The organism is Streptomyces noursei ATCC 11455 (assembly GCF_001704275.1).
GTDB classification, from domain to species: Bacteria; Actinomycetota; Actinomycetes; order Streptomycetales; family Streptomycetaceae; genus Streptomyces; species Streptomyces noursei.
This window is the reverse complement of the sequence record NZ_CP011533.1, coordinates 3,709,472-3,822,788: the sequence shown is the minus strand read 5'-3', so window position 1 is coordinate 3,822,788 and position 113,317 is coordinate 3,709,472. Positions and strand designations below refer to the sequence as shown.

The window sequence follows — 113,317 nt, the reverse complement described above, 5'->3', positions numbered from 1 at the left end:
AACGGCAAGGTCGAGACCGTACGGATCGTCGGCAAGCGGACCCGGGTGGTGGACCCGGCGTACGTCTACCTGCCGCCGCAGTACTTCCAGAAGCAGTACGCCCGGCAGAGATTCCCCGTCGTCGTCGCGCTCAGCGGCTATCCGGGCGGGATATTCCTGCTGGGCCAGCACCTCCGGCTGCCGGAGACCGCCGCGAAGCTGGTCCGCAACGGCACCCTCCAGCCGACGGTCATCGTGATGCTGCGGCCCACCATCGCGCCGCCGCGGGACACCCAGTGCGTCGACGTTCCCGGCGGCCCGCAGGCCGAGACCTTCTTCGCGCAGGACGTCCCGGACGCCCTGAAGTCGCACTACCGGGTGGGTCACGACCCGGGCGCCTGGGGCGTGCTCGGCTACTCCTCCGGCGGCAGTTGCGCCCTCCAGCTCGCCATGCGCCACCCGCGCACCTACACCGCCGCGGCGGCCCTCTCGCCCGACTACAAGGTCTCCAACGACCCCACCACAGGCAACCTCTTCGGCGACGACAAGGCACGCGGCCAGCGCCGCTCGGAGCACGACCTGATGTGGCGGCTGAAGAACCTGCCCGCCCCCGACGTCAACGTCCTGATCGGCACCAGCCGCAGCGGCGAGAAGAACTACCCGGCGGCCCGCGCGTTCCTGGCCGCGGTCCGCCCGCCCATGAAGGCGGACTCCATCGTCCTCGACCACGGCAGCCACAACTTCGCCACCTGGCGCCGCGAACTTCCCGCCGCGCTCCAGTGGATGAGCCGGACGCTGATGTTCCCCGAGGAGGTCGTGGGGAAGTCGTAGGTCGTGTCCGCGACACCGGCGGGAGGCCGGGCGGGAAAGAAAGCAAAAAGGGGCGGGCTCCCAAGTACGCGGTGTACCGGGAGCCCGCCCCTATGCCGGTCGGTGGACGCTTCAGTCCTTGATCTCGCAGATCGCCGCGCCGGAGGTGAGGGCCGCGCCCACCTCGGCACTCAGGCCCTTGACGGTGCCCGAGCGGTGCGCGTTGATCGGCTGCTCCATCTTCATCGCCTCCAGGACGACGATCAGCTCGCCCTCGGTGACCTGCTGGCCCTCCTCGACGGCGACCTTGACGATGGTGCCCTGCATCGGGGAGGCCAGGGTGTCACCGGAGACCGCGCTGCCGGTCTTCTTGGTGGCCTTGCGCTTGGGCTTGGCACCCCCGGCGACCGCGGCGCGGGCCAGCGGCATGCCGAGCGACGCCGGCAGCGAGACCTCCAGGCGCTTGCCGCCGACCTCGACCACGACCGTCTCGCGGCTGTCCGCCTCGGCCTCCTCGCCGCCGGGCGAGGCGAACGGCGGGATCTCGTTGGCGAACTCGGTCTCGATCCAGCGGGTGTGGACCGTGAACGGCTCGGTGGAGCCGGTGAGTTCGGGCGCGAACGCCGGGTCCTTGACGACCGTGCGGTGGAACGGGATGGCGGTGGCCATGCCCTCCACCTGGAACTCGTTCAGCGCCCGGGCGGCCCGCTGGAGGGCCTGCTCGCGGGTGGCGCCGGTGATGATCAGCTTGGCCAGCAGGGAGTCCCAGGCGGGGCCGATGACCGAGCCGGCCTCCACGCCCGCGTCCAGGCGGACGCCCGGACCCGACGGCGCGTCGAACCGCGTGACCGTGCCGGGCGCGGGGAGGAAGTTGCGGCCCGGGTCCTCGCCGTTGATCCGGAACTCGAAGGAGTGGCCGCGCACGGCCGGGTCGTCGTAGCCCAGCTCCTCGCCGTCGGCGATCCGGAACATCTCGCGGACCAGGTCCAGGCCGGTGACCTCCTCGGTGACCGGGTGCTCCACCTGGAGGCGGGTGTTGACCTCCAGGAAGGAGATGGTGCCGTCCTGGCCGACGAGGAACTCGCAGGTGCCGGCGCCCTCGTAGCCGGCCTCCTTGAGGATGGCCTTGGACGCGCGGTACAGCTCGGCGTTCTGCTCGTCGCTCAGGAACGGCGCGGGGGCCTCCTCGACGAGCTTCTGGTGGCGGCGCTGCAGCGAGCAGTCGCGGGTGGAGACGACCACGACGTTGCCGTGCTTGTCGGCCAGGCACTGGGTCTCGACGTGCCGGGGGCGGTCGAGGTAGCGCTCGACGAAGCACTCGCCGCGGCCGAAGGCGGCGACCGCCTCGCGCACCGCGGAGTCGTAGAGCTCGGGGACCTCGTCCAGGGTCCGGGCGACCTTCAGGCCGCGGCCGCCGCCGCCGAACGCCGCCTTGATCGCGATCGGCAGCCCGTGCTCCTTGGCGAAGGCGACGACCTCGTCGGAGCCGGAGACCGGGTCCGGGGTGCCGGCGACCAGCGGGGCACCGGCGCGCTGCGCGATGTGCCGGGCCGCGACCTTGTCGCCGAGGTCGCGGATGGCGTGCGGCGGCGGGCCGATCCAGGTCAGGCCGGCGTCGAGCACGGCCTGCGCGAACTCGGCGTTCTCGGAGAGGAAGCCGTAGCCGGGGTGGATGGCGTCCGCACCGGAATCGGCGGCCGCCTGGAGGACCTTGGCGATGTCCAGGTAGCTGGTGGCAGGGGTGTCACCGCCCAAGGCGTAGGCCTCGTCCGCGGCGCGGACGTGCAGGGCGTCCCGGTCCGGGTCGGCGTAGACGGCTACGCTCCCGATCCCGGCGTCCCGACATGCACGGGCAACGCGGACAGCGATTTCGCCACGGTTGGCGATGAGCACCTTGCGCACGATGGGTCCTTCCTTGGCGCTACGCCGCAACACACTGAACGCAGCGAGTTTAGGGACTGGCGACACCGCGTGCCGACCCGTTCCCTGGGGTGAGCTTGCCCACACGGAGCGTGCACGCGGCGATGGTGAGGGGCCAAAGCCCGTTGGAATCCCAGGGTAGGCCCGGATTCCCGGGCTTCGGCGCGCGGCGCGGTGTGGCCTAGGTCTCGGGCTGTGGACGCCCGGCGAACCGTCAATTCTTTGTGGAGTCCCTACGAATGGGCGAGTGAAAGTTTTTGGGTGGGCGCGGCGGGCGGGGGCATGCCGACGGGGGGTCGGACGCGGTGGTGCAGACCCCTTGCCGTGACCGTTACCCGTTAGTAGCGTGCGGGATGCCTTCTGTACTCCTGGTAACAGTTCGTAACGGCGGCGGACGGCGGCGGACGGCGGCGGACGGCGGCGCGGAGAGCGCACGACGGCGGAAGTGGGGTGGGCGCGATGATCGCGGCACGCAGACCGGTGGCCCTGGCGGCGGCGGTGGTCCTGGTCCTGGAGACGGTCGGGATCCTGCTGCTGAACTGGATCCTGAGCATCGTGGTCGACCGGCAGCAGATGTCCCTGGCCGGGCTGCGGCCGGACGCGATGTCCGTCGGTGCCTGGGGCGGCGCCGCGGTCGCCGCACTCTTCCTCCTCTTCTGCGCCGCGGTGCTGCTGCGCGCCGCGCTGCGGGACCGGGCGCCCGGCCGCCTGACGCGCATCGCGCTGATCTGCTGCGCGGTGGCGCACGGCGTCGTCGGCGCGCTCGTCGTCGGCCTGGTCGGCTGGCCGGCGTTCGCCGCCCTGATGGTGGTGCTCGCGCTGCTCGTGCTGACCCTGGTCGCCTACGGCGAACCGCGCCCGGACCGGGCGCCGGCCGAGGACCCCGCCACGGGCGGCGCCCCCGCCTGACCCCGTCGACCCCGTTCGCGTCCCTAACTCGGGGTGTGGCGGGGGGTGTTGGGTCTCGCGTCGGGGCGTCCGACGCCTCGTGGTGCGCCGCCGACGGTGCCCCGGCGCGCTGCCCGACCGGACGTGGCGGCCGCGGGGCCGCCACCCGGGCCCTCAGCTCCCCGCGGGCCGCCCCGCCGGCGCGTGCTCCCGCAGGATCTCGACGAACGCCCGCATCCACTCCGGCTGGTCCGGCCAGGCACGGGCCGAGACGACCTTGCCGTCCACCACCGCCGACCCGTCGACGAAGTCCCCGCCGCCCAGCTCCACCTCCGCCGCGCAGGCGGGGTAGGCGGAGGTCCGGCGGCCCTTCAGCACCCCGATCGGCGCCAGCGCGATGGCCGCGTGGCAGATGTGCGCGACCGGCTTGTCCGCGTCGAAGAAGTGCGTGACCACCCGACCGAAGTCCGGGTCGTGCCGCAGGTATTCGGGCGCCCGGCCACCGGGCAGGACCAGCGCCGCGTACTCCGCCGGATCGACCTCGGACAGTGCGAGGTCGGCCGGCCAGGAGTGGCCCGCCGACTCGGTGTAGGTGTCGAAGCCCTCGACGAAGTCATGCGTGACGAACCGCAGCTTCTTCCGCGACGGTGCCGCGACCAGGACCTCGTACCCCTCCTCCAGCAGCCGCTGGTACGGGTAGAAGAACTCCAGGTCCTCGCTCGCGTCTCCGGCGACGATCAGGATCTTGGCCATTCGGAACACTCCTCGCGCTGGCGGTCGTCTCGGAACCATCGGTTCCCCGACGATGCGCAGCGCTCACCACCCGGCCGAAAATCACCGGCGGGAGGGCACGCCCGCGGCGGGCGATCGGCGTCCCGGGCGGCTCAGGCCCACAGATCGGTGATCGCGATGCCCAGGTCGGCCAGCAGGCGGCGGAACAGCGGCAGGGACAGGCCGATGACGTTGCCCGGGTCGCCGTCGATCCCGTCGATGAACGGCGCCGAGCGGCCGTCGAGGGTGAACGCGCCCGCCACGTACAGCGGTTCACCGCTCGCCACGTACGCGGCGATCTCGGCGTCGCCGGGCTCGCCGAACCGGACCGTGGTGGACGCGGTGGCCGAAACCTGACGGCCCGACGCGGTGTCGATCACGCAGTGACCGGTGCGCAGGATCCCGGACCGGCCGCGCATCGACTTCCAGCGGGCCGTGGCGTCCTCGGCGTCCGCCGGCTTGCCGAGCGCCCGCCCGTCCAGCTCCAGCACCGAGTCGCAGCCGACGACCAGCGCACCGGCGGCCTCCGGCCGGGCCGCGACCGCGGCGGCCTTCGCCTCGGCCAGCACGCGGGCCAGCTCCTCCGGGGTGGCGGCGGTGAGCGCGTCCTCGTCGACCCCGCTTATCACGACCTCGGGTGCCAGCCCGGCCTGCCGGAGCAGACCGAGACGGGCCGGGGACTGGGAGGCGAGGACGAGGCGGCGGGGGCCGGGAGCTTCGGTCATGCCCGCCATCGTACGGAGCCGGCGGCGGTCAGTGGGCCGGGGTCCGACGGTCGGCGGCCCGCAGCGCCAGCCACCCCAGCAGCCCCGTCAGGATCGCCGCCGCACCGAGGGCGGCCATGACGAGGGCGTGCGCCGTCGAGGACACCTGCGCGGCTCCTTCGCGAGGGCTTGTCAATGCCGGGCATCAGGGCGGTAGTGGGAGGCGGCCTAAAGCCTCCATAAGGGGGTGTCGGGCATGCAAGGAAAACGGGCCGGACGCCCGGAGGGAAAGGGGGCAATTCCCCTTCTCCGGTCGTCCGGCCCGCTCGCCATGTCAGGCGTTTCGCGCTCCGGCGCCGTTCCGGTCGTTCAGCGCGACCTCACTTGTTCAGGACGGCCTGCATCACCGACTTCGCGATCGGTCCGCCCAGCTTTCCACCGGCGATCTCCGAGCGCGGGATGTCCATGTCCTTCGGGTCGACGAAGACCGCCACCGCCACCGGCGAACTCCCGTCGGGAAGCTTCGCGTAGGAGACGAACCAGGCGTAGGGCCGCTCGTCGTTCACGTCCGCGCCGTGCTGCGCGGTACCGGTCTTGCCGCCGACCGTCACCCCGTCGATCTTCGCCTTCGAGGCGGTGCCGTCCGAAACGGTGTACTCCATCATTTCCTGCACCTTTTTCGCGGTGCTCTCGGAGACCGCCTGCGGGTCCCCGGAATTCAGCGGCGCCGGATCGAACTTCTCGATCGTGGACAGGTCCGGGCCGCGCAGCTCCTCGACCAGGTACGGCTTCATCACCTTGCCGTTGTTGGCGATTCCGGCGGCGACCATCGCCATCTGCAACGGGGTGCTGGTCAGGCTGCCCTGCCCCATACCGGTCAGCGCGGTCTGCGGCTGGTCGAGCTTCTTCGGATATCCGCTCACCGCGGAACGCACCGGAACGAAGTGCTCCGAGTTGAATCCGAATTTCTCCGCGGTCTCCCGCATCTTGTCCGTGCCCAGCTTGTGCGCGGCGTCCAGGAAGACGTTGTTGCAGGACCACTGCATGCCGGTCTTCAGCGACGCCTTGTCGCAGGGCGCCCCCACGACGTCGTTGCCGACCTGGGTGTGGGTCTGCGGCAGCGTGTACGGGGCCGGGGCGCCGGAGGAGGCGTTGATGTCGGTGACGGTGCCGTGCTCCAGGGCCGCGGCCGCGGTGAGCACCTTGAAGGTCGAGCCGGGCGGGTAGATCTCGCGCAGCGCCCGGTTGTTCATCGGCTTGGACTTGTCCCGGTCGAGGGCGAGGTACTTCTCGCCCTCCGCGCCGGACAGCCCCGCGAACGTCGACGGGTCGTAGGACGGCGTGCTCGCCATCGCCAGGATCTTGCCGCTCCGCGGGTCCAGGGCGACCACCGCGCCGGTCGCGTGCAGATCGGTCAGCCCCTTGTACGCGGCCTTCTGCGCCTTCTCGCTGATGGTGGTCAGGACGTCGCCGCCGCGCGGCTTCTCGCCGGTCAGCATGCCCCGCGCGCGGTTGAAGAACAGCCGGTCGTCCTTGCCGCTGAGCACCTTGCGGTAGACGCCCTCCAGCATCGTCTCGCCCGCCGCCTGCCGGGCGTACCCGGTGACCGGGGCGTACATCGCGCCGTCGGTGTAGGTCCGCTTGTACTTGAAGTCGCCGCTGGTCTCCGTGGACCCGGTGATCGGCTTGCCGTCGACGATGATGTTGCCGAGCGGATACGAGTACGCCTCGATCTTGACCCGCCGGTTGTTGGCGTCGTTCGCGAGCTGATCGGCCTGCAGGAACTGCACCCAGGTCACCCGGACCAGCAGGGCGAGCACCAGCACCCCGCAGAAGACGGCTATGTGTCTGAGCGGCCTGTTCATGATCTTCCCTCCCGGCCGGCACGGCGGCCGGCCGGTCACTCCACGGCCGCATGCCCGAATTGCACTGTCGAGAGAGAAAGATGCAAATTCGGCCGCTGCGGTTGCGGAGAGAGGTGAGGTCCGTGGGGCGGATGGGGTGCCGGACCCGCGGGAACCACCGGTCCCGTGAGGGCGTCACCTGATCAGGAGCACCAGCGTCCCCACCATGATCGCCGTGGCGAGCACGAAGCCCATCCGACGGAGCTTCGCCTGCACCTCGCGCAGCTCCTCGGGCGGTTCATCGGGCGGATCGGACCACAGCATGGCCTCGATCCTCCCGCCCTCGACGGCGACGGCGCCTGAGTACGCATACTCAGGCGCCGCACCGCCAAGGACTAGTCAGTGCACAATGCACCGATCTGTTCCGCGGGTCATCGCGGCCAGAAGCTGGTCCGCCAGGCCCGCGGTCCCGGATGGGGCATCCGGGACCGGGCCGGAACCGTCGCCGCCGGATCCGACCACTCGCTGCCGCGCCCACCGCTGTCCGGCGCGGCGCCGGCGGCCACCGCCGCCGCCCGGGCCTTGACCACCGCCAGCGCGGCGGCCAGCTCCTCGGGCGTGGGATTGCCCCGTACGACCTTGATCATCGTCATCGACCTCCTACGGCGGGGACTACAGCGGGATGTTGCCGTGCTTCTTCGGCGGCAGCGCCTCCCGCTTGTTGCGCAGCGTGCGCAGCCCGCGGACGATGTGCCGCCGGGTGTCGGACGGCATGATCACCGCGTCGACATAGCCCCGCTCGGCCGCGACGTAGGGGTTCAGCAGGGTGTCCTCGTACTCCTGGATCAGCTCCTGGCGGCGGGTCTCCTGCGCGGCCGGGTCCTCGATCGCCGCCAGCGTCCGGCGGTGCAGGATGTTGACCGCGCCCTGGGCGCCCATCACGGCGATCTGCGCGGTCGGCCAGGCGAGGTTCAGGTCCGCGCCCAGGTGCTTGGAGCCCATGACGTCGTACGCGCCGCCGAACGCCTTCCGGGTGATCACGGTGATCAGCGGAACCGTCGCCTCCGCGTAGGCGTAGATCAGCTTGGCGCCGCGCCGGATGATCCCGTCGTACTCCTGGTCCGTGCCCGGCAGGAAGCCCGGGACGTCGACGAACGTCAGCACCGGGATGTTGAACGCGTCGCAGGTGCGCACGAACCGCGCGGCCTTCTCGCTCGCGTTGATGTCCAGACAGCCCGCGAACTGCATCGGCTGGTTGGCCACCACGCCGACCGAGTGCCCCTCGACCCGCCCGAACCCGGTGAGGATGTTCGGCGCGAACAGCGCCTGGGTCTCCAGGAATTCGCCGTCGTCCAGCACGTGCTCGATCGCGGTGTGCATGTCGTACGGCTGGTTGGCCGAGTCCGGGATCAGCGTGTCCAGCTCACGGTCCGCGTCGGTGACCGCCAGGTCCGCGTCCTCCGGGAAGGCCGGCGGATCGGAGAGGTTGTTCGACGGCAGGTACGACAGCAGCCCCTTGACGTACTCGATGGCGTCCTTCTCGTCGCCCGCCATGTGGTGCGCCACGCCCGAGGTGGTGTTGTGCGTACGGGCCCCGCCCAGCTCCTCGAAACCGACGTCCTCGCCCGTCACCGTCTTGATGACGTCCGGCCCGGTGATGAACATGTGCGAGGTCTGGTCGACCATCACCGTGAAATCCGTGATGGCCGGCGAATACACCGCGCCACCCGCGCACGGACCCACGATCAGGGAAATCTGCGGCACCACGCCCGACGCGTGCACATTCCGCCGGAAAATCTCTGCGAACAGCCCGAGGGCGGCCACGCCCTCCTGAATGCGGGCACCGCCGCCGTCATTGATCCCGATGACCGGACAGCCGTTCTTCAGCGCGAAGTCCATCACCTTGACGATCTTCTCGCCGTAGACCTCGCCGAGCGACCCGCCGAAGATCGTGAAGTCCTGTGAATACACACAGACCGGCCGCCCGTCGACCGTTCCGTAACCCGTGACCACGCCATCGCCGTACGGCCGGTTCTTCTCGATCCCGAAATTCGTCGACCGGTGCCGGGCGAACTCGTCGAGCTCGACGAACGAGCCCTCGTCCAGCAGGAGATCGATGCGCTCACGCGCCGTCAACTTCCCCTTGGCGTGCTGCTTTTCCACCGCACGGGCGGAGCCGGCATGCGTGGCTTCCTCGACCCGTCGCTGCAGATCCGCCAATTTGCCCGCGGTGGTGTGGATGTTTGCTTCCGGTTCGGACATCGGGATGCGGCTCCTGCTCGTCCTGGACTGGCACTCGTACTGGGGGAGGTACGGGTGTGGCTACCGACTCGTAGCGTATCGGCGGGACTGCTCTGCGGCACTGCGTCGTTGACCACACCTAGGCTGGGGCCATGACGCCTCAACCACCGGAAAACCGGGACAAAGACGCCGGTCGCTGGAGTGATCTGAGCCGCCCGCCGCTGAACGCGAACGCGCTGCGCCGGGCCCTCGTCCGCCCCGGCTCGCTCTGGTCCTCACTGGACGTCGTCCCCGCCACCGGGTCCACCAACACCGACCTCGTCGAGCGGGCGGCGGCCGGCGGCCTGCGCGAGGGCGCCGTCCTCATCGCCGAGGAACAGTCCGCCGCCCGCGGCCGGCTCGACCGCCGCTGGTCGGCGCCGCCCCGCTCCGGGCTCTTCTTCTCCGTCTACCTCACGCCGACCGTGCCGCCGGCCCGCTGGGGCTGGCTCCCCCTCCTCACCGGGGTGGCCGCGGCCACCGCGATCGCCCGCTCCGCCGGCGTCGACACCGCGCTCAAGTGGCCCAACGACCTGCTGATCACGGTGGACGGCGCGGAACGCAAGCTCGGCGGCATCCTCGCCGAACGCGCCGCCGACGGCGTCGTCATCGGCATGGGCCTCAACGTCTCGCTCACCGCCGACGAACTCCCCGTCCCCACCGCCGGCTCGCTGGCCCTCGCGGGCGCCGCCAACACCGACCGGGACCCGCTGCTGCGGGCCGTCCTCCGCTCGCTGGAGCAGTGGTACGGCGAATGGCAGGAAGCGGACGGCGATCCGGGCGCGTGCCGCCTCCAGACGGCGTACGCGGCGGGCTGCGCGACGCTGGGGCGCAAGGTGCGGGCGCACCTGCCGGGCGACCGCTCGATCGACGGCGAGGCGGTCGCGCTCGACGCCGACGGCCGCCTCGTCCTCGCCACGTCGGACGGCGTCCAACAACCGGTGGACGCCGGCGACATCGTGCACCTCCGACCGGCGTAGGTCGGTCCGTCCTCGTCGGGGTTGCGGTGGGTTCCTTCGTTCCACCGGACCCTGGCGGTCGCGGGTCGCCCGCCGCGGCGGGGGGAGGTGGTTCGGCGGAATCGGCCACCACCACGACCCCAACGTGGGAAGAAGCCGAGCGCAGCGGCTACGTGAGGCAGAGCACACCTGCCGTATCGTTGAGGCGGTCCGTCGGCAGGGAGCGGATCATGGGCGAGCAGCGAGATCGGAAGGGCCGTGCGCAGGGAACGGACAGGGAGCGGTCGGTGACGGCCGACGAGTCGGGGGCCACCCCGCGCGGCGCGGACGCCGAGGGCGAGGCGGTGGGTGAGGCCCCTGCGGGCGATCCCGCAGGCGGTCCCGAAGCGGGCGACGGCGTCGTCGAAGACAACGGCGAGACCGGCGAGAACAACATCGCCGTGAAGCTCGAACAGCTCATCCTCGGGGCCGAGCGCCGCTACACGCCGTTCCAGGCGGCCCGCAGCGCCGGCGTCTCCATGGACCTCGCGGCCCGCTTCTGGCGGGCCATGGGCTTCGCGGACATCGGCCAGGTCAAGGCCCTCACCGAGGCCGACGTGCTGGCGCTGCGCCGGCTAGCCGGTCTCGTCGAGGCGGGGCTGCTGAGCGAGGCGATGGCGGTGCAGGTCGCCCGTTCCACCGGTCAGACCACCGCGCGGCTCGCCGACTGGCAGATCGACTCGTTCCTGGAGGGGCTGACCGAGCCCCAGGACTCCGGCCTGACCCGTACGGAGATCACCTATCCGCTGGTCGAGCTGCTGCTCCCGGAGTTGGAGGAGTTCCTGGTCTACGTGTGGCGGCGGCAGCTGGCCGCGGCCACCGGGCGGGTGGTCCAGGCGCAGGACGACGCGGAGATGGTGGACCGGCGACTGGCCGTCGGGTTCGCCGACCTGGTCGGGTTCACCCGACTGACGCGGCGGCTGGAGGAAGAGGAACTGGGCGAGCTGGTCGAGGCGTTCGAGACCACCGCCGCCGATCTGGTCGCCGCGCACGGCGGCCGGCTCATCAAGACCCTGGGCGACGAGGTGCTCTTCGCGGCGGACGACGCGGGCATCGCCGCCGAGATCGGGCTGCGGCTGATCGAGACCATGGGCCACGACGAGACGATGCCCGAGCTGCGGGTGGGCATCGCGTTCGGCACGGTCACGACCCGTATGGGCGATGTCTTCGGGACGACCGTCAACCTGGCCAGCCGGCTGACCTCGATAGCACCGAAGGACACCGTGCTGGTGGACCAGGCGTTCGCGGAGGAACTGGGGCGTACGGGCGACGCACCGGTCTCCGAGGCGGATGCCGCGGCGGCGGAGAAGGCCGCCCAGGAGGGCACCGGCAGCCCGCCGCCCCCGTACCGCTTCGCGCTGCAGCCGATGTGGCAGCGGCCGGTGCGCGGTCTGGGCGTCGTCGAGCCGTGGATGTTGACCCGGCGCGGGTGAGGTGCACGGCCGCGGTGGGCCCTGCCGTAAACCGGCGCGAGCTGACATGATCCTCAGCGGTCGGGTCAACGATCGTTAACCGGGAATCGGGAGGGCGGCATGAGCGGTATGCGGCGGTTCGGTGCGGACGAGTGGGTCGGCGTGGCGCGGCACGGCTTCGTGGCGGAGCTGGTCATGGACCGGCCGAAGGCGATGAACGCGGTGTCGACGGCGATGGCCGACGCGCTGGCACAGGCGTGCGCCGAGCTGGCCGCCGACCGTTCCGTGCGGGCGGTGGTGCTCACCTCCACCCATGAGCGGGCGTTCTGCGTGGGGGCCGACCTCAAGGAGCGGAACTCCTTCACCGACGCCGATCTGATGCGGCAGCGGCCGCGCACCCGGGCCGCGTACACCGGGGTGCTGGAGCTGCCGATGCCGACGATCGCGGCGGTGCACGGCTTCGCGCTCGGTGGCGGTTACGAGTTGGCGCTGGCCTGCGATCTGATCGTCGCGGACGGCACCGCGGTGGTGGGGCTGCCGGAGGTGTCGGTGGGCGTCATCCCCGGCGGGGGCGGGACGCAGCTGCTGCCGCGCCGGGTGGGCGCGGCGCGCGCCGCCGAGCTGGTGTTCACCGCGCGCCGGGTGCCGGCGGCCGAGGCCGGCGAGCTGGGGCTGGTGGACCGGGTGGTGGCGGACGGGCAGGACCGGACGGAGGCGCTGGAGCTGGCCGCCGCGATGGCCCGTAACTCGCCGGTGGGGCTGCGCGCGGCCAAGCGCGCCATGCGGCTCGGCCAGGGCCTGGATCTGCGGGCCGGGCTGGACCTGGAGGACGGCGCCTGGCGCAGCGTGGCGTTCTCCGGGGACCGGGCCGAGGGGGTCGCGGCCTTCAACGAGAAGCGGGACCCGAACTGGCCGGGGGAGTGACGCTCCGCCCCGCCCCGTCCGGTCGCTGACCAGCGGAAGGGGCGAATCGGGTCAATCATTCCTACGCTGTAGTACGGAGCGTGCTCACGGTGACGGAATGTGAGGATCCGGTGACGGGCGAGGCTGACGCGAGGCTGCGGGCCGTGGTGGAGCTGGCGCAGGCGATGGCCGCCGCGCCGGCGCTGCGCGACTCGGCCCGGGCCGCCGCGCAGGGCGCACGGCGGGCGCTGGCGGGCTCCTTCGCGGCCCTCTCCAAGTGGGAGCGTGAGCGCGGGCGGCTGCGGGTGCTGGCGAACGTCGGCGAACTCGCCCCGGGGGAGCGGGAGTTCCCCGACGACGAGGCGTATCCGGTGCACGAGTTCCCGGAGGTCGTCGAGTTCCTGCACGAGCAGTGGGCCGGTGGCGGGGAGCCCGGCGCGTGGGTGGAGTTCGCTGAGGGCGGGCCGCGGGAGGGCGGGCCGGTGGGGGGCTCGTACAACCATCAGCGGGTGGCCGCGCTGCGCCGGCGCGGCCGGGGCTGCTGCGTGGTGGCCCCGATCGTGCTGCACGGCCGGGCATGGGGCGAGCTGTATGTGGCGCGGCGGGCCGGGGAGCCGGTGTTCGGGCGGGCGGACGTCGATTTCGCGACCGTGCTGGCCGCCGTCACGGCCGCCGGGATCGCCCAGACCGAGCGGCTCGCGGAGGCCCGCCGACTGGCGTTCACCGACGCGCTGACCGGCCTGGCCAACCGTCGGGCCGTCGACATGCGACTGGACGAGGCGTTGGAGCGGCACCGCGTGGACGGTGTGGCGGTCAGCCTGGTGGTGTGCGATCTGAACGGGCTGAAGCAGGTGAACGACTCGCGCGGGCACGCGGTCGGCGACCGGCTGCTGGAGCGCTTCGGGTCGGTGCTGTCGCTGTGCGGCGCGATGCTGCCGGGGACGCTCGTGGCGCGGCTGGGCGGCGACGAGTTCTGCCTGCTGGCGGTCGGTCCGGGGAGCGAGGAGGTGGCCAAGGTGGCCGGTGAGCTGTGCCGGCGGGCCGGTGAGCTGGACCTCGGCGAGGGGGTCGCGGTCGGGGTCGCCTCGACCGGCGACCCGATCGGGCCGGTGCACAGCGCCCGCCGCCTCTTCCGGCTCGCGGACGCCGCCCAGTACCGGGCCAAGGCGGCGAAGTCCGCTGGGCCGGTGGTGGCCGGGCGGCTCGGCGGCGCGGACGACCCGGTGGTGCGGCTGGCGGACTCGCCGGAGCCGCCGCCGGGGCCGGAGCGACGGAGGTTCCGGAGGTGACGCGGGGTGCCGGGTGACGAGGCGCGGTCGGCGCGGGCGATGATCGGTAAGGGGTGATCCCGAAATCCGGTGGTGACATCTGGCGATTCAGTCTCTAGGGTGCCTGAATATGGATATGCACACTGTGGTGCTGGGGACGTCCGGCACCACCGCACAGGACGTCATCGCGGTGGCCCGCGGCGCGGCGCGGATCGAGCTGTCCGAGGAGGCCCGCGCCGCCGTCGCCGCCTCGCGCGCCTTCATCGACGAACTCGCCGCCAAGCCCGACCCGGTCTACGGCGTCTCCACCGGCTTCGGCGCCCTCGCCGTCCGGCACATCAGCCCCGAACTGCGGGCCCAGCTCCAGCGCAACATCGTGCGCTCGCACGCGGCCGGCATGGGCCCGCGGGTCGAGCGCGAGGTGGTCCGCGCCCTGATGTTCCTGCGGCTGAAGACCCTCGCCTCGGGGCACACCGGCGTCCGCCCGGTGGTCGTCGAGACCATGGCCGCCCTCCTGAACGCCGGGATCACCCCGGTCGTCCACGAGTACGGCTCGCTCGGCTGCTCCGGCGACCTCGCGCCGCTCTCGCACTGCGCGCTGACGCTGATGGGCGAGGGCGAGGCGGAGGGCCCCGACGGCGTCGTCCGGCCCTCCGGCGAGCTGCTGGCCGCGCACGGCATAGCGCCCGTCGAGCTCCGCGAGAAGGAGGGGCTGGCGCTCCTCAACGGCACCGACGGCATGCTCGGCATGCTGGTGATGGCCTGCGCCGACCTGGCCCGGCTGTTCACCTCCGCGGACATCACCGCCGCGCTCTCCATGGAGGCCCTGCTGGGCACCGACAAGGTCCTCGCGCCCGAGCTGCACGCCATCCGGCCGCACCCGGGCCAGGCCGCCTCGGCCGCCAACATGCTGACGTTCCTGGCCGGTTCCGGCCTCACCGGCCACCACCAGGACGATGCCCCGCGCGTCCAGGACGCCTACTCCATCCGCTGCGCCCCGCAGGTCGCCGGCGCCGGCCGGGACACCCTCGCGCACGCCCGTCTGGTCGCCGACCGGGAGCTGGCCGCCGCCGTCGACAACCCCGTCGTGCTGCCCGACGGCCGGGTGGAGTCCAACGGCAACTTCCACGGCGCACCGGTCGCCTACGCGCTGGACTTCCTGGCCATCGCCGCGGCCGACCTCGGCTCGATCGCCGAGCGCCGCACCGACCGCCTGCTGGACAAGAACCGCTCGCACGGGCTGCCCGCCTTCCTGGCCGGCGACCCGGGCGTCGACTCGGGCCTGATGATCGCCCAGTACACGCAGGCCGCGCTGGTCAGCGAACTGAAGCGGCTGGCCGCACCGGCGTCGGTGGACTCCATCCCGTCCTCCGCCATGCAGGAGGACCACGTCTCGATGGGCTGGTCGGCGGCGCGCAAGCTGCGCACCGCGGTGGACAACCTCACCCGGGTCGTCGCCGTCGAGCTCTACGCCGCGACCCGCGCCGTCGAGCTGCGCGAGGGACTGACGCCCGCGCCGGCGACCCGCGCGGTGCTGGACGCGCTGCGCGCAGCGGGCGTCCAGGGGCCGGGCGAGGACCGCTTCCTGGCGCCGGACCTGGAGGCGGCGTACGCCTTCGTGCGGGACGGGAAGCTGGTGGCGGCGGCGGAGTCGGTCACCGGCCGACTGGCCTGACGGCACCTCAACTCGGCGGCACGGGGCCGCGCGTCGGCCGCGGCCGGCATCCGGGGCGGGGCGGTCCGCGGACCGCCCCCTCCGATCCGCGCGGGCCGGCGGGTGCGCGCCCGGCTCAGGCGGTCTCGTCGCGGGTGCGGTGCACGGAGTAGCCGACCAGCGCCGCGCCGAGCACCAGGCAGGCCGCGCCGCCGACCGCGTAGGGCGTGGTGTCGGGGCTGCCGGTGTCGGCGAGGTAGTGGGCCGGTCCGCCGTTCTCGGCCGGCGCGCCGCCGGGCCGGGTGGTGGTCGAACCGATGCCGGACTCCCGCGTATCGGAATTCTTCTTTTCGGCGGATCCGTCGCCGGTATGCCTCTCGGCGCCGGACGGGTCCGACACATTCGCCTGCCCCGGAGCGGCCGGCGCGGATTGCGTCCGCAGGCCGGAATGTGTCGCTCCGTCATCTTCCACGAGCGCGTTGGCGGACGGCACGAACCACAGGGCGAACAGCACCGATCCCGCGGCAGCGGCGGTCAGTAGTGGTCGTCGTGCGGTCACGAAAGCTATCCCCCTTGTGGGTTCGGCGAATTGGCCGTTGACCGCAGATGTTAGTGACCGCCGCGGGTCGCGCGGTAGTCGGGACCCGGACGTGCATACCCTCCGTTCATGAGCAATGGCGAGACATCACGCTTTGTACGGCTTCACGTCGAACTGGTCATGGAGGTCACCGACGCCGCGCAGCTGACCGGCGCCGCCTTCGACCGCATCACCGCCGACCCCGCGCTCCCCGAAGAGGAACGCAGGCAGTCGCAGGAGACGGTCAGAGACGATCCGGCGGAGGCGCTGGCCCACCTCATCGATCCCTTCGACCTGGTCACCGAGGTGCCGGGCACCGAACTCGCCCAGGCGTCCTGGAGCAGTGAGGAGATGACCGACTACGACCCGGACGCCGAGTGGGACGCGGCGGAGTGGGACCTTGCGGACGACGCGGACGGGGAGGGCTGACCCCGGCTCCACCGCCCCCACCGAGGCCCCCGCACGGCACGCCGTGCGGGGGCCGATGACGTGTGGGGCGCCCGCTCGTTGTCCCGGCCGGGACGCCGAATGGGGCAGGGGGTGTGGGGCGGTGAATCGGAGGAATCGGAGGCGGGTCGTGCGCCGGGGCGCAAGCCCGCTCTCGGCCATGCCGCAGCCAAGCGTTATGCAGCACCTCGCAGCTATATGCGTGATCTGCTCCATTCGCCGCGTGATGGTTGTTTTGCCCGCCATTACGTGTCCTTCCCCACAATTCCGCCAGGAATGGAGTGGACGAAAGGGATATGGCGTTCCATGGGGAGTCGGCCGGAATGCCTGCGTCCAGATATGTCTGCGTTCGGTTGGCGGCCCGCTCGGGGATTTTTCGCAAATCGGTAGCAATGGAGAAGCGTGTGATGACGGACCGCAAGCGCCGCAAGGGCCTCATAGCCAGTGCCGCGCTGATCGGGGGCGTTCTCACGGTCGCCGCGTGTGGCGGCAGCGCCACCGCGCACGGTGGCGGTGCGGACACCGGACGCTCGGACGGCACCCGGCACGAGAGCACCCAGCAGGTCGACGAGGCGGCCGCCCAGGACGCCTCGCAGGCGAAGATCACCATTACGCCGAGGGACGGTTCGACGGACGCCGGCCTCAGCGCCGTGGCGGTGACCGCCAGCGGCGGCAAGCTCACCGACGTCACCATGACCACGGTCGTCGCGCACCAGAACGAGAAGACCCAGCGGAAGACCGTCGAGGGCACCCTCTCCGCCGACGGCTCCTCCTGGAAGCCCAAGCAGGCGCTGTCCCGCGCGACGACCTACCAGGTCACCGCCCACGCGGTGGACGCCCAGGGCCGCACGGCGGTGGAGAACTCCACCTTCACCACGGTCTCCCCGACCAACAGCTTCCTCGGGAACTTCACCCCCGAAGACGGCTCGACGGTCGGCGTCGGCATGCCGGTGTCGATCAACTTCGACAAGCCGGTCAAGAACCGCCAGGCCGTCCAGTCGGCGATCACGGTCGCGTCCAGCAGCAACCAGCAGGTCGTCGGCCACTGGTTCGGCAACAAGCGGCTGGACTTCCGGCCCAAGGACTACTGGAAGCCGAACTCCCAGGTCACGATGAAGCTCGCGCTCGACGGCGTCGAGGCGTCGCCGGGCGTGAAGGGCATCCAGAACAAGACCGTCCGCTTCACCGTCGGCCACTCCCAGGTCAGCACCGTCGACGCCAAGACGCACCTGATGACGGTGGTCCGCGACGGCAAGGTCGTCAAGACCATCCCGATCTCCTCGGGCAGCGACGACCACCCGACCTACAACGGCCAGATGGTCATCTCCGAGAAGTTCAAGCAGACCCGGATGGACGGCTCCACCGTCGGCTTCACCAACAACGACGGCAAGGGCGAGTACGACATCCCCGACGTCCCGCACGCCATGCGGCTGTCGAGCTCCGGCACCTTCATCCACGGCAACTACTGGGGCAAGGGCATCTTCGGCAAGGCCAACACCAGCCACGGCTGCATCGGCCTGGAGGACGTCAAGGGCGGCAACGACCCGTCCACCAACGCCGCGTGGTTCTTCGCCCACTCGCAGCTCGGCGACGTCGTCAAGGTGATCAACTCCCCGGACAAGACCATCAAGCCGGACAACGGGCTCAACGGATGGAACATGTCCTGGTCCCAGTGGCTCGCGGGCAGCGCCGTCTGACCCGACACGGCGGGCGGTGACACCCGCCCCGCGCACCCGCCCGACGCGCGCACCACCGAGACGACCGGCGCCCGGCACCCCGCAGACCACGCGGGGCGCCGGGCGCCGGTCGCTGCATACGGGGCCCGCGGCACGGGCCCGGAGTCCGGGGCGGGCGGCGCCGGTGGCCGTCCGTACAGTGGCCGGGTGAGCGAGCACGCGAGGAACGACGGTGGGAAGCGCGATCGGCGGGGCCGCGGACGCGACGGCGGAACGGGCGCGGGAGCCCGGCCCGGCGGCGACCCCGCCCGCCAGGCCGCCGACCTGCTCGGCACCATCCTCGGCAGCGTCCGCTACGCCGCGGACGGCCCGGCCGCCGAGGACGCCGTCGAGGCGGGTGCCTCGATGCTGGCTGCCGCGGCGCCCGGCTGGGAGGCGATGAGCGCGGCCGTGGTCACCGCCGCCGTGGACGCCGTCCGGCGGTGCTGGGCGGGCGGCTGGCAACCCGCCGACCTGGAGCGGATCGTCCGGCGGGACGCTCCGGACGCCGCGGCGGCGGCCCTGGTCGTCGACGCCGTCGCCGCCGAGGAGGCCCGCCGCCCGAGCTCGTCCGGCCCGGCCCGGGACCCCCGCTGGCGCGCCCAGCTCGACCGCCTCGACGCCCACGTCTGGTGGGGCGCCGACCCCGCCTATCTGGACGCCCTGACGGCCCGCCGTCGCGCCACCCGCTTCGAGACCGCCTGCGACGTCCTGACCGCGCTGCGCCTGCTCGCCCGGCTGCCCCGGATCACTCCGCTGCCGGCCCCGTCCGGTCCGTCCGGCGGGAGCGGGGCCGGCGGCGCGCCCGCCTCCCGGGTGCTCGGCCGGATCCGCGGCCTGCTCGCCAAGGCCGAGGCGACCACCTTCGCCGAGGAGGCCGAGGCACTGTCCGCCAAGGCCCAGGAACTGATGGCCCGTCACAGCATCGACGAGGCCCTCCTCGCCCACACCCACGGCCCCGGGGGGAACCAGCCCGCCGACGGCCCCTCGGCGATCCGCATCGGCATCGAGGGCCCCTACGAACAGGGCAAGGCGCTGCTCCTCGACGCCGTCGCGGCCGCCAACCGCTGCCAGGCCGTCTGGGCCGCCGAACTCGGCTTCTCCACCGCCGTCGGCTTCCCGCCCGATCTGGAGGCGACCGAACTCCTCTACACCTCGCTGCTCCTCCAGGCCACCGCCGCGATGCACCGCGCGGCCGACGAGCACCACGCCCGCGGCCGCTCCCGCCGCACCCGCGACTTCCGCCAGACCTTCCTCGTGGCGTACGCGGACCGCATCCGCACCCGCCTCTCCGCGGCCACCGCCGCCGCCACGGCCGCGGCCTCCGCCGAACCCGCCGCCTCGGACCGGCTCCTCCCGGTCCTCGCCGCCCGCGAACTCGCCGTCGAGGAGACCACCGGCACGCTCTTCCCCGACACCGCCCCGGTCCGCCTGCGCGGCATCCGCGACGCCGCCGGCTGGGACCAGGGCACCGCCGCCGCCGACCGCGCCCACCTCGCCCGCCCCCGACACTCGGACGGCAACTGACCTGCCGGTCCCGCGATTTGGCCCCGCCGAAGCCCGGCCCTGATCCCCTCAAAGACGACCACCCGCGCTGGAACTCTGGAACTGAAGTTCCATCTGGGGCGTGTGGGTAGGCATGTGGATCTCTCCAAGACGCGTTGCGGGGGTTGTGGCCGGTGTGGCGGTGGCCTGTGGCGGGCTCTCGGCCTGCGGGGCGGCCGCGGGCGACACGGGCGGTCGGAACGGAGGCGCCACGGCTTCCGCCTCCCCCACGAAGAAGGGGCCGGGAGGTCTCGGCGGCAGGCTGTTCGACGGGATCTGGACCTTCTTCGAATTCAACCTCACGGTGGACGGGAAAGAGGTGCATTTGCCCGACGCCACCCGCCCCTGGGTGGAGTTCCGTGACGACGGGACAATTGCGGGGGACTACGGCTGCACGCCGTTCCGTATGAAAGCCGACCTGACGGCGACCACGCTGACCTTGGGAGAAGACCTTCCGCCGCTGCCCCCTCCTTCGGCGACGCCCGCTCCGACCGACGAGACGACCGTGTGCCCGAAACCGCCGAGTCGGGAGAAGGACGATGCGGGCCGGGAGCTGACGGACTCCGAGGCGCAGGTCAGGAAGTTCTTCCACCGGGGCCCGCTGAGGCTCACCGAGAAGAAACTGCAGCAGGAAGTCGGAGGGCCGCCGCCCCGCACGTTGCCGCAACTGCGCAACGAACACGGTGACGTGGCCACCCTCACCGTCGTCAGGTCCCCGAGCATCTTCGACACCGCGTTCCGACTGCGCCAGTGGATGGTCGGCGACAGCTCCGACACGGTGAAGTCCACCAAGGACACTTCCTTCACGTTCCATCGCGACGGCACCGTCACCGGAAAGCTCGGCTGCAACGACTTCACGGCAGAAGCCGTCTTCAACGGCTCCGACGTCTTCTTCCGAGCCGCCCGACTCACCACCCACCGCACCTGCGCGGCGCAGAACATGCAGGACGAGCGGTCCATCCTGCGGATTTTGCAGCGTTCACTGGTCTACCGCTACTCCGGCGACAGCGGCGGGATCTACATGATGGAGCAGGTTGACGACTACCGGGCGACCGGTCTCGGCTTCACGCGCGCCACAGACCAATAGCCACCGCTGCTCCCCTTGCTCAGCCCTCGGCATTCAACGCCGAGCATTCAACGCTCAGCACTCGGCGGTCAGTTCGGCCTCGATGAGGTCGGCCGCCCGCCGGGTGCCGCCCTCGGTGGCCATCTCCCGCTGGATGGCCGCGAGGCGGCGTCCCACCTCCGGGTCGGCGACGAGCGCGAGCACCGCCGCACGGAGCGTGCCGGCGTCCGCCTGGTCCATCGGCACGTGGCGGGCCATACCGAGCCCCTGGAGCACGTCCGCATTGCCGAACTGGTCGACGGCCTGCGGGACGGCCACCATGGGCGTGGCGGTGGCCAGGCCCTCCTGGCTGGCTCCTGCGCCGGCGTGCGTGATGAAGGCATCGGCCTGCTTCAGGATCGCCAACTGCGGCACCCATTGGTGCACTTCGACGTTCCCGGGGGTCTCCCCGAGCTCGTCGGCGGTGACGTGCCTGCCCACCTGGAGTACGACGTGCCAGCCCGGCAGGCCGCCGAACGCCTTGACGCGCTCGCGGTAGAAACCGGGCTGTTTGGTGATGGACGAGCCGAGCGAGACGAGCAGCACCCGCTCGGCGCCCGCGGGCCGTTCCCATCCACCCTGCGCCGTGCGGTCGCCGCTCTGGCAGGCGCCGACGAAGGAGTGGACGCGTTCGTCGACCCGGTCGGCGTGCGGCTGCAGCGCCTTGGGGATGAGCACGATCGACCGTCCGGGGCGGCCGACGAACCGGTCGGGGTGCTGCGTGATCCCGTTCTCCGCAAGCCAGTCGGTGAACTTCTCGTAGTACGCCCTGCCGCGCTCGGTCGCCTTGGCTTCGGCCCACATCGGCTCGGCGACCTCCTCCTCGTACCCCTCCCACGCGACGAGGTTCGGCGAGAGGGAGATCGCGGGCACGCCCCAGCGGTGCGCGAGGACGCGCGCCGGATACGAGGTGATGTCATGCAGCACCAGGTCCGGTTCGTCCCCCTGGTATGCCTCGATGAGCTGCGGCAACGCCTGCATCGCGTCGTCCAGGAACGGCTCGACGTTGTCGAGCAGGGTGGTCCCCCATGCCGACGGGTCGCTGTCGGGTGACGGCAGCGTCGTGCGGTACGGGACCGGCTCGGCTCCGGTCTCGGCGATCACCTCCGCTAAGCGGGGAGGAATCGCGTACGTCACGCGGTGCCCCCGCGCGACGAGCTCCCGGATCACTTCGAGGCTCGGGTTCACATGCCCGTAGGCGGCAATGGAGAACATGGCGATATGGGCACGCCCACCGTGCGTTCGGTTCGCCATGTCCATCACACTAAACAAGACGAACCGTCTCGTCCGACTACTTTCCGGATCCGGCGGCGGCAGCAGACGCTCAGCGGTCCAGGAAACGCGGCTCCGGCCAGGCGGTGATCGGGTCACTGGAGGACGAGCAGACCTCCAGGAGCGAGACCGATCGCCGCGCAGCCGCAGCCGCAGCCGGCCCTGCCCCCCATCCGGGCAGGACGCCGGCCCAACTCTCGGAGTCCACCCGCGTGCCCACAGCGCGCCACCCAGGTACCGCGCGCCCCGATGCCGGCCGCCCGTCCCCCCCCTTGCGCCACTTCGCCGCCGCCACGCGCGCCAGCATGGCCACCTCACGCGCCGTCGCCGTCGACACCTCCAGGCGCACCACACCGGAACCGTCTGCGGCAGAGACCGCCCGGAGCTTCGCTCCCGCCATCTCCGCACCAGCCGCCGTCAACGCGTCGCCCAGCTCTGCCCCCGCCCGCGCCGCCTCACGCCAGCCGGTCACATAGTCCACCCCACGGACCCAAAGAGCCTCTTCTACGTCGAACTTCCCGTTATCGCCGCACATCTGAACAATCCCTTCCCGCGGTCGGCTCAACTGCTGTTTTCGCACCCGCAGTGCCGTCATACTCGCCATCGCACATCGCCTGCCCCCGGCTACCGCCGTCTTCAGATCGGTTGAGCTTCCATGCTGGCGACAGCAGAAGCCCCCAACTTTCACACTTGGGTGAAAGCCGGGGGCTGAGCGGTGAAAGATCTACAGACCCACCCAGGCTGCGAGGTGATCGAGGGTGTCCGGGGTCCGGCGACGCTGTTGGACAAGGCCCCTGATGGCCTCGCGCGCCCCAGGGTGATACCGGGTCTGCTGCGGCGCCAACTGCCGTGCAGTAAGGAGCGACTTCAACGCCGTCTCCGAACGCCCGGCCTCCATCTGCGCCCGTGCGATGTCCACGTAGAAGTGAGAAGCACGGGACACGGCCCAGTCAGCAGGAATGCGCATGTCGGCAGCGTGCCGCAGAGCTTCCCCGTAATCCCGAAGCTCGACGTTCGCGGACACGGCATGGGCCGTGACATTCGTCGGCCCGAACGAGAGCCAGTGGACGTCCACCGCCTCACCGACCTGCTCCGCGTACGACCGTGCCCTGTCGAGGTGGGCGTGCACCAGGTCCGCATCCTCCGCACGCGCAGCGATGACGCTTGCGCCCAAGTGCAGTTGACCGGCAACGGCAGAGCGCTCACGCGAGTCAGGTGTCTGTTCCGTCAGGCCGTGACCGGAGCCGATCAGCCGTTGCCCGATGGTGTACTCGCCTTCGCGGAAGTAGACCAAGGCCCTCATGTACTGGCGCACGGCGCCCAAGAGCGGATCAGACGCGCGGTGTGCCGCCCAGGCCATACGGTCGAGTGCCACCGTCGAGAGGTCGAAGTAGCCCAGCTTCACAGAGACGTCATGGGCGGTGCGGTAGGTGCTGGCCAAGGCCGCCCACAGCTCCGACGACGGAGCACGGTGCGCCGCCGTGGTGATCTCCGCGATCACACCCGGAAGGCCGCGCGCCGCGTCATGCAGCTTCGTCGCACGCACTTGATGGCACAGAGTCTCGGCATCAGCGACCAGTTGAGCAGTCGCCCGAGGGCTGATGGACGGATCGGCCCCAAGGTCGTAGAGGTCGAGCGCTTCCCGGATCGGCCTGATCAACTCGGCCAGCCGATCTTGTTGCAGCTCGGAGACGTAAGGCTGACCGGTCAGCGCTGTGACGTCGACGCACAGCACCTTCGCGATCGCAGCCACCAGGTCAGGGCTCGCCGGCTTGTGCCCCTGTCTCCACCTGAATCAGCAGGCTGTACGAGAACGGGATCTTCGCTGTGAGCCCGCGTTGCGTGAAGCCGGCGCGCTTGCGCTGAGACGCGATGCGGGTTCCCGTGTGTTCGTCGCCGGAGAAGGGCATGCAGGGCTCCAATCCGTGGCGTGCTGTCTAGAACGCTACCCCTCCCACAACGAGCGAGACGAACAATCAGGCGGCTGCCCCGACGCAAACCGCGCTTGCACTGCCGGGCCCACAGGCTGTGGACTGCCACCGTGGCCACGCAACGAGTTCTCTACCTGCTGGGCAGCGCTGCCCCGCCCGTGCTCCATGTCGCCGACGTCGTGGAGCGGGCGAAGCGACAAGGCTGGGACGTATGCCTCGGGCTGACGCCCACAGCTGCACGGTGGCTCGCCGATGAGCTGCCCGCCCTGGAGAAGCTCACGGGCCACCCCGTCCGCAGTCAGTACAAGCTCCCCACCGAGCCGGACGTGTGGCCTCCGGCAGACGTTGCCGTGGTGGCGCCGGCCACGTTCAACACGATCAATCAGTGGGCCCTCGGGATCACTGAAAAATTCATTGTGGGGTTCGTCGCCGAGGCCATCGGCAAGAAGATCCCCTTGGTGACAATGCCGTGCGTCAATGCCGCCTTCGTCGAGCACACCCAGTTCGGGCGCAGCGTCGACACTCTCCGCGCCATGGGCGTGCAAGTGCTCTACGGCTCTGGAGGGTTCGTACCGAACAAGCCTGGCGAGGGGCGGCCCGGCGCCTATCCGTGGCACCTCGCACTCGGCGCCGCCGAGCAGGCGCTCAAGAGCTGAGCGGGTCGCCACGGCCGCTCGGTGATCAGGGGCGCACCCTCCGAGCATTTGGCGAACCGACCTCAGCATGCCAGGAGCCAGCCCGATGCGCGGCCAGCGTGAGGCCCCCTGGGGTGCGTGTTGGCGTACCCATGGTGGCTATCAGCAACTTTGGTATCTCACTGAGGTAAAAGGGTTGTTCGGCGACGATCTATCACGCTACAGCAAAAGGTGCCCATCTAAACTCCCGCAGCTGTCACGCTGCCCGCACAGCATCAACGCGTGATCGGCAGGGATCTCATGGCCACACCCGCCTGGGGACAGCCGCCGCAGTCGGCATCGCAAGCGTCCGGCATGTCTCCTCGGAAGAAGGGCTGCCTCGGCTGTGGCGGAGCAGCCGTCGGCGCCTTCGTCCTCCTCGTGATCATCGGACTCATCGTCGGCCCGCAGAAGCAGACCCCCAGCGCAGCGAAGGCTGCGCCGACCATCTCCAGCGCCGCAAGCAGTGCACCGCCGGCCAGCCCGACCACGACGAAGCGATCCACGGCTGCACCGTCACACAAGCCCAGTCCTACGCCGCATCAAAACAGTGGCGACGTCAATCGACTGGAGCACGGTGCGCAGCAGGGGCTCGGGAACTGCATCATCATGTACAAGGACGCTCAGATGGGGCGGGGAACGTCCACGTTCAGCGCGCTCGTACTGGACGACTCGGGCAAGGCCTACGCGCCAGCAGACAGCGACCCCTACAGCGTGGTCTACGAGATGACGGTAACCGGCACGGACGGTACGCATTACGCCGTCAACGAGTTCCTCGGCAGCGGCTCCAGGACCGCTGCGGACAACGGCGGCTCCGACTGGTTCACGGTTAACCAGGGGCAGGTTCAGGTCAGCGCGAACGCCACGGAGGGGATGGTGGACTCGACGGTGCCCGTCTCGCTCGCCCGGGTGAAGAGCGCGCGGGGGGACATTGTGGTGACGAAGCAAAACGACGACAACTACCTCAAGCAGGACGATTGCGCGGTACGCCCTGCACAGGGGTAGGCGACGGCTCAAGACCGATGGGAGCGACCCGGTCGCGCAGACTCGTGCACTGTTATCTCCTCAACCTGGAGAGACGTGCACTGTTATCTCCTCAACCTGGAGAGACCTGGAGCCGGTATGCCTCCGCAGATCACCCACAGTCGCCATCGGACGGCCGACGCCCACCTACTCGCCGCGCTGGACCACACCATCGGCCTGCCCCTCGCCCAGCTGGACGTCGGCGAGAAGACCAGCCGAGAAAAGACTACGAACACCGCTTGACATGGATCAAGCCGTTGCGCAGGCGCTCTCAGCTATCGGTCGGCGCGATTCCCGTCGGGCACGACCCGCCCCAGCTCTCCCCCGACGGGCCGCTTAGCTTGACCCCCGTCCCACCGATGCCGCAGTAGCCGGCCGGATTTTTGTCGAGGTACTGCTGGTGGTAAGCCTCGGCCGGGTGGAAGGGGCGGGTGGTGTCGGCGGGGAGGATCTCGGTGGTGATGTCGCCGTAGCCGGAGGAGTGGAGGACGGTGCGGTAGGCGTCGCGGGAGGCTTCGGCGGCCTGCTGCTGGGCGGGGGAGTGGGTGTAGATCGCCGAGCGGTACTGGGTGCCGACGTCGTTGCCCTGGCGGAAGCCCTGGGTGGGGTCGTGGGACTCCCAGAACAGCTTCAAGAGGGACGTGTACGGGACGACCGCGGGGTCGAAGACGACGCGGACGGCCTCGGTGTGGCCGGTGTGGCCGCTGCAGACCTCTTCGTAGGTGGGGTTCGGGGTGTGGCCGCCCTGGTAGCCGACGAGGGTGGTCCAGACGCCGTCGGTCTGCCAGAACTTCCGCTCGGCGCCCCAGAAGCAGCCCAGCCCGAAGTCGGCGACTTCCAGGCCCTCCGGGTACGGGCCGAGCAGCGGGTTGCCGAGGACGGTGTGCCGGTCGGGGACGGCGAAGGCCCGCTCGGGGCGCCCCTTCAGCGCTTCCTCGGCGGTGGGGAGGTGGGTCTTGAAGCGGGAGAACAGCATCAGGATCGTGCTCCAGGGAGAGGGCGGGCGGGACGGGGCGGCGGGAGGTGCGGGGCGGGGCGGCGTCGGTATTCGTTTCTGTTCCGGGCCCGGGGTCCGGTCCTGGGGTCAGGTTCGGGTTCGCTTCCGGTCCCGGTCCCGGTTTCTGTGGAACGTTCGGGGAGTGGTGGGCATTCCGGGCTCGTTCGCGCTGGCCCTTCGCGCTGGCCCTGCGCGTTAGTCCTGTGCGCGGAAGTTCGCCGAGGTGCCGCCGAGCTGTTCCCAGCCCGCGATGGCCAAGGCGCGGTACGCGGCGTACTCGGCGGCCGGGCTGCGCCCGTAGGACCAGGGGACGGCACCCACGTGGCCGTCGACGAGGCGGAGCTGCTCCATCGCCTCGGCGTAGCGTTCCGCGCGGACCAGGAACCAGACCAGCAGGTGGCGGACGTGCGGTGCCATGGGGTGGTCGGCGGGGGCCTCCCGGAGGGCGAAGTGGGCGCCCTCTATGGCGCGTTCGACGACCGCGCTCTGGAAGAGGCTGCGGACCATGTTGGCCTCGGGGAGGTGCTCGTAGACCGCGAACAGCGGGAGGGCCGGCAGCAGGCTCTTCGCCGGGGCCCCGGCGGCGGCGCGCGCGGCGAACTCCTCGGCCTGCTCACGGGAGCCGTGCCACTTCTCCGACCAGTACGAGAGCGCCGCCAGATGCGCGCCCATGTGGTGCGGCGCCCGCTGGCGGACCTTGTTCCACAGCTCTTCGTAGTCGGCGGGCCGCTCGCCCAGGCCGCGGGCGACGGCCAGCTCCGTGATGTACGGGATCGGGCTGCCGGGGGCCAGCAGCGCCGCCTCCCGGCAGACCGTGCGGGCCTCCTCCAGGATCATCCGGAAGTCCTGCGAGCCGGGGTCGCGCAGGGCCTGGACGACCAGGAACTGGGCGTGCGTCTGGGCGCCACCGGGGTCCTTGGGGTCCTCCGCGCGCCAGGTGCGCAGCCAGATGCCGCCGGTCCGCACGCCGCCGGGGGCCGCGGTCGCCGGCGGCGTGTCCGCAAGCTCGAACGCGGCCGCGCCGGCCAGCGTCTGCACCCGCTGCCAGCGCAGCTCCCAGTCGTCACCGGTGGACCGCAGCAGTTCGGCGGCCGGGCGCCAGTCGCGCGTCCGACGCATCTCGGCGAGCGCCTCGGCCAGCTGCTCGTCGGGGCCGGGCAGCCGCACGTCGAGCTGCTCCAGGGGCACGAAGCCGTAGCCGGCCATCGGGTCGGCGGCCACCGCGAGGCCCCGTTCGGCGTGCTGTACGGCCTTCCGGCGCCGCATCCAGGGCAGGAAGACCAGACCGCCGAGCGCGATCGCGGCGAAGAGAAGCAGCAGAACGTCCATGTCGTGTGTCCTGGTCGGAGGGGCAGGGCGGCGGGCGGGAGGGGTCCGGTGGGCGGTGGCGCGGCGGTGGCCCGTGGTGCGGGCCGAGGCCCCGGTGCCGGTCGCGGCGCGGTCTCCCGTTCTCTCTTATGTATCCACTATCGAGCGAACGGATAAGTTCCGGAAAGTTCGGCCGCGCGGCCGACTACCCTCGGCAGGCATGAGCGAACAGCGCGACAAGCGCCACCAGCACTTCGAAACCCTTGCCATCCACGCAGGTCAGGAGCCTGACCAGGCCACCGGCGCGGTGGTACCGCCCATCTACCAGGTGTCCACTTACAAGCAGGACGGCGTGGGCGGGCTCCGCGGCGGCTACGAGTACAGCCGCAGCGCCAACCCGACCCGCACCGCCCTGGAGGAGAACCTCGCCGCCCTCGACGGCGGTCGCCGCGGCCTGGCCTTCGCCTCCGGCCTCGCCGCCGAGGACTGCCTGCTGCGCACCCTGCTCGCGCCGGGTGACCACGTCGTGATCCCCAACGACGCCTACGGCGGCACGTTCCGCCTGTTCGCGAAGGTCGTCGAGCGGTGGGGCGTGGAGTGGTCGGTGGCCGACACCTCCGACCCGCAGGCCGTGCGGGACGCGCTGCGGCCCCGTACGAAGGTGATCTGGGTGGAGACGCCCAGCAACCCGCTGCTCGGCATCAGCGACATCGCGGCGCTCGCCGGCGTGGCCCGGGACGCCGGGGCCCGCCTGGTGGTCGACAACACCTTCGCCAGCCCCTACCTCCAGCAGCCGCTCTCCCTCGGGGCCGACGTGGTGGTCTACTCCACCACCAAGTACATGGGCGGTCACTCGGACGTGGTCGGCGGCGCGCTGGTCGTGAACGACGACACCCTGGGCGAGGAGCTGGCGTACCACCAGAACGCGATGGGCGCGATCGCCGGCCCCTTCGACGCCTGGCTGGTGATGCGCGGCATCAAGACGCTGGCCGTCCGGATGGACCGGCACAGCGCCAACGCGGCACGCGTCGCCGAGCTGCTGACCTCCCACAAGAAGGTCACCCGGGTCTACTACCCGGGGCTGTCCGAGCACCCCGGCCACGAGGTCGCCGCCAAGCAGATGCGGTCCTTCGGCGGCATGGTGTCGTTCCAGGTGGCGGGCGGCGAGGAGGCGGCGGTGGAGGTCTGCAACCGCGCCAAGCTGTTCACCCTCGGGGAGTCGCTGGGCGGCGTGGAGTCGCTGATCGAGCACCCGGGTCGGATGACGCACGCCTCGACGGCCGGTTCGGCGCTGGAGGTCCCCGCGGACCTGGTGCGCCTCTCGGTGGGCATCGAGTCCGCCGACGACCTGCTGGCCGACCTCACGCAGGCGCTGGGCTGATCCGTCCTTCCGCCGACCGGTCCGCCTTCGTGCCGGGGCGGTCCGGTCCGCTCGCCACCGCTTCAACACCCCTCTACGGGCGGGTGGTACGAGCCGGTGGCGGGTGGCGGGCGCCAGGGCTGCACGACTCCCGCCGGGACGTGGGGAGTTGGCGGACCCCGCACGCGGACGCACCGTCAGATGCCCGTCGGTTGGTGTCCGCCGGATGACCGCCGGGTCCCCGTCGGATCCGGCCGGACCCGTCAGGACGGTGCGGGCCCGCCGGGTGCCAGTGCGGGCCCGCCCGGTGCCAGTGCGGGCCCGCCCGGTGCCAGTGCGGTGATCTCGGCGAGCGAGGTGTTGAAGCGCGTCAGGAGCGCGGTGAACGCGTCGCGCTCCTCGTCGGTCCACTTCTCCGTCACCATCGCCATCAGCGCCCGCCGCGAGGCCCGTACCTCGTCCAGCCGGGCGTGGCCGCGCTCGGACAGTTCGAGGACCACGGCGCGGCCGTCCTCGGGGTGGGTGGCGCGGTCGACCAGGCCGGCGTCGACCAGGGGCGCGACCTGCCGGGTGACGGTGGAGGAGTCGATCCCCATCCCGCAGGCCAGGGCCTTGACGCCCATCGGGCCTTCCTGGTCCAGGCGGTTGAGGAGCAGATAGGCGGCGCGGTCCATGGAGTTGCGCGCCTGCCCGACGCCGCCGAGCCGGCTCTGTTCGGCGCGGCGTGCGAAGACGGCCACCTGGTGCTGCAGCGCGTCGAGAAGAGCAGTGTCGGAGTGGGTCGACATGTCCGAAGGGGTGGGCATGGTCGGGGCTCGCTTCATGGAAGTGGGCATGGATGGGAAGACAGGGTACGCGGCCCCGGCGCGGGCCGTACCGGCGCAGGCGCGTACGGCCCGCGCCGGGGCCGGCGAAGTGGCCCTCCGGGCCCGCGGGTGTCCGCCATCCGGCCGGAAACGTCCCGCGGGTGGCCGAACTGCGAGACTGGCCGCATGGCCGACCACACGCCGCGTACGCCGCACCAGCCCGCCGGCTCCGGGGCCGCCGCACCGGCGGCGCTCGCCGGGATCACGGTCGACGACGTGCGCGCGGCACAGAAGCTGCTCTCCGGGGTGTCCCGGGCCACCGCCATGGAGGGCAGTCGCTATCTGTCGGAGCTGGTGGGCGCCCCCGTCCATCTGAAGTGCGAGAACCTCCAGCGCACCGGCTCGTTCAAGATCCGCGGCGCGTATGTGCGGATCGCCGGCCTCTCGGCGGAGGAACGATCCGCCGGAGTGGTGGCGGCGAGCGCCGGCAACCACGCGCAGGGCGTGGCCCTCGCGGCGTCCCTGCTCGGGGTGGCCTCGACGGTCTTCATGCCGGTCGGCGCCCCGCTGCCGAAGGTCGCCGCGACCCGCGAGTACGGCGCCGAGGTCCGGCTGCACGGGCAGGTCGTGGACGAGACGCTGGCCGCCGCCGAGGAGTACGCGCGGCGGACCGGTGCGGTCTTCATCCACCCCTTCGACCACCGCGACATCATCGCGGGCCAGGGCACGGTCGGGCTGGAGATCCTCGAACAGTGCCCCGAGGTGCGCACCGTCGTCGTGGGGATGGGCGGTGGCGGGCTGGCGGCCGGCATCTCCCTCGCGGTCAAGGCGCTGCGGCCGGATGTGCGGGTGGTCGGGGTGCAGGCGGCGGCCGCTGCCTGCTATCCGCCGTCGCTGGCGGTGGGGCGCCCGGTGGCGATCGAGCCGCTGGCCACGATGGCGGACGGGATCAAGGTGGGGCGGCCCGGCGACGTGCCGTTCGGCGTCGTGCGCGAGCTGGTGGACGAGGTCGTCACGGTCACCGAGAACGCGTTGTCCAGCGCCCTGTTGCTCTGCCTGGAGCGGGCGAAGTTGGTGGTGGAGCCGGCGGGCGCGAGCCCGGTCGCGGCGCTGCTGTCCTCGCCCGGTTCCTTCGAGGGGCCGGTCGTCGCGGTGCTCTCCGGCGGCAACGTGGATCCGCTCCTGATGCAGCGGATCCTCCGCCACGGCATGGTCGCGGCCGGCCGCTACCTCTCCTTCCGGGTCCGCCTCACCGACCGCCCGGGGGCGCTGGCCAACCTCCTCGGCGTCCTCACGGTGGCGGACGCCAACGTCCTCGACGTCGGACACGTCCGCATCGACCCCCGGCTCGGGCTCACCGAGGTCGAGGTCGAGCTCCACCTGGAGACCAAGGGGCCCGAGCACTGCGCCGAGGTGACCACGGCGCTGCGCGAGGCGGGGTACGACGTGCTCGCGGTCTGAGCCACGGGCGCCCGGCCGTTCCCGCCGGGTCCGGGCGGCGCAGGCGCATCATCGCCATTCGTAACGCGATGTATCGCGTTCGGGAGTAGAGTGTCGGCGCGGACGCGGGGGTGCCGCGCCACGGCCATGGCGCCCCGCCGCGGACGAGCGCCCCGAGGCGCGCGCCCGGATCATGCGCCCCCCGGATGCACCCGGCTCCACCGATCGTCCGGGATCTCTCGAAAGCCGGGCTGCGAACGCCGCAAAAACGTACTATTCGGCTTATCCGTCGTATCCGACCTGGAACCCACCGACTCCATGCCATGGGGGTAGCCACATGCCAGGCGCCATTTATGCCGAAGGTCTGGTGAAGACCTTCGGCGAGGTGAGGGCACTGGACGGCGTCGATCTCGACGTTCCCGAAGGAACCGTCCTCGGAATGCTCGGCCCGAACGGTGCCGGCAAAACCACCGCCGTGCGGGTCCTGACGACCCTGCTCCGACCCGACCGGGGCACGGCGCGGGTCGCCGGCATCGATGTCCTCGCGCACCCCGACGCGGTGCGCCGCTCCATCGGCCTGTCCGGTCAATTCGCCGCCGTCGACGAGTACTTGACCGGCCGGGAGAACCTCGTGATGGTCGGCCGGCTCTACCAGATGGGCGGGCGCGAGGCCAAGCGCCGGGCCGAGGAACTGCTGGAGCGGTTCAACCTCGGCGACGCCGCCGACCGCACCGCCAAGACCTACTCAGGCGGGATGCGCCGCCGGCTCGACCTCGCCGCCGCCCTGGTCGTCAGCCCGCCCGTGATGTTCATGGACGAGCCGACCACCGGCCTGGACCCGCGCAACCGCCAGGCGCTCTGGGACGTCATCCAGGAACTGGTCGCCGGCGGTACCACCCTGCTGCTCACCACCCAGTACCTGGAGGAGGCCGACCGGCTCGCGCACGACATCTGCGTCGTGGACCACGGCAAGGTCATCGCCCGCGGCACCTCCGACCAGCTCAAGGCCCGCACCGGTGGCGAGCGGATCGAGGTCGTGGTGCACGCGGCCGACCAGCTCACCGTGGCGGAAGGGGTGTTGCGCGCGGTCGCCAAGGGCGAGGGCGCGGTCGATCCGCACACCCGGAAGCTCACGTTCCCGGTGGCCGGCGGCGCCAGGCTGCTCGCCGAGGTCATCCGCGAACTGGACACCCGCGGGGTGGAGATCGACGACATCGGGCTGCGCCGCCCGACCCTCGACGACGTCTTCATCGCGCTGACCGGGCACGTCGCCGAGGCGGCGGAGAACGGCGACGGCAAGGGGAACGGGCAGGGGAACGGCAAGAGAGGCGCGAGCGGCGACCGGGCCGGCGCGGCCACGACGAAGGAGGGTGTGCGATGAGTGCGGTCGGTCACGCGGCCGACGAGGCCCCCACCCGGACCCCGCGGTCGCGCGGCGGCCTCACGCGGTCCGTGCGCGACTCCCTGGTGGTCGCCCAGCGCAATCTGATCCGGATGCTGCGCATCCCCGAGGTCGTGATCTTCGGACTGATCCAACCGATCATGTTCGTGGTGCTGTTCACCTACGTCTTCGGCGGATCCATCGCCCTCCCCGGCGCCCAGGCCGGCGACACCCAGGCGTACCGGGAGTTCCTGATGGCCGGGATCTTCGCGCAGACCGTCACGTTCGCCACCGCCGGTGCCGGCGCGGGCATCGCGGACGACATGCACAAGGGGCTGATCGACCGGTTCCGCTCGCTGCCGATGTCCCGCGGCGCGGTCCTCACCGGCCGGACCCTCGCCGACCTGGTGCAGACCGCGCTGACCCTGGTGGTGCTGGCGGTGGTCGCGCTGCTGATCGGCTGGCGCAGCCACGAGAACCCGGCGAGCGTGCTGGCCGGCTTCGCGCTGCTGCTCCTGCTCGGCTACGCCTTCTCCTGGATCGGCGCGCTCATCGGCCTCACGGTCCGCACGCCCGAGGCCGCCACCTCCGGCGGGCTGATCTGGCTCTTCCCGCTGACGTTCATCTCCAACGCCTTCGTACCGGTCAACGGCATGCCGGCGGTCCTCCAGCACATCGCGGAGTGGAACCCGTTCAGCGCCACGGTCGCCGGCGCCCGGCAGCTGTTCGGCAACACCATCGACAGCGTGCCCCGGTCGGTGACCGGTGCCTGGCCGATGGAGCACCCGGTGCTGGCCTCGGTGCTCTGGTCGGTCCTGATCATCGCGGTCTTCCGCACGCTGGCGGTCCGCAAGTACCGCTCGGCGACCGCCTGAAGTCCCCGGCGGCCCGCCCGCACACGCGGAAGCGGCCCGGAGCCTGTGCTCCGGGCCGCTTCCGCTGCGCTTGATCTCCGTGCGCCCCGAGGCTCAGCCGGTGTAGGGCTTGGCGTCGAGGATCTTCACGGACGCCTTCTTGCCGTTGGGCAGCTCGTACTCGGCGTCGGCACCGATCTTCTTGCCGTTCACGCCGGTTCCCAGGGGCGACTGCGGGGAGTAGGTCTCGATGTCCTCGCTCGCGTACTCCCGCGAGGCCAGCAGGAACTCCAGGGTGTCGTCCGGGTCCCCGTCGAACGCGATGGTGACGACCATGCCGGGAGCGACCACGCCGTTCGCCGCGGGGGCCTCGCCGACCTTCGCGCTCTCCAGCAGCTGCTTGAGCTGACGGACGCGGAGCTCCTGCTTGCCCTGCTCTTCCTTGGCCGCGTGGTACCCGGCGTTCTCCTTCAGGTCACCTTCCTCGCGGGCCGCCTGGATCTTCTCGGTGATCTCGGCGCGTGCGGGACCAGACAGGTACTCCAGCTCTTTCTTGAGCTGGTCATACGCCTCCTGGGTCAGCCAGGTGACGTTCTCACTGGTCTGGGTCACAGGTGCTCCTCGTCGGTACTGGGGATAAATCAAACGCCCTACCAGGAAGGTTTGCGCCTTCACAGGTGGGCGAAACCACGAGCCTAACAATTCCGGCACAAAAGGGGGAAGAGGAAATTCACAGTGGTTGCACGAGAGTGCATCGCCGCTGATCAGAGGCGATCGGACGGGACACGGGGGTCGGCCGTTCGAGTCACCGGGATCTTGCGGACGGTGAGCGCCGGGGGCGCGCCGCCGTGATCAGCCGGTGCCGGCCGCGGAGCCCGTGCAGCCGACCAGGATGGCGTTGGTCGCCCGCTTCGTCGTCCGCACCGTGACCTCGGTGTCGACCTGTCCGGTGCGCTGGTCGATGGTCACGTCCTTGCGGCCGACCTCGGAACCGTCGGTGGCCTGGGAACGCAGCGTGCACACCCCGGTGTCGTCCGCGCCCTTGACCACTTCGAGGTGGACCTTGACCTCGTGGTCGGAGACCGCCTGCCAGGTGATGATCCGGCCGCTGAGGTCCTGCCCGGAGATGTACGAGACGCCCAGCCAGCCGACCACGCCGAGCAGCACCACGCCGAGCACCGCCCCGATGATCTTGAGCTTGCGGTCCGCGCGCTGGTCGGCGGAACGGCCGTAGCGTCCGTCCGGGAGCCCTTCGCGCACCGCGGTCATGATCCATCCTCCTGGTAGGGGACCGGGAACCATCAGACCCCTGAGGGGTCCCCGCCCCAGGGAATACAGCGCCCCCTCGCTTCGGTCACTATAGGAGGCATCTTCTCCGGCCTTTCACTGAGGATCGAGTCTTGACTGAGCAGCTGCGATTGATGGCGGTCCACGCACACCCCGACGACGAGTCGAGCAAGGGTGCGGCCACCATGGCCAAGTACGTGTCCGAGGGGGTGGACGTGCTGGTCGTCACCTGCACAGGCGGCGAGCGAGGCTCCATCCTCAACCCCAAACTCCAGGGGGACCCGTACATCGAGGAGCACATCCACGAGGTACGCCGGAAGGAAATGGACGAGGCCCGGGAGATCCTGGGCGTCAAGCAGGAGTGGCTGGGCTTCGTCGACTCCGGGCTCCCCGAGGGCGACCCGCTGCCGCCGCTGCCCGAGGGCTGCTTCGCCCTCCAGGACGTCGAGGCCGCGGCCGAGCCCCTGGTGAAGCTGATCCGGAAGTTCAAGCCGCAGGTCATCACGACCTACGACGAGAACGGCGGCTACCCGCACCCGGACCACATCATGACCCACAAGATCACGATGGTGGCCTTCGAGGCGGCCGGCGACCCGGCGAAGTACCCGGAGGCCGGCGAGCCCTGGCAGCCGCAGAAGCTCTACTACAACCAGGGCTTCAACAAGCCGCGGACCATCGCGCTGCACGAGGCGCTGCTGGAGCGCGGCATGGAGTCGCCCTACGGCGAGTGGCTGGAGCGGTGGAAGCAGTTCGAGCGGCGTGAGCGCACGCTGACCACCTACATCCCCTGCGCCGACTTCTTCGAGATCCGCGACAAGGCACTGATCGCCCACGCCACCCAGATCGACCCCGACGGCGGGTGGTTCCGGGTGCCGATGGACATCCAGCGCGAGGTCTGGCCGACGGAGGAATACGAGCTCGCGAAGTCGCTCGTGGACACTTCGCTCCCCGAGGACGACCTCTTCGCGGGCATCCGCAACAATTGAGCCCATGATGAGCGCGACCAGCACCCTCGCCCTGACGCACTTCGTCACCCTTGCCGACAGCTTCGACAAGGACAAGGTGACCCCCGGCGTCCTCGGCTTCATCGTCTTCGCGGTCATCGGCGGTGCCGTATGGCTGCTGATGAAGTCCATGAACAAGCACATGCGCAAGGTGGACTTCGAGGAGACCCCCGAGGACGGCCAGGCGGCCACCACCGCCCCGGCCGCCGCGGCACCGAAGCCGAAGACCAGCTGACGGCCCGGCGCCGGGCCGCGGACGCGGCGCACGGCGCACGGGCACGAGGACCGGGTGGCGGTCAGTGAACCGGCCGTCTGGCAGCGGCCGGCCGACCGGCCCGGCGGCTCGCTGACCCAAGCGGTCGGCGAGCCGTGCCGCGGGCCGGACGCCGCGGTCGCGGGCCGGCGTGGGCCGGCACCGTCACTCCGTCGTCGCGGACACCGCCATGACCTCCCTGGCGTGGCGGTCCGGCACCATGCCCAGCCGCCAGCCCTGCCACCCCGACTCCGGCTCCACCCCACGCTCCAGCAGCAGCGCGAAGGTCCCCGCCGAGTCCGCCAGCTTGGCGTCCCGGCCGTCGTGCCGCTCCCGCACGAGCTGCGCCAGCTCCTCCTGCGCCACCGCCGAGCCGACCACCGAACCACCCGGTGAGGCGAACGGCAGCAGCGTGCACCGCAGGAACCGCGCCCAGTCCTCACCGCGCCGGTCGCCGTAGCCCGCGAAGAGCTGCGCGGCCTCGTCGGCCAGCGCCAGCGCCTGGGCCGTCCGGCCGTTGCCCGCGTCGATGATCACCAACTCCAGCACGGACCACGCCTCGCCGTGCGCCACCCCGATCCGCTGGAAGTCCTTCCGGGCGTCCTGGAGCAGCTGGCGGGCGAAGCCGCTGTTGCGCAGCGAACCCGTCTGCTCGGCCCGCAGATCCCGGGTCACCCGGCCCGCGTGGTGCCGGGCGCAGGCCAGGCCGTAGCCGTCCTGCATCCGACTGAACATGTTCCGCGCGCGCTCCAGCTGCCGCAGTGCCTCGTCGCGCTCACCACGCTCCTCCAGCGCCTGGCCCAGGTAGTACATCGTCCACGCCTCACCGCGGGCGTCCTCGTGCTGGCGGTGCAGCGGCTGCGCCTGGCGCAGCTGGTCCACGGCCGGGCCGGTGTCGCCGGCCACCAGACGGGCCCGCGCCAGCTGGGTCATCGCCCAGGCCGTGCCGCGGTCGTCGTGCGTCCGGCCGTACAGCTCCAGTGCGGCGCCCAGCGCGGCCTCGGCGCTCGGCACATCGCCCCGGCGCAGATGCACCTGGCCGAGCTGGAAGTGCGCCCACGCCTGGCCGTGCAGGCTCTCGCTCTCCTCATGGAGGGCCAGCGACTCCCGCAGCATCTCCAACGCCTCGGGGAGCCGGGCGCGGTCCCGCTCCACCGCCGCCAGGGCGTGCAGCGTCCAGGCGCGGTCGCCGCGCATCTCGGGGCCGGTCTGGAGGTCCAGCGCCTCCCGCAGCTTGGCCGCGGCCTCGGTGAGACTGCCCTGCTGCTGGAGCGTGATGCCCAGATCGCGCAGCGCGCGGGCGGCGCCCACCGGGTGCTGCGCCTCGAAGTAGAGATCGACCACCGATGACAGCGTCGTCCGGGCCCGGTCCAGCTCGCCCAGCTGACGGGCCGCGACGCCGGTGCGCCACTGCACCGAGCGCACCAGCAGACCCTGGCCGGCGGCCCGGGTCAGTTCGCTCAGCTCGCCCAGGCGGTAGAGGTCGCCGCGCAGCAGGCAGTAGTCGCACAGCGCGCCCAGCAGGTGCGAGACGGTGTCCTGGTCGACGTCCTGATCGGCGTGGCGCAGGGCGGCGGTGATGAAGCTGGTCTCGTCGTCCAGCCACTGCAGGGCCGCGTCCAGGGACGCGAAGCCGTGCGGGCCGAAGCGGTCGGCGCGGGTGGACGTGTTGCCGTCGACCAGCCGGATCACCGCGTCGGCCAGTTCCGCATAGCCGCGGATCAGCCGCTCCTGGGCCGCGGCGCGCTCGGCCGGCTCCTCCTCGACGGCCAACCGGGCGTGCGCGAAGCGGTGCACCAGGGGGTGCAGGCGGTAGCGCGCGCTGCGGACGTGCTCGATCAGCCCGGCCTCGGCCAGCGCCGTCAGCTGGCGCTTCGCCTCCGCGTCCGGGACGCCCAGCAGCGCCGCCGCGGCGGCCACCCCCAGGCTCGCCCGGCCCACCAGGGCCAACCGGCGCAGCAACTGCCGGGCCTGCGGCGGCTGGTCGGCGTAGCGCAGCGACAACGCCCGCTCCACCGGCGCCGCTTCGTCGACCGCGGCCAGCTCCCGGGCCAGCACCGCGGGGGAGCGGCTGCCCAGCGACGAGCCGGCCACCCGCAGCGCCAGCGGCAGTCCGGCGCACAGCTCGGAGATCCGGTCGATCGACTGTGCGTCGTACGGTGCCGTGCCGTCCGCCGGGGCCTCCCCGGCGGGCGCCGCCGACCGCAGGAGTTCCTCGGTGCCCGCCGCGTCCAGTGCCGCCACCGGGAGGTGGTGCACCCGCGCCTGAAGGTCCGCGGGAAGTTCCAGCGGCGTGCGGGAGGTGACCAGGACCAGGCTGTCGGAGCGGTCCGGCACCAGGGCCCGGACCTGCTCGGCGTCCGAGGCATCGTCCAGCAGCAGCGTCACCGGGAGGCCGGTCAGATGCTGGTGGTAGACCTCGGTGAGTCGTTTGACGTGCTGCTCCTGGGCGGGCCGCTCGCGGAACAGCAGCTGTTCGCGCGGCGCGCCCAGGCGGTTGAGCAGGTGCAGCAGGGCGTCCCGGGTCGGCAGTGGTACCTCGCCCGGGGTGTCGCCGCGCAGATCCACCAGACACGCGCCGCGGAACTGATCGCGCAGCTGGTGCGCCGCCCGCACCGCCAGCGCCGTCCGCCCCGAGCCCGGCTCGCCGTGCAGCACCACCACGATCGGCCGGGTCTCGGTGCTCGCCCGGCCGGCCTGCACCCACTGGGCGAGCTGCGCCAGCTCCGTCCGGCGCCCGGCGAACGGGCCGTCCGGCTGGGGGAGTTGGGCGAAAGACCGCTCCAGGACCGAGCGCCTGCGGGCCGCCGCGCTGCGGTCCGCGCCGCGCAGCTGCGGCCCCCGGGTGCCCTTCCCCGCCGGCCGGGCGGCGGACGAACCGCCGCCCCGGGATGCCGCGGCCAGCATCCGCTGCTGGTCGAGGAACGGCCGGATGCCCCGCACCTCCAGTGCCGTCAACCACTGGAGCCGCAACTGCTCGGGCCCGCCGGGCTGGCCCCGCATCCCGGCGTGGCGGTGCGCCGCCGGGAGATGGCCGGCGGTCAGCTTCACGACCGTGGCCGCCGCGCCCGCCACCAGCGCCGCGGCGCCCGCCCCGAGCGCCGGGCCGCCGCCCGTGCCCGCCGCCAGGTCCGCACCGAACGCGGCCACCGCGGCCACCGCGGACGCCACCACCGGGGTGCCCAACTCCTTGCGCGACAGCCGCTCCCCGAGCGGCCGTCGGCCGGCCGCAGCCTCGTCCAGTGCGCGGACGTACGCCCCGTACTCCTCCTCCGCCGAGGCGGCCAGCTCGTCCAGCGCCGCCCGGGCCCTGCCGAGCAGCGCCGCGCCGTCGATCCGGCCGCCCGAGCGGCGCGCCTCCTCCTCGACGGTCCGCGTCAGCAGCCCGTCCGCTTCCTTCCGGTGGCCGTCCCGCAGCCCAGCCAGTTCGCCCGGCATGCCCGTCCCCTCCAGCAGTCGCCAGTAGTCCTGGCGGTCCAGCAGTCGTCGGCGGATCACCGGAACCCGCCGCCGCGGCCCGCCCCCGGCGTGGTCATCGCCGTACGGACAGTGTTCCGCTCCCAGGCAGTTCCCGGCAGGGCTGTGGATAACTCCCGCCCCGCCCGGCACCCGCGGCCCCAGAGGGGGAGGACGGCCTCATGCCGAACCACCTGGCTCATGAGACTTCCCCGTATCCGCTCCGGCACGCCGGCCCCGGCGGTCGGACGGGGCGGTCGGACGGGGCGGTTCGGCGTGCTGTCCCGAGTCCCGGCTCCCGCGCCGACGGGACGCGACGTCAGGTGCCGGCGAGGTCCATGAGGTAGTGGCCGTAGCCGGAGGCGGAGTTGGCGACGAACTCCTTGCCGAGCGAGGCGAGCTGGTCCTCGTCGATGAAGCCCATGCGGAAGGCGACCTCCTCGATGCACGCCAGCCGGATGCCCTGGCGTTTGGCCAGGACCTGCACGAACAGTGCGGCGTCCATGAGACTTTCGTGCGTACCGGTGTCGAACCAGGCGGAGCCGCGGCCGAGGTCGATCAGTCGGGTTTGCGCGAGCGTGGCGCCGAAGTCACCGTCGGGGCCTGCGATGAGGCCGACTCCGGTGCGCTGGCCGCGCTGCTCGCCGGGCTGTCCGGTCCGCCGCTGACCGCGGTGGTGCACGCGGCGGGGGTGCTGGATCCGGGACTGCTGGACACCCTCACCGCCGAGCAGACGGCCAGGGTGCTGCGGCCCAAGGTGGACGCGACGCGGAACCTGCACGAGCTGACCCGCGACCTCGACCTGTCTGCGTTCGTCCTGTTCTCGTCGTTCGCCAGCACGGTGGGCGCGGCCGGACAGGGCAACTATGCCGCCGCCAACGCCTACTTGGACGCACCGGCCGAGCAGCGCCGGGCGGACGGGCTGGTGGCCACGTCCGTCGCATGGGGCCCATGGGCCGAGGCGGGGATGGCCGAGGACGGCGCGCACGAGGAGCGGCTGCGCCGTGGCGGACGGCCCGCGATGTCCCCGCAACTGGCCCTGGCCGGGCTGCGGGAGGCGCTGGGGCGGACCGAGCCGGCCGTCGTCGTCGCGGACGTCGACTGGGCCGCGTTCGGCCCGGCGTTCACCGCGCTGCGGCCGAGCCCGCTGCTCGACGGGCTGCTCCCGACCCGGCCGGTGGCCCAGTCGGCGTCGGCGGCGGACGGTGTGCCGCTGGCCGAGCGCCTGGCGAAGCTGCCCGAAGCCGAACGGGGCGCAGTGGTCGGTGAGTTGGTGCGGACCGAGGTGGCCGCCGTGCTGGGCTATGCGTCGGCCGACCGGGTCCGGCCGGAGCAGGCGTTCCTGGAGCGGGGCTTCGACTCGCTCACCGCGGTCGAACTCCGCAACCGCATCGCCGCCGCCACCGGTCTGGACCTCCCGGCGACCCTGACCTTCGACCACCCGACCCTCGGTGCGCTGACGGACTTCCTGCACGCCGAGCTGGTCGGTGCCGAAGCGGCGCCGGTGGAAGGCGCCGCATCCGGGTTCCTGGGGTCGCTGTACCGGCAGGCGGTGCAGCAGGGCACGCTCTCCGACTTCGTCACGCTGCTCGCCGACGCGGCGCGGTTCCGGCCGAGGTTCGACGCGTCCTCGGCGCCGCGGCCACCGGCCCTGGTGCGGCTGGCCGAAGGGCCGGCGAAGCCGGAGCTGATCTGCTGCAGCGGTACCGCGGCCATCGCCGGGCCGCACGAGTTCGCGAGGTTCGCCTCGGCGATGCGCGGGGTGCGGGACGTCCCGGCGCTTCCGCTGCCCGGCTACGGCAGGGACGAACCGCTCCCCGTGGACCTGGAGGACGCGCTGCGCGTGCAGGCCGAGGCCGTGCGCGCGCACACGGCGGGACGGCCGTTCGTGCCGTTCGGGCACTCCGGAGGGGCGACCATGGCGAACGCGCTCGCCTGCCACCTGGAGGAGGCCGGCACCGCGCCGGCCGCCGTGGTGCTGGCGGACATCTACTCGTCGGACGACCTGGAGCTGCTCGTGGAGTGGCAGCAGGACCTGGCGAGGTGGACGTTCGAACGGGAGTCGGCGTACGTGGCGATGGATGACTTCCGGCTCACCGCGATGGGTGCGTACGACCAATTCCTGGCAACCAGGCAGCGGTTCACAAAGGCGCCGACGCTGCTGGTCCGCGCCAGCGAGCCGATGGCCGAATGGTCCGGAGAACGTGACTGGCGGTCTTCTTGGGACTTCGCTCACACCACGGTTGATGTGCCTGGAAACCACTTCACCATGATGGCCGAGTACGCTAGCGTGACAGCGGATTCGATTAACCAGTGGCTGACGGGGGTCGTGTGATGACCCGTTCGGTTCCGATCGGCCGTACAAACTCATTCGAAGTATCCGCTGACGGACTCAGTAAACCGTTTGCGAGTATGTTTGGAACTGGTCTGCCCACGCCGTTGGGGCAGTCGGTGTGCGTGGAAACGGGGGAGCGGTGATGGCGGTCTTCGACGAGTTCACGGGCCTGTGGGTGCGGGAGTTCCATCCTGCTTCGCCAGCTGCGGCCACGCTCTCCTGCTTCCCGCACGCGGGCGGTTCGGCGAGCTTCTACTTCCCCTTCTCCCGGCAGCTGTCACCGGCGCTCGCGGTGCGCGCGGTGCAGTATCCGGGGCGACAGGACCGGCTGAGGGAGCCTTGCGCGGAAGACCTGTTGACGCTCGCCCGCCGGGTCTTCGAGGCGCTGCGCCCGATCACGGGCGCCCGACCTGCCCTGTTCGGGCACAGCATGGGGGCGGTACTGGCCTTCGAGGTGGCCAGGATGCTGGAGCAGGAGGCCGGCGTCACTCCCGCCCACCTCTTCGTGTCCGGCCGCCGCGCGCCGTCGATCCACCGGCCGGAGTCGGTCCATCGGCGCGATGACGCCGGACTCATCGCGGAGGTGCGGCGGCTGGCCGGAACCAACAGCCAGGCGCTGGACGACGAGGAAATTCTGCGGATGGCACTGCCCGCCATCCGCGGCGATTACAAGGCGATCGAGACCTATGTCTATCGGCCGGGTCCGCCGCTCTCCTGCCCGATCACCTCGTTCATCGGTGACGAGGATCCCAGGGTGAGCATCGAGGACGCCCGGGCCTGGCGTGAGCACACCACCGGGGAATTCGACATGAAGGTTTTCACCGGTGGCCATTTCTACGTGAACGAGCACCGCGAAGCGATTTGCGACCAGATTTCCGGGAAGCTTCTCGCGGCGGATTCCCGGCGGCCTGGGGCGTAATGAAAAATCTGACGGACAGCTAACTCGGCGGCATGATGCAGCTGGTCCGCGGGACTCAGTGGTACGTCGGCGTGCTGGCCGAACTCCTCGCCGTGCCGGCCGCGGACCGGCCGGGCCTCCCCGAGCACTGCACCGCCCTCGGCAACGCGCTGGACGCCGAGGTGTGCCCGCAGCAGCTCGTCCCGACCCGCGCCCTGATCACCGCGTTGGATCGGCTGCGCGGCCAGTTCGCCGGACGCCCTGACGGGGGTCTGCTCGGCGAGGTGGCGGCGACCGGTGGCGACGGCGATGCTGCTGGCCGCCATCGGTGTCCAGACCACGTCGAGTCTGGTGTGCAACGAGGTGCTGGCGCTGCTGGCCGACCCCGCACGACGGGACGCGGTGCGCGCCGAACCCGGCCTGCTGCCCCGGGTGATCGACGAGACGCTGCGCAGCGATCCGCCGGTGCACCTGTGCGCCCTGGTTGCCCGCGAGGACGTCGAGATCGCCGGTCAACACCTCGCTGCGGGCAGCCAGTTGGTTGTTCTGCTGGCCGCTGCCAACCGGGACCCCGAGGTCTTCGCCGACCCCGAGCGCTTCGATCCGCGCCGCGCCGAAGCCGTGCCCCTGCAAGGGGGCGGGCATCACGAACTGGTCGCCCCACTTGCCACGTTGCAGGCACCCGCTGGTGAGCAAGATGACGCTGGACGAGAAACTGTCCTTCGTGCACTGGACGGTGACGTTCTCCGGCTCGTTCAGCAGGTCGCCGAGGACGGCGCGGTGCTGCTGCGCAACAGTGGGCAGCGCGCCGGCAAGGAGGTCGCGCAGGTGTACCTGGGGGCGAGCCCCGAGGTGAAGGCACCGCAGGCGGACAAGGCGCTCGCCGGATACGCCAAGGTCGAACTGGCGCCGGGCCAGAGCCGGCGGGTGACCGTCCACGTCGCCGGACAGCAGCTGAAGTACTGGAACAGCACCACCCACGGGTGGTCCACCGGCGCCGGCACCAGGTCGGTGTACGTCGGCTCCTCCTCGACGAGCCTTCCGCTGGAGACGAAGGTCGTGGTGCCCTCCTCCTGACCGACCGTCCCACCACCCGCCCCGGGGGAAGTGTCTTCGCACTTCCCCCGGGGCGCTCGGTCATCCGAGGGCGTCGAGCCGGGCCAACTGGTCGTCGGAGAACACGATGTCCGACGCCGCGAAGTTCTCCTTGAGATGCACCGGCGAGCTGGTGCCGGGAATGGGGATCACCGTAGGGGAGCGGTGCAGCAGCCAGGCCAGCGCCACCTGGCCCGTGGACACGCCCAGTTCGGTGGCGACGGCGGTCACCGGGCTGCCCTCTGCGGCCAGTTCACCGCGGGCGATCGGCAGCCACGCGACGAACGCGATCGCGTGCTTCTCGCAGTAGTCGACGACCTCGTCGTTGTGCCGGTCGGTCAGGTTGTACAGGTTCTGCACGCTGGCCACGGTGATCTGCTCACGGGCCTGCTCCAGCTCCTCGACGGTGACCTTGGACAGCCCGATGTGCCGGATCTTCCCCTCGTCCTGCAGCTCCTTGAGCGCGCCGAACTGCTCGGCCGCCGGCACCTTCGGATCGATCCGGTGCAGCTGGAAGAGGTCGATGCGGTCGAGCCCGAGCCGGCGCAGGCTCAACTCGGCCTGCTGACGCAGATACTCGGGCCGGCCCAGCGGTACCCACTGCTCGGGACGGGGGCGGCACTGGCCGGCCTTCGTCGCGATCACCAGGCCGTCGCGGTACGGGCGCAGCGCCTCGGCCAGCACTTCCTCGCTGGCTCCCAGCCCGTAGGAGTCGGCGGTGTCGATGAAGGACACGCCGAGGTCGACGGCCAGCCGAGCTATTTCGAGCGCCGCCGCACGGTCCTCCGGCGGGCCCCAGTAGCCCGGGCCGGTCAGCCGCAGGGCGCCGAATCCCATCCGGTGAACTGGAAGGTCTCCACCCAGCGCGAAGGTGGTCCGGTCACACTGCGCCATTCGGTTCCTCCTGATCCAGGTTTCCGCCTGGAGACTACCGACGGCCGGTGGGGAACGACCCCGCGGGAGGTGGGCTTCGCGCTGCCGTGCCAGGCACGTGGTGCCGAGGGGGCCGGTCCACGGTGGCCGCCGCGGGCGACCGTGAACCGGCGGTCCGGCGGTCCGACGACCGTCAGCGGGGGCCGATCAGCAGGGGCCGATCAGTACGGGCCGATGAAGCCGGCCATCACGTCCTCCACGTCCTCGATCTCCGGCACGGAGCCCTGCGCGGAGCGCAGCGTTTCCAGGCAGGCCCGGGTGATCGTCTCGGCGCCGGGGTTGAACGCGTTCTCCAGCGGCCAGGACACCGGCGCCGGGCAGTCCGGCGGGGTGACCCGGCGGACCGGCGCCCGCAGCGCCTGCGGCACGTTCTCCGCCACCACGGCGGCGACCTCCGCCGAGAATCCGTAGCGGGCCCAGCTGGTGTCCGCGACCACCAAGTGGCCGGTCTTCGCGACCGATTCGCAGATCATCGCGTCGTCGAGCGGCCGGATACTGCGCACATCGACCACCTCGGCGCTGACGCCGTGGCCGGCCAGCACCTCGGCGGCCTGCTCGGCCTCGTGGACCATCAGCGAGGCCGCCACGATGGTGATGTCGTCGCCGGCCCGGGCGATCCGCCCCTTGCCGAACGGGACCGCCACCGGCTCCTCGGGGACCTCGCCCTCTAGGCCGTACAGCCCGCGGTTCTCCAGCAGGATGACGGGGGTGTCCGCCCGCAGCGCGCTGATCAGCAGACCCTTGGCGTCGGCGGGCGAATCCGGGGTCGCCACGTACAGGCCGGGGAAGTGGCCGAACAGCGACTGGAGGCTCTGCGAGTGGGTGGCGCCCTGGCCCCAGCCGCGGCCGATGATCCCGCGCATCACGACCGGCGCGCTGCCCCGGTTCCCGTACATGTAGCGCCACTTCGCGGCGAGGTTGAAGATGCCGTCCATGGCCGGAACATGAAGTCGTCCCGGGTGTGCACCACCAGGGGCCGCAGTCCCATCGACGCGGCGCCGACGGCGATGCCCGCGAAGGTGTTCTCGCCGTTGGGGATGTCCATCACCCGCGCGGACCCGAAGCGCGCGAAGGCGTCGCCCGTGGTGCCGTAGACGCCCTTGTGGTCGTCGACGCTCTGGCCGGCCAGCACGATGGACGGGTCGGCCTCACTGGGCCGTCGCCTCGCTGATCGCCTGGCAGTAGGTGAGTTTCCGCATTGTCCGCTACCCCTTCGGTTCTCGTACGTCCCGCAGAGCAGGTCCTCGACACGGGGGAACGGGCTCGCCTTCGCCAGCGCGATCGCCTCGCGCACCTCGGCGCGGAACTCCCGGTCCCAGGCGGCCACCGCGTCCTCGATACCGGGGTCGGTGGCGCGCAGTGCCTGAGTGGTCCGGCGGATGGGGCAGCGCTCGATCCAGGACTCCACCTCGTCCTGGGGGCGGACGCCGAGCTCGTGGTCCCAGTGCGGGCCGACGTGCTCGCGCCAGCGGTAGGTGTCCAGCTCCAGGAAGTACGGGCCGTTGCCCTCACGGCAGTGCAGCGCCGCCTTGTGCGCGGCCTCGTACACGGCCTGGACGTCGTTGCCGTCGACCTGCTCGGCGCGGATGCCGTAGCCGCGGGCCCGGCCGGTGATGCTGGTGCCCGACGGCTGGCGGGCGGTGACCGGCGAACCCAGCGCGTACTGGTTGTTCTCACAGACGAAGATCACAGGCAACCGGTGCAGGGCGGCGAAGTTCAACGACTCGTGGAAGACGCCCTCTTCGGAGGCGCCGTCGCCGAAGAAGGTGGCCGCCACACGGGGCGCCCCTTCGCGGGCGAAGGCCCAGGCGGCACCGGTGGCCACCGAGATCATCTCGCCGAGGATCGCCGACGAGGCCGCGAAGCCCGCCTCCTGGTCGGTCAGGTGCACCGAGCCGCCGCGGCCCGACGCGCAGCCGGACTCCTTGCCGTAGAACTCGGCGACCATGGCGCGCAGATCGCCGCCCTTGGCCAGGTAGTGGGCGTGACAGCGGTGACCGCTGTAGGCGACGTCCTCGCGGCGCAGCGCGGTACACACGCCGACGGCGGTGGCCTCCTGACCGATGGAGAAGTGCACGGGCGTGCGCATCTCCTGCTCATCGCGGTAGACGTCGGCTATGACTTCCTCGGCGCACCGGATGCGCACCATGTTGCGCAGCAACTGCCGTGGTTCCACGAATAGTTCCTCGCTCTCAGAAAGTTCCAAGGGGGGACAGGGGCCCGATACTGGGGTCGGTCGGGGTCGCGGCCGTGGGCACGGCACGGTGACGCTCCGGGATGCCGTGAGGGCGGTCGCCGATGCGCCGACCCGGACGGTGCGCTTCGCGCAGGGCCCGCCGCCAGTCGTGCACCCGGGCGTTCCGGTGCCGCTGCTGTTGTTCGTCGATCGTGACCGCGACCGGCTTGCTCTCACCGGACTGGAAGGCCGACTTCGCGCAGCCGGCGAGCTACTTCTTCACCTGCGGCATGGTGGCGTCGGTGCTGACGCCGAGATATGCGTGCACGGTCCCCTCGCCCGCGCGGTCGCCGGTGTTGCGTACGGTCACCACGGCCGTCGGACCGTTGTCGGCGCGCTGTACAGCAAGATCACTGTGGACGGATGCGGTGTACAACGGGCCGTATCCGAAAGGGAAGATCGACTCGATGTCCGTCCGACCCGAGGATCGCCAGACACCGGGGGCCGCCAACCCTACGGAGGCTTCGCCAGTCATCGGGGATCGCCGGACACCGGTGACTGGCAGTCCCTGGTGTCTGTGGACCGCCGTCGGCCTCGTCGTTGGTGTCGCGGTCGCGGACGCCACGCGGCTCGACCGGGCCTCATGGACGGGGGTGGGCATTGTGAGAGGCTGGGCCGTATGAACCGGTTGGCTGGTGTGACCTCGCCTTATCTGCTTCAGCATGCCGACAATCCCGTCGACTGGTGGCCGTGGACGCCGGAGGCTTTCGAGGAAGCGCGGCGGCGCGATGTGCCCGTTCTGCTGTCGGTCGGCTACTCCGCGTGCCACTGGTGCCATGTCATGGCCCGGGAGAGTTTCGCGGACCCGGCGCTCGCCGCGCTGCTCAATGAGCACTTCGTGGCGGTCAAGGTCGATCGCGAGGAGCGCCCGGACGTCGACGCCGTCTACATGGAGGCCGTGCAGGCCGCCACTGGTCAGGGCGGCTGGCCGATGACCGTCTTCCTCACCCCCGACGCCGAGCCCTTCTACTTCGGCACGTACTTCCCGCCCGAGCCGCGCCACGGCATGCCGTCCTTCCGGCAGGTCCTCGAAGGGGTCCGCAGTGCCTGGGCCGACCGGCGCGACGAGGTCGGCGAGGTCGCCGGCCGGATCGTGGCCGACCTCGCGGGCCGCTCGCTGGCCGAGTCGCTGGACAAGGGCGAGCAGCGCCCCCCGCGCCCCGAGGAGCTGGCCGCCGCCCTGTTGGGCCTGACCCGTGAATTCGACGCGGTGCACGGCGGGTTCGGCGGCGCACCCAAGTTCCCGCCGTCCATGGCCCTGGAGTTCCTGCTCCGTCACCACGCCCGGACCGGCTCCGCGGGCGCCCTGGAGATGGTCGAGGCGACCTGCGCGGCGATGGCCCGCGGCGGGCTCTACGACCAGCTCGGCGGAGGGTTCGCCCGCTACTCCGTCGATCGGGAATGGGTCGTTCCGCACTTCGAGAAGATGCTCTACGACAACGCCCTGCTGTGCCGCGTCTACGCCCACCTGTGGCGCGCCACCGCCCAGGACGGAGGCGCTGAGGGAATCAGCGACCTGGCCCGGCGGGTCGCCCTGGAGACCGCCGACTTCATGGTCCGCGAACTCCGCACCGACCAGGGCGGCTTCGCCTCCGCGCTGGACGCCGACAGCGACGACGGGACCGGCCGGCACGCCGAGGGCGCCTACTACGTCTGGACGCCGGAGCAGCTGCGCACCGTACTGGGGGAGCAGGACGCCGAGTTCGCCGCCACGTATTTCGGCGTCACCGAGGAGGGCACCTTCGAGGAGGGCGCCTCCGTGCTGCAACTCCCCGACACCGGCGGCCTGGTCGAGGTGGCGCGGGTGGCGTCGGTGAAGCAGCGGCTGCTCGCGGCGCGTGCGGAGCGACCCCGCCCGGAGCGCGACGACAAGGTCGTCGCCTCCTGGAACGGCCTGGCCATCGCCGCGCTCGCCGAGACCGGCGCCTACTTCGACCGGCCCGATCTGATCCAGGCCGCCACCGACGCCGCCGACCTGCTCGTCCGCGTCCACATGGACTGGCAGGCCCGGCTGCACCGCACCTCCCGGGACGGCGCGGTCGGCCCCAACGCCGGTGTCCTGGAGGACTACGCGAACGTCGCCGAGGGCCTGCTCACGCTGGCCTCGGTCACCGGGGAGGGCGTCTGGGTGGAGTTCGCGGGTTTCTTCCTGGACACCGTCCTGGTGCAGTTCACCGCCCCGGACGGCACGCTCTACGACACCGCCGCCGACGCCGAGCGGCTCATCCGGCGTCCCCAGGACCCGACCGACAACGCCACGCCCTCCGGGTGGACCGCCGCGGCCGGCGCGCTGCTCTCGTACGCGGCGCTGACCGGCAGTGCACTGCACCGGGACGCCGCGGAGCGCGCCCTGGGCGTGGTGACCGCCCTGGGCGGCCGGGCGCCGCGCTTCATCGGCTGGGGGCTGGCCGTCGCCGAGGCCGCGCTGGACGGGCCGCGCGAGGTCGCGGTGGTCGGCCCGGCGGACGATCCGGCCACCCGCGCACTGCACCGGGCCGCGCTGCTGGGCACCGCCCCCGGGGCGGTGGTGGCCCTGGGCGCCCCGGGGGAGGACGCCGCAGCGGAGGTGCCGCTGCTCATGGCGCGCCCCCTGGTCGACGACCGGCCGGCCGCCTACGTGTGCCGCCACTTCACCTGCGAGCGGCCCACGACGGACCCGGAGGAGCTGGCGGAGCGACTGCGCTCCTGAGGGCGTGCGGAGGGGCCGTGGCCCGTAGGCCGGCCCCTCCCGCCCGGTTCCGGTCGGCTGCCCCGGATCCGGGCGACTGTCCCGTCTCAGGACAACCTCCCCGGACAGAACACCTAGGGCCAGCGACCGGCTTGAACTTGACGTGGGCGTCAGGTTCTAGCCTCGGGGCATGACGAACCGCACGCACCGCGAAGTCCGCCTGACCGCCCGCCCGACGGGACCGGTCACCGACGACCTCTTCGAGATCGTGGAGGTCCCCGTTCCGGAACCGGCGGACGGCCAGGTACTCGTACGCAACTCCCTGATGTCCGTCACCGCCGTGATGCGCACCCTGATGAACGAGGTCACCGACGTCCCCATGCCGTCCTTCGTGGTCGGCGAGCCGCTCCACGGGGCCGCCGTCGGCGAGGTGGTCGCTGCCCCGGGGACCGACCTCCGGCCCGGCGACCTGGTCCAGCACCGCCTCGGCTGGCGCGAGTACGCCCTCGTGGACGCCGCGCAGGCGCAGCGCCTCGACCCCGGTCTGCTGCCCGACCCGGCCGGCTACCTCTCGCAGGGGCCCACCGCCCTGATGGGCATCGACCGCGGCGCCGGAGTGCGCCCCGGGGACACCGTGTTCGTCACCGGGGCGGCCGGCGGCGTGGGCTCCCTGGCCGGCCAGATCGCCAAGCTCCGCGGCGCCTCCCGGGTCATCGGCAGTACGGGCTCGCGGGAGAAGGCCGACCGGCTCGTCAAGGAATTCGGCTTCGACGCGGTGGTCATTCGCGGCGCCGGGCCCATCGAGGAGCAGCTGCGCGCGGCCGCCCCCGAGGGCATCGACGTCCTCTTCGACAACGTGGGCGGCGAACAGCTCCAGGCCGCGATCGCCGTCGCCCGGCGCGGCGCCCGACTCGCCCTCGTGGGCGCGCTCGCCACCCAGCTCTCCGACGGGGCCGCGACCACCACGCCGATCGACACCCTGTCGCTGCTCTCCCGGGGCATCACGATGCGCGGCGTGGCCCTCTACGACCACCTGGACATCGTCCCGCAGTGGCACGAACTGTTCGCCCAGGGGCTGCGCGAGGGCACCCTCGCCTTCCCGCACGCCCGGCTCCAGGGCATCGAGCAGGCCCCGCGGGCCCTGCAGGAACTTCTTGCCGGGAAGCATCTGGGCTCGGTACTCGTGGAGTTGTGAGGCCGGCATGCGGCACGGCGGTCCGCGCGGAGCGGCGGACGCGGCGGCATCCGGCAATGTCGTTCCCCGTCGTTCCCCGTCGTTCCCCGGAAAGGAGCCGGAAAGGTCTCCGCCCCGGAGGTAGCCTGCACGGGTGACGACCTTGCTCGGGTGCCGTTCTCTCGTCCAGGAGGCCGCGGCGCTGCGGTCCGGCGCGGACGATCCCGCCGACGCGGTGCGCCGCACCTGTGACCGCATCGACGCCGTGGATCCCCGCCTCCAGGCTTTCGTGCCGGAGCCGGGGCGCCGCGCCCGGCTGCTGGCGGCGGCCCGGGAGTTGGCCGCGGCCGGCCCGCCGGGATCCGCCGGACGCCCCGCCCTGTACGGCGTGCCGGTCGGGATCAAGGACATCGTGCACGTCGACGGGCTGCCCACGCGGGCCGGTTCGGCGCTGCCGCCCGAGGAGCTCACCGGCCCGCAGGCGGCCGTCGTGGACCGGCTGCGGGCCGCGGGGGCGCTGATCGCGGGCAAGACCGTGACCGCGGAGTTCGCGGTGACCGCCCCCGGGCCGACCCGCAACCCGCACAACCCGGCGCACACGCCCGGGGGGTCGAGCAGCGGCTCGGCGGCCGCGGTGGCCGCCGGGATGGTCCCGCTGGCCATCGGGACGCAGACCGTCGGCTCGGTGATCCGGCCCGCCGCCTACTGCGGAGTGGTCGGTTTCAAGCCGACCTACGGGCGCATTCCGCTCGACGGGGTCATCCCGAACGCGCTCAGTTTCGACACCCTCGGGTGCTATGCGACGGATGTGGCGGGGATCGCGCTGGCCGCGCCGGTGCTCTGCGACGGGTGGCGGCCGGCGGACGGCGACGGGGCCGCGGATGCGGACCGCCCGGACCGTCCGCCGGTGCTGGGCGTACCGTCCGGCCCCTATCTGGAGCGCGCCGACGACGAGGCACGCAGGGCCTTCGAGGCCCAGCGCACGGCGCTGGCGGCGGCCGGCTACGAGGTGCGCGAGGTGCCCGTGATGGCCGACTTCGCGGCGATCGTCGAGCAGCTCTTCACCATGAACCGCTACGAGGTCGCCCGTGCCCACGCCCAGTGGTTCGCGCGCCACGCCGACCTCTACCGGGAGCAGACCACGGCCGCCATCCGCGAGGGCCGGACGATCGGGGACGCCGCCTACGAGGCCGCCCGGGAGCGTCGTGCCGCCTTCCGCGAACGGCTCGCGGCCGACGGCGCGGACGCCGGCATCGACGTGTGGATCACCCCCGCGGCCACCGGCCCCGCGCCGGCCGACCTGACCACCACCGGTACCTCGATCATGTGCCTGCCGTGGAGCAACGCCGGGCTGCCGTCGCTGAGCCTGCCCGCCGGCCGGGCCGCCAACGGGCTTCCGTTGGGGCTCCAGTTGGTGGGCCGGTCCGGCGCGGACGAGTCGCTGCTGTCCTGGGCGAGGGGCGTCGAGCGCGTACTGAACGGAGCGGCCGGGGCCACCGGCGCATCGACGGGCGCACGCTGACGCCGCGGGCGCCACGGGGGACGAAGGGCGGGGGCGGATGCGTATCGGGGACGCGGCGGTGGCGGCCGGACTGACGCCGCGGGCGTTGCGCTACTACGAGCAGCAGGGGCTGGTGACGGCCCGGAGGACGCCGTCGGGCCATCGGGCCGCCGAGGTGGTGGCCCGGCGCCGGCTGGCCGAACTGGACGGGCATATCGGGCGGTTGTCCCGGTTGCGGGAGCGCTTGGCGGCGCGCCTGGGGGAGTCCGGCGGGCGGCCCGGCTCCGGGGCGGGGGACCGTTCGCTCAGAGGGTGAGCCCGCGGGCCAGGACGTCCATCGAGCGGTGGATCAGCTCCTCCGGGCTCGCCGCCCGACAGTCCTCGGCCCAGCGCAGCAGTGCCTCCTGGAGGGCGGCCAGGGCCGCCGCGCTGATGACGCGGATCCCCAGGTCGTCCGCCGGGCGACCGGTGCGCTCGGCCAGCGCGGCGCTGATGACGTCGATGTGGCGGGCGGTGAGTTCGGCGGTGCGGCCCCGGACCGCGGGCACGTCCCGGATCAGCCGGATCCGCTGGAGGAGTTCGTCGCGGTCGGCCGCGCTGATGTCGTGCATGATCCCGACGGTGACGTGCCGCAGCGTCTCGGCTATCGGTTCGCCGGGCGGGCGGGCCCGGATTCCGCACTCCAGCAGGGCGTCGTACTCACCGGTGAGCACGATGTCCTCCTTGGCCGGGAAGTAGCGGAAGACCGTGCTGGGGGAGACCTCCGCCGCCTGGGCGATCCGGTCGACCGGGGTCGCGTCGTAGCCCCGCTCCGCGAAGAGCCGGAAGGCGGCGCGGCGGATCGCCTGCCGGGTCTGGAGCTTCTTCCGCTCGCGCAGCCCGGGTTTCGGTGTGCCGGGCCGCGCTGCGGCGGGGGTGTGTGCGGGGACCATGCGGCCCATTGTCCCCATCCACCCTGTGGTGGATGGGCGGTGCATTGACAGGGCTCTGACTGTCAGTGGGGTGTGTCACGCTGCGACAGGGGAATGATTACCGACGGTGACATTCGAAAGGAGGTTCGTGGTGCGACCCGTGATGCATGTGTACACCGCGTTCGCCGCCGCGCTGTGCGTCGGTGGCTTCCTGCTGGGTGGCGGCCTGCTGGTGACGGCCCTGGTGCTGGCCGGACTGACGGCCCTGACGTGGCACGTGGCCGCGGCCTCTCGGCCGCGACCGAGAGGCCGCCGGGTGGCGGTCGGGAGGGCGGAGCGGAGACCCGTGGGGCGGGTCGCGCGGCTCCGGCCCGCCTCAGGAATGCGTATACGCGACGAGCGAGATGCCGACGTAGTGCACGACGAAGGCCGCAAGGGTGAAGGAGTGGAAGACCTCATGGAAGCCGAACCACCGCGGTGAGGGGTTGGGGCGCTTGATGCCGTAGATCACGCCGCCCGCGCTGTAGAGCAGCCCGCCGACGATGACGAGGACGAGGACGGCGATGCCGCCGGTGCGCAGGAAGTCGGGCAGGAAGAAGACGGCGGCCCAGCCCATCGCGATGTAGCAGGGGGTGTACAGCCAGCGCGGGGCGCCGACCCAGAAGACCCGGAAGGCGATGCCGGCCAGTGCGGCGGCCCAGACCGCCCAGAGCAGCACCTGCCCGCGGGTGCCCGTCACCAGGAGCAGCGTCAGCGGCGTATAGGTGCCGGCGATGATCAGGAAGATGTTGGCGTGGTCGAGCCGGCGCAGCACTCCGTCGATCCGCGGGCTCCAATTGCCGCGGTGGTACAGGGCGCTGACGCCGAACAGCAGGCAGGCGGTGATGGTGTAGATCGCGCAGGCCAGTCGGCCGCGGGGGCTGTCGGCGAGCGCCGTCAGCACGATGCCGGAGAGCAGGACGGCCGGGAACATCCCGGCATGCAGCCAGCCGCGCAGCTTCGGCTTGAGCGGCGCCGTCGCGGCGGCGACCGCCGTGGCGACGGGGGACCCGGTATCGGTCCCGGACGGCGCGACAGGGGGGCGGCTTTCAGCGGCGTCGGGCGCGGAAGTCATGGCGCAATGCTACCTACGCAACCGTAAGTTACGGATTCGTCCGGAAGTGGTGACGGTCACCACGGTGCCCCCTGGACAGATCCGAATCAGGGTCGGATGATCAAATGAGTGCGGTCGGCACCGGATGAGCGGTCACGAAGCATCCGGGTCGCAGCCCCCAAGGGGCAGATAAGTAAAAGAAGCGGTCTTCTTGCCTTGTGTGCAGGAAGTCGACCAAACCCCTCATCTAGGAGCGATCGTGGCGCGCGACAACGCGGCTCCCACCCCGACCCGGCACCAGGCCCTGCGCGACTGGGTCGGCGAGATAGCGGCGATCACCCAGCCCGACCGGGTCGTCTGGTGCGACGGCTCGGAGGCGGAGTACGAGCGGCTGTGCGAAGAGCTCGTCGAGAAGGGCACCTTCAAGAAGCTCGACCCGATCAAGCGCCCCAACTCGTACTACGCCGCGTCCGACCCGACGGACGTGGCGCGTGTCGAGGACCGCACCTTCATCTGCTCGGAGAAGGAAGAGGACGCCGGCCCCACCAACCACTGGAAGGCGCCCGCCGAGATGCGGGAGATCTTCGTGGGGGAGCAGGGCGTCTTCCGCGGCGCGATGAAGGGCCGGACGATGTACGTCGTCCCGTTCTGCATGGGGCCGGTCGGCTCCCCGCTCTCCGCCATCGGAGTGGAGATCACCGACTCCGCGTACGTCGCCGTGTCGATGCGCACCATGACGCGGATGGGCCAGGCGGTCCTCGACGAGCTCGGTGAGGACGGCTTCTTCGTCAAGGCCGTGCACACCCTCGGCGCCCCGCTCGCCGAGGGCGAGCAGGACGTGCCGTGGCCGTGCAACTCCACCAAGTACATCTCGCACTTCCCCGAGTCCCGCGAGATCTGGTCCTACGGCTCCGGCTACGGCGGCAACGCCCTGCTCGGCAAGAAGTGCTACGCGCTGCGGATCGCCTCCGTCATGGCCCGTGACGAGGGCTGGCTGGCCGAGCACATGCTCGTGCTCAAGCTGACCCCGCCGCAGGGTGAGGCCAAGTACGTCGCCGCGGCGTTCCCGAGCGCCTGCGGTAAGACCAACCTCGCCATGCTGGAGCCGACGATCCCGGGCTGGACGGTCGAGACCATCGGCGACGACATCGCCTGGATGCGGTTCGGCCAGGACGGCCGGCTCTACGCGATCAACCCCGAGGCCGGTTTCTTCGGCGTCGCGCCCGGCACCGGCGAGCACACCAACGCCAACGCCATGAAGACCCTCTGGGGCAACTCGGTCTTCACCAACGTCGCCCTGACCGACGACGGCGACGTGTGGTGGGAGGGCATGACGGAGGAGACCCCGAAGCACCTCACGGACTGGAAGGGCAACGACTGGACGCCCGAGTCGGGTGTCCCGGCCGCGCACCCCAACGCCCGCTTCACCGTGCCCGCCGCCCAGTGCCCGACCATCGCGCCCGAGTGGGAGGACCCCAAGGGCGTGCCGATCTCGGCCATCCTCTTCGGCGGTCGCCGGGCCAGCGCGGTGCCGCTGGTGACCGAGTCGCTGAGCTGGCAGCACGGTGTCTTCCTCGGCGCCAACGTGGCCTCGGAGAAGACCGCCGCGGCCGAGGGCAAGGTCGGCGAGCTGCGCCGCGACCCGTTCGCCATGCTGCCGTTCTGCGGCTACAACATGGGCGACTACATGGCGCACTGGATCAAGGTCGGGGCCGACAAGGACCAGGCCAAGCTGCCGAAGATCTACTACGTCAACTGGTTCCGCAAGGACGACGAGGGCCGCTTCGTGTGGCCGGGCTTCGGCGAGAACAGCCGGGTGCTCAAGTGGATCGTCGAGCGGCTGGCGGGCACGGCCGAGGGCGTCGAGACCCCGATCGGCGTGCTGCCCACCAAGGACGCGCTGGACACCGAGGGCCTCGAACTCTCCGACAAGGACCTGGACTTCCTGCTCACCGTCGACAAGGAGGTCTGGCGCGAGGAGGCGGCGCTGGTCCCCGAGCACCTGAACACCTTCGGCGACCACACGCCGAAGGAGCTGTGGGACGAGTACCGCGCGCTGGTGCAGCGGCTCGGCTAGTGCCTGTCCGCCGGGCGGCGCGATGCGTACCGCCCGGCGCGTACCTCACCCGTCCGGGGTCCCGTGCGCGATGCGCGGGGCCCCGACGCGTGCGCGGACGGTCAGGCGGTGGCGAGGTCCGGGCTGCTCGCGTCGTGGGCGGCCAGCCGCTCCTCGGCCAGGGCGACGGCGCCGGCGTCGTTCCGGGACGTGGCGACGGCCAGGGCGTTCCCGGCGAGGGTGTGGGCGCGCTGTCGGAGGGCCGGTACCCGGCTCCGGTCGCCGCCGTCGGTGGGCTCGGCGCGCAGCGGATAGTGGCCGCTCAGCCGGGCGACCTCGACGGCGATGCGGTCGGCCGCCGAGGCCAGGGCGGCCCGCTCGGCGCCGCACTCGGTCAGGGCGTGCAGCTCGTCGGTGACGGTGAGCAGGGCGGTCAGCTGCCCGGCGAGCCGGATGTCCAGCTCCTCCTCACGGGAGCGGTGCGGGATCCCCGGGGCGACGGCCATGGTGTGGACCGACTTGGTGCGGATCGGTTCGTACATGGGACGGCCTCCTGAAAACGTCTAGGAGGCCATCCTAGCTTAGACGCTGTCTAAAGTTATGGCCTGTACAGAACTTACTGCGCCTCAGTACTGTCCGTAACCGTCGAGGAAGGCGCCAATTCGGGTGACGGCGTCCGCCAGATCGTCCTTGTTCGGCAGCGTCACCAGACGGAAGTGATCCGGCTCGGGCCAGTTGAAGCCGGTGCCGTGGACGATCATGATCTTCTCGGCGCGCAGCAGGTCCAGCACCATCCGCCGGTCGTCCTTGACCTTGTACACCGCGGGATCCAGCCGGGGGAAGGCGTAGAGCGCGCCCTTCGGCTTGACGCAGCTGACGCCCGGTATCTGTGTGAGCAGCTCGTAGGCGGTGTCCCGCTGCTCCAGGAGCCGGCCGCCGGGCAGCACCAGGTCGTTGATCGACTGCCGGCCGCCGAGGGCGGTGGCCACCGCGTGCTGCACCGGCATGTTGGCGCACAGCCGCATGTTCGCCAGGATCGTCAGCCCCTCGATGTAGGAGGAGGCGTGCGCCTTCGGACCGCAGACCGCCAGCCAGCCGCTGCGGTAGCCCGCGACCCGGTACGCCTTGGACAGCCCGTTGAAGGTCAGTGTCAGCAGGTCCGGGGCGAGCGAGGCGAACGGGGTGTGGGTGACGCCGTCGTAGAGGATCTTGTCGTAGATCTCGTCGGCGCAGACGATCAGGTTGTGCCGGCGGGCTATCTCGGCGATCCCGCGCAGCAGTTCGTCGTCGTAGACCGCGCCGGTGGGGTTGTTGGGGTTGATGACGACGATGGCCTTGGTGCGGTCGGTGACCTTGCGCTCGATGTCGGCCAGGTCCGGCATCCAGTCGGCCTGCTCGTCGCAGCGGTAGTGGACGGCGGTGCCGCCGGAGAGCGAGACCGAGGCCGTCCACAGCGGGTAGTCCGGCGCCGGGACCAGTACCTCGTCGCCGTCGTCCAGCAGCGCCTGCATGGACATCTGGATCAGCTCGGAGACGCCGTTGCCGAGGTAGACGTCGTCGACGGAGAGCTCGATGCCCTGGGTCTCGTAGTGCTGCACCACCGCGCGGCGGGCCGAGAGCAGGCCCTTGGCGTCGCCGTAGCCGTGCGCGGTGCCGACCGAGCGGACGATGTCCTCCAGGATCTCCGGCGGGCACTCGAATCCGAAGGCCGCCGGGTTCCCGGTGTTCAGCTTGAGGATGCGGTGACCCGCCGCCTCCAGCCGCATGGCCTCTTCGAGGACCGGGCCGCGGATTTCGTAGCAGACGTTGGCGAGCTTCGTTGACTGGATCACCTGCATGACGGCCACTCTACGGGCGCGTAGCGGTGCGCGCCGGGTGGTTTTCGCCACGATGTGGCGGAGCGTGTGGCATCCGTTACATGGCGTGACGGGTGGGGTGGGTGCTGATTTCGTGGCGGGGTCGGCCGGCGGCCCGCGCCGGCGCGGTCAGCGGCGCCGGCCCGGCATGCGCCGGATCGCGCGGCCCGCCAGGACATCGGTGCGGCGGCCGTCCTCGACGACGAAGCGGCCGTCGATCAGGACGTGCGGGATGCCGACCGGCAGGGCCCGCGGGGCGTCGAAGGTGGAGCCCGCGGCGACCGTCTCCGGATCGAAGAGGACCAGGTCGGCGCGGTACCCCTCGCGGACCAGGCCGCGGTCGGGCAGCCGCAGCCGGGCGGCGGGGCGGGAGGTCAGGTGGGCGACGGTCTCCTCCAGGGAGAGGACGCCGAGGTCGCGGGCGTAGTGGCCGAGGTAGTGCGGAAACGTCCCGTACGCCCGCGGGTGCGGCTTGGTGCCCTGGAGGATGCCGTCGCTGCCGCCCGTGTGGATGGGGTGCCGCATGATGGCGCGGACGTTCTCCTCGTGGCCGACGTGCTGGAGGATCGTCGAGCCGAGGCGGTCGTCGATCAGCAGGCGACGGGCGGTGACCCAGGGGGCCTCGCCGCGCAGCGCCGCGGACCGGGCGACGGTCCGCCCGACGTACGAGCCGAGCCCGGGGTCGCTCACCCCGGAGATCTCGATGGTGTCCCACTCGATCGGTACCCCGTGGCAGCCGTCCGAGCCGACCTCCTCGACGTGGTGGCGGATCCGCTCGGCGGTCCCCGCGTCCCGCAGGCGGGCCAGGGTCGCCTCCGGACCGCCCTCGTTGGCCCAGCTCGGCAGCATCGCGACGAGGGTGGTGGAGCCCGGGGTGTAGGGGTAGGTGTCGAGACTGATGTCGGCGCCGCCGGCGAGCGCCGCGTCGAGCAGGGCGAGCAGCTCGGCGGCCCTTCCCTTGTTCACCCCGAAGTTCATCGTGGCGTGCGCGAGGTGCAGGGCGCAGCCCGCGTCCCGGGTGAGCTCGACCATCTCCTCGTAGGCGGCCAGCGCCCCGGCTCCGTAGCTGCGGTGGTGCGGACAGTAGTAGCCGTCGTACGCGGCCACCACCCGGCACAGTGCGGTGAGTTCGGCGTTCTCGGCGTACATGCCGGGGGTGTAGGTCAGGCCGGAGGACATGCCGACGGCGCCCTGCGCCAGGCCCTCGGCGACGAGCTGCCGCATCGCGTCGAGTTCGGCGGGGGAGGGGGCGCGGTCGTCCCAGCCGACGGCGTACATCCGGACCGTGCCCTGCGGGACGAGGTAGGCGGCGTTGACCGCGATGCCCCGGCCGCCGTGGGCGGTGTCGAGGGCGTCGAGATAGCCGCCGACCGTGCGCCAGGAGAAGTCGATGTCCGCGCCGTCGCCGTTCCAGCCGGTGATGGCCCGGCGGACCTCGGCGAGCGTGCGGTCGTCGACCGGGGCGTAGGACAGGCCGTCCTGGCCGAGGACTTCGAGGGTGACGCCCTGGGCGGCCTTGGCGGTGTGCTCCGGGTCGCGCAGCAGCGCCAGGTCGCTGTGCGCGTGCATGTCGATGAAGCCGGGGGCGAGGGCGAGGCCGGCGGCGTCGACGGTGCGGGCGGCGGACGGGCGGGGGCCGGCGTCCGACGCGCGGTGGAGCGCGGCTATCCGGCCGTCGGCCAGGGCGACGTCGGCACGGTAGGAGGGCCCGCCGGACCCGTCGATGACGCGTACGTCGCGGAACACGGTGTCCATGGGCGGGCTGCCTTTCTCGCTGCCGTTCTCGGGCCTGCTCGGGAGGCGGGCGGGGGCGGCCGGACCGCCCCCGCGGGTATCAGAAGAACGTGCGGATGAAGTCGACGACCGTTCCGTCCTCCTCGACCAGCGGGATCAACTGCCACTTGTCGAAGGAGGTGCACGGGTGCGACAGGCCCAGGGCGACCCAGTCGCCGACCTCCAGGTCCCCGGCGTGCTCGGTGCGTAGCCAGGCGTGCTGGTCGGACAGGCCGGTGACGGTGATGCCGGCCGCCGGACGCAGGGTGCCGTCCCGGCCGGAGCGCACGGTCTGGGCCTGCGGCAGATCGAGGTCGTACGCCGCGTCCCGCTTGCCCGCGTTGAGGAACGCCTGCTCGGGGGTGGGCCGGGAGACGACCTGCGCCCAGAGCCGGAAGGCGGGCTGCAGCGCCCCCTCGTCCGGCACCCGGTTGAAGGGGGTGAGGTGGCGGTAGTGCCCGTCGTCGTGCGAGACGTACGCGCCCGAGCGCAGCAGTTTGAGGATAGGCGCGGAGAGCTCGGGGAGGTCGGCGAAGACCTCGGCGACGGTGTCGAACCACGCGCTGCCGCCGGCGCTGACCACGATCTCGTCGAGGTCGGTGAAGCGGCCGCAGGCGTCGAGGTCGGCGGCGAGCGCGACCAGCCGGCGCAGCCAGGCGGTGACCCGCTCCTGGTCCGCGCCCGGCACCTCGCCCTCGTAGCCGGCGACGCCGACCAGACGGAGGGTGTCCACGCCCGCGATGGCGTCGGCCAGTTCGCGGCACTCGGCCTCGGTGCGGGCCCCCGTGCGGGCCCCCTCGCCGGCGCCCAGTTCGATGACGACGTCCACCGGGCGGGTGGCCTCGGCGGCGCGCAGCGCGGCGTCCATCAGCTCGATGCCGCGCACCGAGTCGACGTAGCAGATGAAGCGGAAGTCCGGGTCGGCGGCCAGCTCGCCGGCGAGCCAGTGCAGCGCGGCGGCGTCGACGACCTCGTTGGCCAGGAAGATCCGCTGGATGCCGAAGTCGCGGTAGACGCGGGCCTGGTGGGGGACGGCGGCGGTGATCCCCCAGGCGCCGTGCGCCAGCTGGCGGGCGAAGAGCTGCGGGGCCATGGAGGTCTTGCCGTGCGGGGCGAAGGCCAGGCCGTGCCGGGCGGTGTAGGTCTCCAGGAGGGCGAGGTTGTGCTCGACCGATGCGGCGGAGAGGGCCAGCACGGGCGTGGTGAAGCCGTCGGTGAAGAGGTTGCGGCGCTCGGCCGCCAGCTCCCCGACGGTGCGTCCGGCGGCATCCGGGGGGAGTGCCTTGAAGCGGTGGTCGACCTTCTCGTCCGCGAGGTCGGTGAGTTCCTGCGCGAGCCGCTCGCCGGCCATGGAGCCTCCTCAAAGACCGTGTTGCACCCTCTGCAACAACCGTTGCGCATAACGCTTACAGCTGTCTAACATCCGAGCCATCGCCCGGTCAATGGTGGGAAAACACGGGGCGAGGCAGGGCGAAACGCGCCGCGGGCGGACGGAAAACCGCACGGAAATCCGGCCGACGGAGGCCGGCCCCCCGGCACCGGAGCCGGTACGGGAGCCGGGCCGAGGACCGGAGGGACATCCGGGCCGGGAGCCGGCCCGCCCCGCCCCGCGGTACGGCGAACCCTCCCCGAGCGCGTCGAGCGGGGAGATCCCGCAGCGTCGGCGGCACAGCGAAGGAGCGCAACCGATCGTGACCAGGTCCTCGAACGTCAACGACACCCCCGTCCCGGCGGCCGGCGCCGCCCCGGACGTCGATGTCGTCTGCCTCGGCGAGTCCATGGTCACCTTCCTGCCCACCGTCCCCGGGCCGCTCGCCGACGTCCCCGCCTTCGAGCGCGCCATCGGCGGCGCGGAGTCCAACGTCGCCTGCGCCCTCGCCCGGGCCGGCCACCCCACCCGCTGGATCTCCCGGGTCGGCGCGGACGGCTTCGGCGACCACCTCGTCCGCGAGATCGCCGGGTACGGCGTGGACACCCGCGCGGTCCGGCGCGACCCGCTCCGTCCCACCGGCATCTACTTCCGCACCGCCGGCGACCGCGCCACCGCCGCCCACGAGGTCGCCTACTACCGCGCCGGCTCGGCCGCCTCCGCGATGGCCCCCGCCACCATGGACCTTGCCGCCATCCGCTCCGGCCGGGTGCTCCACCTCTCCGGGATCACCGCCGCGCTCTCCGCGGACTGCCTCGGCCTGCTGCGCGCCCTGATGGCCCCGGCGCCGCACGCCCACGGCGACCCGCCGGCCGGCGCCACCCGCCCGCTGCTCTCCTTCGACGTCAACTACCGGCCGCACCTGTGGTCCGGCACGCAGGGCCCGCGGGTCCTCCTCGACCTGGCCCGCACCGCCGACGTGGTGTTCGTCGGCGCCGACGAGGCCCAGGCCGCCTGGGGCCTGCCCGACCCCAGGGCGGTCCGCGCGGCACTGCCCGAGCCGGAGACCCTGGTCGTCAAGCTCGGCGCGGCCGGGGCGCTGGTCTTCCGCCGCGCCCCCGGCGCCGCCGACCGCGACGAGGCCCCCGCCGGCACCCTCGTCCCCGCCCCCACCGTCGACGTGGTCGCCGCGGTCGGCGCCGGCGACGCCTTCGCCGCCGGCTTCCTCTCCGCCGCCCTGCGCGGACTGCCGCTGCCCACCCGGGTCCGGCACGGCCACCTGTGGGCCGCCGCCGCCCTCACCGTCCCGGGCGACCTCGCCGCGCCCCCCGTCCGGGCCCTGGCCGACCGATTGGCCGCGCTCGACGACGGTGCCTGGGGGACACTGCACCTCGGCCCCGGCTGGACGGACGCCATGGTGGCCGCGGACCAGGAGGGACACGCAGTGGACGAGCGCAGCGGGACGACCGACGAGAGGCACGCCCCCGGCGCCGGCGGGGTCGAGCGAAGCGAGGCACGGGCATGAGCCAGACCGTCGACCGTGCGCTGAGCATCCTGCCGCTGCTCGCCGAGGGCCCCGCCGACCTGGGGCAGGTCGCCGACCGGCTCGGCGTCCACAAGTCCACCGCGCTGCGCCTGCTGCGCACCCTGCACGAGCACGGCCTCGTCTACCGCCAGCCCGACCAGCGCTACCGCCTCGGCGCGCGGCTCATCGCCCTGGCCCAGGAGGCCGTGGAGAACCTCGACGTCCGCGAGATCGCCCACCCCCACCTCGTCGAACTCAACGAGACGTGCGGCCACACCGTCCACCTCGCGGTCTACGAGGAGAACGAGGTCCTCTACATCGACAAGGTCGACAGCCGCTACCCGGTCCGGATGTACTCCCGGATCGGCAAGCCGGTGGCGATCACCGTCGCCGCGGTCGCCAAGCTGCTCCTGGCCGACCTGCCCGAGCCCGAGCGCCGCGCCCTCGCCTCGAAGCTCGACTACCCCCGCTACACGTCCCGTTCGACGCCCGACGCCGCGGCCTTCCTGGCCGAACTGGCCACGGTGCGCGAACAGGGCTGGGCCACCGACCTCGGTGGCCACGAGGAGTCCATCAACTGCATCGGCGCCCCCATCCGGGGCGCGGACGGACGGGTCGCGGCCGCCATGTCGGTCTCCGCACCCAACGTCGTCGTCAGCGCGCAGGAACTCCTCGGCCTGCTCCCGCTGGTGCGCCGCACCGCCGACGCCATCAGCCGGGAGTACTCCGGCACCACAAGCCCCGGCCACGAGCCGGCCCCGTGAAGCACGTCTGAAGGACACATATGAGCGAGAAGATCGCCCTCACCCCGGCCACCCACACCACCCCGCCCGCGAAGTTCTCGCACGGCGTCAAGAAGGGCAACATCCTCCAGGTCGCCGGCCAGGTCGGCTTCCTGCCCGCCGTCGAGGGCCAGCCCCCGACGCCGGCCGGCCCGACGCTGCGCGAGCAGACCCTCCAGACCTTCGCCAACGTCCGGGCGATCCTCGAAGAGGGCGGCGCCACCTGGGACGACGTGATGATGATGCGCGTCTACCTCACCGACGTGGACCACTTCGCCGAGATGAACGAGATCTACAACGCCTACTTCGAGGAGCAGGGCCTCAAGGCGGCCCCGGCCGCCCGGACCACCGTCTACGTCGGCCTGCCCAGGGGCCTGCTCATCGAGATCGACGCGCTCGCCGTCCTGAGCTGAGGCATCAACACCCCTTGCACCGCCCGCCGTTAGCGCACCGCCCGCCGCACGGCACGGCGCCCCGTCCGACCGGGGCGCCGTGCCGCGGTCCCCCCTGCCTGGACACATCCCGCCTGACAACGGAGTCACCCATGGTCCTCGCCGCGCCCACCGCCCCACCGCCACCCCACACCGGCGGACTGCTCGCCCTGATACCGGGCACGCCCGGCCTGCTGACCGTCGCCGCCCTCGGCATCGCCCTGCTGCTCTTCCTGATCATGAAGGTCAGGCTGCAGCCCTTCGTCGCCCTGCTCGGCGTCTCCATCGCGGTCGGCCTGGCCGCCGGCCTCTCGGTCACCGAACTCTTCGGCACGGTCCAGCTGCATCCATCAGCGCATTCCGCGCGGGCCGACGCGGTCTCCATGATCGAGACCGGCATGGGCGGGATCCTCGGTCATGTCGCCGTCATCATCGGCCTGGGCACCATGCTCGGCGCGATCCTCGAAGTCTCCGGCGGGGCCGCGGTGTTGAGCGCCCGGCTGCTGGCCCTCTTCGGCGAGCGGCGGGCACCGCTGGCGATGGGCCTGACCGGCCTGATCTTCGGCATCCCGGTCTTCTTCGACGTCGGCATCTTCGTCTTGGCGCCGATCGTCTACGCCGCCGCCAAGAAGAGCGGCAAGTCGATCGTGCTCTACGCCATGCCGCTGCTGGCCGGACTGTCCATGACCCATGCCTTCCTGCCGCCGCACCCCGGACCGGTGGCCGCGGCCGGCCTGTTCAAGGTCGACCTGGGCTGGGTGATCCTCATGGGCGTGCTGTGCGGGGTGCCCGCGGTGCTCGCGGCCTGGGGGTACGCCGCGTGGATCGGCAAGCGGCTGTTCGTGCCCGTGCCGCAGGACATGGCCGAGGCCGCCGAGGAGGCCCGGGCCGCGGTCGCCGCCGAGCAGGCCACGGGTGGGGGTTCCCGCTGCTCGGAGCCTGCCGGAGAGCTTGGGGGAGGCACCTCGCCGGAGAAGCCGGTCGCGCTGGGCACCGTCCTCGCCATCATCGGCACCCCGCTGGTGCTGATCCTGCTGGCGACCTTCTCCTCCATCGTGCTGGCCCCGTCCGCCGGCCGCTCGGTCATCGAGTTCTTCGGCCACCCCTTCGTCGCCCTGACCCTCGCCCTGCTGCTGGCGTACTACCTGCTCGGCGTGCGCCGCGGCTGGTCCCGCACGTCCCTGGAGAAGGTCTCCACCTCCTCCCTCAAGCCGGTCGGCAACATCCTGCTGGTCGTCGGCGCGGGCGGGATCTTCGGCGCGGTCCTCAAGGGCAGCGGGGTGGCCACCGCGCTGTCGGACACCTTCCACCACGTCGGCCTGCCGGTGATCGTGCTGGCCTATCTGCTCTCGCTGGTCCTGCGGGTGGCCCAGGGCTCGGCGACGGTGGCGATCGTGACCACCGCCGGGATCGTGCTGCCGCTGGTCGAGGCGCAGGGCTTCTCCCAGGCCCGGTTGGCGCTGGTCATCATGGCGATCTCGGCGGGCTCGATCTTCGCCTCGCACGTCAACGACGGCGGGTTCTGGATGGTCAGCAAGTACTTCGGGATATCCGAACGCGACACCCTGAAGTCCTGGACGGTCCTGGAATCGGTGCTCTCGGTCGTCGGATTCGCGGCGGCGGCGGTGCTCAGCCTGGTCTTCTAGGGCCTGTCCGATGGGTCAGGGTCGGCAAGGCCGCGGACCCGGCCATGACCCATCGGACAGGCCCTAGCGAACCGCTCCACGGGTTCGGCCATCGGCGGACGGGTGAGCCGTCCCGCGGGACGGTGTCCCGGAACACGAGGAAGTGTTCCGGGACGCCGTCCCGCGGGAGGCGCGGGTGGTCGCCCGGTCCTTCGCCGCGCCGCGATTCACCTGGCCTTGCAGTACTGCCCTTCCTTGCCGATCGAGCGGTACATGCAGTCCGCGTTCTCCAGCAGTTGGAGCACCGCCTCGCGATTGCGCGCGGTCTCCCGCGGAATCACCGTGTCCTTGGGGTAGAAACCGCCCGCACCGGCCGACGGCGGATACATCTCGAAGGTGTAGGCGAAGATCTTCTGGTCGCCCCACAGCCAGTCGTCGATCGCCCCGTCGGTGATGTACAGCTCGCTGGACTGCTCGGGGGTGTAGCCGTTGCCGGCGGCCATCTTCCTGCCGACCGCGGCGAAGGCGTCGTGGTCGTCCTGGGTCATGCCGGGTCCGGTCGGGTCGTCGGTGAACCCGAAGGGCCACATCACCAGTTCGCTGTAGGTGTGGAAGTCGATGGCGGCGGTGATCTGTTGCCGGCCGCCGACCACCCGGCCGCGCACGAACCGGGCGACGACCTGCACCTCGGGCGAGGACGCCGCCGAGGGGCCGCGGTAGGTCTCGCTGGAGGGCGAACCGGACGAGCCGCCGCAGCAGCCCCAGTTGAATTCCCAGTTGCGGTTGAGGTCGGTGCCCACGCTGCCCGAACCGGAGTTGGGCTGCCGGTTCTTGCGCCAGCTGCGGAACTGCCCGGAGGCGATGTCGTAGGCGCCGCCGTCCGGATTCAGGTCCGGGATGATCCAGATCTCGCGGGAGTCCAGGAGTTTGGTGATGCGTGGGTCGGAGCCGTATTTCGAGGTGAGTTCCTTCAGGAGGTAAAGGGACATCTCCACCGTGAGGTGTTCCCGGGCGTGTTGGTGCGCGGTGAAGAGGACCTCGGGCTCCGCCTCGTCCTTGGCGGCGTTCTTGCTGAGTTTGAGGGCGACGATGTCCCGGCCCTCGTACGACTTCCCGATGACGGTCCTGGTGAGGATGCTCGGATACGCGGCGACCAGGGCGTTGATCTCTCTGGTCGCCTGTTCGTAGGTGTGGTACTTGGTGTATCCGGGCGGGAAGCCCTTGACGCCGGGGGCGGTGGTGGCCGCGTAGGCCGGCGGGTCGGGCAGTCGCCTGACCGGGTGGCCGAGCGCGCGGACGAGGGCGAGTTGGCCGCGGTCGGCGGTGATGACCGTGGCGCGGCCGTGCACCTCGTCGACGGAGACGCCGGTGGCGGCGAGGGCGGAGCGGTCCGAGGGGGTGGCGAGGCCGGTCACCTCGTACTGGTGCGGACGTCCGGTGCCGTCCGCGGGGCCGGCCGGCGGGGTGCCCTGTGCCTGCGCGGCGAGCGGGGCGGCGAGGGCGAGAGCGAAGGCCGCGGCGAGGACGGTGGTCCGGGCGCCGCGTGGACGTGGTCGCATGCGGTCCTCCTGTGGGGTGTGAGGCGAAGCGACACCCTCAGTTTTGGGGCTTGGCATGAGCTGGTCAAGATGTGGTCAAGTCAAGGTGGCCGAGGGGGTGGCGTGGGGTAGGGGGAAATCGGCGCGCGGCGTCGGCGAAGGGTCAACTTCCTCTCTCTTCCCGCAAATTCATTGCCGTGGAGCCGGGCTCGGCGAACAATGCGCGTGACAAATCCGGAGCGGCGGAGGGCGACCGACGCCGTGCGACTCCGGACACAGAACTGAGAGGACCCCCACATGTATCGACCTCTCGTCGGCACCCTGGCCACCGCGGTCCTGGGCGCGGCCGCCCTGGTGACCGCCGCCGCCCCGGCGGGCGCGGCCCCGGTCGGCGCCGCCGCGCACCACAAGCCCAAGCCGCCGCGGACCCAGGCCGTCGACTTCGCGGGCACGGTGGCGCTGGACGACTGTTCCGGATCGATCGTCAAGATGCCCACCTCGCAGCCGGACGACCCGGCGCTGGTGATGACCAACGGCCACTGCCTGGAGAGCGGGATGCCCTCACCGGGGCAGGTGATAGTCGACCAGCCCTCCAGTCGCGGCTTCACCGTCCTGGACAAGTCGGCCGGCGACCTGGGCTCGATCCAGGCCACCAAGGTCGTCTACGCGACCATGACCGACACCGATGTGACGCTCTACGAGACCGGCTCGACCTACGCGCAGATCGAGCAGAAGTACGGGATCAAGCCGCTGGAGCTGTCCACCGACCACCCCGCCAAGGGGGCCGGGATCACCGTCGTCTCCGGCTACTGGAAGAAGACCTACACCTGCAGCATCGACGGGTTCGTGCCCACCCTCAAGGAGGGCGGCTGGGCCTGGAAGGACTCCGTCCGCTACACCCCCGAGTGCAAGACGATCGGTGGCACCTCCGGGTCGCCGGTGATCGACAACTCCACCGGCAAGGTCACCGCCATCAACAACACGGGCAACGAGAACGGTGAGCGCTGCACCGAGAACAACCCGTGCGAGGTGGACGAGAACGGCAACGTCACCGTCCACAAGGGCATCAACTACGCCGAGGAGACCTACGGCATCCCCAAGTGCTTCGGCACCGGCAACAAGCTCGACCTGAACGCCGCGGGCTGCACCCTGCCCAAGCCGTCGGGCCTGCGCCGCTGACCGGGGGCCGCCGCAGCGGAAGGTGAGGAACCGGGTCCCGTGCACCACGTGCACGGGACCCGGCCCTCTTTTTTTGGGGGGTGGCGTCTCGGGGGGCTCTTGAGGGGGCCGACTAGGGCAGTTGGTGGACGTGCCCGCCCACCTGGCTCGCGAAGGCGCCGCCGTTCGCGGCGTCCCAGTTCGTCGACCAGGCCATCGCGCCCCGCAGCCCCGGATACGTCCGGGACGGCTTGAACGAGCCGCAGTTGGTGCCCGCGGTCAGGCAGTCCAGCGCGGCGTTCACCACGGACGGGGAGACGTAACCGCCGCCCGCCGCGCGGGGCGAGGCCGGCACGCCGAGACCGACCTGCGACGGGTCCAGCCCGCCCTCCAGCTGGGTGCAGGCGAGCGCGGTGAGGAAGTCCACCGAGCCCTGGGCGTAGACCTTGCCGTCGCAGCCGTTCATGGAACCACTGTTGTAGAACTGCGTGTTGACGACGGTCAGGAAGTCCTTGATGGCCAGCGCCGTCTTGAAGTACTCGTTCTGCGGCGACAGCATGTCGATGGTCTGCGGGGCCATGGTCACCACGACGTCCGGATGCTTGGCGTGGACGGCCTTCAGCGCCTGCGTCATATAGGTCGAGTTGAGGCCGTTCTCCAGGTCGATGTCGACGCCGTCGAAGCCGTACTCGTCCATCAGGCCGTTGATCGAGTCGGCGAAGTTCCGGGCGGAGGCGTCGTCGCCGACCGCCACCGAGCCCTTCTCGCCGCCGACCGAGAGGACCACCGACTTGCCGGCCGCCTGCTTGGCCTTGATGTCCGCCTTGAAGTCGGCCGCCGAACCGTAGCCGAGCGCCGGGTCGAGGGTGAAGGTGACGGCGCCCGGCTGACCGGTCGCCTCGGCGAAGGCCACCGCGATGATGTCGTAGGCGTCGTCCACGTCCTTCAACTTCTGTACCGTCGCGCCGTTGTCGAAGTTCTGCCAGTAGCCCGTGAGGGCGTGCTTGGGGACGGCCGCGGCGCCGGCCGCCGGGGCGGGCCGCTGCGCCGACGGACCGGTCGCTCCGGCGGGGCCGGCGGGGCCGGCGGCGACCAGACCGCCGGACGCCAGCACGGCGGCGGCCAACCCGGCAAGCAGCCGTCCGCGGTCGATCCGGGTCCGCTTCCTCGTTCCGATGCCGGTTCTTTCTCCGCTTCTTTCTCCGCGTGCGCGAGCCACGACTGCCTCCGTGTGGGGGGTGGTTGGGGGAGTGGTGCCGTGTGCGTTCAGGGGCCCTGGGCTTGCCGTACAAGGTGGTCCAGACCAATAAACGGTGTCAAGGGTCCGGTCGGAAGAGGGAGTTCCGATGTTCGCCGCTCGGGCGGCATGCGGGGTCGCCCGGTGGAACGACGGGCAAGACGAGTAGCCCAGAACGTGTTCTCCGGGGCGTATCTCTGTGGATAAAGTGCTGAGCGTATGGCGCCGATGGCGCAGAGCTGTGCCGATCCGCGGTCCCGGGAACCCCGGAGGCCGGAAGGAGTGGGGGAGCGACGTGCCGACCGCGATTGCAGTCACCAGCCCGGACCTCGCGCTGCCCGCCGCCGAGCCCGCGAACTGGCTCGGGCAGGGAGGTGCCCCCGTCGATCGGCCGACCCCCGCCGCGGTCGTCCTCCGCGCCCCGCACCAGCAGCCGCTGGACGAGGCCCTGACGGAGACCAGCGCGGTCCTCGAACACCACGGCCACCTCGTCGTCCTGTACTCCGCCGCCTGCCCGCCGGAGCACGTCCGTCGGCTGCACACCCTGCGCGCCGTCCTGGAGAGCGACCGGATCGCGATCCTGCCCAGCGCCCTGCCGCCGCTCGGCGTCGCGGTGCTCGCCCGCCAGCTCCGCCAGTTGTCGGTCTGCGGCTTCAGCCCCGGCGTACTGGCCTGCGCGGCCCGGCTGCTGACGCACTACGTCCACGCCGGCGCCCTGCTGGGCAGCGTCACCGGGCTGGACCGGGTCGAGGTGGACCTGCGCTCCCACATGAAGTCCTGGCTGCCCGGCGCGCACTTCGCGGTGCTGGCCACCCCGCAGCCCCAACTGCTCCACGTCGACCGGCACCGCACCGACGCCGGACTCCGCCCGCCCGGCTTCGCCACCCAACTCGCCGTCGCCCGCGGCCAGCTCACCGCCGACTGGGTCACCTCCGCGCTCGCCCCGGCCTGGCAGGTGCAGGGCGTCTACGAGGCGCACCTGCCCACCGAGTCCGCCCGCTGGTGGGGCACCCAGAAGCTGATCGAGTTCGCCGCCGCCATCCCCGACCCGGCGCTGCTCAGCCGCCTGGTGGCCTCGGTCCGGCGGGAGGAGTGCGGCTGGTGCGGCCAGGAAGTCATCGGCGACCGCTGCGCGTTCTGCGCCGCGCCACTGGCCCGCGACCGGGCGGGCGGCGGCTCCGCCGGGCGGGAACCCGCCGCCATAGCCGGGGCGCCGGCCGCGCTCGCGGCGCCGGCGCCCGCCCCGGGTGCGCCTCCGCCCCCCGCGGCCCCCGCCCCCGATCCGTCCGGCTGCTCACCGCTGCGGCAGCGCGGTCTGTCACCCGTGGCGCCCGCCGGCGTCCCCGGGGTGGTCGGCATCTCGGGAGTGCCGAGTCCGGACGGCGCGCCGCAGGTGCCCGGCCCGCCCCAGATCACCGGCGTACCGCCCGCCACGGGAGCGCCCCACGGCACGGGCGTCCGGTACGGCCCCGGCGTGCCCGGTGTCCGCGGCGGCCCCGGCCCCCTCGACGTCCGCGGCCCGGACGTCATGGCCGGCGCGGTCCAGCGGCCGACCGCCCCACCGCCCGGCCTGACCGGCGACCCGGACCACCCCGACCTCCGCACCCTCCCCGGCGGCGCGCGGAGGGTGGCCCACGTGCGCTGAACCTCCGACGCCCCCTCCGACGCGCCCGGCGCCCGGCCCCGCCGCCCGGCGCCCGGTCCCGTCCATCACCCGCCCCGACCGATCCGCCCCCGTCCCGATCGAGGTCCCCCACCCATGAACTCACGCCAGCGCCGCGGAGTGATCCTGCTGCTCCTGTCCGTCCTGTGTGCGGTCGGCGCCTTCATCGGCGTGCTGTCGGTGATCCGGAACGTCGAGTCCAAGGTCGGGGCGGAGCGGACCGCCTATCGGCTCAAGTCGGATGTCGCGGCCTATAAATCGCTGGATCCCGGGCAGTTCGAAGAGGTGAGGATTCCGCAGCGGTGGCTGCCGCCCACCGCCGTGACCGACCTGGACAAGGTCAGCGGCAAGATCGCGGTGACCCCGCTCAGGAAGGGCTCGCTCCTCCAGGACGACATGATCGTCGATCGGCCGGCGCTCAAGCCCGGACAGCAGGAGATCGCCATCATGATCGACGCCGCCACCGGCGTGGCCGGCAAGATCGACCCCGGCTCCCGGGTGAACATCTACGCCACCTTCGACGGCCGCCGTCCCGAGGACAAGCCGGTCTCCAAGGTCATCGTCGCCGGTGCCCAGGTCATCGACGTGGGCAAGCTGACGCCCCTGGAGGCCAAGGACCCCGGCAACACCACCGCCACCGGCCGCCAGCCCGGCCAGGCCGTCCCGATCACCTTCGCGCTCGACACCGAGGACGCCCAACGCGTCGCCTACGCCGAGTCGTTCGCCACCCACGTGCGACTCGCCCTGCTCGCCCCCGGCACCCAGCCCACCGTCCCGCCCGGCGAGCGCACCTACACCCTCGACGGCGACAAGTGACCTGGAGGCCCAGGTGACCATCCGCATCCTCCCGGCCGTCGGCGACCCCGACGCGGCCCGCGCCGTGGCCGCCCTCCTCGGCCAGTTGCCGGACGCCGAACCGGCGCCCGCCGTCGCCGACTCCACCGCGCTGCTCAACGCGCTGGCCGGGGCCGCCGGACCGCCCGTCGCGACGCAGCCCCCCGACGGCGGCGCGCCCGCCGGACCGGCCGCCGCCGTCCAGGCGCTCCCCGAGGTCGTCCTGGTCCACGAGCGGATCGGCCCGGTGCCCGCGCTGGAGCTGATCCGCGAGGTGGCGCTGCGCTTCCCGGCCGTCGGCGTCGTCCTGATCACCGCCGACGCCGGCCCCGCGCTGTTCTCCGCCGCGATGGACGCCGGCGCCCGGGGCATCGTCGGACTGCCGCTGGCGTACGACGAGTTGGCCGCCCGGGTGCAGGCCGCGGCCCAGTGGGCGGCCGGGGTGCGCGTCCACCTGGGTGGCAACCCGGACGCACTGCCCGCGCCGACCGGCACCCTCGTCACCGTCACCGGCGCCAAGGGCGGCGTCGGCACCACCGTCACCGCGGTCCAACTGGCGCTCGCCGCACGGGCCGCCGGCCGCCGGGTCGCCCTGGTCGACCTCGACCTCCAGTCCGGCGACATCGGCTCCTACCTCGACGTCCAGTTCCGCCGCTCGGTCGTGGACCTCGCCGGGATCCAGGACCTCTCCGCCCGGGTCCTCCAGGACGCGGTCCACGCCCACCACACCGGACTGGGACTGCTGCTGGCACCCGAGGAGGGCGAACGGGGCGAGGAGGTCGACGACCGGGCGGCCCGGCAGATCGTCTCCGCCCTGCGCTCCCGCTACGACGTGGTCGTCGCGGACTGCGGCTCCCAGATGCAGTCCGCCAACGCCGCCGCCGTCGAACTCGCCGACGTGGCCCTGCTGGTGACCACCCCGGACGTGGTCTGCGTGCGGGCCGCCAAACGCCAGGTGCGGCTGTGGGACCGGCTGCGGATCCGCAAGGCCGAGGACACCACCACGGTCGTCAACCGCTTCACCCGACACACCGAGATCCAGCCGTCGCTGGTCGCCAAGGCCACCGGCACCCAGGTCGCCCGGACCCTGGTGCCGGCGGCCTACAAGGAGCTCCAGCCCTGCGTCGACGCGGGCCGCATGCAGGACCTCGACGCCCGCTCGACGGTCCGCGCGGCCCTGTGGGAGCTCGCCGGAGAACTGGGCCTGGCCGGCACCCCGGCCGTCCGGCCCGGCCGCGGCGGCCACCGCACCCGCCCCATGCTCACCGGGCGCAAGCGCAAGGCGCTCACCACCGGGGCGGCTCCCGGCTCCGGGACGGTTCAGGGGCTGCCCCCAGGGGCCGCACCGGGCGCCGGCCCCGGCCCCACCGGCCGGTTCGGCCCCCGGACCGGCGGCCCCGGCCCGTACGACCAGGCCGGCCCCTACGAGGAGGGCTGACCGATGCGGCGTCCCGCAGGGCCCGGCCGGGCGCCGGGCAGTCGCCACCGCGACCGCGGCCAGATCTCCGTCGAGTTCCTCGGGCTCCTCCCGCTGATCCTCGTCGTGCTCGTCCTGCTCTGGCAGTTCGCGCTGGTCGGCTACACCTACGCGCTCGCCGCGCACGCCGCCGACCGGGGCGCGCGGGCCGCCACCGCCCTCGACGGCGGCGGCGCCGGCGCCTGCCGCACCGCCGCCGCGCACCAGCTCCCGCGCGCCTGGCGGGGCGGCTCCAGCACCAGTTGCGCCGCCCAGCCGGGCCTGTGGAAGGCCACGGTCCAGATCAAGGTCCCGGTGCTCTTCCCCGGCGCCGGTGCCTTCCCCTGGACGGTCACCGGCACCGCCGGCGCCGCCAAGGAGGCAGCAGACCGATGACCCACCGGCCCCCCGCCGCCCGCTCCCGGACCCGCCGGCGCCCCCGCGACCGCGGCTCCGCCTCCCTGGAGTTCCTCGGCATCCTCCCGGTCCTGCTGGTCGTCGCCCTCGCCACCGTCCAACTGGGCCTGGCCGTCTACGCCGTCCAGCAGGCCGGCACCGCCGCGCGCGCCGCGGCCCGCACCGCCGCCATGGACCGCGTCGACCAGGAGACCGACCCGCAGAGCGCAGGTCGGGCCGCGATCAGCGCCTGGGTCGCCCACCGCGCCACCATCTCCGTCGCCGGCTCCGGTGACACGGTCAGCGCCACCGCGACCGTGCGGATCCCCTCGATCGTCCCCGGCGCCGACTTCGGCTCCGCGCGCCGCAGCGCCACCATGCCCCGCCCCGAAGGAGCACCGTCGCGATGAGCCTGAAAGCCCGGATCGTCGCGCCCGAACCGGCCGGCGAGGCCCGCCAGGACGGCCACCTGGTCGCCGTCTACCGCGCCAAGCTGCTGGAGGAGATCGACCTCGCCGAGATGTCCTCGCTGTCCGCCGCCGAGCGCCGCTCCCGGCTGGAACGCGTCCTGGGGCACATCGTCAGCCGCGAGGGCCCGGTACTGTCCACCGCCGAACGCGCCCAGCTCATCCGCCGGGTGGTCGACGAGGCACTCGGCCTCGGGGTCCTCGAACCGCTCCTGGAGGACTCCTCGATCACCGAGATCATGGTCAACGGCCCGGACCAGGTCTACGTCGAACGGCACGGCCGGGTCGAGCAGGTACCCGTCCGCTTCGCCTCCCACGAACAGCTCATGCAGACCATCGAGCGGATCGTCTCCACCGTCAACCGCCGTGTGGACGAGTCCAATCCGATGGTCGACGCCCGCCTGCCCACCGGCGAGCGGGTCAACGTCATCATCCCGCCGCTGGCCCTCAACGGCGCCACCCTCACCATCCGTCGCTTCCCGCGCGCCTACACCCTCGCCGAGCTGATCGGCATCGGCACCCTCGACGAGCAGACGCTGATGCTGCTGGCCGGGCTGGTCCGCGCCAAGTTCAACGTCGTCGTCTCCGGGGCCACCGGCGCCGGCAAGACCACCCTCCTCAACGCCCTCTCCGGCCTGATCCCGGACGGCGAGCGGATCATCACCGTCGAGGACGCCGCCGAACTCCAGCTCCAGCAGAGCCACGTCATCCGGCTCGAATCTCGCCCGCCCAACGTCGAGGGCAAGGGCCGGATCACCATCCGCGACCTGGTCCGCAACTCGCTGCGGATGCGCCCCGACCGGATCATCGTCGGCGAGGTCCGCGGCGGCGAGACCCTCGACATGCTCCAGGCGATGTCCACCGGCCACGACGGCTCGCTCGCCACCGTCCACGCCAACAGCGCCGAGGACGCCCTGACGCGGCTCCAGACGCTGGCCTCCATGTCCGACGTCACCATCCCCTTCGAGGCGCTGCGCGACCAGATCAACAGCGCCGTCGACTGCCTCGTCCAGCTCACCCGGCACGCCGACGGCTCCCGCCGGATCAGTGAGATCGCCCTGCTGGACTCGCGCGGCCACGAGGACTACCGCATCGTCACGGTCTGCCGCTTCGAGGCCGACCCGATGGGCGCCGACCGCGTGGTGAAAGGCGCCTTCCGCTACTTCCCGCTGCCCCGCCGGGTCGCCGAACGCCTCTTCATGGCCGGCGAGGCCGCCCCGCCCGCCTTCGGCGTGGCGGCCACCGACGACCAACTCGCCACCCGGAAGGCCACCTCATGACCGGCGGGAACGCCCTCGCCCTGCTCGCCCTCGGCGCCACCGTGCTCGGCGGCGCGCTCGCCGTCGCCGGCGTCCGCGTCTACGCCTCCGGGCGCGCCCAGCGCCAGGCCATCGTCGACCGGCTGGACGACGCGCGGGGGCTGCCGGTCGCCGACCGGCGCCGCCGCTTCCCGTCCGTCGACCGCACCCTGCGCAGCACCCGGTTCGGCCGCCGACTGGAACTCCGACTGGCCGCCACCGGACTGGAGCTCACCCCCGGCGAGTTCTTCGTCTACATGGTCGCCACGGTGGTCGGACTGTGGGTGGCCGCGCAGGCCGTCCTCGCCCCGTTCTTCGGGCCGATCGCCGCGGTGATCGCGGTCTGGGCGGCGTTCGCCTTCCTCAACTGGCAGCGGCAGAAGCGGATCGAGCGGTTCATCAACCAGCTCCCCGAACTCTCCCGGATCCTCGCCAACGCCACCCAGGCCGGCCTCGCCCTGCGCACCGCGCTGGCCATGGCGGCCGAGGAACTGGAGGCCCCGGCCGGCGAGGAGTTGGCGAAGGTCTCCGACAAGCTCGCCGTCGGCCACTCCATCGACGACGCCCTCGGGGAGCTGGCCGAACGCCTGCCCTCCCGCGAACTGGTCGTCCTGGTCACCACGTTGGTGCTCGCCAACCGCGCCGGCGGCACCGTCGTCGGCTCGCTGCGCAACCTCACCAAGACCCTGGAGGAGCGCAAGGAGACCCGTCGCGAGGTCCGCACCCAGCTCTCCCAGATCGTGGTCACCGCCTATGTCGTCCCGCTGCTCGGCATCGGCACCCTGCTGCTGATGAACCGCATCGCCCCGGGCGCCATCGACCGGATGACCTCCTCCTTCCTCGGCCAGCTCGCGGTCGTGGCGGCCTTCGTCCTCTACGGACTCGGCTTCTTCCTCATCCGCCGGCTCTCCAAGATCGACGTCTAGGGCCTGACCCATCGGGCAGGCCCCAGGGCCTGTCAGCTGCCGAAAGAAGGACTGATGGCAATCGGAACCCTGCTGGCCCTCGCGCTCGCCCTGTCGGTCGTCGGCATCTGCTGCGGGATCGCGCTCTACCGCCGCGAGGCCCGGCTGCCGCCCGACCTCGCGCTGTCCCTGGAGGTCGGCGCGCCCCGGACCACCGCCGTCGGCTCGGCCGTGGACCGCACCGGCATGCGCTACGCCCCGCTCGTCCTGCGGCTGATGGGCGAGAAGCGGGTGGCGCGGATCCGCCGCCGGATCGACCTGGCGGGCAACCCCGGCGGCCTCACCGTCGACCGCTACGCCGCCCGCCGCGCGGTCTACGGCGGCCTGGGGTTCTTCGGCGCGCTGGTGATGTTCCTCAAGGGCCAGCCGGTGCTGGGCGTCCTGATGGTGCTGTTCGGCCTGTTCTGGACGGAGGTGGGCATCTGGGCGGCCATCCGCCAGCGCAAGGACACCATCGAGCGCACGCTTCCGGACTTTCTCGACGTGCTGGCCGTCGTGGTGAGCGCCGGTCTGGGCTTCCGCCAGGCGCTGGACCGGGTCGCCGAGCGGTACGAGGGCCCCTGGGCCGACGAACTCCGCATCACGCTGCGCCAGATGGACATGGGCGTCAGCCGCCGTGCCGCCTTCGAGGAGCTGCGCAAACGCAACGACTCCGAGCAGGTCGCGCAGTTCGTCACCGCCCTCCAACAGGGCGAGGAACTGGGCTCGCCGATCGTCGAGACGCTGATCCAGATCGCCAACGACATGCGCCGCACGGACGCCCAGAACGCCCGCCGGCGGGCCGCCCGCGCGGTCCCCAAGGCCACCATGGTCGTCACCACGTTCATGGTCCCGGCCACGATGATCCTGCTCATCGCCGGCTTCTTCCTGGGCTCCGGCACCGACTTCGGCTCCCTGATGGGCAAGTGACCATGACCCGCACCACACCCTCCGCATCCGTCCCGGACGCACCCCCGGCGACCTGGCGCCGCTGGACCGCCCTCGGCGTCCCCGGCCTGGTCGCCCTCGGCACCGCCCTCGCCCTCCTCCAGGGCACCGCGTTCGCGCACGACACCTTCCACGACTGCCACTACTTCGGCCCGTCCTTGCGGATGCACATCGCCGCCTGGGCGGGGCTGGCCTGCGGACTCGCCGCGCCGATGCTGTATGTGGCGCTGTGCCGCGGCGCGGCCCGGCGCGGCTGGGACCACACCGCCACCCGCGCCTCCGGCCTCGCCCTGGCCGTCCTGATCCTGGGCGTACTCCCGTTGCTGCTGGAGGTGTTCGGGGTCTGGGTGCTCTACGCGCCCGACCCGTCCGGCGGCTACGACTGCTCGGGTCTGGCGGCACCGGGCCCGGCCGCCCTCCCGGCCGGATGAGACCGGTCCGCGGGCCGCGTCCCCTCCAACGCCTTCGCAAGCGCAACGAGTTGTGCCACAGTGGTGGCGCCTGGCGGCCGTCCGCACCGCGGTGCGAGCGGCGACCGGAGCGCATGGGCAGGGGGATTTCGGAGGGGGAGCGGGGGTGGCCGAGGTGACGCGCGATGGCCGAAACACGACGCCCCTTCCCTCGTTGGTGGTTTCGGACGAGGGGGAGGTTCGGAACCTCTGTTCCGGGAACGCCGTTCCGGCGTACTTTTCTCGTGTCATGAGCGCGGACGAGCGCACCACGGGGACACACCGGCCGGACCAGAGCGGGACGGCGGCCCATGGAGGGGAAGACGATGGCGAAGCGGATCGTGAGGAACGACCGGGGACAGACCTCGATCGAGTACCTCGGCATCATCGCGGTGGTCGTGGCGATCGTCCTGGTGCTGTCGACCACGGACTTCGGCAGCCAGATCGCCAACGCCATCGCCAACAAGATCTCCGACGTCGTCGGGATCTAGCTCCCGACACTCCGCCCGTGCCGGCCACCACCGTCACGCCCCGCCGCCGGCGCGACGCCGGGCAGACGCTGCCGATCTACCTCGTCGCGATCGGCGGCCTGCTCTTCCTCGCGCTCGCCTTCTTCGCCGTGGGCCAGGCGGCGGCCAGCCGCAACGGCGCGCAGACCGCCGCCGACGCCGCCGCGCTCGCCGCCGGCCAGAAGTACCGCGAGGACCTGCGCGAGGGCTTCCTCGCCGGATTCCGCGACGGCACCGGCGATCCGACGGCCTGGGAGGAACTCCTCGCCGGCCGCGGCGCCCCCTCCGACCCGGCCTGCACGAACGCCGGCTGGTACGCCGGACGCAACGGCGCCGCGGTCTCGTCCTGCACCCCCGACTCCTGGCCGACGTCCTTCGCCGTCACCGTGAAGTCCCGCCGCCCCGTGGGCGATTCGGTCATCCCGGGCACCGGGAGCACCCACGCCGCCGCCGAGGCGAAGGCGGTCGTCGTCCCCCGCTGCACCTTCGCCGCCGACACCCCGTCGACCCGGCCCACCCCCACCCCCACCCCCGCCTCCACGCCCACCCCCACTCCCGGCGGCGGCAAGGACCCCAGGCCCGCCCCCCGCACGCTCACCTGCGACGGCAAGGGCCGGACGCTCGACCCCGACCACCTCCAGGACTTCCCCACGGCCGCCGATCTGTTCTCCGTACGCCTGGCCCGGTGACCGCCGCCCGCTCCGAGACCCGCCGCCCCGTGACCCCCACCGACCTCCCGATCGCACTCACCGAAGGAACGGATCCATGAGCATTCGGCGCACCACGAAGGCCGCCAGGGGAGCGGTCGCCACGGCGAGCGCGGTCGGCCTGGCCCTCCTCGTGGCCGGCTGCGGTGGTGGCGACGACGGCGGCGCGCAGGCATCGGACCACAAGAAACCGGCCGCCCACAGCGCCACCCCCGACGACGGCGGCGCCGGCTCCCCGGCGGCCGACGCCGACAAGGTCATCGGCGAGATGAAGGGCCCGGACGGCGTCGTGGTCACCTTGAGTTCCGCGGTTCGCGACGCCGGCGGCTTCGTCACCGTCGAGGGCACCGTCACCAACCACGGCACCCGCGCCTTCAACGCCATCGACTGGCGCTCCAACGAGACCGAGCTGAAGTCGCGTTCGTCCGTCTCGGGCGCCACCCTGGTCGACAAGACGGGCAAGAAGCGCTATCTCGTCCTCCGCGACACCAACGGCGAATGCCTGTGCACGACGGGCCTGAGTGGACTGCTGCCGGGCCAGAGCCGCCCGATCTTCGCGCAGTTCCCGGCCCCGCCCGCCAAGGTGACCGAGGTCGACTTCCAGCTGCCGACCCTGCCGCCGGCCACCATCAAGATCTCCGATTGAGCCGCCCGCCATGACCGCCTCCCGCACGGCCCTCACGGCCGCCGCCGCGCTCCTGCTGACCGTCGCCCTGACCGCCCCCGCCGCCCACGCCGACCCGCCGGGCATCACCGAGGACACCACCGCACCGGTCCGCATCGACCCCACCAACCCCAACCTGCGGATGGTCCAGGGCGCCACGCTCGCCCCGCCCAAGGTCCTCAACATCAAGTCCATCGTCGAGACCGACGACGGCTCCGAGCGCCGGCAGGACACCAACGACAACATCACCTTCGCGCTCCAGGCCGAGGTCCTCTTCGGCAAGGACAGCGCCGACCTGTCGACCGACGCGCTGGCCCGGATCAGCGCCATCGCCGACGAGGTCAGGAAGCAACACGCCACCCACCTGCGGGTCTTCGGCTTCACCGACAACCTCGGCTCCGCCGCGCACGGCCTGGTCCTGTCCAAGCAGCGCGCCAACGCCGTCCAGCAGGAACTCGCCGTCGACCTCGGCTCCGGGATCACCTTCGAGATCCGCGGCTACGGCGAGCAGTACCCGATCGCCGACAACAGCACCGAGGCCGGCCGTCGGAAGAACCGCCGCGTCGAGGTCAGCTTCCCGCGCAGCGGCGGCTGACGACCTCCGTATTGGACCGACTGATCCAATAACTGTTACCGTTGCCCCATGGCCCGACCCAGGAAGTTCGACGAGGGGCGGGCGGTCGACGCCGCGATGGAGGCGTTCTGGGCCGCCGGCTATGAAGCGACGTCCACCCAGGACCTGTGCGACGCCACCGGCCTGGGCCGCAGCAGCATCTACAACACCTTCAAGAGCAAGCACGACCTCTTCGAGCGCGCCCTGGCCCGCTACATGGAGCGCAAGAACGGCGAACTCACCGAGTTCCTCGACGACGACACCCGCACCGCCCGCCAGAAGCTGCGCGGCATCCTCCAGCGCATCATCGACGAGGAGTTCACCCGCCACCCCGACGGTCGCGGCTGTCTCGTCGTCAACACCGCCATCGAGGTCGCGTCCCACGACGCCCCGGTGGCCGCCACCCTGGAGCGGGACTACGGCGTGCGCCTGGAAATGGTCCGCGCGGTGATCGAGCGCGGTCAGCGCGACGGCGACATCGCCGCCGACCGGGACTCCCGCACGCTCGCCCACCTCCTCATCGCCGCGATCGGCGGCATTCGCGTCTCGGCCCGCGCCGGCGTCGACCGCGCCGCCCTGGAGGGCGTCGCCGACGCCACCCTCACGGCCTTCTAGTACCGCCGGTACCGCCCCGCCGAAGCCCCCTGCCTGCCCGGCCACGGTCCCACCCCTGGTCGCCCCCCACCCCAGTTTTGTACCGATCTATCCAAAATGGAACCACGCACCGAGAAGGACCCCATGCCCCTCGCAGTCCACCTCCTGGGCCTGGCGATCTTCGCCCAGGGCACCTCCGAGTTCATGCTCTCCGGACTCCTCCCCGACGTCGCCACCGACCTCGGCGTCTCCATCCCCGACGCCGGCCTGCTGGTCTCCGCCTTCGCCATCGGCATGGTCGTCGGCGCCCCGGTACTCGCCGTCGCCACCCTCCGGGTCCCACGCCGCACCGCTCTGATCGGCTTCCAACTGGTCTTCGTCGCCGGCCATGTGATCGGCGCGCTGGCACCCGCCTACGGCGTCCTCTTCGCCACCCGCATCCTCAGCGCCCTCGCCTACGCCGGCTTCTGGGCGGTCGCCGCCGCCACCGCGGTGAGCCTGGTCCCGGCGGAATCACGGGGCAGGGCGATGTCCGTGGTCGGCATGGGGCTCACCCTCGCCACCGTCGTGGGCGTGCCCGCCGGCACCCTCCTCAGCCAACACGCCGGCTGGCGCGCGGCGTTCTGGGCGGTGGCGGCCCTGACCGTCCTCAGCGCCCTCTCCCTCCTGACCGCTCTCCCCACCGCCCGCCGCACCACCCACATCCCCTCCGTACGGCGTGAGTTGACCGGCCTGGCCCGCCCCCAGCTCTGGCTCTCCTACCTCGTCACCACCCTGACCTTCGGCGCCGGCGTGGTCACCTTCAGCTACCTCGCCCCGCTCCTGACCGAGGTGACCGGACTCCCCGCGGGCTGGGTCCCCGCCGTCCTCTCGCTCTACGGCGTCGGCGGCCTGATCGGCATCACCGTCGGCGGCCGATACGCCGACTCCGCGCCGCTGCGCACCCTCACCCTCGGCGCCGCCCTCCTCACCCTCGCCTCCGCCGCCCTGGCCCTCGCCGCCGCCGACCTCACCGCCACCCTCGCCCTGGTCCTCCTCCTCGGCTTCACCGCCTACCTCGTCAACCCCGTCGTCCAGTCCCGGGTCTTCCGCCTGGCCCCCGACGCCCCCACCCTGGTCCCCGCCGTGAACACCTCGGCCTTCAACGTCGGCATCACCCTCACCCCCATGCTCGGCGGAGCGACCATCGACGCCGGACTCGGCTACCCCTCCGTCGCCTGGGTCGGCGCCGCCACCGGCCTGCTCGGCCTCATCGCCACAGCCTGGGCCGCCGCCCTCCAACGCCGCGCCCGCACCGCGCCCGCACCGCTCCCGGTCCCACCGCGCACCCCGGCGAGCGTCACCACCGAGCGCTGACCCGACACCCCACGCCCCAAGGGCGATCACCCCCGGGCGCCCCCGACCCGCACCCGCACTCCCGGGCGCAGTCCCCACCCGGCCATCGCCCCGGCCTCCGCCTCCACCACGTGCCGGGCCCGCAGCCGCGGCCGCCCCAACCGCCCCGGCCGCATGGTGCACACGTCGACCACCACGAAGTCCCGGTTCAGATAGGCCACATCGATCGCGAACCGCATCCCGAACGTGTGCACCCCGCTCGCCGGCGTCAGCAGCAGCGCCCCCACGATCCCGTCCCGGCCCAACAACCCCCGGGTCCGGGCCCGGTAGGACGCCGCGACCTCCACCGGAACCTCGACGCCCGCGACCTCCAGAACGCCCCGCCCGTCCACCCAACTCCCCATGCCCGCCGTTGTACCAACCGCCGCGCTCTAGGGTCGAGCCGTGTCCGTCACGCTGATCGCCCTCGCCGCCGCCTACGGAGCCGCCACCGGCCTCCTCATACCGCGGCCCGCGCACCGCCTCGCCGTGGACCCCGAAGAGGACTGGCGCGCGCACTGCCCGGACGGCCATCCGCTCACCGGCGCGGCCCGGGGCTGGCTGGGCCGCGGCCACTGCCCGCACTGCCGGGCACCGTACGGGCCGCCCGCGCCGCCGATCGCGACCGCCACCGCCCTCGCCTGCGCGGCGCTCGCCACGGTCACCGGAGCCCGCCCGGAACTCGCCGTCTGGCTGCTCATGACGCCCCTCGCGGTCCTCCTGACGCTCGTCGACCACCGAGTGCAGCGCCTCCCCGACGTACTGACCCTGCCCCTGGCCGGCACCGCGGCCATCGCCCTCGGCGCCGTCGGCTGGCTCACCGGCGACACCGGCAGCTGGCTGCGCGCCCTCCTCGGCGGCCCGGCCCTGGCCGCCTTCTACCTGCTCCTCCACCTCCTCAACCCCGCCGGCCTCGGCCGCGGCGACGTCAAGCTGGCGCTCGGCCTGGGCATCGCCCTTGGGTGGTACGGCTGGCCCACCCTGCTCACCGGCGGCGCGGCCGGCCTCCTGATCGGCGCGCTCTTCGCGGCCGGCCTCCTCCTGGCCCGCCGCACGGACCGCAAGGCCACCCTCCCGCTCGGCCCCTTCATGATCATCGGAGCCTTCTGCGGCCTCCTCCTGGGCGCCGCGGCATCCCCCTGACCCCACCCCGAGCCACGCCGACCACCCCGCGATGCACGAAGCACCCCTCCCGCGGGGTTATGGTGGAAGCCCCCCCTCGGGCCGGTCCGTATCCCCCCCACGGACCGGCCCGCTTTTCGTTGCCCGTCCGCGGCGCTTGGCTTTTGCTTCCCACGTTGTCGGCGTCCCCGCCGTGGGGGTTCGCCTTTTGCGCCTGCGGTGCGTGTCCGCCCGACGGCGGGTTGTTCCGTTGTCCGCTGCGGTGCCGCTGCGCGGGGCTGGGCCGTTGTCTGTTGCGTTGTCCGCTGCGCGGGGCTGTTGGGTGCGGTGCCGGGCCTGCGGGGGTGGTGTGCAGGACTGCTGGCGCTTTACGTCCTGCACACCACCCCCTCCGGCCCGTCCCCTCCCGTTGAGGGTCATGAAGACGCTGAGTGGGAGCTGACGCCGGTGGTCCGGTGGCGGTCGCCACTCGACAACGAACCCGCAGGGGACTACCGGGCTACGCCCCCACCCACCAGTTCCCATGACCACCCACGGGAGGGGACGGGGCTGCGGGGGTGGGGTTGTCCGGACGTAAAGCGCAGCAGTCCGGACAACCCCACCCCCGCAGCCCCGGCACCGCGGCCGAACAGCCCCGCGCAGCGGTACCGCCGCAGGCGTGTCGGGCCCCCCCGCCGCCAGGCGGACAGGCGCAGCGGACCCGCAACCACCCGCCGTCAGGCGGACCGGCGTGTCGGCACCACCCCGCCGTCAGGCGGGCAGCGCTCAGCGGCGGGCCCAGATGTTCACGCCCTCCGTCGTCTCGGCGAACGTGTCGATCTCGGCCAGTTCCGCGTCCGTGATCGCGGCTCCGTCGAGCGCCGCGACATTGGCCTCCAGCTGGGCGACGCTGCTGGCGCCGATCAGCGCGGAGGTCATGCGCTGGTCCCGCAGGACCCAGTTCAGCGCGAGCTGGGCCAGCGACTGGCCGCGGCGGGTCGCGATCTCGTTGAGTCCGCGGAGGCGCCGGACGACCTCGTCGGTGAGGAGGTTCGGGTCCAGGGACTTGCCCTGAGAGGCGCGCGAGCCCTCGGGGACGCCGTTCAGGTACTTGTCGGTGAGCATGCCCTGGGCCAGCGGCGCGAAGGCGATGCAGCCCATGCCCGCGTCGTCCAGGACGTCCAGCAGCCCGTCGTCCTCGATCCAGCGGTTGATCATGGAGTACGAGGGCTGGTGGATCAGCGGGCGCACGCCCATCTCGCGCAGGATCCGGACGGCCTCGCGGGTCTGTTCCGCGTTGTAGGAGGAGACCCCGACGTACAGCGCCTTGCCCTGCTGGACGGCGGACGCCAGCGCGCCCATCGTCTCCTCCAGCGGGGTTTCCGGGTCGAAGCGGTGCGAGTAGAAGATATCGACGTAATCGACGCCCATCCGCTTGAGCGAGGCATCCAGCGACGAGAGCAGATATTTCCGGGAGCCCCATTCGCCGTAGGGGCCGGGGTGCATCAGATATCCGGCTTTTGTCGAGAGAACGAGCTCGTCGCGGTAGCCGCGGAAGTCCTGCCCGAAGATCTTGCCGAAGTTCAGCTCGGCGGACCCTGGCGGCGGTCCGTAGTTGTTGGCCAGGTCGAAGTGGGTGATGCCCAGGTCGAAGGCGCGACGCAGAATCGCCCGCTGGGAGCTGAGGGTGCGATCGTCCCCGAAGTTGTGCCAGAGTCCGAGAGAGATAGCGGGGAGTTTGAGGCCGCTGCGGCCGGTGCGCCGGTACTCCATGGAGGCATAGCGTGAATCCGCGGCGCGGTAGTCAGTGCCAGTGGTCATGGTCCTCTCCCTATCACGGACTTGTGACATACCTGATTGGGCTGTTGAGACAGCCGAGAAGTAAAGTTGCCCCTTTAGGCGACGGGGCGATGGCCATCGGTACGGAGGGGCTGGACCACACATGCTGCGATCTTCCGGGATGCGCATCCCGTATCCGCCTGCACTGCGCGACCTCGTCTACCGGCTGTACGCCCGCAGGGTGGAGGGCCGTCTGGACCACACCCAGGTGCCCAAGCACATCGGCGTCATCCTGGACGGCAACCGGCGCTGGGCGCGGGCCGACGGGTTGTCGACCGAGCAGGGCCACCTGGCGGGTGCGGCCAAGATCGACGAGCTGCTGGGGTGGTGCGCGGAGACCGATGTGGAGGTCGTCACGCTCTGGCTGCTCTCGACGGACAACCTCGACCGGCCGGCGGCCGAGCTGACCCCGCTGCTGGGGATCATCGAGAACACCGTGCGCAACCTGGCCGCGGACGGCCGCTGGCGGGTCCATCACGTCGGCAACCGCGACCTGCTGCCCGACGCGACCCAGCGGGTGCTCAAGCGGGCCGAGCAGGACACCCTCGACAACAAGGGCGTCCTGGTGAACGTCGCGGTCGGCTACGGCGGCCGGCAGGAGATCGCGGACGCGGTGCGCTCGCTGCTGCTGGAGCACGCCGAGCGCGGCACGACCTTCGAGGAACTGGCCGAGATCGTCGACATCGACCTGATCTCGGAGCACCTCTACACCCGGGGTCAGCCGGACCCGGACCTGGTGATCCGCACCAGCGGTGAGCAGCGGCTGTCCGGCTTCATGCTCTGGCAGAGCGCCCACTCGGAGTACTACTTCTGCGAGGTCTTCTGGCCGGCGTTCCGGAAGGTCGACTTCCTGCGGGCCCTGCGCGACTACGCGGCCCGGCACCGACGCCTCGGGCTCTAGTCTCCACAACGCTCCCGGCTGCCGGGCGGCGTCCGGCGGTCCCTCCGGGCGCACGACCGGACTTCGTGGACACGATCGGGGTCCCGCTTCGCTCGCGGGGTCGGATTCCGGTCGCGTTGCCCGGTGCGATTCGGCCGTCTTCGGGGGTGGTCCCGGGCGGCGGGGCGCCGTGCGTGCCCCGCCGGCGCCCGGGCGCACGTCCCCGATGGCGCGTCTTCCGCGCTCTGACGGTGCCTCTCCTGACGCCCCCTCCGGCGCCCCTCCTTCGGGGGCGCCTTTGGTGCCGCGTCCCTGTTCGGAGGGTGCTTCGCCCGTCTTTCCGCCGGTCAGCGGGCATCTGTAACCAAAGGTTCATCGAGCGTGTGTCATATGCCGTGGCATGGGCGCGGGGGTTGAAGGGAATATCCCTGGCAGGTCGGTGCCCGGAACAAACAAGCCATCGGGTGCCGGATCTCAGCGGGCGGCATGGGGCCGTCCGCCCGGGAGGCCCTTTGCGCATCACGGACGATCGTGCGTACCGCACGGACGACGCGGAGGGCCGGCGTTCGGCCCGCGCAGCGCGGTCAGAACCCGGTCCTGTCCCCGGCGACGTCGTCGCACCCCGACCTCATCCGAGGGGGTTCGTCCACCCGTGGTGAACAGCAAGAAGCGCCGTGAGAGCGACCGGCGCACCTATGTACTCGACACCAGCGTCCTGTTGGCGGATCCGTCCGCCATGTCCCGCTTCGACGAGCACGAGGTGGTGTTGCCGGTCGTCGTGGTCACGGAGTTGGAGGCCAAGCGGCACCATCCCGAACTGGGTTACTTCGCGCGGCAGGCGCTGCGCCGGCTGGACGAGTACCGCGTGCAATACGGGCGACTGGACGCCCCCATCCCCATCGGGGAACTCGGCGGGACGCTCCGGGTCGAACTGAACCACTCCGACCCGGGACTGCTGCCCGCCGCCTTCCTGAGCGGTCCCAGCAGGTTCGGCGACAACGACTCGCGGATCCTCGCGGTCGCCCGCAACCTCCAGGCCGAGGGGTTCGACGTCACCGTCGTCTCCAAGGACCTGCCGATGCGCATCAAGGCGTCCTCGGTGGGTCTGCTGGCCGAGGAGTACCGCGCGGAGTTGGCGATCACCGACTCCGGCTGGACCGGCATGGCCGAACTCGCCCTCTCCGCAGAGCAGGTGGACGACCTGTTCGCGGCCGAGACCGCGCACATTCCGGGCGCGGAGGAATTCCCGGTGCACACCGGGCTGGTCCTGCAGTCCGAGCGCGGCAGGGCGCTGGGCCGGGTCACCCCGGAGGGCGCGGTCCGGCTGGTGCGCGGCGACCGGGAGGCGTTCGGGATCCACGGTCGCAGTGCCGAGCAGCGGATCGCGCTGGACCTGCTGCTCGATCCGGAGCTCGGCATCGTGTCGTTGGGCGGCCGGGCCGGTACGGGCAAGTCGGCGCTGGCGCTGTGCGCCGGGCTGGAGGCGGTGCTGGAGCGCCGGCAGCACAGCAAGGTGATGGTCTTCCGGCCGCTGTACGCGGTCGGCGGGCAGGAGCTGGGCTATCTGCCGGGCAGCGAGGCGGAGAAGATGAGCCCCTGGGCGCAGGCCGTCTTCGACACGCTGTCCGCGGTGACCACCAAGGACGTCATCGAGGAGGTGGTCGCCCGCGGGATGCTGGAGGTGCTGCCGCTGACCCACATCCGCGGCCGATCGCTGCACGACGCGTTCGTGATCGTGGACGAGGCCCAGTCGCTGGAGCGGAACGTCCTGTTGACCGTTCTGTCCCGCATCGGGGCCAATTCCCGGGTCGTGCTGACCCATGACGTCGCCCAGCGCGACAACCTCCGGGTCGGGCGGTACGACGGAGTGGTGGCCGTCGTCGAGAAACTGAAGGGGCATCCGCTCTTCGCGCACGTCACGCTCAATCGTTCGGAGCGTTCGCCGATCGCCGCACTGGTGACCGAAATGCTGGAGGACGGCAGGATCTGACCTGTTGTGGAACGGCGCGCCGCCCGGCGAAGCGAAGGAGCTTAGCCGGGCGGCGCGCGTGTGCGCTCGGATATCCGGAAATCCCGAGAGGCAAACGAGGTGTGAGCTTTCACACCCGGTGGGGAATTGCTTCCCGGTAGCCCGTTCGGGCAGAGTCTGGGTCCTGTCAGGCCCCGCATACGGCCCAGACGCACCCTCGAGGTGTATGGACGACCCGAACTTCATAGCGAGTTGCCGTATGCCGCCCAAGCACCACGCGGACCCCCGAGGGGGACGTACCGGGTCAGTGCCTCCCGTGACCAGCCGACGCCACCGCTCAACAGGCGCCGGAACAAGGGGAGGCCAGCGCCAGGGGCACGATTGCGTCCGCGAGGTCACCTAAGCGGGCGATGCTGGAAGGAAAACGTGTGAGCCGGATCTCGGTCCGGGGATTCGCAGTGGCCTCCGCCACCGCGGTCACCACCGTCGGCGCCGTCGTCGGCGTTGCGTCGGGCAGCCAGGCATCGGTCAGCAACACCGAGGCCACCGCGGCCGACGCGACGATCGCCGACATCCCCGCGGGCCAACAGGCCCAGGTGCAGACGGCGTCGTTGACGCAGCAGGCAGACTCGGCGTCCACCCAGGCGGACACGGCGGCCCTGAAGTCCGCACAGGAGTCGGCCCGCAAGGCAGCCGCGGAGACCGCGCAGAGCAAGAAGGACGCCGCGGACAAGGCGAAGGCGGAGAAGGACGCCAAGGAGCGTGAGAAGGCGCAGGTCGCCTCCCGCTCGGCCGTCCGCGACGCCAGCGACTTCGTCGCCAAGGCTTCCTACTCCATCGCCGAGACCCAGGCGATGGCGCGCCAGATGATCGCGTCCGACCAGTTCCAGTGCTTCAGCAACATAGTGGAGCGCGAGTCCGGCTGGAACTACCGCGCCACCAACGCCTCTTCCGGCGCCTACGGCCTGGTCCAGGCACTGCCCGGCTCGAAGATGTCCTCCGCGGGCTCCGACTGGCAGACCAACCCGGCCACCCAGATCAAGTGGGGCCTGAACTACATGAACAGCCGGTACGGCAGCCCCTGCGGTGCCTGGTCGTTCTGGCAGGCGAACAGCTGGTACTAGGCCGCTCCGAGGCCCTCGCCGGCCGTGCCACAGCGCTCCGAAACCCCCGAACGCGACGCGTCGGGGGTTTCGCGCATCCGGCACAGGTAACGTCGTGGCGTCACAATGCCGTAAGGCCGGGGAAGAGGAAGCGACATGTCCAGATTGCCTCAGTGGGTCGGCGGCCTAGGCGCCGGTCTGACGCGGCTCTCACAACGGCTGGAGGAACAGCGCCGCCGTGCGGAGGCCGCCGAGGCGGCCGGCGACACGGATGCGCCGGTGCCGGCCGGCCGCGCCAACGGCCTGGACGGGTACGCCCTGCGGGTCCCGACCAAGAGCCTCGCCGCGGAGGGCGGGCCCGACGGGCGCACCGTGCCGGCCGCATGGGGGCCGGCCGCGATGACCGCCGCCGATGCCGTGGCCACGGTGGAGGGTGCGCCGGAGCGGGCGGCGAGTGCGCCGGCGGAGCCCGAGGAGCCGGCGGAGCCGGTCCGGACCCCCGCAGTCCGGGCGCCCGAGTCGGTCCCCGCGCCGCCGACCTATGCGCCGGCCGTCGCGGCCCGTCCGGATCCGGTGGCCGCGGTGCCCTGGGGCGTCCGGGTCGCGGCCGAGGCCGGCTGGCGGCTGCTGGTGCTGGCCGGGACGTTGTGGGTGCTGGCGAGGGTGATCACCACCATCTCGTTGGTGGTGCTGGCCTTCGTCGCGGCGCTGTTGATCACGGCGCTGCTCCAGCCCACCGTGGCGTGGCTGCGGCAGCGCAACGTGCCGCGCGGGCCGGCCACCGCGCTGACCTTCATCGGCGGCTTCGTGGTGATGGGCCTCGTCGGCTGGTTCGTCGTGTGGCAGGTCCAGGACAACATCGACTCGGTGTCCAGCCGCATCCAGGAGGGCATCACCGAGCTGAAGGGCTGGCTGCTCAAGAGTCCGTTCCATGTGACCGAGGGCCAGATCAACCACATCGCCAAGAACCTCCAGGACGCGGTCGGCGCCAACACCGAGGCGATAACGTCGGCCGGGCTGGAGGGCGTCACGGTCGTCCTGGAGGTGCTCACCGGCATCCTGCTGGCGATGTTCACCACGCTCTTCCTGCTCTACGACGGCCGGCGCATCTGGGAGTGGACGCTCAAGCTCGTCCCGGGCCCGGCCCGGGAGGGGGTGGCGGGCGCCGGACCGCGCGCCTGGCGGACGCTGACCGCCTATATCCGCGGCACGGTCCTGGTCGCGCTGATCGACGCCATCTTCATCGGCATCGGGCTCTACTTCCTCGATGTGCCACTGGCCGTCCCGCTCGCCGTCTTCATCTTCCTGTTCGCCTTCGTCCCGCTGATCGGCGCGGTGGTCTCGGGCGCGTTGGCGTGCGTGGTCGCGCTGGTCACCCAGGGCGTCTTCACGGCGTTGCTGGTGTTGGCGGTGGTGTTGGCGGTGAACCAGATCGAGAGCCATGTGCTCCAGCCGTTCATCCTGGGCCGGGCGGTCCGGGTGCACCCGCTGGCGGTGATCCTCTCGGTCGCCGCGGGCAGTCTGATCGGCGGTATCGGCGGCGCGGTGGTGGCGGTGCCCCTGGTGGCCGTGACCAATACCGTCGTCGGCTACCTCCGTTCGTACTCCCGGGAGCAGGCGCTGCGGATGACGGTGCCGCCGCGCGGCGCGACCGCGCTCGCGGTGGCACCGACCCCGCCGCCGCGGCACTCCGAGCACCCGGCGGACGAGTAACGGCCGGCGGCCCCCGCAACGCACGGAACCCCCGCGGACCTCGTGTCCGCGGGGGTTCCGTGCGTTGCGGGGTGCGGGGGCGTGCGCCGCCCGCTCCGCCGTGCCTTACTCGGCGAGGGCGGCCTCGGCGTCGAGGGTGGCGCCGACGGCCTGCAGGACGGCCGCGATCTTGACGGCCTCCTGGATCGTCTCGCGCTCGACACCGGCCTTGCGCAGCACCTGCTCGTGCGAGTCCAGGCACATGCCGCAGCCGTTGATGGCGGAGACGGCCAGCGACCACAGCTCGAAGTCGACCTTGTCCACGCCGGGGTTGCCGATGACGTTCATCCGCAGACCGGCGCGCAGGTTGCCGTACTCCGGGTCGGAGAGCAGGTGGCGCGTCCGGTAGAAGACGTTGTTCATCGCCATGATGGCCGCGGCCGACTTGGCGGCGGTGTACGCCTCGGCGGAGAGGTTCGCCTTCGCCTCCGGCTCCAGCTCGCGCAGCACCTTGGGCGAGCGCGAGGCGATCGCGCAGGCGAGCACCGTGCCCCACAGCTGCTGCTGCGGAAGGTCGGAGTTGCCGATCACCGAACCGAGGTTCAGCTTCAGGTCCTTGGCGTAGTCCGGAACGGCGGACTTGAGGTCATCGAGAGCCATGGGTGTCACTCACCAGCCAGCAGGGCGACCGGGTCCAGGGTGTCCTCGCCCTTGCTCCAGTTGCAGGGGCACAGCTCGTCGGTCTGCAGGGCGTCCAGGACCCGCAGGACCTCCTTGGGGTTACGGCCGACGGAGCCGGCGGTCACCATGGTGAACTGGATCTCGTTGTTCGGGTCGACGATGAAGACGGCGCGCTGCGCGAAGCCGTCCTCGCCCTCGATGCCGAGGTCGCGCATGAGCTCGTGCTTCGAGTCGGCGAGCATCGGGAAGGGCAGGTCGGTCAGGTCCGGGTGGTCCTTGCGCCAGGCGTGGTGCACGAACTCGGAGTCGCCGGAGAAGCCGAGGATCTGGGCGTCACGGTCGGCGAACTCGTCGTTCAGCTTGCCGAACGCGGCGATCTCGGTCGGGCACACGAAGGTGAAGTCCTTGGGCCAGGCGAAGACGATCTTCCACTTGCCCTCGTAGGTCTTGTGGTCGATCTGCCCGAACTCCTTGCCCTTCTCCAGCGAGACACAGGCGGTCAGGTCGAACTCGGGGAACTTGTCACCAACAGTGAGCACGCGCTCTCCTTGTTACAAGAAAGTCCCTTGTGGGGCTCTTTCTGGTCTTTCCTTGAGGCTTGGACGGGATCCACAGTGCCACAGCAGGCATTGATCAGGGAAATAGTTAGACTCGTGGATGTTGATCGGAGGTGGTTATCAGTGGCATCCCCCACGAACCCCGGCGGACGGCCCCGCCAGCCGAGCCTGGCCCAGCTGAGGGCCTTCGCCGCGGTCGCCGAGCACCTGCACTTTCGGGAGGCGGCGGCCGAGATCGGCATGAGCCAGCCCGCGCTCTCCGGAGCCGTCTCCGCGCTGGAGGAGACCCTGGGCGTCCAACTCCTGGAGCGTACGACCCGCAAGGTGCTGCTCTCGCCGGCGGGGGAGCGGGTGGCGGTCCGCGCCCGGGCCGTCCTGGACGCGGTCGGCGCGCTGATGGAGGAGGCGGAGGCGGCCCGCGCGCCGTTCACCGGCGTGCTCCGCCTCGGCGTCATCCCGACCGTCGCCCCGTATCTGCTCCCCGCCGTCCTGCGGCTGGTCCACGACACCTACCCGGAGCTGGACCTCCAGGTGCACGAGGAGCAGACCACCTCGCTGCTGGACGGACTGGCGCACGGCCGGCTGGACCTGCTGTTGCTCGCGGTGCCGCTCGGCGTCCCCCAGGTCGCCGAAATCCCGCTGTTCGACGAGGACTTCGTGCTGGTGGCCCCGAAGGAGCACTGGCTCGGCGGGCGCGGCGACATCCCCCGCGCGGCCCTGAAACAACTCGACCTGCTGCTGTTGGACGAGGGGCACTGCCTGCGCGACCAGGCGCTGGACATCTGCCGCGAGGCGGGGCGGGACGAGAACACACCGGTGACGACGAGTGCGGCCGGGCTCTCCACGCTGGTGCAGTTGGTGGCCGGCGGTCTGGGGGTGACTCTCCTGCCGCGTACGGCCCTTCGCGTCGAAACCGCCCGCAACGACCTTCTGACCACGGGCTACTTCGCGGACCCGGCCCCTTCCCGGCGGATCGCCCTGGCCATGCGCAGCGGCTCGGCCCGGCAACCGGAGTTCGAGGAGTTCGCGGCGGCGCTGCGGGGGGCTATGCGGGGGTTGCCGGTGCGGGTGGTGGAGGGGTGAGGAACGTCAGCGGCGCGGGGTGATGAACCTGGAATCGTCCAGGATCTGCGTGACGTCCAGGGTGAGGAACGGCGTAGTTCTCCGGGCCGTTCGGCAACCACAGGCCGAGGGCTTCAACGACTCGGGTCTCGCCGCGGTTCATTCCCGCCGCGGCGAAGGTGTCCCGGAGTTGGGAAAGCCCGTGCGCGTGGCCGGGGTCTGAGGGTGGGGTCACGGTGAGAACGCCACCGAGAATCTCGACGCGGAAGCCCGGAAGCTGCTCCATGAGCTGGTCGGCCTGCTCAAGGAGCGTCAGCGGCTTGTGGGCAGGCGCGTGTCGACGCTCGACAGCTGCTGCGGACATTGCATGCCTCCCACAGGCTGGTGTCGAGACCATCATCGTAGGCAGAGGCGGCCGCTCTCGTCCCGTACGACAATGCTCATTCGTTCGGGGACACGAGGGAAGTCACTCCGTGCGCAGGCCGTCGGGCCGCATCATCCGCCACAGCGGCGGCAGGCTCAGGGCGGTGACGAAGAGGATGACGCCGCCGCCGATGGCGGTCATGCCGGCGACCACCGGCCAGTCGACGATCACGCCGCTGCCGATGACGCTGAGCAGCAGGGAGCCCAGGGACAGCCCGCAGGCCAGCGCCAGGGCCAGGCCGAGGGCGACCGGCAGTGCCGTCTGCCACAGGACGGACCAGCCGAGGGTGGCGCGGCGGGTGCCGTACGCGTCGAGGGTGGAGAGCAGCCGGCGGCGTTCGTGGAGCTGCTCGACGGTGGAGATGATCAGGCCCGCGCCGATCAGCAGCAGGGTGATCACCGCGCCGATGAAGATCGTGGTGCGGATGCCCTCGTACTGCCGGTCGTGCGGGTTGTCGAGGGAGGAGCCCACCAGCATCGTCGGGTCGATCCGGGCCGCGGTGTTGCGGATGTGCTCGACGGCGTCGGGGGTGCCGCGGTCGAAGCGGACGAGGAGCTGCATGTCGGGCCTGTTGAGGTGGGCCGCGTCGAGGACCGAGGGGGTCAGGAGCAGGTCGTAGAAGAGGCGGTGGCCGTCCTCGACCGCGGTGAGGTGGGCGGCGCGGGCGGATGAAGGGATCGTCCAGGGGCGGGGTGCCTTGCTGGGCTCGCCGTAGTTCTCCGACGGGTTGAGGTCGATGGTGGCGCCGGGAGTGATCCGGGTCTGGCCCCGCACGGTGCGTTCGGCGTCGGTGACGAAGGCGTCGCCGTCCCGGCAGGACGGCAGCTCGGCCACCTTGCGCAGCTCGGCGCAGCTGCCGACGGCGATGATGGCGTGGTAGTCGGAGCGGGGATCGCGGCCCGGGGCGGGCGGCGGGTCGGCGTCGGCGATGAGGAGGCCGCGGGCGGAGGCGACCCCGGAGGTGTCGCGCAGCGCGTCCAGTGTCCGTTCGGCGTGCCGCCAGCTGTCCGTCTGGCCCGTGAAGCCGATCTGCGGCTCCCGCCCGGACTCGGCGTACGCGGCGGCGTAGCCGGCCTGCGAGCCGGTCATCAGCATGTGGATGGCGACGGCGCCGGCCAGCGCGACGGTGATGCCGCTGACCGCGCGGGTCGCCGGGCCGCTGCTCAGCTGGAGCCGGCGGACCGCCAGCTGCCAGGTGACCGGGCCGCCGCGCAGCCGGCCGACGACCCGGTCGACCAGCCAGGGCAGCAGCGTGGTGACGCCGAACAACAGCAGCGTGGAGCCGGCGGCGAGGCGGCCGGTGGCGAGCGGATTGTCGATCGGGCCCGGCCGGATCGCCATCGGGACCAGCAGGGCCGTGCCGGCGACCGGCAGTGCGACGCGCCACCACAGCCGGCGGCGGACCGGTGGGCGGTTGCGGACGATGCCGAGCGGCTCGACGGTGACGCCGCGCTGGGCGACCAGGGTGACCAGGACGGCGGCGGTCGGCACCAGGACGGTGATCAGCAGCGCGGCGAGCGGGCCGGGGGTGACGTCCGAGGGGTAGACGTTGATGTCCCACAGGGTGATGAACGGGGCCAGCAGACGGCCGGCGAGGAACAGCGCGCCGCCGCCCAGCAGACCGAGCAGCGAGCCGAACAGCACCTCGCCGGAGGCGATCCGCCGGGTGGTGCGGACGTCGGCGCCGACCAGGCGGAGGGCGGCCAGGCGGCGCTCCCGGCGTTCGTTGCCGAAGCGCACGGAGGTGCCGATGAAGACCATCACCGGCGTCATCAGCGCCACACACGTCATGATCACCAGGACCAGGCCGGGCGTGGTCAGCGGCTTTGGGTCCCAGCTCTTGCCGAAGTGGTCGATGCGGTAGCCGGTGCCCTCGCCGAGGGCGTCGCTGTGCGCGAGGTAGGCGAGTTCCCGCGGGCCCTGCAGGCCCTCGTCGCCGATCACGCCGACGATCCGGTAGCTGCTCAGGCGGGCGCGCAGCAGTGCGTTGTCGGGGGCGGCCAGCAGCTCCTTCAGGGCCGGCGAGACCACCATCTCGCCCGGGCCGGGGAGGTGGCGCATGCCGGGTGGCGCCGGCGGGTGCGCGCCGTCCGGGCGGACCAGTCGGCCGCGGATGGTGGTGCCGCGGAAGACGGTGTCCGTGTGGGCGTACAGGAGGGTGCGGTCGCTGCGCGGCGGCGGGTGTTCCTGGCCGAGGTTCTCGCGGGCCTTCTCCCGGCCGTGCCAGGCGTTCATCAGGGTCGGGGCGGAGGCGCAGAACAGCAGCACCGCCACGCCGAGGGCGACCCCGGCGGCGGTCAGGGCGGTGCGGATCCAGCCCTCCCGCCCGCCGCCGGCCGCGAACCGCATGCCCATGGCGAGGTCGCGGGCCCAGCGGGCCGGGCCGGTGCGCGGGGTCGCGGGCGGCGGTGCGGGTACGGCGGTGTCCCGCTCGCCATGGGGGCGCGAGCGGAGCAGGGTCATATCCGGCCCGCCATGTCCTTCACCCGGCCGTCCCGGACGACGATCTCCCGGTCGGAGTAGGCGGCGACCCGGGCCTCGTGGGTGACCAGCACCACGGCCGCATTGGTGTCCCGGGCGGCGTTGGTCAGCAGCGTCAGCACCCGCTCGCCGTTGAGGGAGTCCAGGGCGCCGGTGGGTTCGTCGGCGAAGATCACCCGCGGTCGGGTGGCCAGCGCGCGGGCGACCGCGACCCGCTGGCCCTGGCCGCCGGAGATCTCTCCGGGACGCTGCCCGTCCACGCCGTCGACCTCCAGCTGCTCCAGCCAGTCGCGGGCCTGCCGCTCGGCGTCCTTGCGCTTGGTGCCGTTCAGTCGCAGCGGCAGCGCGACGTTCTCCAGGCACGTCAACTCCGGTACGAGCTGGCCGAATTGGAAGACGAACCCGAAGTCGGTGCGGCGCAGTGCGCTGCGCTGGGCGTCGGTCAGCTCGGTCAGGGTGTGTGTGCCGTAGCGGACGGTGCCGGAGTCGGGGTGGATGATCCCGGCGAGGCAGTGCAGCAGCGTGGACTTGCCGGAGCCGGAGGGGCCCATGACGGCGACCACCTCACCGGGGTGGATGGAGAAGTCCGCGCCGTCCAGCGCGGGCGTGGAGCCGTACGCCTTGCGCAGCCCCTCGGCGGCGAGCAGGGATCCCTCGGGCGTCATCCGCCGACCGCCTCCGCCAGTTTGTCCAGGCGGGCGGCGGTCAGCTCCAGCCAGCGCAGATCGGCTTCCAGGTGGAACAGCGCGTGGTCGCAGATCAGCTGGTCGGCGAGGTCCCCGGCGCGCTTGCGCTCGGTCAGGCCGCGCATCAGCCGCAGGTGCTCGGCGCGCTGGGTGTCGAGGAGTTCGGCGGCGTCCCGGTCGGTCATCAGGGCCAGGACGACCTTGGTGTAGAGCGTGGACTGGAGGTAGGGCTCGGGCTTCTCCGGCCGGGCCAGCCACTGGGCGACGTCGGTGATCCCGGCGTCGGTGATGGCGTACCGCTTACGCTCCGGGCCCGCCCCGGCCTCCACGCCGTCCACCTCGACCAGGCCGTTCTTCAGCAGCCGGGACATCGTGGAGTAGACCTGCCCGTAGTGCAGCGGGCGGTCCTGCCCGAAGTGCTCGTCGAAGGCCCGCTTGAGGTCGTAGCCATGGCGGGGGCCGGACTCCAGGAGGCCCAGCAGCGTATGACCGATTGACATGACGACCACCTTACTCGGGGCTGTAACGCTGGTGTATACGCACGTTGCATACCGGCTCGGTCCGCGCGGGGAGGTGCGGGGCGGCGGCGGTGGGCGGCGGCGGTGCGGGGCGGTCGCCGCGGTGTGCCGCCGGCGACCGCCCCGGACCGCGTGCGCTCACTCCGTGCGCAGCCCGTCCGGCCGCATCATCCGCCACAGCGGCGGCAGGCTGAGCAGCGTCACCACCAGGACGAGGGCGCCCCCGGCGGCCATCAGCGGCCAGACCACCGACCAGTCGAAGGCGGTCTTCCCGGCCATCCGCAGCAGCGCCAGGCCCAGCCCGGCGCCGCCGGCCACCGCCAGGGCCAGCCCCAGGGCCACCGGGACGGCGGTCTGCCACAGCACCGACCAGGCCAGCGTGGCCCGCCGGGTGCCGAAGGCGACCAGGACGGACAGCAGTCGGCGGCGCTCGCGCAGCTGCTCCACCATCGTCACCAGCATGCTGGCGGCGATCAGCGCCAGGGTGGCGGTGGCGGCGACCAGCAGGCCGGTCCGCAGGCTGGTGAACTGCTTGTCGCGGGCGGTGTTCTGCAGCGCGTACACCTGCGTCCGCGGATCGATCCGGGCCGCGGTGTTCCGGACGTGCTCGACGGCGTCCGGGACCGTCGGGTCGATCTTGACCATGGCCCGGGCCATCGGCTGGTGCAGCAGCTTCGGGTCCAGTGCGCCCGGCGTGGCCATCAGGCCGAAGGCCATCTGCCCGGAGGGGTCTTGACGGGACTCGACCGTGCGGGCCGACCGGGGGATGGTCCACAGTCGCGGGTGGGACGACGGACTGCCGGACTCGTCCTCCGGGGCGAAGTCCACCGTGGCGCCGGGCCGTGCCGTCTTGGCGATGTAGTCGGCCTCGACCGCGCCGCTGCTGTCCTTGACGACGAAGACGTCGCCGTCCTTGCAGGGGCCGGTGTGCGCCAGTTCGCGCAGGGTGCCGCAGTCGCCGACGGTGACCCGGGTGCTGGGGCGGAACTCCTCGCCCCGGCGGAGCGGGCCGGGCCGGGAGGCGGAGGCGTCGATGGACGCGATGACGCCCCGGACGCCCTCGGTCGTACGGAACTCGCTGATCATCTTCCGGATCGAGCCGATGTCGTGGGACGGCAGCGTGGTCTGCAGCTGTGCCCGGCTCGCGTCCTGCCCGGTGACCTTCATGAAGTCGTCCTGGATCGCGGCGAAGAACAGCTGGAGCGCGATCGCCCCGGCCACCGCGACGCTGATCCCGCTGACCGCGCGGGCCGCCGCACTCCCGCTGAGCTGGAGCCGCCGCACGGCCAGCTGCCAGGGCACCGGCCCGCCCCGGAACCGCGCCACCGCGGCGTCCACGGCCCACGGCAGCAGCAGCGTCACCCCCAGCAGGAACAGCGCCGCGCCGCCCGCCACCAGATACGGATCGACCTGGGCGCCGCGCCCGGTGACCCTCCCGTTGAGGAGCATCAGCGCCAGCCCGCCCAACGGCAGCGGCAGTCGCCACCACAGCCGGCGCCGGCGCCCGGCACTGTCGCGGGCGACGCCCAGCGGCTCGATGCCGACCCGGCGCAGCGCGAGCAGCGTGACGCCGATCGCGCAGAGCGGTACGGCGAGCAGGACCAGCGCCGCCAGTCCCGGAACGGGGGTCACGTCGGACGGGAAGACGTTGATGTCCCAGACGGTGACGCCGCCGATGAGCTGTCGGGCCGCGAGGAACAGTACGGCCCCCACCAGCAGCCCGCAGAGCGCACCGAAGAGCGCCTCGCCGGCCGCCGTCCGCCGGGTCATCCGGACGTCGGCGCCGATCAGCCGCAGCGCCGCCAGCCGCCGGTCCCGGCGCTCCCCGCCGAACCGGACCGCGGTCGCGATGAAGATGGCCACCGGCATCAGCATCACCACACAGCCCACGATCAGCAGCGTCAGCAGCGCCGGGTCCAGTGGGTCGCTCTTGACGGTCGTGCCGAACCCGGCGATCCGCCAGCCCCCGTCGTCCGTGGTCAGCGTGGCGCTGCCGGCGTAGTAGACGAGTTCGCGGGGCCCGATCAGGCCGGGCGGGGCGATCGTTCCGACGTCCTTGAAGTGCAGCCGCTCCCGCAGCAGCACGCCCTCCGGCGAGTTGATCAGCTCGCGCAGCGCGGGGGAGACCACCATCTCGCCCGGCCCCGGCAGCGCGCTCACCCCGGGCGGGGTGGGTGCCCGGTCGCCGTCGGGCCGCAGCAGCCATCCCCGTACGGCATCGCCGCGGAAGTTGGTGTCCGCCCCCGCCTCGACCAGCGTCGCCGCCGAGCGCGGTACCGGCTGGTCGCCCTCCAGCGGCAGCCGGGCCTCGCCGCGCTGCGACCGCCCCTCCATCATGGTCGGTATCGACGCGGCGCCCAGCAGCAGCATCACGCCCAGCCCCACGCCCACGGCGGTGAGCAGGGTGCGGATCCACCCCTCGCGCCCGCCGCCGACCGCGAACCGTACCCCCATGCCGAGGTCCCGGGCCCAGCCGCGCGGCCCGCCCCCGATGATCGTCGTCGTGTCGGTGCTCACGCCGCGCCCACCGTCTCCCGGGCGATGCCGTCCCGCACCACGACCTCGCGGTCGGCGTACGCGGCGACCCGCGACTCGTGGGTGACCAGCACCACGGCCGCTTCGGTGTCCCGGGCGGCGTCGGTCAGCAGGCCCATCACGCGCTCGCCGTTGAGGGAGTCCAGGGCGCCGGTGGGTTCGTCGGCGAAGATCACCCGCGGTCGGGCGGCCAGTGCGCGGGCGACCGCGACCCGCTGGCCCTGGCCGCCGGAGATCTCCCCGGGCCGCTTGGCCGCGACCCCGTCGACCTCCAGGCGCGTCAGCCAGTCGCGGGCCTGCCGCTCGGCGTCCTTGCGCTTGGTGCCGTTCAGTCGCAGCGGCAGCGCGACGTTCTCCAGGGCGGACAACTCCGGTACGAGCTGGCCGAATTGGAAGACGAACCCGAAGTCGGTGCGGCGCAGCGCGCTGCACCGCGCGTCACTGAGCTCGGTCAGGGTGTGCGTCCCGTACCGGACGGTGCCGGAGTCGGGGCGGATGATCCCGGCGAGGCAGTGCAGCAGCGTGGACTTGCCGGAGCCGGAGGGGCCCATGACGGCGACCACCTCACCGGGGTGGATGGAGAAGTCCGCGCCGTCGAGTGCGGGTGTCGGGCCGTACGCCTTGTGCAGCGCGCGGGCTTCGAGCAGGGAACCGGCCGGGGTCATACACGGGCCTCCGGGAGTACGGGCAGGGCATGGCAAGGGCAGGGCGCACCGATGGCGGCGCCGTCCCATGAGCACGACCGAACTCTACATGAGGTGTATACGCGGTATGTATAGATGGAGTTTCTAGTGGCGGTGGGGCATGCGTCCGCCTGTCACCGGAAACCCCGTCGTCCGACCGTCGCCCCCGGAAGGCGACGCCCCGTGTCGGCTCACTCCGCCGGTCCGTCCGTCCCGTCCTCCGGCTCCCGGCGCTTGGGCGGGCGTCCCCGGCGGGGCGGGGCGCCCGCGCCCCGCGGCAGCCGTCCGGCGTCGGACAGGGCCTTGCGGAGCAGGAACTCGATCTGTGCGTTGGCGCTGCGGAGTTCGTCGTCGGCCCAGCGGGTGAGGGCGTCGTGGAGGAGCGGGTCCAGCCGCAGCAGCACCTGCTTGCGCTGCTGCGGCCGGCGGCCGGCGGGCCGTTCGCGGTCCGCGCCGGCCCCCTGGGGGCTGTCGGTGCTCATGCCGAGACCTCGCTTCGCTCGGCCTCGCATACGCTCGGCGCGCACCCCTCAATGGCTCGCTCGCTGCGCTCGCTCACTGGTAGAGCGAGCCCGTGTTCAGGACCGGCTGGGCGGCACGGTCGCCGCACAGCACCACCATCAGATTGCTGACCATGGCGGCCTTGCGCTCCTCGTCCAGCTCGACGATGCCCTGCTCGTTGATGCGCTCCAGGGCCGACTCGACCATGCCCACCGCGCCCTCGACGATCTGCTGGCGGGCCGCGACGACCGCGCCGGCCTGCTGGCGCTGGAGCATCGCGGAGGCGATCTCCGGGGCGTAGGCGAGGTGGCTGAAGCGGGTCTCGATGATCTGCACGCCGGCGGCCTGGACCCGGGCGGTCAGCTCCGCGGCGAGCTTCTCGGTGATCTCCTCGGCGTTGCCGCGCAGCGAGAGGTCGCCCTCGTCGTGCGCGTCGTAGGGGTACTCGATGGCGATGTGCCGGACGGCCGCCTCGGTCTGGGTGGCGACGAACTCCAGGAAGTCGTCGACCTCGAAGAGCGCCTGGGCGGTGTCCTCGACCTTCCACACGACGATCGCGGCCAGTTCGATCGGGTTGCCGTAGGCGTCGTTGACCTTGAGGACCGAGGTCTCGTGGTTGCGGACCCGGGTGGAGATCCTGCGGGCCGAGGTGAGCGGGTTGACCCACCGCAGGCCGTCGGTGCGGATGGTGCCGACGTACCGCCCGAAGAGCTGGATCACCCGGGCCTCGCCGGGCGCGACCATCTTCACGCCGGTCATGCAGAAGAGCGAGCCGACCAGGAGCAGGATCCCGACGAGCACCAGGGGGACGGCGACCGCACCGTGGCCGGCGTCGCCCAGGACGGCACCGACGATGATCACGACGACGCCGAGGGCGACGCCCAGGACGGTCAGCAGCAGGGCCAGTCCGCCCGGAATGCTGTGCGCGGCACGCTCGCGGACCTGCGGCGCCGGCATCTCCGGGGCGTCCGTGGAGGCGGCGGGTGTCGGGGTGGCGGGTGTCGTATCGGTCATGGGGTCCCCGTTTCTCGGACGACGCGTGCCGCGGCACGTGATGTGTGCCGCAGCGCGTGCTTTCGCTGGTCTAGCAAAGTGATATCACTTTAACGTGCTGGCCTGCTGGGGTCCAGCGGGATACGGCCAGGTGCCGCGAGGGTTGCGCTCCTTCCCCGTGCTGTATGTCACGTAGGGAAAAGCCTTGATCGATGAGTATTTGTTGTCAGTTGCGGTGTTAGCTTCAACAGCTGAGTTATGCCGGGGGCGGAACGACTGGAGTTGCACGAGCGATGGGCCGAGCGAACGCGAGGCGGGCGCGGCAGGGCGGCGCCCGCCAGGCCGGAAAGAACGAGAAGAAGTCCGGCATACGCCGCTTCTTCACCTGGAAGAAGATCCTCGGGACCGTCCTCGGCTTCTGCCTGTTGGGCATCCTCGGCTTCATCGGGCTCTACCTCTACGTGGACGTCCCGGCCGGCAACAAGGAAGCCAAGCTCCAGAGCAACGTCTTCAAGTACGCGGACGGCTCGGTCATGGCGCGGGTCGGCCAGGTCAACCGCGAGACCGTCCCGCTGAGCCGGATACCCAAGGAAGTCCAGCACACCTTCGTCGCCGCCGAGAACAAGACGTTCTACAACGACTCCGGCGTGGACCTGAAGGGCACCCTCCGCGGCGTCATCAACACCCTGAGCGGCAAGGGCAAGCAGGGTGGCTCCACGATCACTCAGCAGTACGTCAAGAACTACTACCTGAGCCAGGAGCAGACGGTCTCCCGCAAGCTCCAGGAGATCGTCATCTCCCTCAAGGTGGACCAGAAGTTCTCCAAGGACGACATCCTCGCCGGTTACATCAACACCAGCTTCTACGGCCGCGGCGCCTACGGCATCCAGGCCGCCGCGCAGGCGTACTACGGCGTGGACTCCGACAAGCTCACCGTCGCGCAGGGCGCCTACCTCGCCTCGCTGCTGCAGGCGCCCAACCAGTACGACTGGGCCATCGCCTCCGACGCCGGCAAGCAGCGGGTCCAGGAGCGCTGGGCGTACACGCTCGACAACATGGTCGAGATGAAGTGGCTCACGCCCGAGGAGCGCGCCAAGCAGAAGTTCCCGGTGCCCCAGCCGCCCAAGCCGCTGCCCGGTCTGACCGGCCAGGCCAGCTACATCATCGACGCGGCCAAGAAGGAGCTCTTCGCCCAGGGCGTCGACGAGAACGAATTCGAGGCCGGCGGCTGGACCGTCACCCTCGGCATCGACAAGAAGCGGCAGAAGTCGCTGGAGGGCGCGGTCAAGCAGAAGCTCACCGACGACCTCAAGCCCGACAGCCGCTCGGTCGACCGGGACGCCCAGCTCGGCGCCGCCTCGGTGGACCCCAAGACCGGTTACGTCGTGGCGCTGTACGGCGGTGCAGGCTACCCCAAGCACTACACCAACAACGCCACCCGCTCCGACTACCAGCCGGCCTCCACCTTCAAGCCGATCATCCTGGCGTCGGCCATGGAGAACCACGCGGCCACGCAGAGCGGCGTCCCGATCACCCCGAACGCGATCTACGACGGCCGCAACCGCCGTCCGGTGGTCGGCGGCACCAAGCCCTTCGCCCCGCCGAACGAGGACGAGCACACCTACGGGCGGATCACCGTTCAGACCGCGACCAACAACTCCGTCAACTCCGTCTTCGCGCAGATGGGCGCCGACGTCGGCCTGGACCAGGTCAAGAAGACCGCGGTCAGCCTGGGCATGAACGGCGCCAAGATGGACGTGCAGCCGGCCATGACGCTGGGCACCATGGGCGCCAGCCCGCTCCAGATGGCCGGGGCGTACGCCACGTTCGACAACCACGGCACGAAGGTCACCCCGACCATGGTCGTCAAGGCCGTCCACACCCAGGACGGCGTCGACAAGGAGGTCAAGCTCAAGGACCCGATCGGCGACCAGGTGCTGTCCCGGACGACGGCCGACACCATCACCTCCGTGCTGACCGGCGTGGTCGACGACGGCACCGCCTCGGAAGCGGTGAAGAACACCAGCTACAAGGCGGCGGGCAAGACCGGTACCTCCGACGACAACAAGTCGGCCTGGTTCGTGGGCTACACGCCCAAGCTGGTCACCGCGGTCGGCATGTTCGGCGAGTCGCCCAACGGCGGCAAGCAGGTCACCCTCAAGGGCACCGGCGGCGGCGGCCGGGTCAACGGCGGCGGCTACCCGGCCCGGGTCTGGGCCGACTACACCCAGGACGCGGTCGGCGACGGCGCCGGCGGCGACTTCAGCCTGGAGACCGACATGGGTGCCGCGGTGCCGCCGCCCAGCACCCCGACGCCGACCCCGTCCGCGCCGGTCACCCCGACCCCGACGCCGACCCGTACGCCGTCGGGCCCCCCGACGCCGACCGGTACCCCGTCGGACAGCGTGACCGGCCGCCCGACCGACCGGCCCACGCCGCCGACCGGCGGCACCGCGGGCGGCCCGCCGAACGGCGGCACCACCGGCAACGGGGGCACCACCGGCAATGGTGGGACCACCGGCACCGGAGGCACCACCGGCAACGGAGGCACTACCGGCAACGGAGGTACCACCGGCACTCCCGGTGGGGCCAACGGCGCCGGCGGCAACACCGTGCCGAACTTCGGCAACTGACCCGCCCGGCCACCCGGCACCGCAGCGGCCCGCGCCCCAAGGGGGTGCGGGCCGCCGCGTTTTCTCCTTGGCGTACGAACGGGCCGTCACGTGCGGCCGGTTGGGCGGCAGCTGTGCGTGGTTCGGACCGATCCGGTACCGGTGGGTGTCCGGGTACGAGAACAGCCGGCCGAGCAGCAGCTTGTCCGGGCCCGCACGCACCGGAGGACCCCGCCCGATCCCGGACGAGGTCCTCCCGGAGCGTGCCGGTGCGGCCGGCTCAGCGCCGCGTCCCCGGTGGCATCGACAGCTCGAACCAGACGACCTTGCCCATGCTCAGCCGGGTCGCGCCCCACCGCCGGGCCATCCGGTTGACCAGGTACAGCCCCCGCCCGCCCTCGTCGGACGGCCGGGCCTGCCGCAGCCGCGGGAGCTGCGGCACATCGTCCCCGACCTCGCAGCGCAGCACGTCGGTGCGCAGCAGCCGCAGCGTCACCGGCCGCTCGGCGTACCGCACCGCATTGGTCACCACCTCGCTGACCAGCAGCTCCAGCTGGTCGGACAGCTCGTCCAGGCCCCAGCGGGCCAGCGCCCGCCGGGCCAGCCGGCGCGCCTGCCCGGCCGTCTGCGCCTTCGGATCGAGGTACCAGTACGCCACGTCGCTCGGTGCGATCCCGTCGAACCGGGCCGCCAGCAGCGCGATGTCGTCATCGCGGTCGCCGGGCCCGAGCATGTCCAACACCTCGTCGCACAGCGGCTCCAGCGGCGGCGGATTGGGCCCGGTCAGCCGGGCCGTCTCGGCCAGCCGCTCGCGCAGCTGCTCGATGCCGGTCCACACGTCCCGGATCCGCGACTCCACCAGGCCGTCGGTGTACAGCACCAGCGTGGCGCCCGCCGGGGCGTCCAGCTCCACCGCCTCGAAGTCCACCCCGCCGACGCCGATCGGCGCGCCCGGCGGCACCCGCAGCACCTCCGCGCGCCCGCCGCGGTGCAGCATCACCGGCGGCGGATGCCCGGCGTTGGCGACGATGATCCGGTGCGCCACCGGGTCGTAGACCGCGTACAGGCAGGTCGCCATCCGGTCCGAGCCCAGCCGCTGGGCCTGCTCGTCGAGGTGGTGCAGCACCTCCTGCGGCGGCAGGTCCAGCCCCGCCAGGGTCTGCGCGGTGGTCCGCAGCTGACCCATGATCGCGGCCGACGTCATCGAGTGACCCATCACGTCGCCGACCACCAGCGCCACCCGGCTGCCCGGCAGCGGGATCGCGTCGTACCAGTCGCCACCGACCCGGGCGGTCTCCGCGGCCGGCAGATAGCGGCTGGCCAGCCGCACGCCGGTGGGCTGCGGCAGCGAGTCCGGCAGCATGGTGCGCTGCAGGGCGTCGGCGATGTACGCCTCGCGGCCGTAGAGCACCGCCTTGTCCACGCCCAGCGCGGTGTGGGTGGCCAGCTGCGCCGCCACCAGCAGGTCGTCCGGCTCGAACGCCGGCCGGTCCGGGCGGCGCAGGAACACCGCCGCGCCGATCACCCGCCGGCGCCCGCGCAGCGGCGCCAGGATCACCCGGTGGCCGCCCGGCAGCCGGGTGTCCGGACCCAGCAGCTCCGGCAGCGCGGTCCGCGCCGCCTGCGCCTCGCCGAACAGCGGCCGGACCCCGCGCAGCACCTCCGCCAGCGGACCGCCCGGCCGCACCTCGGCCAGCTCCGCGGCGCTGCCGCCCATCGCCGGACCCAGATCCGGCTGCGCGGGCAGCACCGGCAGCCGCAGCCCGTTGGTGTCCGGCTCCTCCGGGATCCGGTCGGTACGGCGCAGCCGCAGCACCACCGGGCCGGTCGGCCGCTCGTCGCCCACCGGCAGCGGATCGCGCAGATAGACCAGGATCGCGTCGGCGAAGGTCGGCACCGTCGCCCGGCACAGCCCCAGCACGATCTCGTCGAGGTCGATGCCGCGGGCGATCCGCCGGGTCGCCGCCCCGATGAACCGCAGCCGGTCGCCGCTCGCCTGCCGCGCCGCGGTCACCTCGCTGCTCTCGCCGGGGTGCGCCGACCGCGCGGGCGGCACCACGGGCGGGTGCGGCGGCCCCGCCGGAGGCGGCAACTCCGCATCGGCCGGACCGGATCGCCCGCCGCCCCGGGCACCCGGCGGCCCCGGCGGCAGCCCGCCCGCGCCCGGCTCACCGCCGTGCGCGCAGGCCGCCCCTTCGCCCTCGCGGGGCCGCCCGACACCCTCACCGCCGTGGCGCGGCTGTGCATGCCCCGGCTCCTCGTCCGGCTCCGGCGCCCCGGCGCGATCCACCGCGCCCTGCGCCACCGGCCGGCCCGCGCGTACCGCCGCGCGCTCCGTGCCCGACTCCGTATCCGGCCGTCCCTCCGCGGGCATGGCCACCTCCCCGTACGGGTCGTACGAGCCCCCGTACGACCCGGTGTATCCACCGTAGGAACTGTCGCGGGGCGCGCGGGCGGCGCCGTACGCCCGTGCGCCGTCACCGGCCGGGCCGTGGTCGGCTGCCGGCTCGGCGTCCCCCTGCCCGGCCGGCGGCCCCGCGGAGGCCGTGGCGGCCGACGTGCCGGTCGCGCCGCCGAGGCCGTTGTCGTCACCCCCGCGCACGGCGAACCCCGTACCCGGCGCCGGATCGTGGCCGGTGCCGACGGGCTGCTGGAGGGCGCTGCGCGGGTCGGGTACGCCGCCGAGCGGCGCCGTCCCGGCCGTCCCCGCAGCAGGGGATGCCGAGGACGCGGCGGTCGGGGCCGACTGCCGCGTTTCGTGGGAGGTGGGATGCTCCGTCACGCGTGGGATTCCATCCGTCCGGGGCTGGCGCCGGCGCGCCGCGTTCGGTGCGCGCCGCCCGAGCGGACGCGCCTGACGCGGTGCGTCTCAAGCGCGTCGCAGGTGCAGGAAGAGCTGGATTTCGGGTGGTACGTCCGTACTCGCCGGGGCATACGCATACGAGTCCTCCCCGACGATGTCGAAACCCGCGTCGCACACGACCCGGCGCAGGTCGTCCCGCAGATATCCCGATACCCGGATCATGCTGCCGAGGAACGGAATGGGGAAGTCGTCGATATCGCCCTCGACCATTGCCAGGGCCATCAGCCCGCCGGGTCGCAGGAGGTCGTGCAGCATGCCCAGGGCACAGGGGATTTCCGCACGGGGCATCATCAACAGTGAGAAATAGGCGGTGATTCCGTCGAAGGAACCCGGTCCGCCCAGGCGGCCACCGCGCAGATCGGCGATGTCCAACCGGTGGAATTCGGCACCCGGTGCGTTCTCCCGGGCCAGTTTGACCATCCCGGGGGAGAGGTCGATTCCCACGACCCGGTGGCCCGCGTCGCAGAGTTGACGGGCGGTCGGCAGTCCCGTACCGCATCCGGCGTCGAGGATCCGTGACCCGGCCGGCAGTTCCCCGCTCAACCATACGCCCGAGGCGATCTGGCCTTCCTTATGTGGAAAAGCCGTTTCGTACTGGTTCCCGATCGCGTCGAACGCCTCGGCCTGTCCGGCCCGGTCGAGTGCTAACCGATTCAGGCCCTCATACGTGTCGTAGCTTGTCGCGCTCACGACCTCGCCCCTCCTGCGACCGCGGTCAAGTTCGTTTTCCCGTTCTGGAGTTGCGCCTGTGCAGTCTTGCGGAGGACGATCCTACGTTTGAAGGCCCAGGGCGCAGCAAGGGGGCTGGGTGCCGCTTCTCGTCCGGCGGGAACCCCGGGGGCACCCGGCGGGAAACAGCTTTGCCCATAGGCGCACCTTTCCACCGTTCGCCCCCTTCACTCTCTTCCTGCAGTTCTTTTCGCGTTTGCAACCTCACGGCAGCAAATGATCTGGCAGGCGTTCCCAGTCCTCCGGAAGCGCGGGAACCTCCCAGGCCGGATCGGGCCGCCAATCCTCCCAGCCGTCGGCGAACGGCCCGCCCCACGCCGCGATCTGTGCGACCGCGGCGCGTCCGGCGGCTCTGACCTCGGACACCTGCGCGTCCGTCATCAGCCCGTCCCGCCGTGCCTGTGCGAACTCGTCCTCGTCCCGCCACTCCCAGCGCCGGTCCGGATAGACGCAGATGTCGAGAAAATGGTCGAGCGAGTCGATTCCGCCCGACCAACGGCGGCGCGGCTCCTCCAGATTGACGTACCAATTCTTGAAGTGCCAGCCGCTCTCCCAGAACAGCCAGACCGACCACGGATCCTCCGGCCGGGCCAGCTTCAACACGCCGCTGCCGAACCACTGGTCGCGCAGCGTCCGCCGCGGTTTGGTGTAGCGGGTGGCGAGCGGCTCGCGGTGCACCGGCGTCCCGTCGGCGAGCACCGGCTTGATGCACGGTGTGCCCGGCGCCATCCACACCGCGAGCAGTTCCTCGGTGTCCTGCACAACGGTCATCGGACGACAGATGTGGAACCGGCGGGGGTCGGAGTTGTCGCGATAGCGCCACAGGATGTGGTCCCCGGGGGCCCAGCGCCCCCGCTCGGCCGCCGTCTGCTCCGCCCCGGCCGTCGGCCCGGGCACACCGGCCGTCTCGCCTTCCGTCGTCTCCACCATGTCCGCTGTCATGCGCAGATCTTAGGGGCGTCGCGTTACGCGCGCGGTGACATGCGCCGCACCCGTGGTTACGAAGGCGATGACGGCGAGCGTTACGGGTGGGTCATCCGCAGCACGTCCAGCGCCTCGTCGAGCTGTTCCACCGTGAGCAGACCGCGCTCGACGTAACCGCTCTCGACCACCACCTCTCGGATCGTCTTCCGCTCCGCCAACGACCGCTTGGCGACCTTCGCGGCCTCCTCGTAACCGAGGTACTTGTTCAGCGGCGTCACCACCGACGGCGACGACTCGGCGTACTCCCGGGCCCGCCCCACGTTCGCGGTGATCCCGTCCACCGTCCGGTCGGCCAGCAACCGCGACACGTTGCCGAGCAGCCGCACCGACTCCAGTACGTTCCGGGCGATCACCGGCAGCATCACGTTCAGCTCGAAATTGCCGGCCGCCCCGGCCGTGGCCACCGTCGCGTCGTTGCCGGTGACCTGCGCGGCGACCATCAGCACCGCCTCCGGAATCACCGGATTGACCTTCCCCGGCATGATCGACGAGCCGGGCTGGAGATCCGGCAGATTGATCTCGGCGAGCCCCGTACGCGGCCCGGACGCCATCCACCGCAGGTCATTGGCGATCTTCGTCAGCCCGACCGCGATGGTCCGCAACTGACCGCTGGTCTCCACGATCCCGTCCCGCGCCCCCTGCGCCTCGAAGTGATCGCGCGCCTCGGTCAACGGCAGCCCGGTCGTCCGCGCCACCTCGGCGATCACCGCCGCCGAGAACCCCGGCGGCGTATTGATGCCCGTCCCCACCGCCGTTCCCCCCAACGGCAGTTCGGCCAGCCGCGGCAACGAAGCCCGCAACCGCTCGACGCCGTACCGTACCTGCGCCGCGTACCCCCCGAACTCCTGCCCCAACGTCACCGGCGTCGCATCCATCAGATGCGTCCGCCCCGACTTCACCACCTCGGCGAACTCCGTCGCCTTCCGCTCCAGCGCCGCGGCCAGATGCTCCAGCGCCGGAATCAGGTCGTTCAGGACGGCCGACGTCGCCGCGATGTGGATCGACGAGGGGAAGACGTCGTTGGACGACTGGCTCGCATTGACGTGATCGTTGGGGTGCACGTCCCGCCCCAGCCGCTCACCGGCGAGGGTCGCGATCACCTCATTGGCATTCATGTTCGACGACGTCCCCGACCCCGTCTGGAACACGTCGATCGGGAAGTCCTCGTCCCACCGCCCCTCGGCCACCTCGGCGGCCGCCTCCGCGATGGCCTCCGCGACGTCCTTGCCCAGCACGCCCAGCTCGGCATTGACCTTGGCGGCGGCCCCCTTGATCCGCGCCAGCGCCTCGATGTGCGCCCGCTCCAGCCGCTGCCCGGAAATCGGGAAATTCTCCACGGCCCGCTGGGTCTGGGCCCGCCACTTGGCATGCGCCGGAACCCGCACCTGGCCCATCGAGTCGTGCTCGATCCTGAATGCGCTGTTTTCGCTCATGTCTATGACAGTGCCCGCGCCCCGGGATCTGTTCCCGTATCCACCGATCCGCGCACCCAACGGGCGCACCGGTGGCATGCCACGGGCCCGGCTCGGGGAGCCGGGCCCGCAACGACGCCGCTCAGCGGTCACACCGCGACATCACCGACCGGGCCCGAAGACCGCCCGGCCATGAACGGTGACCGTCATGAACACTGCTGGGCGTACTTCACCTGGTACGCGTCGGCGGCCTGGTACTCCGCCTTCGCCTTCGCGTTGTACTGGGCGACCTTGTCCTGGTCCGGGTTTGCCTTGCTGGCCTCCACCTTGGCCAGCCCCGTGTACTTGTCCCCGGCCTCCGCGTGCTGCCGGATCGCATCCCGGATGCTGTCGCACTGCGCGCTGCTCGCGGCCGCCGCCTTGGCCGGCGCGGCAGTGGCGGGAACGGCCCCGGCGACGGTGATGCCGGCGACCGCCAAGGTGGTGACGGCCGCGGCCAACGAGCGACTGATCTTGCGCATGATTCGCTTCCCCCTGTGCATGGTGGTGGTGTGCCCGACGGTCATGCACCGGTCGTCCGGCCATGACCCACGGTCAGGTTCGACGGCACGTCCTTGGTCGAGGACTGCCACTCGCACACGTTACCGATCTTGCGCGGGCTCTGCGCTCAGGGAGCGCCAGTCGCTCACGCCCGTACTACATCGACGAACGCCGCCCAGACACGGCCCGGAAACACCAGCACGGGCCCCTCGGGATGCTTACTGTCCCGGACGGGGACGAGGTCGGGGTGCCCTGGCGACACCTCCACGCAGTTGCCACCCGCCTGATTGCTGTAGCTGGACCTGCGCCAGACGGCGGCGCTCAGATCGGGATGGGATGTGCTCGCCACGGTAGGTGCCCTCCATTGCGGATCGGATCACATCGAGCGACATATTCGGCGGCAGGGCCAGTACCCCGAGCCGTTCGTAGGCCACACGGTACGACTTCACTTCCTCTGGTTCCTCGACGAGTTGGCCGTAGTCGGCACCTTCAAGATAGGCCGCATGGCAGCCGTCCGGCATGGACAGCACCGTGAGCGATCCGCCCATTGCCTCGTGCTTGCCGCTGCTGAACGGCAGGACCTGCACCGTGATGCGCGGATTGTCCGCAGCTTCCAGCAACCGCGCGAACTGCGCCCGCATCACGGAGGGTTCGCCGACGGGCCGCACCAGCACCGCTTCGTCAAGGACGACCGCCAGCTCAGGGCAGTCCGGCCCCTCCAGCCGGGCTTGCCTCCCGAGGCGGCCGGCCACCCGCTCCTCCAACTGCTCCGCGGAGGCGAGCGTGTGATCGAGGCTCAGCAAATCCCGCGCATACTCTTCGGTCTGCAGCAGGCCGGGCACCACGGCAGCCGCGTACTCACGGATCACCACCGCCCGCTCCGCCAACGCCATGAACTTCCGCGACCAGTCCGGGAACGTCTCCCGGTAGACGTACGGCCAGAGGTCGATGAGCAAGCCGTCCGCCCCCACCGCCTCGTCCAACGCCCGGGCCAGCTCCAGCGTCGGCTTGGCGCCCGTGCACCGCTCGACCTGGTTGATGCGCGTGCTGTGCGTGCGCACGCGGCGGCCCAGCGCATCCTGTGTCAGCCCGGCGGCGAGCCGGAGTTTCCGCAGCCGCGTCCCGAACAGCGCTGCCATCGATGACGCCGGTTCAATTTCCTTGGCCACGGCCTCACTTCCCATTCTTACGTCTGTAGGAATCAGCTCTCACTCCCTTCTCAAGGTTACGTCGGAGAGCAACGATGGGAACACGGAAAGTAACGATCCGCTGAAAGTTAGGGGCATCCCACGACGGAACCCGGCAGTCGCCCTCGCCACCCACGGGACAGCACCGACACCCCCCACCGAACAGGAGCGTCATCCATGGCCACGAGCGCCGGCCACACCTCACCGGGCCCGCGGTCCCGGCAATCGCTGATGACCCTGCGCGTCTACACCACGACCCGCGACGGCATGGTCGTCCAGGAACGCGCCCAGATCCACGTCGTAGCCGGC

The 113,317-nt window shown here is 71.9% G+C and carries 101 protein-coding genes and 2 pseudogenes (2 of these 103 cut by a window edge); 56 read left to right on the top strand and 47 right to left on the bottom strand.

The features are described 5' to 3' along the window. On the top strand, positions 1–810 hold the 3' portion of the coding sequence (locus tag SNOUR_RS15885; protein WP_067347484.1) for an alpha/beta hydrolase. The gene continues 375 nt to the left of window position 1, outside the view; 810 of the gene's 1,185 nt are visible here — the last part of the coding sequence; its start codon lies beyond the left edge, outside the window; it ends in the stop codon at positions 808–810. A gap of 111 nt (positions 811–921) precedes the next feature. On the opposite strand, the gene SNOUR_RS15880 is transcribed toward SNOUR_RS15885, so the two are convergent. After that, complete coding sequence (locus tag SNOUR_RS15880; protein WP_067347482.1) at positions 922–2,691, bottom strand: acetyl/propionyl/methylcrotonyl-CoA carboxylase subunit alpha; 1,770 nt, start codon at positions 2,689–2,691, stop codon at positions 922–924. A gap of 468 nt (positions 2,692–3,159) precedes the next feature. On the opposite strand from SNOUR_RS15880, the gene SNOUR_RS15875 reads away from it, so the two are divergent. Further along, positions 3,160–3,618 (top strand): hypothetical protein, encoded by a 459-nt coding sequence (locus SNOUR_RS15875; RefSeq protein ID WP_376738517.1) that lies wholly within the window; start codon positions 3,160–3,162, stop codon positions 3,616–3,618. 153 nt (positions 3,619–3,771) lie between these two features. Here SNOUR_RS15875 and SNOUR_RS15870 read toward each other — a convergent pair whose 3' ends face one another. The 6 genes from SNOUR_RS15870 to SNOUR_RS15850 all read right to left on the bottom strand — a co-directional run bounded on the left by SNOUR_RS15870 (position 3,772) and on the right by SNOUR_RS15850 (position 9,178). Then, positions 3,772–4,350, bottom strand: coding sequence for a DJ-1/PfpI family protein (locus SNOUR_RS15870; RefSeq protein ID WP_067347479.1), 579 nt, complete (start codon positions 4,348–4,350; stop codon positions 3,772–3,774). 131 nt (positions 4,351–4,481) lie between these two features. Further along, positions 4,482–5,093 (bottom strand): Maf family protein, encoded by a 612-nt coding sequence (locus tag SNOUR_RS15865; protein WP_067347476.1) that lies wholly within the window; start codon positions 5,091–5,093, stop codon positions 4,482–4,484. A gap of 359 nt (positions 5,094–5,452) precedes the next feature. Continuing rightward, positions 5,453–6,937: a peptidoglycan D,D-transpeptidase FtsI family protein gene (locus tag SNOUR_RS15860; RefSeq protein WP_067347474.1), complete on the bottom strand. Its 1,485-nt coding sequence runs from the start codon at positions 6,935–6,937 to the stop codon at positions 5,453–5,455. Between the two features lie 174 nt (positions 6,938–7,111). After that, the gene (gene mmpB / locus SNOUR_RS48340) at positions 7,112–7,240 is read right to left on the bottom strand and encodes a morphogenic membrane protein MmpB (RefSeq protein ID WP_258018278.1); all 129 of its coding nucleotides are present in this window, start codon (positions 7,238–7,240) and stop codon (positions 7,112–7,114) included. Positions 7,241–7,347: 107 nt separating this feature from the next. Continuing rightward, complete coding sequence (locus SNOUR_RS15855; protein WP_039640938.1) at positions 7,348–7,563, bottom strand: acyl-CoA carboxylase epsilon subunit; 216 nt, start codon at positions 7,561–7,563, stop codon at positions 7,348–7,350. 25 nt (positions 7,564–7,588) lie between these two features. Next, positions 7,589–9,178, bottom strand: a complete 1,590-nt coding sequence (locus tag SNOUR_RS15850) for an acyl-CoA carboxylase subunit beta (RefSeq protein WP_067347471.1) — start codon at positions 9,176–9,178, stop codon at positions 7,589–7,591. Between the two features lie 131 nt (positions 9,179–9,309). Between SNOUR_RS15850 and SNOUR_RS15845 the strand changes: the two genes are divergently transcribed. The 5 genes from SNOUR_RS15845 (at position 9,310) to hutH (ending at position 15,452) form a co-directional block, all read left to right on the top strand. Next, entirely contained in the window at positions 9,310–10,176 is an 867-nt protein-coding gene (locus SNOUR_RS15845) for a biotin--[acetyl-CoA-carboxylase] ligase (protein ID WP_067347468.1), read from the top strand. Between the two features lie 266 nt (positions 10,177–10,442). Next, complete coding sequence (locus tag SNOUR_RS15840) at positions 10,443–11,627, top strand: adenylate/guanylate cyclase domain-containing protein (protein WP_067347465.1); 1,185 nt, start codon at positions 10,443–10,445, stop codon at positions 11,625–11,627. Between the two features lie 108 nt (positions 11,628–11,735). Then, the gene (locus SNOUR_RS15835) at positions 11,736–12,530 is read left to right on the top strand and encodes an enoyl-CoA hydratase/isomerase family protein (RefSeq protein WP_376738587.1); all 795 of its coding nucleotides are present in this window, start codon (positions 11,736–11,738) and stop codon (positions 12,528–12,530) included. A 164-nt stretch (positions 12,531–12,694) separates the two neighbouring features. Then, positions 12,695–13,798 carry a GGDEF domain-containing protein gene (locus tag SNOUR_RS15830; RefSeq protein WP_067358357.1) on the top strand — a complete coding sequence of 368 codons (1,104 nt, stop codon included), beginning with the start codon at positions 12,695–12,697 and terminating at the stop codon, positions 13,796–13,798. Positions 13,799–13,907: 109 nt separating this feature from the next. Then, positions 13,908–15,452, top strand: a complete 1,545-nt coding sequence (gene hutH / locus SNOUR_RS15825) for a histidine ammonia-lyase (RefSeq protein ID WP_067347459.1) — start codon at positions 13,908–13,910, stop codon at positions 15,450–15,452. Positions 15,453–15,567: 115 nt separating this feature from the next. On the opposite strand, the gene SNOUR_RS15820 is transcribed toward hutH, so the two are convergent. Continuing rightward, a complete protein-coding gene (locus SNOUR_RS15820) occupies positions 15,568–15,990 on the bottom strand; it encodes a hypothetical protein (RefSeq protein WP_067347456.1) in 423 nt (140 codons plus the stop codon). A 108-nt stretch (positions 15,991–16,098) separates the two neighbouring features. Here SNOUR_RS15820 and SNOUR_RS15815 point away from each other — a divergent pair, with 108 nt between their 5' ends. The 4 genes from SNOUR_RS15815 to SNOUR_RS15800 all read left to right on the top strand — a co-directional run bounded on the left by SNOUR_RS15815 (position 16,099) and on the right by SNOUR_RS15800 (position 20,802). Further along, positions 16,099–16,437 (top strand): hypothetical protein, encoded by a 339-nt coding sequence (locus tag SNOUR_RS15815; RefSeq protein ID WP_067347454.1) that lies wholly within the window; start codon positions 16,099–16,101, stop codon positions 16,435–16,437. Between the two features lie 425 nt (positions 16,438–16,862). Continuing rightward, complete coding sequence (locus SNOUR_RS15810) at positions 16,863–18,152, top strand: L,D-transpeptidase (protein WP_099055695.1); 1,290 nt, start codon at positions 16,863–16,865, stop codon at positions 18,150–18,152. A gap of 186 nt (positions 18,153–18,338) precedes the next feature. Next, the gene (locus SNOUR_RS15805; RefSeq protein WP_079142681.1) at positions 18,339–19,697 is read left to right on the top strand and encodes a DUF2786 domain-containing protein; all 1,359 of its coding nucleotides are present in this window, start codon (positions 18,339–18,341) and stop codon (positions 19,695–19,697) included. Positions 19,698–19,842: 145 nt separating this feature from the next. Beyond that, the gene (locus SNOUR_RS15800) at positions 19,843–20,802 is read left to right on the top strand and encodes an META domain-containing protein (protein WP_067347448.1); all 960 of its coding nucleotides are present in this window, start codon (positions 19,843–19,845) and stop codon (positions 20,800–20,802) included. 54 nt (positions 20,803–20,856) lie between these two features. On the opposite strand, the gene mgt is transcribed toward SNOUR_RS15800, so the two are convergent. Both mgt and SNOUR_RS15785 read right to left on the bottom strand, forming a co-directional pair. Continuing rightward, positions 20,857–22,080: a macrolide-inactivating glycosyltransferase gene (gene mgt / locus SNOUR_RS15795; protein ID WP_067347444.1), complete on the bottom strand. Its 1,224-nt coding sequence runs from the start codon at positions 22,078–22,080 to the stop codon at positions 20,857–20,859. 736 nt (positions 22,081–22,816) lie between these two features. Beyond that, positions 22,817–24,002: pseudogene (locus tag SNOUR_RS15785) on the bottom strand (helix-turn-helix domain-containing protein). Positions 24,003–24,133: 131 nt separating this feature from the next. On the opposite strand from SNOUR_RS15785, the gene SNOUR_RS15780 reads away from it, so the two are divergent. From SNOUR_RS15780 to SNOUR_RS46195, 3 genes are all read left to right on the top strand, one after another. Next, positions 24,134–24,679, top strand: a complete 546-nt coding sequence (locus tag SNOUR_RS15780; RefSeq protein ID WP_067358354.1) for a flavoprotein — start codon at positions 24,134–24,136, stop codon at positions 24,677–24,679. A gap of 261 nt (positions 24,680–24,940) precedes the next feature. Next, positions 24,941–25,702, top strand: coding sequence for a hypothetical protein (locus SNOUR_RS46200; protein ID WP_159425866.1), 762 nt, complete (start codon positions 24,941–24,943; stop codon positions 25,700–25,702). Between the two features lie 117 nt (positions 25,703–25,819). Further along, entirely contained in the window at positions 25,820–25,963 is a 144-nt protein-coding gene (locus SNOUR_RS46195; RefSeq protein ID WP_159425865.1) for a hypothetical protein, read from the top strand. A gap of 28 nt (positions 25,964–25,991) precedes the next feature. Here SNOUR_RS46195 and msrA read toward each other — a convergent pair whose 3' ends face one another. Both msrA and SNOUR_RS15760 read right to left on the bottom strand, forming a co-directional pair. Continuing rightward, positions 25,992–26,696: a peptide-methionine (S)-S-oxide reductase MsrA gene (msrA, locus tag SNOUR_RS15765; protein ID WP_067347431.1), complete on the bottom strand. Its 705-nt coding sequence runs from the start codon at positions 26,694–26,696 to the stop codon at positions 25,992–25,994. A 216-nt stretch (positions 26,697–26,912) separates the two neighbouring features. Continuing rightward, positions 26,913–28,046: a hypothetical protein gene (locus tag SNOUR_RS15760; protein WP_067347428.1), complete on the bottom strand. Its 1,134-nt coding sequence runs from the start codon at positions 28,044–28,046 to the stop codon at positions 26,913–26,915. Positions 28,047–28,245: 199 nt separating this feature from the next. On the opposite strand from SNOUR_RS15760, the gene SNOUR_RS15755 reads away from it, so the two are divergent. Then, a complete protein-coding gene (locus SNOUR_RS15755) occupies positions 28,246–29,406 on the top strand; it encodes a cystathionine gamma-synthase (protein ID WP_067347425.1) in 1,161 nt (386 codons plus the stop codon). A 242-nt stretch (positions 29,407–29,648) separates the two neighbouring features. On the opposite strand, the gene SNOUR_RS15750 is transcribed toward SNOUR_RS15755, so the two are convergent. After that, positions 29,649–30,191: a MarR family winged helix-turn-helix transcriptional regulator gene (locus SNOUR_RS15750; protein WP_067347422.1), complete on the bottom strand. Its 543-nt coding sequence runs from the start codon at positions 30,189–30,191 to the stop codon at positions 29,649–29,651. Positions 30,192–30,377: 186 nt separating this feature from the next. Between SNOUR_RS15750 and ilvA the strand changes: the two genes are divergently transcribed. From ilvA to SNOUR_RS15735, 3 genes are all read left to right on the top strand, one after another. Then, positions 30,378–31,652 (top strand): threonine ammonia-lyase, encoded by a 1,275-nt coding sequence (gene ilvA, locus SNOUR_RS15745; RefSeq protein ID WP_174717873.1) that lies wholly within the window; start codon positions 30,378–30,380, stop codon positions 31,650–31,652. A 316-nt stretch (positions 31,653–31,968) separates the two neighbouring features. Then, positions 31,969–33,012: an ATP-binding cassette domain-containing protein gene (locus tag SNOUR_RS15740; protein WP_067347419.1), complete on the top strand. Its 1,044-nt coding sequence runs from the start codon at positions 31,969–31,971 to the stop codon at positions 33,010–33,012. Further along, positions 33,009–33,887: an ABC transporter permease gene (locus SNOUR_RS15735; protein ID WP_067347416.1), complete on the top strand. Its 879-nt coding sequence runs from the start codon at positions 33,009–33,011 to the stop codon at positions 33,885–33,887. Before SNOUR_RS15740 ends, SNOUR_RS15735 begins: the two co-directional genes overlap by 4 nt. Positions 33,888–33,980: 93 nt before the next feature. Here SNOUR_RS15735 and greA read toward each other — a convergent pair whose 3' ends face one another. Together greA and SNOUR_RS15725 are read right to left on the bottom strand one after the other, a co-directional pair. Beyond that, positions 33,981–34,478, bottom strand: coding sequence for a transcription elongation factor GreA (greA, locus tag SNOUR_RS15730; RefSeq protein WP_039633310.1), 498 nt, complete (start codon positions 34,476–34,478; stop codon positions 33,981–33,983). Between the two features lie 240 nt (positions 34,479–34,718). Then, positions 34,719–35,135, bottom strand: coding sequence for a DUF4307 domain-containing protein (locus tag SNOUR_RS15725; RefSeq protein WP_067347414.1), 417 nt, complete (start codon positions 35,133–35,135; stop codon positions 34,719–34,721). A gap of 131 nt (positions 35,136–35,266) precedes the next feature. Between SNOUR_RS15725 and mca the strand changes: the two genes are divergently transcribed. Both mca and SNOUR_RS15715 read left to right on the top strand, forming a co-directional pair. Next, entirely contained in the window at positions 35,267–36,139 is an 873-nt protein-coding gene (gene mca, locus SNOUR_RS15720; RefSeq protein ID WP_079142676.1) for a mycothiol conjugate amidase Mca, read from the top strand. Positions 36,140–36,143: 4 nt separating this feature from the next. After that, positions 36,144–36,392 carry an RAMP4 family protein gene (locus SNOUR_RS15715; protein ID WP_067347408.1) on the top strand — a complete coding sequence of 83 codons (249 nt, stop codon included), beginning with the start codon at positions 36,144–36,146 and terminating at the stop codon, positions 36,390–36,392. A gap of 183 nt (positions 36,393–36,575) precedes the next feature. On the opposite strand, the gene SNOUR_RS15710 is transcribed toward SNOUR_RS15715, so the two are convergent. Together SNOUR_RS15710 and SNOUR_RS46190 are read right to left on the bottom strand one after the other, a co-directional pair. Next, on the bottom strand, positions 36,576–39,848 hold the full coding sequence (locus SNOUR_RS15710; protein WP_099055826.1) for a tetratricopeptide repeat protein: 3,273 nt from the start codon (positions 39,846–39,848) through the stop codon (positions 36,576–36,578). Positions 39,849–40,185: 337 nt separating this feature from the next. Further along, complete coding sequence (locus SNOUR_RS46190; protein WP_067347406.1) at positions 40,186–40,371, bottom strand: hypothetical protein; 186 nt, start codon at positions 40,369–40,371, stop codon at positions 40,186–40,188. Positions 40,372–40,434: 63 nt separating this feature from the next. On the opposite strand from SNOUR_RS46190, the gene SNOUR_RS15700 reads away from it, so the two are divergent. The 3 genes from SNOUR_RS15700 (at position 40,435) to SNOUR_RS15690 (ending at position 44,176) form a co-directional block, all read left to right on the top strand. Next, positions 40,435–42,201, top strand: coding sequence for a type I polyketide synthase (locus SNOUR_RS15700; protein WP_159425864.1), 1,767 nt, complete (start codon positions 40,435–40,437; stop codon positions 42,199–42,201). Between the two features lie 142 nt (positions 42,202–42,343). Then, a complete protein-coding gene (locus tag SNOUR_RS15695) occupies positions 42,344–43,120 on the top strand; it encodes a thioesterase II family protein (RefSeq protein WP_067358348.1) in 777 nt (258 codons plus the stop codon). A 276-nt stretch (positions 43,121–43,396) separates the two neighbouring features. After that, entirely contained in the window at positions 43,397–44,176 is a 780-nt protein-coding gene (locus SNOUR_RS15690) for a cytochrome P450 (protein ID WP_067347400.1), read from the top strand. Between the two features lie 60 nt (positions 44,177–44,236). Here the strand turns inward: SNOUR_RS15690 and SNOUR_RS15685 are convergent, their stop codons facing one another. From SNOUR_RS15685 to SNOUR_RS42975, 3 genes are all read right to left on the bottom strand, one after another. After that, on the bottom strand, positions 44,237–45,031 hold the full coding sequence (locus SNOUR_RS15685) for an aldo/keto reductase (RefSeq protein ID WP_312632582.1): 795 nt from the start codon (positions 45,029–45,031) through the stop codon (positions 44,237–44,239). 257 nt (positions 45,032–45,288) lie between these two features. Next, positions 45,289–46,062 carry an alpha-ketoacid dehydrogenase subunit beta gene (locus tag SNOUR_RS15680; RefSeq protein WP_312632581.1) on the bottom strand — a complete coding sequence of 258 codons (774 nt, stop codon included), beginning with the start codon at positions 46,060–46,062 and terminating at the stop codon, positions 45,289–45,291. Then, positions 45,990–47,303, bottom strand: coding sequence for a thiamine pyrophosphate-dependent enzyme (locus SNOUR_RS42975; protein ID WP_312632580.1), 1,314 nt, complete (start codon positions 47,301–47,303; stop codon positions 45,990–45,992). Before SNOUR_RS42975 ends, SNOUR_RS15680 begins: the two co-directional genes overlap by 73 nt. Positions 47,304–47,982: 679 nt before the next feature. Here SNOUR_RS42975 and SNOUR_RS15660 point away from each other — a divergent pair. The 4 genes from SNOUR_RS15660 to SNOUR_RS15645 all read left to right on the top strand — a co-directional run bounded on the left by SNOUR_RS15660 (position 47,983) and on the right by SNOUR_RS15645 (position 53,022). Continuing rightward, positions 47,983–50,052 (top strand): thioredoxin domain-containing protein, encoded by a 2,070-nt coding sequence (locus SNOUR_RS15660; RefSeq protein WP_067347390.1) that lies wholly within the window; start codon positions 47,983–47,985, stop codon positions 50,050–50,052. Between the two features lie 169 nt (positions 50,053–50,221). Next, complete coding sequence (locus SNOUR_RS15655) at positions 50,222–51,226, top strand: MDR family NADP-dependent oxidoreductase (RefSeq protein ID WP_067347386.1); 1,005 nt, start codon at positions 50,222–50,224, stop codon at positions 51,224–51,226. A 133-nt stretch (positions 51,227–51,359) separates the two neighbouring features. Continuing rightward, complete coding sequence (locus SNOUR_RS15650; protein WP_067347384.1) at positions 51,360–52,727, top strand: amidase; 1,368 nt, start codon at positions 51,360–51,362, stop codon at positions 52,725–52,727. Between the two features lie 37 nt (positions 52,728–52,764). Next, on the top strand, positions 52,765–53,022 hold the full coding sequence (locus SNOUR_RS15645) for a MerR family DNA-binding transcriptional regulator (RefSeq protein ID WP_067347382.1): 258 nt from the start codon (positions 52,765–52,767) through the stop codon (positions 53,020–53,022). Here the strand turns inward: SNOUR_RS15645 and SNOUR_RS15640 are convergent. Together SNOUR_RS15640 and trhA are read right to left on the bottom strand one after the other, a co-directional pair. Further along, entirely contained in the window at positions 53,012–53,638 is a 627-nt protein-coding gene (locus SNOUR_RS15640) for a TetR/AcrR family transcriptional regulator (RefSeq protein WP_067358347.1), read from the bottom strand. The genes SNOUR_RS15645 and SNOUR_RS15640 overlap by 11 nt on opposite strands. Before the next feature lie 355 nt (positions 53,639–53,993). Continuing rightward, complete coding sequence (gene trhA, locus SNOUR_RS15635) at positions 53,994–54,731, bottom strand: PAQR family membrane homeostasis protein TrhA (protein ID WP_067347380.1); 738 nt, start codon at positions 54,729–54,731, stop codon at positions 53,994–53,996. Positions 54,732–54,969: 238 nt separating this feature from the next. On the opposite strand from trhA, the gene SNOUR_RS15630 reads away from it, so the two are divergent. Beyond that, complete coding sequence (locus tag SNOUR_RS15630) at positions 54,970–56,787, top strand: phosphoenolpyruvate carboxykinase (GTP) (protein WP_067347379.1); 1,818 nt, start codon at positions 54,970–54,972, stop codon at positions 56,785–56,787. A 101-nt stretch (positions 56,788–56,888) separates the two neighbouring features. Here SNOUR_RS15630 and SNOUR_RS15625 read toward each other — a convergent pair whose 3' ends face one another. The 4 genes from SNOUR_RS15625 to SNOUR_RS15610 all read right to left on the bottom strand — a co-directional run bounded on the left by SNOUR_RS15625 (position 56,889) and on the right by SNOUR_RS15610 (position 61,746). Beyond that, the gene (locus tag SNOUR_RS15625) at positions 56,889–57,308 is read right to left on the bottom strand and encodes an SCO4983 family protein (protein WP_039633259.1); all 420 of its coding nucleotides are present in this window, start codon (positions 57,306–57,308) and stop codon (positions 56,889–56,891) included. 84 nt (positions 57,309–57,392) lie between these two features. After that, positions 57,393–58,604, bottom strand: a complete 1,212-nt coding sequence (locus tag SNOUR_RS15620; protein ID WP_067347377.1) for a pyridoxal phosphate-dependent aminotransferase — start codon at positions 58,602–58,604, stop codon at positions 57,393–57,395. Positions 58,605–58,751: 147 nt separating this feature from the next. Next, positions 58,752–60,377: an N-acyl-D-amino-acid deacylase family protein gene (locus tag SNOUR_RS15615; protein ID WP_067347375.1), complete on the bottom strand. Its 1,626-nt coding sequence runs from the start codon at positions 60,375–60,377 to the stop codon at positions 58,752–58,754. A 79-nt stretch (positions 60,378–60,456) separates the two neighbouring features. Continuing rightward, positions 60,457–61,746 carry an amino acid deaminase gene (locus SNOUR_RS15610; protein ID WP_067347373.1) on the bottom strand — a complete coding sequence of 430 codons (1,290 nt, stop codon included), beginning with the start codon at positions 61,744–61,746 and terminating at the stop codon, positions 60,457–60,459. 340 nt (positions 61,747–62,086) lie between these two features. On the opposite strand from SNOUR_RS15610, the gene SNOUR_RS15605 reads away from it, so the two are divergent. From SNOUR_RS15605 to SNOUR_RS15590, 4 genes are all read left to right on the top strand, one after another. After that, positions 62,087–63,289 carry a sugar kinase gene (locus tag SNOUR_RS15605; protein ID WP_079142672.1) on the top strand — a complete coding sequence of 401 codons (1,203 nt, stop codon included), beginning with the start codon at positions 62,087–62,089 and terminating at the stop codon, positions 63,287–63,289. Then, the gene (locus SNOUR_RS15600; RefSeq protein WP_067347371.1) at positions 63,286–64,053 is read left to right on the top strand and encodes an IclR family transcriptional regulator; all 768 of its coding nucleotides are present in this window, start codon (positions 63,286–63,288) and stop codon (positions 64,051–64,053) included. The genes SNOUR_RS15605 and SNOUR_RS15600 overlap by 4 nt, the downstream gene beginning before the upstream one ends. 20 nt (positions 64,054–64,073) lie before the next feature. After that, a complete protein-coding gene (locus SNOUR_RS15595; protein ID WP_067347369.1) occupies positions 64,074–64,484 on the top strand; it encodes a RidA family protein in 411 nt (136 codons plus the stop codon). A 131-nt stretch (positions 64,485–64,615) separates the two neighbouring features. Then, entirely contained in the window at positions 64,616–66,148 is a 1,533-nt protein-coding gene (locus tag SNOUR_RS15590) for a GntP family permease (protein ID WP_067347367.1), read from the top strand. A 206-nt stretch (positions 66,149–66,354) separates the two neighbouring features. On the opposite strand, the gene SNOUR_RS15585 is transcribed toward SNOUR_RS15590, so the two are convergent. Beyond that, positions 66,355–67,686 (bottom strand): M14 family metallopeptidase, encoded by a 1,332-nt coding sequence (locus SNOUR_RS15585; RefSeq protein ID WP_067347365.1) that lies wholly within the window; start codon positions 67,684–67,686, stop codon positions 66,355–66,357. 276 nt (positions 67,687–67,962) lie between these two features. Here SNOUR_RS15585 and SNOUR_RS15580 point away from each other — a divergent pair, with 276 nt between their 5' ends. Continuing rightward, complete coding sequence (locus SNOUR_RS15580) at positions 67,963–68,844, top strand: S1 family peptidase (protein WP_067347363.1); 882 nt, start codon at positions 67,963–67,965, stop codon at positions 68,842–68,844. Between the two features lie 112 nt (positions 68,845–68,956). Here SNOUR_RS15580 and SNOUR_RS15575 read toward each other — a convergent pair whose 3' ends face one another. Next, on the bottom strand, positions 68,957–70,000 hold the full coding sequence (locus SNOUR_RS15575; protein ID WP_067358345.1) for a chitinase: 1,044 nt from the start codon (positions 69,998–70,000) through the stop codon (positions 68,957–68,959). Positions 70,001–70,355: 355 nt separating this feature from the next. On the opposite strand from SNOUR_RS15575, the gene SNOUR_RS15570 reads away from it, so the two are divergent. The 15 genes from SNOUR_RS15570 (at position 70,356) to SNOUR_RS15505 (ending at position 82,958) form a co-directional block, all read left to right on the top strand. After that, positions 70,356–71,705, top strand: coding sequence for a hypothetical protein (locus SNOUR_RS15570; RefSeq protein WP_067347361.1), 1,350 nt, complete (start codon positions 70,356–70,358; stop codon positions 71,703–71,705). Between the two features lie 114 nt (positions 71,706–71,819). Continuing rightward, positions 71,820–72,539: a Flp pilus assembly protein CpaB gene (gene cpaB, locus SNOUR_RS15565; protein WP_067347360.1), complete on the top strand. Its 720-nt coding sequence runs from the start codon at positions 71,820–71,822 to the stop codon at positions 72,537–72,539. A gap of 13 nt (positions 72,540–72,552) precedes the next feature. Further along, complete coding sequence (locus SNOUR_RS15560) at positions 72,553–73,995, top strand: CpaE/TadZ family protein (RefSeq protein WP_067347358.1); 1,443 nt, start codon at positions 72,553–72,555, stop codon at positions 73,993–73,995. A gap of 3 nt (positions 73,996–73,998) precedes the next feature. After that, a complete protein-coding gene (locus SNOUR_RS48335; RefSeq protein ID WP_067347356.1) occupies positions 73,999–74,409 on the top strand; it encodes a TadE/TadG family type IV pilus assembly protein in 411 nt (136 codons plus the stop codon). Beyond that, a complete protein-coding gene (locus SNOUR_RS15550) occupies positions 74,406–74,819 on the top strand; it encodes a TadE family protein (protein WP_067347355.1) in 414 nt (137 codons plus the stop codon). Before SNOUR_RS48335 ends, SNOUR_RS15550 begins: the two co-directional genes overlap by 4 nt. Further along, a complete protein-coding gene (locus tag SNOUR_RS15545; protein ID WP_067347353.1) occupies positions 74,816–76,156 on the top strand; it encodes a TadA family conjugal transfer-associated ATPase in 1,341 nt (446 codons plus the stop codon). The genes SNOUR_RS15550 and SNOUR_RS15545 overlap by 4 nt, the downstream gene beginning before the upstream one ends. Next, the gene (locus SNOUR_RS15540) at positions 76,153–77,100 is read left to right on the top strand and encodes a type II secretion system F family protein (protein ID WP_067347352.1); all 948 of its coding nucleotides are present in this window, start codon (positions 76,153–76,155) and stop codon (positions 77,098–77,100) included. Before SNOUR_RS15545 ends, SNOUR_RS15540 begins: the two co-directional genes overlap by 4 nt. 54 nt (positions 77,101–77,154) lie before the next feature. Then, a complete protein-coding gene (locus SNOUR_RS15535) occupies positions 77,155–78,048 on the top strand; it encodes a DUF5936 domain-containing protein (protein ID WP_067347350.1) in 894 nt (297 codons plus the stop codon). A gap of 2 nt (positions 78,049–78,050) precedes the next feature. Next, a complete protein-coding gene (locus SNOUR_RS15530; protein WP_067347348.1) occupies positions 78,051–78,497 on the top strand; it encodes a hypothetical protein in 447 nt (148 codons plus the stop codon). A 344-nt stretch (positions 78,498–78,841) separates the two neighbouring features. Then, positions 78,842–79,006 (top strand): hypothetical protein, encoded by a 165-nt coding sequence (locus tag SNOUR_RS47150; RefSeq protein WP_016573405.1) that lies wholly within the window; start codon positions 78,842–78,844, stop codon positions 79,004–79,006. A 17-nt stretch (positions 79,007–79,023) separates the two neighbouring features. Beyond that, on the top strand, positions 79,024–79,713 hold the full coding sequence (locus SNOUR_RS15525; protein ID WP_067347347.1) for a pilus assembly protein TadG-related protein: 690 nt from the start codon (positions 79,024–79,026) through the stop codon (positions 79,711–79,713). Positions 79,714–79,789: 76 nt separating this feature from the next. Then, positions 79,790–80,377, top strand: a complete 588-nt coding sequence (locus SNOUR_RS15520; protein WP_067347345.1) for a hypothetical protein — start codon at positions 79,790–79,792, stop codon at positions 80,375–80,377. Between the two features lie 10 nt (positions 80,378–80,387). Next, complete coding sequence (locus SNOUR_RS15515; protein ID WP_067347343.1) at positions 80,388–80,990, top strand: OmpA family protein; 603 nt, start codon at positions 80,388–80,390, stop codon at positions 80,988–80,990. A gap of 48 nt (positions 80,991–81,038) precedes the next feature. Continuing rightward, positions 81,039–81,623, top strand: coding sequence for a TetR/AcrR family transcriptional regulator (locus SNOUR_RS15510; protein WP_067347341.1), 585 nt, complete (start codon positions 81,039–81,041; stop codon positions 81,621–81,623). A 123-nt stretch (positions 81,624–81,746) separates the two neighbouring features. Beyond that, positions 81,747–82,958 carry a Cmx/CmrA family chloramphenicol efflux MFS transporter gene (locus tag SNOUR_RS15505; protein ID WP_067358343.1) on the top strand — a complete coding sequence of 404 codons (1,212 nt, stop codon included), beginning with the start codon at positions 81,747–81,749 and terminating at the stop codon, positions 82,956–82,958. A 26-nt stretch (positions 82,959–82,984) separates the two neighbouring features. Here SNOUR_RS15505 and SNOUR_RS15500 read toward each other — a convergent pair whose 3' ends face one another. Further along, positions 82,985–83,341, bottom strand: a complete 357-nt coding sequence (locus SNOUR_RS15500) for a DUF192 domain-containing protein (RefSeq protein ID WP_067347339.1) — start codon at positions 83,339–83,341, stop codon at positions 82,985–82,987. Between the two features lie 40 nt (positions 83,342–83,381). Between SNOUR_RS15500 and SNOUR_RS15495 the strand changes: the two genes are divergently transcribed. Further along, complete coding sequence (locus SNOUR_RS15495) at positions 83,382–84,119, top strand: prepilin peptidase (RefSeq protein ID WP_067347337.1); 738 nt, start codon at positions 83,382–83,384, stop codon at positions 84,117–84,119. A 744-nt stretch (positions 84,120–84,863) separates the two neighbouring features. Here SNOUR_RS15495 and mgrA read toward each other — a convergent pair. Beyond that, positions 84,864–85,898 carry an L-glyceraldehyde 3-phosphate reductase gene (mgrA, locus tag SNOUR_RS15490; RefSeq protein WP_079142668.1) on the bottom strand — a complete coding sequence of 345 codons (1,035 nt, stop codon included), beginning with the start codon at positions 85,896–85,898 and terminating at the stop codon, positions 84,864–84,866. 139 nt (positions 85,899–86,037) lie between these two features. On the opposite strand from mgrA, the gene SNOUR_RS15485 reads away from it, so the two are divergent. The 4 genes from SNOUR_RS15485 to SNOUR_RS15470 all read left to right on the top strand — a co-directional run bounded on the left by SNOUR_RS15485 (position 86,038) and on the right by SNOUR_RS15470 (position 91,581). After that, on the top strand, positions 86,038–86,817 hold the full coding sequence (locus tag SNOUR_RS15485) for an isoprenyl transferase (RefSeq protein ID WP_067347334.1): 780 nt from the start codon (positions 86,038–86,040) through the stop codon (positions 86,815–86,817). Between the two features lie 631 nt (positions 86,818–87,448). Beyond that, complete coding sequence (phoH2, locus tag SNOUR_RS15480; RefSeq protein ID WP_067347332.1) at positions 87,449–88,786, top strand: RNA 5'-3' helicase PhoH2; 1,338 nt, start codon at positions 87,449–87,451, stop codon at positions 88,784–88,786. Positions 88,787–89,193: 407 nt separating this feature from the next. After that, the gene (locus SNOUR_RS15475; protein ID WP_067347331.1) at positions 89,194–89,889 is read left to right on the top strand and encodes an aggregation-promoting factor C-terminal-like domain-containing protein; all 696 of its coding nucleotides are present in this window, start codon (positions 89,194–89,196) and stop codon (positions 89,887–89,889) included. 135 nt (positions 89,890–90,024) lie between these two features. Beyond that, positions 90,025–91,581: an AI-2E family transporter gene (locus SNOUR_RS15470; protein ID WP_359664535.1), complete on the top strand. Its 1,557-nt coding sequence runs from the start codon at positions 90,025–90,027 to the stop codon at positions 91,579–91,581. A gap of 105 nt (positions 91,582–91,686) precedes the next feature. On the opposite strand, the gene SNOUR_RS15465 is transcribed toward SNOUR_RS15470, so the two are convergent. Further along, positions 91,687–92,220 (bottom strand): alkyl hydroperoxide reductase, encoded by a 534-nt coding sequence (locus SNOUR_RS15465; RefSeq protein ID WP_018536447.1) that lies wholly within the window; start codon positions 92,218–92,220, stop codon positions 91,687–91,689. 5 nt (positions 92,221–92,225) lie between these two features. Continuing rightward, positions 92,226–92,780 (bottom strand): peroxiredoxin, encoded by a 555-nt coding sequence (locus SNOUR_RS15460; protein ID WP_067347329.1) that lies wholly within the window; start codon positions 92,778–92,780, stop codon positions 92,226–92,228. A 141-nt stretch (positions 92,781–92,921) separates the two neighbouring features. Here SNOUR_RS15460 and SNOUR_RS15455 point away from each other — a divergent pair, with 141 nt between their 5' ends. After that, positions 92,922–93,881 (top strand): hydrogen peroxide-inducible genes activator, encoded by a 960-nt coding sequence (locus SNOUR_RS15455; protein WP_067347327.1) that lies wholly within the window; start codon positions 92,922–92,924, stop codon positions 93,879–93,881. A 445-nt stretch (positions 93,882–94,326) separates the two neighbouring features. Here the strand turns inward: SNOUR_RS15455 and SNOUR_RS15450 are convergent, their stop codons facing one another. The 7 genes from SNOUR_RS15450 to SNOUR_RS15420 all read right to left on the bottom strand — a co-directional run bounded on the left by SNOUR_RS15450 (position 94,327) and on the right by SNOUR_RS15420 (position 102,702). Continuing rightward, on the bottom strand, positions 94,327–96,747 hold the full coding sequence (locus SNOUR_RS15450; RefSeq protein ID WP_067347325.1) for an FtsX-like permease family protein: 2,421 nt from the start codon (positions 96,745–96,747) through the stop codon (positions 94,327–94,329). Next, on the bottom strand, positions 96,744–97,430 hold the full coding sequence (locus tag SNOUR_RS15445) for an ABC transporter ATP-binding protein (protein ID WP_067347323.1): 687 nt from the start codon (positions 97,428–97,430) through the stop codon (positions 96,744–96,746). Before SNOUR_RS15445 ends, SNOUR_RS15450 begins: the two co-directional genes overlap by 4 nt. Continuing rightward, a complete protein-coding gene (locus SNOUR_RS15440; RefSeq protein WP_039633184.1) occupies positions 97,427–97,951 on the bottom strand; it encodes a PadR family transcriptional regulator in 525 nt (174 codons plus the stop codon). Before SNOUR_RS15440 ends, SNOUR_RS15445 begins: the two co-directional genes overlap by 4 nt. A gap of 156 nt (positions 97,952–98,107) precedes the next feature. After that, the gene (locus SNOUR_RS15435) at positions 98,108–100,423 is read right to left on the bottom strand and encodes an ABC transporter permease (RefSeq protein WP_067358339.1); all 2,316 of its coding nucleotides are present in this window, start codon (positions 100,421–100,423) and stop codon (positions 98,108–98,110) included. Positions 100,424–100,482: 59 nt separating this feature from the next. Continuing rightward, positions 100,483–101,169 carry an ABC transporter ATP-binding protein gene (locus SNOUR_RS15430; RefSeq protein WP_067347321.1) on the bottom strand — a complete coding sequence of 229 codons (687 nt, stop codon included), beginning with the start codon at positions 101,167–101,169 and terminating at the stop codon, positions 100,483–100,485. 209 nt (positions 101,170–101,378) lie between these two features. Continuing rightward, positions 101,379–101,669 (bottom strand): type II toxin-antitoxin system antitoxin, encoded by a 291-nt coding sequence (locus tag SNOUR_RS15425; protein WP_039633180.1) that lies wholly within the window; start codon positions 101,667–101,669, stop codon positions 101,379–101,381. A gap of 73 nt (positions 101,670–101,742) precedes the next feature. Further along, on the bottom strand, positions 101,743–102,702 hold the full coding sequence (locus SNOUR_RS15420) for an SPFH domain-containing protein (protein WP_067347319.1): 960 nt from the start codon (positions 102,700–102,702) through the stop codon (positions 101,743–101,745). A gap of 272 nt (positions 102,703–102,974) precedes the next feature. On the opposite strand from SNOUR_RS15420, the gene SNOUR_RS15415 reads away from it, so the two are divergent. Further along, on the top strand, positions 102,975–105,314 hold the full coding sequence (locus tag SNOUR_RS15415; RefSeq protein ID WP_067347318.1) for a transglycosylase domain-containing protein: 2,340 nt from the start codon (positions 102,975–102,977) through the stop codon (positions 105,312–105,314). A gap of 126 nt (positions 105,315–105,440) precedes the next feature. On the opposite strand, the pseudogene SNOUR_RS49260 reads toward SNOUR_RS15415, so the two are convergent. From SNOUR_RS49260 to SNOUR_RS15385, 8 genes and pseudogenes are all read right to left on the bottom strand, one after another. Next, positions 105,441–105,515, bottom strand: a pseudogene (locus SNOUR_RS49260) (catalase); the annotation flags it as partial. A 58-nt stretch (positions 105,516–105,573) separates the two neighbouring features. Then, a complete protein-coding gene (locus SNOUR_RS15410; protein WP_067347316.1) occupies positions 105,574–108,075 on the bottom strand; it encodes a SpoIIE family protein phosphatase in 2,502 nt (833 codons plus the stop codon). A gap of 87 nt (positions 108,076–108,162) precedes the next feature. Further along, complete coding sequence (locus SNOUR_RS15405) at positions 108,163–108,846, bottom strand: class I SAM-dependent methyltransferase (protein WP_067347315.1); 684 nt, start codon at positions 108,844–108,846, stop codon at positions 108,163–108,165. Positions 108,847–109,089: 243 nt separating this feature from the next. After that, positions 109,090–109,815: a cytidylyl-2-hydroxypropylphosphonate hydrolase gene (gene fomD / locus SNOUR_RS15400; RefSeq protein ID WP_067347313.1), complete on the bottom strand. Its 726-nt coding sequence runs from the start codon at positions 109,813–109,815 to the stop codon at positions 109,090–109,092. A 92-nt stretch (positions 109,816–109,907) separates the two neighbouring features. Beyond that, entirely contained in the window at positions 109,908–111,302 is a 1,395-nt protein-coding gene (locus tag SNOUR_RS15395; protein ID WP_067347311.1) for a class II fumarate hydratase, read from the bottom strand. Positions 111,303–111,487: 185 nt separating this feature from the next. Then, positions 111,488–111,802: a hypothetical protein gene (locus tag SNOUR_RS15390; RefSeq protein WP_159425863.1), complete on the bottom strand. Its 315-nt coding sequence runs from the start codon at positions 111,800–111,802 to the stop codon at positions 111,488–111,490. Between the two features lie 164 nt (positions 111,803–111,966). After that, the gene (locus SNOUR_RS48330) at positions 111,967–112,083 is read right to left on the bottom strand and encodes a DUF397 domain-containing protein (RefSeq protein ID WP_312632579.1); all 117 of its coding nucleotides are present in this window, start codon (positions 112,081–112,083) and stop codon (positions 111,967–111,969) included. After that, positions 112,040–112,960 carry a helix-turn-helix domain-containing protein gene (locus SNOUR_RS15385; protein WP_067347307.1) on the bottom strand — a complete coding sequence of 307 codons (921 nt, stop codon included), beginning with the start codon at positions 112,958–112,960 and terminating at the stop codon, positions 112,040–112,042. The genes SNOUR_RS48330 and SNOUR_RS15385 overlap by 44 nt, the downstream gene beginning before the upstream one ends. Positions 112,961–113,185: 225 nt before the next feature. Here SNOUR_RS15385 and SNOUR_RS15380 point away from each other — a divergent pair, with 225 nt between their 5' ends. Further along, positions 113,186–113,317, top strand: the 5' portion of a protein-coding gene (locus SNOUR_RS15380; protein ID WP_067347305.1) for a hypothetical protein. Its footprint extends 72 nt past the window's final position; the window shows 132 of its 204 coding nt (coding positions 1–132); the start codon lies at positions 113,186–113,188; its stop codon lies beyond the right edge, outside the window.

Coding starts and splice junctions, on each gene's coding strand:
- SNOUR_RS15715 (WP_067347408.1), top strand. CDS start 36,144: ATGATGAGCGCGACCAGCACCCTCGCCCTGACGCACTTCGTCACCCTT.
- SNOUR_RS15740 (WP_067347419.1), top strand. CDS start 31,969: ATGCCAGGCGCCATTTATGCCGAAGGTCTGGTGAAGACCTTCGGCGAG.
- mgt (WP_067347444.1), bottom strand. CDS start 22,080: ATGGACATGGCGAACCGAACGCACGGTGGGCGTGCCCATATCGCCATG.
- SNOUR_RS15440 (WP_039633184.1), bottom strand. CDS start 97,951: ATGTCAATCGGTCATACGCTGCTGGGCCTCCTGGAGTCCGGCCCCCGC.
- SNOUR_RS48335 (WP_067347356.1), top strand. CDS start 73,999: ATGCGGCGTCCCGCAGGGCCCGGCCGGGCGCCGGGCAGTCGCCACCGC.
- SNOUR_RS15545 (WP_067347353.1), top strand. CDS start 74,816: ATGAGCCTGAAAGCCCGGATCGTCGCGCCCGAACCGGCCGGCGAGGCC.
- SNOUR_RS15485 (WP_067347334.1), top strand. CDS start 86,038: ATGCGCATCCCGTATCCGCCTGCACTGCGCGACCTCGTCTACCGGCTG.
- SNOUR_RS15760 (WP_067347428.1), bottom strand. CDS start 28,046: ATGGACGTTCTGCTGCTTCTCTTCGCCGCGATCGCGCTCGGCGGTCTG.
- SNOUR_RS15680 (WP_312632581.1), bottom strand. CDS start 46,062: ATGGACGGCATCTTCAACCTCGCCGCGAAGTGGCGCTACATGTACGGG.
- SNOUR_RS47150 (WP_016573405.1), top strand. CDS start 78,842: ATGGCGAAGCGGATCGTGAGGAACGACCGGGGACAGACCTCGATCGAG.
- SNOUR_RS15550 (WP_067347355.1), top strand. CDS start 74,406: ATGACCCACCGGCCCCCCGCCGCCCGCTCCCGGACCCGCCGGCGCCCC.
- SNOUR_RS15735 (WP_067347416.1), top strand. CDS start 33,009: ATGAGTGCGGTCGGTCACGCGGCCGACGAGGCCCCCACCCGGACCCCG.
- mgrA (WP_079142668.1), bottom strand. CDS start 85,898: ATGACCACTGGCACTGACTACCGCGCCGCGGATTCACGCTATGCCTCC.
- SNOUR_RS15580 (WP_067347363.1), top strand. CDS start 67,963: ATGTATCGACCTCTCGTCGGCACCCTGGCCACCGCGGTCCTGGGCGCG.
- SNOUR_RS15520 (WP_067347345.1), top strand. CDS start 79,790: ATGAGCATTCGGCGCACCACGAAGGCCGCCAGGGGAGCGGTCGCCACG.
- SNOUR_RS15830 (WP_067358357.1), top strand. CDS start 12,695: ATGGCCGCCGCGCCGGCGCTGCGCGACTCGGCCCGGGCCGCCGCGCAG.
- msrA (WP_067347431.1), bottom strand. CDS start 26,696: ATGCTGTTCTCCCGCTTCAAGACCCACCTCCCCACCGCCGAGGAAGCG.
- SNOUR_RS15445 (WP_067347323.1), bottom strand. CDS start 97,430: ATGACGCCCGAGGGATCCCTGCTCGCCGCCGAGGGGCTGCGCAAGGCG.
- SNOUR_RS15755 (WP_067347425.1), top strand. CDS start 28,246: ATGAGCGAACAGCGCGACAAGCGCCACCAGCACTTCGAAACCCTTGCC.
- SNOUR_RS15590 (WP_067347367.1), top strand. CDS start 64,616: ATGGTCCTCGCCGCGCCCACCGCCCCACCGCCACCCCACACCGGCGGA.
- ilvA (WP_174717873.1), top strand. CDS start 30,378: ATGGCCGACCACACGCCGCGTACGCCGCACCAGCCCGCCGGCTCCGGG.
- SNOUR_RS15390 (WP_159425863.1), bottom strand. CDS start 111,802: ATGCGCAAGATCAGTCGCTCGTTGGCCGCGGCCGTCACCACCTTGGCG.
- hutH (WP_067347459.1), top strand. CDS start 13,908: ATGGATATGCACACTGTGGTGCTGGGGACGTCCGGCACCACCGCACAG.
- SNOUR_RS15535 (WP_067347350.1), top strand. CDS start 77,155: ATGGCAATCGGAACCCTGCTGGCCCTCGCGCTCGCCCTGTCGGTCGTC.
- SNOUR_RS15625 (WP_039633259.1), bottom strand. CDS start 57,308: ATGTACGAACCGATCCGCACCAAGTCGGTCCACACCATGGCCGTCGCC.
- SNOUR_RS15835 (WP_376738587.1), top strand. CDS start 11,736: ATGCGGCGGTTCGGTGCGGACGAGTGGGTCGGCGTGGCGCGGCACGGC.
- SNOUR_RS15725 (WP_067347414.1), bottom strand. CDS start 35,135: ATGACCGCGGTGCGCGAAGGGCTCCCGGACGGACGCTACGGCCGTTCC.
- SNOUR_RS15530 (WP_067347348.1), top strand. CDS start 78,051: ATGACCCGCACCACACCCTCCGCATCCGTCCCGGACGCACCCCCGGCG.
- SNOUR_RS15585 (WP_067347365.1), bottom strand. CDS start 67,686: ATGCGACCACGTCCACGCGGCGCCCGGACCACCGTCCTCGCCGCGGCC.
- SNOUR_RS15655 (WP_067347386.1), top strand. CDS start 50,222: ATGACGAACCGCACGCACCGCGAAGTCCGCCTGACCGCCCGCCCGACG.
- SNOUR_RS15595 (WP_067347369.1), top strand. CDS start 64,074: ATGAGCGAGAAGATCGCCCTCACCCCGGCCACCCACACCACCCCGCCC.
- SNOUR_RS15810 (WP_099055695.1), top strand. CDS start 16,863: ATGACGGACCGCAAGCGCCGCAAGGGCCTCATAGCCAGTGCCGCGCTG.
- SNOUR_RS15870 (WP_067347479.1), bottom strand. CDS start 4,350: ATGGCCAAGATCCTGATCGTCGCCGGAGACGCGAGCGAGGACCTGGAG.
- SNOUR_RS15450 (WP_067347325.1), bottom strand. CDS start 96,747: ATGACCCTGCTCCGCTCGCGCCCCCATGGCGAGCGGGACACCGCCGTA.
- SNOUR_RS15500 (WP_067347339.1), bottom strand. CDS start 83,341: ATGGGGAGTTGGGTGGACGGGCGGGGCGTTCTGGAGGTCGCGGGCGTC.
- SNOUR_RS15515 (WP_067347343.1), top strand. CDS start 80,388: ATGACCGCCTCCCGCACGGCCCTCACGGCCGCCGCCGCGCTCCTGCTG.
- SNOUR_RS15860 (WP_067347474.1), bottom strand. CDS start 6,937: ATGAACAGGCCGCTCAGACACATAGCCGTCTTCTGCGGGGTGCTGGTG.
- SNOUR_RS15435 (WP_067358339.1), bottom strand. CDS start 100,423: ATGGGGGTACGGTTCGCGGTCGGCGGCGGGCGCGAGGGGTGGATCCGC.
- SNOUR_RS15420 (WP_067347319.1), bottom strand. CDS start 102,702: ATGACCGATACGACACCCGCCACCCCGACACCCGCCGCCTCCACGGAC.
- SNOUR_RS46190 (WP_067347406.1), bottom strand. CDS start 40,371: ATGGACGCCGCACTGTTCGTGCAGGTCCTGGCCAAACGCCAGGGCATC.
- SNOUR_RS15615 (WP_067347375.1), bottom strand. CDS start 60,377: ATGGACACCGTGTTCCGCGACGTACGCGTCATCGACGGGTCCGGCGGG.
- trhA (WP_067347380.1), bottom strand. CDS start 54,731: ATGACTTCCGCGCCCGACGCCGCTGAAAGCCGCCCCCCTGTCGCGCCG.
- SNOUR_RS15415 (WP_067347318.1), top strand. CDS start 102,975: ATGGGCCGAGCGAACGCGAGGCGGGCGCGGCAGGGCGGCGCCCGCCAG.
- fomD (WP_067347313.1), bottom strand. CDS start 109,815: ATGGTGGAGACGACGGAAGGCGAGACGGCCGGTGTGCCCGGGCCGACG.
- SNOUR_RS15865 (WP_067347476.1), bottom strand. CDS start 5,093: ATGACCGAAGCTCCCGGCCCCCGCCGCCTCGTCCTCGCCTCCCAGTCC.
- mmpB (WP_258018278.1), bottom strand. CDS start 7,240: ATGCTGTGGTCCGATCCGCCCGATGAACCGCCCGAGGAGCTGCGCGAG.
- SNOUR_RS15640 (WP_067358347.1), bottom strand. CDS start 53,638: ATGGTCCCCGCACACACCCCCGCCGCAGCGCGGCCCGGCACACCGAAA.
- SNOUR_RS15470 (WP_359664535.1), top strand. CDS start 90,025: ATGTCCAGATTGCCTCAGTGGGTCGGCGGCCTAGGCGCCGGTCTGACG.
- SNOUR_RS15685 (WP_312632582.1), bottom strand. CDS start 45,031: ATGGGATTCGGCGCCCTGCGGCTGACCGGCCCGGGCTACTGGGGCCCG.
- SNOUR_RS46195 (WP_159425865.1), top strand. CDS start 25,820: ATGCCTCCGCAGATCACCCACAGTCGCCATCGGACGGCCGACGCCCAC.
- SNOUR_RS15620 (WP_067347377.1), bottom strand. CDS start 58,604: ATGCAGGTGATCCAGTCAACGAAGCTCGCCAACGTCTGCTACGAAATC.
- SNOUR_RS15610 (WP_067347373.1), bottom strand. CDS start 61,746: ATGGCCGGCGAGCGGCTCGCGCAGGAACTCACCGACCTCGCGGACGAG.
- cpaB (WP_067347360.1), top strand. CDS start 71,820: ATGAACTCACGCCAGCGCCGCGGAGTGATCCTGCTGCTCCTGTCCGTC.
- SNOUR_RS15850 (WP_067347471.1), bottom strand. CDS start 9,178: ATGTCCGAACCGGAAGCAAACATCCACACCACCGCGGGCAAATTGGCG.
- SNOUR_RS15465 (WP_018536447.1), bottom strand. CDS start 92,220: ATGGCTCTCGATGACCTCAAGTCCGCCGTTCCGGACTACGCCAAGGAC.
- SNOUR_RS15750 (WP_067347422.1), bottom strand. CDS start 30,191: ATGCCCACCCCTTCGGACATGTCGACCCACTCCGACACTGCTCTTCTC.
- SNOUR_RS15600 (WP_067347371.1), top strand. CDS start 63,286: ATGAGCCAGACCGTCGACCGTGCGCTGAGCATCCTGCCGCTGCTCGCC.
- SNOUR_RS15845 (WP_067347468.1), top strand. CDS start 9,310: ATGACGCCTCAACCACCGGAAAACCGGGACAAAGACGCCGGTCGCTGG.
- SNOUR_RS15695 (WP_067358348.1), top strand. CDS start 42,344: ATGGCGGTCTTCGACGAGTTCACGGGCCTGTGGGTGCGGGAGTTCCAT.
- SNOUR_RS15645 (WP_067347382.1), top strand. CDS start 52,765: ATGCGTATCGGGGACGCGGCGGTGGCGGCCGGACTGACGCCGCGGGCG.
- SNOUR_RS15505 (WP_067358343.1), top strand. CDS start 81,747: ATGCCCCTCGCAGTCCACCTCCTGGGCCTGGCGATCTTCGCCCAGGGC.
- SNOUR_RS15855 (WP_039640938.1), bottom strand. CDS start 7,563: ATGATCAAGGTCGTACGGGGCAATCCCACGCCCGAGGAGCTGGCCGCC.
- SNOUR_RS15540 (WP_067347352.1), top strand. CDS start 76,153: ATGACCGGCGGGAACGCCCTCGCCCTGCTCGCCCTCGGCGCCACCGTG.
- SNOUR_RS15710 (WP_099055826.1), bottom strand. CDS start 39,848: ATGCCGGGCGAACTGGCTGGGCTGCGGGACGGCCACCGGAAGGAAGCG.
- SNOUR_RS15660 (WP_067347390.1), top strand. CDS start 47,983: ATGAACCGGTTGGCTGGTGTGACCTCGCCTTATCTGCTTCAGCATGCC.
- SNOUR_RS15430 (WP_067347321.1), bottom strand. CDS start 101,169: ATGACCCCGGCCGGTTCCCTGCTCGAAGCCCGCGCGCTGCACAAGGCG.
- SNOUR_RS15815 (WP_067347454.1), top strand. CDS start 16,099: ATGAGCAATGGCGAGACATCACGCTTTGTACGGCTTCACGTCGAACTG.
- SNOUR_RS15510 (WP_067347341.1), top strand. CDS start 81,039: ATGGCCCGACCCAGGAAGTTCGACGAGGGGCGGGCGGTCGACGCCGCG.
- SNOUR_RS15395 (WP_067347311.1), bottom strand. CDS start 111,302: ATGAGCGAAAACAGCGCATTCAGGATCGAGCACGACTCGATGGGCCAG.
- SNOUR_RS15385 (WP_067347307.1), bottom strand. CDS start 112,960: ATGGCAGCGCTGTTCGGGACGCGGCTGCGGAAACTCCGGCTCGCCGCC.
- SNOUR_RS15425 (WP_039633180.1), bottom strand. CDS start 101,669: ATGAGCACCGACAGCCCCCAGGGGGCCGGCGCGGACCGCGAACGGCCC.